General features: G+C 50.8%; 107 protein-coding genes, 1 pseudogene and 3 riboswitches. Of the genes and pseudogenes, 55 read left to right on the top strand and 53 right to left on the bottom strand.

The annotated features are described in order from the left end of the window. Positions 1 to 273: 273 nt before the first annotated feature. Positions 274 to 1,296 carry a biotin synthase BioB gene (gene bioB / locus GON22_RS16690; RefSeq protein WP_442954382.1) on the bottom strand — a complete coding sequence of 341 codons (1,023 nt, stop codon included), beginning with the start codon at positions 1,294 to 1,296 and terminating at the stop codon, positions 274 to 276. A 136-nt stretch (positions 1,297 to 1,432) separates the two neighbouring features. Between bioB and GON22_RS16685 the strand changes: the two genes are divergently transcribed. The 3 genes from GON22_RS16685 to GON22_RS16675 all read left to right on the top strand — a co-directional run bounded on the left by GON22_RS16685 (position 1,433) and on the right by GON22_RS16675 (position 3,912). Next, on the top strand, positions 1,433 to 2,581 hold the full coding sequence (locus GON22_RS16685; RefSeq protein ID WP_160397232.1) for a glycerate kinase: 1,149 nt from the start codon (positions 1,433 to 1,435) through the stop codon (positions 2,579 to 2,581). 67 nt (positions 2,582 to 2,648) lie between these two features. Further along, positions 2,649 to 3,092 carry a hypothetical protein gene (locus GON22_RS16680; RefSeq protein WP_160397231.1) on the top strand — a complete coding sequence of 148 codons (444 nt, stop codon included), beginning with the start codon at positions 2,649 to 2,651 and terminating at the stop codon, positions 3,090 to 3,092. A 337-nt stretch (positions 3,093 to 3,429) separates the two neighbouring features. Next, entirely contained in the window at positions 3,430 to 3,912 is a 483-nt protein-coding gene (locus GON22_RS16675) for a C40 family peptidase (RefSeq protein WP_160397230.1), read from the top strand. A 405-nt stretch (positions 3,913 to 4,317) separates the two neighbouring features. On the opposite strand, the gene GON22_RS16670 is transcribed toward GON22_RS16675, so the two are convergent. The 3 genes from GON22_RS16670 to GON22_RS16660 all read right to left on the bottom strand — a co-directional run bounded on the left by GON22_RS16670 (position 4,318) and on the right by GON22_RS16660 (position 8,380). After that, a complete protein-coding gene (locus GON22_RS16670; protein WP_160397229.1) occupies positions 4,318 to 5,298 on the bottom strand; it encodes a hypothetical protein in 981 nt (326 codons plus the stop codon). 270 nt (positions 5,299 to 5,568) lie between these two features. Next, a complete protein-coding gene (locus tag GON22_RS16665) occupies positions 5,569 to 7,662 on the bottom strand; it encodes a methyl-accepting chemotaxis protein (RefSeq protein ID WP_160397228.1) in 2,094 nt (697 codons plus the stop codon). Positions 7,663 to 7,855: 193 nt separating this feature from the next. After that, a complete protein-coding gene (locus GON22_RS16660; protein WP_160397227.1) occupies positions 7,856 to 8,380 on the bottom strand; it encodes a YwhD family protein in 525 nt (174 codons plus the stop codon). Between the two features lie 196 nt (positions 8,381 to 8,576). Here GON22_RS16660 and GON22_RS16655 point away from each other — a divergent pair, with 196 nt between their 5' ends. The 7 genes from GON22_RS16655 (at position 8,577) to GON22_RS16625 (ending at position 16,235) form a co-directional block, all read left to right on the top strand. Next, on the top strand, positions 8,577 to 10,712 hold the full coding sequence (locus GON22_RS16655; protein WP_160397226.1) for a M1 family metallopeptidase: 2,136 nt from the start codon (positions 8,577 to 8,579) through the stop codon (positions 10,710 to 10,712). 88 nt (positions 10,713 to 10,800) lie between these two features. Further along, a complete protein-coding gene (locus GON22_RS16650) occupies positions 10,801 to 11,619 on the top strand; it encodes a hypothetical protein (RefSeq protein WP_202113275.1) in 819 nt (272 codons plus the stop codon). Positions 11,620 to 12,108: 489 nt separating this feature from the next. Further along, positions 12,109 to 12,897, top strand: a complete 789-nt coding sequence (locus GON22_RS16645; protein WP_237179199.1) for a hypothetical protein — start codon at positions 12,109 to 12,111, stop codon at positions 12,895 to 12,897. A 134-nt stretch (positions 12,898 to 13,031) separates the two neighbouring features. Beyond that, a riboswitch (cyclic di-AMP (ydaO/yuaA leader) is annotated at positions 13,032 to 13,193 on the top strand. Positions 13,194 to 13,197: 4 nt separating this feature from the next. After that, positions 13,198 to 13,710, top strand: a complete 513-nt coding sequence (locus GON22_RS16640) for an NlpC/P60 family protein (RefSeq protein WP_160397225.1) — start codon at positions 13,198 to 13,200, stop codon at positions 13,708 to 13,710. 214 nt (positions 13,711 to 13,924) lie between these two features. After that, positions 13,925 to 14,084, top strand: a riboswitch (cyclic di-AMP (ydaO/yuaA leader). Between the two features lie 4 nt (positions 14,085 to 14,088). Then, positions 14,089 to 14,553 (top strand): C40 family peptidase, encoded by a 465-nt coding sequence (locus GON22_RS16635; protein ID WP_202113274.1) that lies wholly within the window; start codon positions 14,089 to 14,091, stop codon positions 14,551 to 14,553. Positions 14,554 to 14,714: 161 nt separating this feature from the next. Next, positions 14,715 to 15,179 (top strand): hypothetical protein, encoded by a 465-nt coding sequence (locus tag GON22_RS16630; protein ID WP_160397224.1) that lies wholly within the window; start codon positions 14,715 to 14,717, stop codon positions 15,177 to 15,179. A 258-nt stretch (positions 15,180 to 15,437) separates the two neighbouring features. After that, a complete protein-coding gene (locus GON22_RS16625) occupies positions 15,438 to 16,235 on the top strand; it encodes a sensor domain-containing protein (protein ID WP_160397223.1) in 798 nt (265 codons plus the stop codon). A gap of 172 nt (positions 16,236 to 16,407) precedes the next feature. Here the strand turns inward: GON22_RS16625 and GON22_RS16620 are convergent, their stop codons facing one another. The 5 genes from GON22_RS16620 to GON22_RS16600 form a co-directional block, all read right to left on the bottom strand. Next, complete coding sequence (locus tag GON22_RS16620; RefSeq protein WP_160397222.1) at positions 16,408 to 16,911, bottom strand: effector binding domain-containing protein; 504 nt, start codon at positions 16,909 to 16,911, stop codon at positions 16,408 to 16,410. Positions 16,912 to 17,133: 222 nt separating this feature from the next. Beyond that, complete coding sequence (locus GON22_RS16615; protein WP_160397221.1) at positions 17,134 to 17,454, bottom strand: Dabb family protein; 321 nt, start codon at positions 17,452 to 17,454, stop codon at positions 17,134 to 17,136. A 37-nt stretch (positions 17,455 to 17,491) separates the two neighbouring features. After that, positions 17,492 to 18,004 carry an acyl-CoA thioesterase gene (locus tag GON22_RS16610; protein ID WP_160397220.1) on the bottom strand — a complete coding sequence of 171 codons (513 nt, stop codon included), beginning with the start codon at positions 18,002 to 18,004 and terminating at the stop codon, positions 17,492 to 17,494. 130 nt (positions 18,005 to 18,134) lie between these two features. After that, the gene (locus tag GON22_RS16605) at positions 18,135 to 19,313 is read right to left on the bottom strand and encodes an aspartate aminotransferase family protein (RefSeq protein ID WP_202113273.1); all 1,179 of its coding nucleotides are present in this window, start codon (positions 19,311 to 19,313) and stop codon (positions 18,135 to 18,137) included. A gap of 145 nt (positions 19,314 to 19,458) precedes the next feature. Further along, positions 19,459 to 20,757 carry a molybdopterin-dependent oxidoreductase gene (locus GON22_RS16600; protein WP_202113272.1) on the bottom strand — a complete coding sequence of 433 codons (1,299 nt, stop codon included), beginning with the start codon at positions 20,755 to 20,757 and terminating at the stop codon, positions 19,459 to 19,461. A gap of 233 nt (positions 20,758 to 20,990) precedes the next feature. Between GON22_RS16600 and GON22_RS16595 the strand changes: the two genes are divergently transcribed. The 5 genes from GON22_RS16595 to murI all read left to right on the top strand — a co-directional run bounded on the left by GON22_RS16595 (position 20,991) and on the right by murI (position 26,875). After that, a complete protein-coding gene (locus GON22_RS16595) occupies positions 20,991 to 21,968 on the top strand; it encodes a diaminopimelate dehydrogenase (protein ID WP_160397219.1) in 978 nt (325 codons plus the stop codon). Between the two features lie 260 nt (positions 21,969 to 22,228). Beyond that, positions 22,229 to 23,605, top strand: coding sequence for an NADP-specific glutamate dehydrogenase (gene gdhA / locus GON22_RS16590; RefSeq protein WP_160397218.1), 1,377 nt, complete (start codon positions 22,229 to 22,231; stop codon positions 23,603 to 23,605). Positions 23,606 to 23,966: 361 nt separating this feature from the next. After that, complete coding sequence (locus GON22_RS16585; protein ID WP_160397217.1) at positions 23,967 to 24,635, top strand: hypothetical protein; 669 nt, start codon at positions 23,967 to 23,969, stop codon at positions 24,633 to 24,635. A 433-nt stretch (positions 24,636 to 25,068) separates the two neighbouring features. After that, positions 25,069 to 25,941: a DMT family transporter gene (locus tag GON22_RS16580; RefSeq protein ID WP_160397216.1), complete on the top strand. Its 873-nt coding sequence runs from the start codon at positions 25,069 to 25,071 to the stop codon at positions 25,939 to 25,941. Between the two features lie 154 nt (positions 25,942 to 26,095). Next, on the top strand, positions 26,096 to 26,875 hold the full coding sequence (gene murI, locus GON22_RS16575) for a glutamate racemase (protein ID WP_160397215.1): 780 nt from the start codon (positions 26,096 to 26,098) through the stop codon (positions 26,873 to 26,875). Between the two features lie 93 nt (positions 26,876 to 26,968). Here the strand turns inward: murI and GON22_RS16570 are convergent, their stop codons facing one another. The 3 genes from GON22_RS16570 to GON22_RS16560 form a co-directional block, all read right to left on the bottom strand. Then, the gene (locus GON22_RS16570; RefSeq protein WP_160397214.1) at positions 26,969 to 28,588 is read right to left on the bottom strand and encodes a trypsin-like peptidase domain-containing protein; all 1,620 of its coding nucleotides are present in this window, start codon (positions 28,586 to 28,588) and stop codon (positions 26,969 to 26,971) included. 293 nt (positions 28,589 to 28,881) lie between these two features. Next, complete coding sequence (locus GON22_RS16565; RefSeq protein ID WP_160397213.1) at positions 28,882 to 29,577, bottom strand: NAD-dependent epimerase/dehydratase family protein; 696 nt, start codon at positions 29,575 to 29,577, stop codon at positions 28,882 to 28,884. Positions 29,578 to 29,718: 141 nt separating this feature from the next. Beyond that, on the bottom strand, positions 29,719 to 31,476 hold the full coding sequence (locus GON22_RS16560) for a methyl-accepting chemotaxis protein (protein ID WP_160397212.1): 1,758 nt from the start codon (positions 31,474 to 31,476) through the stop codon (positions 29,719 to 29,721). A 233-nt stretch (positions 31,477 to 31,709) separates the two neighbouring features. Here GON22_RS16560 and GON22_RS16555 point away from each other — a divergent pair, with 233 nt between their 5' ends. Then, positions 31,710 to 32,477 carry an exodeoxyribonuclease III gene (locus GON22_RS16555; protein WP_160397211.1) on the top strand — a complete coding sequence of 256 codons (768 nt, stop codon included), beginning with the start codon at positions 31,710 to 31,712 and terminating at the stop codon, positions 32,475 to 32,477. Between the two features lie 96 nt (positions 32,478 to 32,573). On the opposite strand, the gene GON22_RS16550 is transcribed toward GON22_RS16555, so the two are convergent. Then, complete coding sequence (locus tag GON22_RS16550) at positions 32,574 to 35,204, bottom strand: peptidase G2 autoproteolytic cleavage domain-containing protein (RefSeq protein ID WP_336604327.1); 2,631 nt, start codon at positions 35,202 to 35,204, stop codon at positions 32,574 to 32,576. A gap of 349 nt (positions 35,205 to 35,553) precedes the next feature. Here GON22_RS16550 and GON22_RS16545 point away from each other — a divergent pair, with 349 nt between their 5' ends. The 4 genes from GON22_RS16545 (at position 35,554) to GON22_RS16530 (ending at position 40,433) form a co-directional block, all read left to right on the top strand. Further along, complete coding sequence (locus GON22_RS16545) at positions 35,554 to 37,203, top strand: fibronectin type III domain-containing protein (RefSeq protein ID WP_160397210.1); 1,650 nt, start codon at positions 35,554 to 35,556, stop codon at positions 37,201 to 37,203. A gap of 251 nt (positions 37,204 to 37,454) precedes the next feature. Continuing rightward, positions 37,455 to 38,099, top strand: coding sequence for a DUF2306 domain-containing protein (locus GON22_RS16540; protein ID WP_160397209.1), 645 nt, complete (start codon positions 37,455 to 37,457; stop codon positions 38,097 to 38,099). Between the two features lie 135 nt (positions 38,100 to 38,234). Beyond that, entirely contained in the window at positions 38,235 to 39,452 is a 1,218-nt protein-coding gene (locus GON22_RS16535; RefSeq protein WP_160397208.1) for a peptidase, read from the top strand. Positions 39,453 to 39,539: 87 nt separating this feature from the next. Continuing rightward, entirely contained in the window at positions 39,540 to 40,433 is an 894-nt protein-coding gene (locus GON22_RS16530; protein WP_160397207.1) for a polysaccharide deacetylase family protein, read from the top strand. Positions 40,434 to 40,530: 97 nt separating this feature from the next. On the opposite strand, the gene GON22_RS16525 is transcribed toward GON22_RS16530, so the two are convergent. Further along, a complete protein-coding gene (locus GON22_RS16525; protein WP_160397206.1) occupies positions 40,531 to 41,523 on the bottom strand; it encodes an MBL fold metallo-hydrolase in 993 nt (330 codons plus the stop codon). Positions 41,524 to 41,662: 139 nt separating this feature from the next. Here GON22_RS16525 and GON22_RS16520 point away from each other — a divergent pair, with 139 nt between their 5' ends. Beyond that, the gene (locus GON22_RS16520; RefSeq protein WP_237179198.1) at positions 41,663 to 42,640 is read left to right on the top strand and encodes an NAD-dependent epimerase/dehydratase family protein; all 978 of its coding nucleotides are present in this window, start codon (positions 41,663 to 41,665) and stop codon (positions 42,638 to 42,640) included. Here GON22_RS16520 and GON22_RS16515 read toward each other — a convergent pair. Beyond that, entirely contained in the window at positions 42,637 to 43,542 is a 906-nt protein-coding gene (locus GON22_RS16515) for a MerR family transcriptional regulator (protein ID WP_160397204.1), read from the bottom strand. The two genes, GON22_RS16520 and GON22_RS16515, sit on opposite strands and share 4 nt — an antisense overlap. A 106-nt stretch (positions 43,543 to 43,648) precedes the next feature. Next, the gene (locus tag GON22_RS16510) at positions 43,649 to 44,107 is read right to left on the bottom strand and encodes an SRPBCC domain-containing protein (RefSeq protein ID WP_160397203.1); all 459 of its coding nucleotides are present in this window, start codon (positions 44,105 to 44,107) and stop codon (positions 43,649 to 43,651) included. A 283-nt stretch (positions 44,108 to 44,390) separates the two neighbouring features. Here GON22_RS16510 and GON22_RS16505 point away from each other — a divergent pair, with 283 nt between their 5' ends. The 3 genes from GON22_RS16505 to GON22_RS16495 all read left to right on the top strand — a co-directional run bounded on the left by GON22_RS16505 (position 44,391) and on the right by GON22_RS16495 (position 46,654). Beyond that, entirely contained in the window at positions 44,391 to 44,879 is a 489-nt protein-coding gene (locus GON22_RS16505; RefSeq protein WP_160397202.1) for a sigma-70 family RNA polymerase sigma factor, read from the top strand. Beyond that, positions 44,879 to 45,520, top strand: coding sequence for a hypothetical protein (locus tag GON22_RS16500; RefSeq protein WP_160397201.1), 642 nt, complete (start codon positions 44,879 to 44,881; stop codon positions 45,518 to 45,520). The genes GON22_RS16505 and GON22_RS16500 overlap by 1 nt, the downstream gene beginning before the upstream one ends. Positions 45,521 to 45,832: 312 nt before the next feature. Continuing rightward, positions 45,833 to 46,654: an imm11 family protein gene (locus tag GON22_RS16495; protein ID WP_160397200.1), complete on the top strand. Its 822-nt coding sequence runs from the start codon at positions 45,833 to 45,835 to the stop codon at positions 46,652 to 46,654. Between the two features lie 209 nt (positions 46,655 to 46,863). Here GON22_RS16495 and GON22_RS16490 read toward each other — a convergent pair whose 3' ends face one another. Then, positions 46,864 to 47,832: an alpha/beta hydrolase gene (locus GON22_RS16490; RefSeq protein ID WP_160397199.1), complete on the bottom strand. Its 969-nt coding sequence runs from the start codon at positions 47,830 to 47,832 to the stop codon at positions 46,864 to 46,866. Positions 47,833 to 47,993: 161 nt separating this feature from the next. Then, on the bottom strand, positions 47,994 to 48,581 hold the full coding sequence (locus GON22_RS16485; protein ID WP_160397198.1) for an NAD(P)H-dependent oxidoreductase: 588 nt from the start codon (positions 48,579 to 48,581) through the stop codon (positions 47,994 to 47,996). A gap of 111 nt (positions 48,582 to 48,692) precedes the next feature. On the opposite strand from GON22_RS16485, the gene GON22_RS16480 reads away from it, so the two are divergent. Then, the gene (locus GON22_RS16480) at positions 48,693 to 49,157 is read left to right on the top strand and encodes a MarR family winged helix-turn-helix transcriptional regulator (protein ID WP_336604326.1); all 465 of its coding nucleotides are present in this window, start codon (positions 48,693 to 48,695) and stop codon (positions 49,155 to 49,157) included. A 74-nt stretch (positions 49,158 to 49,231) separates the two neighbouring features. On the opposite strand, the gene GON22_RS16475 is transcribed toward GON22_RS16480, so the two are convergent. Beyond that, positions 49,232 to 49,954: an HAD family hydrolase gene (locus GON22_RS16475; RefSeq protein ID WP_160397197.1), complete on the bottom strand. Its 723-nt coding sequence runs from the start codon at positions 49,952 to 49,954 to the stop codon at positions 49,232 to 49,234. A gap of 160 nt (positions 49,955 to 50,114) precedes the next feature. Between GON22_RS16475 and GON22_RS16470 the strand changes: the two genes are divergently transcribed. From GON22_RS16470 to GON22_RS16460, 3 genes are all read left to right on the top strand, one after another. Then, entirely contained in the window at positions 50,115 to 50,423 is a 309-nt protein-coding gene (locus GON22_RS16470; protein ID WP_160397196.1) for a 2-keto-3-deoxygluconate kinase, read from the top strand. Between the two features lie 20 nt (positions 50,424 to 50,443). Next, entirely contained in the window at positions 50,444 to 50,779 is a 336-nt protein-coding gene (locus GON22_RS16465) for a hypothetical protein (protein ID WP_160397235.1), read from the top strand. Between the two features lie 454 nt (positions 50,780 to 51,233). After that, positions 51,234 to 52,097 carry a hypothetical protein gene (locus tag GON22_RS16460; protein WP_160397195.1) on the top strand — a complete coding sequence of 288 codons (864 nt, stop codon included), beginning with the start codon at positions 51,234 to 51,236 and terminating at the stop codon, positions 52,095 to 52,097. A gap of 457 nt (positions 52,098 to 52,554) precedes the next feature. On the opposite strand, the gene GON22_RS16455 is transcribed toward GON22_RS16460, so the two are convergent. Further along, positions 52,555 to 53,184, bottom strand: a complete 630-nt coding sequence (locus GON22_RS16455; protein ID WP_160397194.1) for an acyl-CoA-like ligand-binding transcription factor — start codon at positions 53,182 to 53,184, stop codon at positions 52,555 to 52,557. After that, on the bottom strand, positions 53,184 to 54,725 hold the full coding sequence (locus tag GON22_RS16450) for an MDR family MFS transporter (RefSeq protein ID WP_202113270.1): 1,542 nt from the start codon (positions 54,723 to 54,725) through the stop codon (positions 53,184 to 53,186). Before GON22_RS16450 ends, GON22_RS16455 begins: the two co-directional genes overlap by 1 nt. Positions 54,726 to 54,917: 192 nt before the next feature. On the opposite strand from GON22_RS16450, the gene GON22_RS16445 reads away from it, so the two are divergent. Further along, positions 54,918 to 55,568: a GntR family transcriptional regulator gene (locus GON22_RS16445; protein WP_160397192.1), complete on the top strand. Its 651-nt coding sequence runs from the start codon at positions 54,918 to 54,920 to the stop codon at positions 55,566 to 55,568. A 103-nt stretch (positions 55,569 to 55,671) separates the two neighbouring features. Here the strand turns inward: GON22_RS16445 and GON22_RS16440 are convergent, their stop codons facing one another. Continuing rightward, positions 55,672 to 55,890: a hypothetical protein gene (locus GON22_RS16440; RefSeq protein ID WP_160397191.1), complete on the bottom strand. Its 219-nt coding sequence runs from the start codon at positions 55,888 to 55,890 to the stop codon at positions 55,672 to 55,674. 78 nt (positions 55,891 to 55,968) lie between these two features. Here GON22_RS16440 and GON22_RS16435 point away from each other — a divergent pair, with 78 nt between their 5' ends. Then, complete coding sequence (locus GON22_RS16435) at positions 55,969 to 56,391, top strand: VOC family protein (protein WP_160397190.1); 423 nt, start codon at positions 55,969 to 55,971, stop codon at positions 56,389 to 56,391. Positions 56,392 to 56,450: 59 nt separating this feature from the next. Here the strand turns inward: GON22_RS16435 and GON22_RS16430 are convergent, their stop codons facing one another. Then, entirely contained in the window at positions 56,451 to 56,903 is a 453-nt protein-coding gene (locus tag GON22_RS16430; protein ID WP_237179196.1) for a GNAT family N-acetyltransferase, read from the bottom strand. Continuing rightward, positions 56,890 to 57,648, bottom strand: a complete 759-nt coding sequence (locus GON22_RS16425; protein ID WP_160397188.1) for an MBL fold metallo-hydrolase — start codon at positions 57,646 to 57,648, stop codon at positions 56,890 to 56,892. The genes GON22_RS16430 and GON22_RS16425 overlap by 14 nt, the downstream gene beginning before the upstream one ends. A gap of 134 nt (positions 57,649 to 57,782) precedes the next feature. Between GON22_RS16425 and GON22_RS16420 the strand changes: the two genes are divergently transcribed. Next, positions 57,783 to 58,211: an Lrp/AsnC family transcriptional regulator gene (locus GON22_RS16420; RefSeq protein WP_160397187.1), complete on the top strand. Its 429-nt coding sequence runs from the start codon at positions 57,783 to 57,785 to the stop codon at positions 58,209 to 58,211. Positions 58,212 to 58,245: 34 nt separating this feature from the next. Then, positions 58,246 to 59,100 carry a pentapeptide repeat-containing protein gene (locus tag GON22_RS16415; protein WP_160397186.1) on the top strand — a complete coding sequence of 285 codons (855 nt, stop codon included), beginning with the start codon at positions 58,246 to 58,248 and terminating at the stop codon, positions 59,098 to 59,100. A 110-nt stretch (positions 59,101 to 59,210) separates the two neighbouring features. On the opposite strand, the gene GON22_RS16410 is transcribed toward GON22_RS16415, so the two are convergent. Both GON22_RS16410 and GON22_RS16405 read right to left on the bottom strand, forming a co-directional pair. Next, positions 59,211 to 59,963, bottom strand: coding sequence for an ABC transporter substrate-binding protein (locus tag GON22_RS16410; RefSeq protein WP_237179195.1), 753 nt, complete (start codon positions 59,961 to 59,963; stop codon positions 59,211 to 59,213). Positions 59,964 to 60,146: 183 nt separating this feature from the next. Continuing rightward, complete coding sequence (locus GON22_RS16405) at positions 60,147 to 60,773, bottom strand: DUF2306 domain-containing protein (protein ID WP_160397185.1); 627 nt, start codon at positions 60,771 to 60,773, stop codon at positions 60,147 to 60,149. A 101-nt stretch (positions 60,774 to 60,874) separates the two neighbouring features. On the opposite strand from GON22_RS16405, the gene GON22_RS16400 reads away from it, so the two are divergent. The 5 genes from GON22_RS16400 to GON22_RS16380 all read left to right on the top strand — a co-directional run bounded on the left by GON22_RS16400 (position 60,875) and on the right by GON22_RS16380 (position 64,506). Next, positions 60,875 to 61,681, top strand: coding sequence for an alpha/beta fold hydrolase (locus tag GON22_RS16400; RefSeq protein ID WP_160397184.1), 807 nt, complete (start codon positions 60,875 to 60,877; stop codon positions 61,679 to 61,681). Positions 61,682 to 61,706: 25 nt separating this feature from the next. Continuing rightward, the gene (locus GON22_RS16395; RefSeq protein WP_160397183.1) at positions 61,707 to 62,693 is read left to right on the top strand and encodes a sensor domain-containing diguanylate cyclase; all 987 of its coding nucleotides are present in this window, start codon (positions 61,707 to 61,709) and stop codon (positions 62,691 to 62,693) included. Positions 62,694 to 62,786: 93 nt separating this feature from the next. Beyond that, positions 62,787 to 63,290, top strand: coding sequence for an S-layer homology domain-containing protein (locus GON22_RS16390; RefSeq protein ID WP_160397182.1), 504 nt, complete (start codon positions 62,787 to 62,789; stop codon positions 63,288 to 63,290). A 7-nt stretch (positions 63,291 to 63,297) separates the two neighbouring features. Then, positions 63,298 to 63,876 carry a hypothetical protein gene (locus tag GON22_RS16385; RefSeq protein ID WP_160397181.1) on the top strand — a complete coding sequence of 193 codons (579 nt, stop codon included), beginning with the start codon at positions 63,298 to 63,300 and terminating at the stop codon, positions 63,874 to 63,876. Between the two features lie 153 nt (positions 63,877 to 64,029). Then, positions 64,030 to 64,506: a DUF5680 domain-containing protein gene (locus GON22_RS16380; RefSeq protein WP_160397180.1), complete on the top strand. Its 477-nt coding sequence runs from the start codon at positions 64,030 to 64,032 to the stop codon at positions 64,504 to 64,506. A 59-nt stretch (positions 64,507 to 64,565) separates the two neighbouring features. Here GON22_RS16380 and GON22_RS16375 read toward each other — a convergent pair whose 3' ends face one another. Next, positions 64,566 to 65,552 (bottom strand): aldo/keto reductase, encoded by a 987-nt coding sequence (locus GON22_RS16375; protein ID WP_160397179.1) that lies wholly within the window; start codon positions 65,550 to 65,552, stop codon positions 64,566 to 64,568. A gap of 274 nt (positions 65,553 to 65,826) precedes the next feature. Here GON22_RS16375 and GON22_RS16370 point away from each other — a divergent pair, with 274 nt between their 5' ends. The 3 genes from GON22_RS16370 to GON22_RS16360 are packed head-to-tail and all read left to right on the top strand — an operon-like array spanning position 65,827 to position 70,278. After that, on the top strand, positions 65,827 to 67,524 hold the full coding sequence (locus tag GON22_RS16370) for an Hsp70 family protein (protein WP_160397178.1): 1,698 nt from the start codon (positions 65,827 to 65,829) through the stop codon (positions 67,522 to 67,524). After that, positions 67,524 to 69,593 carry a CDC27 family protein gene (locus GON22_RS16365; RefSeq protein ID WP_160397177.1) on the top strand — a complete coding sequence of 690 codons (2,070 nt, stop codon included), beginning with the start codon at positions 67,524 to 67,526 and terminating at the stop codon, positions 69,591 to 69,593. The genes GON22_RS16370 and GON22_RS16365 overlap by 1 nt, the downstream gene beginning before the upstream one ends. Before the next feature lie 16 nt (positions 69,594 to 69,609). Then, on the top strand, positions 69,610 to 70,278 hold the full coding sequence (locus tag GON22_RS16360; RefSeq protein WP_160397176.1) for a DUF1266 domain-containing protein: 669 nt from the start codon (positions 69,610 to 69,612) through the stop codon (positions 70,276 to 70,278). 96 nt (positions 70,279 to 70,374) lie between these two features. Here GON22_RS16360 and GON22_RS16355 read toward each other — a convergent pair whose 3' ends face one another. The 3 genes from GON22_RS16355 to GON22_RS16345 form a co-directional block, all read right to left on the bottom strand. Then, positions 70,375 to 70,989, bottom strand: coding sequence for an IMP cyclohydrolase (locus GON22_RS16355; RefSeq protein WP_336604325.1), 615 nt, complete (start codon positions 70,987 to 70,989; stop codon positions 70,375 to 70,377). 97 nt (positions 70,990 to 71,086) lie between these two features. Then, a riboswitch (ZMP/ZTP riboswitch) is annotated at positions 71,087 to 71,163 on the bottom strand. Positions 71,164 to 71,171: 8 nt separating this feature from the next. Further along, positions 71,172 to 71,606, bottom strand: coding sequence for a hypothetical protein (locus tag GON22_RS16350; protein ID WP_336604329.1), 435 nt, complete (start codon positions 71,604 to 71,606; stop codon positions 71,172 to 71,174). A 13-nt stretch (positions 71,607 to 71,619) separates the two neighbouring features. Further along, the gene (locus tag GON22_RS16345; RefSeq protein ID WP_160397173.1) at positions 71,620 to 71,970 is read right to left on the bottom strand and encodes an ASCH domain-containing protein; all 351 of its coding nucleotides are present in this window, start codon (positions 71,968 to 71,970) and stop codon (positions 71,620 to 71,622) included. 158 nt (positions 71,971 to 72,128) lie between these two features. Here GON22_RS16345 and GON22_RS16340 point away from each other — a divergent pair, with 158 nt between their 5' ends. Further along, on the top strand, positions 72,129 to 72,458 hold the full coding sequence (locus tag GON22_RS16340; protein WP_160397172.1) for a hypothetical protein: 330 nt from the start codon (positions 72,129 to 72,131) through the stop codon (positions 72,456 to 72,458). Positions 72,459 to 72,620: 162 nt separating this feature from the next. On the opposite strand, the gene GON22_RS16335 is transcribed toward GON22_RS16340, so the two are convergent. The 7 genes from GON22_RS16335 to GON22_RS16305 all read right to left on the bottom strand — a co-directional run bounded on the left by GON22_RS16335 (position 72,621) and on the right by GON22_RS16305 (position 79,233). Further along, complete coding sequence (locus GON22_RS16335; RefSeq protein WP_160397171.1) at positions 72,621 to 72,836, bottom strand: hypothetical protein; 216 nt, start codon at positions 72,834 to 72,836, stop codon at positions 72,621 to 72,623. Positions 72,837 to 73,126: 290 nt separating this feature from the next. Beyond that, the gene (locus GON22_RS16330) at positions 73,127 to 74,086 is read right to left on the bottom strand and encodes an MraY family glycosyltransferase (protein ID WP_160397170.1); all 960 of its coding nucleotides are present in this window, start codon (positions 74,084 to 74,086) and stop codon (positions 73,127 to 73,129) included. Between the two features lie 411 nt (positions 74,087 to 74,497). After that, complete coding sequence (locus GON22_RS16325) at positions 74,498 to 75,178, bottom strand: HAD family hydrolase (RefSeq protein WP_160397169.1); 681 nt, start codon at positions 75,176 to 75,178, stop codon at positions 74,498 to 74,500. 22 nt (positions 75,179 to 75,200) lie between these two features. Next, positions 75,201 to 75,725, bottom strand: a complete 525-nt coding sequence (locus tag GON22_RS16320; RefSeq protein ID WP_160397168.1) for a DUF6886 family protein — start codon at positions 75,723 to 75,725, stop codon at positions 75,201 to 75,203. Positions 75,726 to 75,792: 67 nt separating this feature from the next. Further along, positions 75,793 to 77,376: a sensor domain-containing diguanylate cyclase gene (locus tag GON22_RS16315; RefSeq protein WP_160397234.1), complete on the bottom strand. Its 1,584-nt coding sequence runs from the start codon at positions 77,374 to 77,376 to the stop codon at positions 75,793 to 75,795. A gap of 164 nt (positions 77,377 to 77,540) precedes the next feature. Next, positions 77,541 to 78,029 (bottom strand): DUF975 family protein, encoded by a 489-nt coding sequence (locus GON22_RS16310; RefSeq protein ID WP_237179194.1) that lies wholly within the window; start codon positions 78,027 to 78,029, stop codon positions 77,541 to 77,543. A gap of 346 nt (positions 78,030 to 78,375) precedes the next feature. After that, positions 78,376 to 79,233 carry an AraC family transcriptional regulator gene (locus GON22_RS16305; protein ID WP_160397233.1) on the bottom strand — a complete coding sequence of 286 codons (858 nt, stop codon included), beginning with the start codon at positions 79,231 to 79,233 and terminating at the stop codon, positions 78,376 to 78,378. 125 nt (positions 79,234 to 79,358) lie between these two features. Between GON22_RS16305 and GON22_RS16300 the strand changes: the two genes are divergently transcribed. Both GON22_RS16300 and GON22_RS16295 read left to right on the top strand, forming a co-directional pair. Beyond that, on the top strand, positions 79,359 to 80,363 hold the full coding sequence (locus tag GON22_RS16300) for a Gfo/Idh/MocA family oxidoreductase (protein ID WP_160397166.1): 1,005 nt from the start codon (positions 79,359 to 79,361) through the stop codon (positions 80,361 to 80,363). A gap of 27 nt (positions 80,364 to 80,390) precedes the next feature. Further along, positions 80,391 to 81,323, top strand: a complete 933-nt coding sequence (locus tag GON22_RS16295; RefSeq protein WP_160397165.1) for an aldo/keto reductase — start codon at positions 80,391 to 80,393, stop codon at positions 81,321 to 81,323. A 116-nt stretch (positions 81,324 to 81,439) separates the two neighbouring features. On the opposite strand, the gene GON22_RS16290 is transcribed toward GON22_RS16295, so the two are convergent. The 3 genes from GON22_RS16290 to GON22_RS16280 all read right to left on the bottom strand — a co-directional run bounded on the left by GON22_RS16290 (position 81,440) and on the right by GON22_RS16280 (position 83,426). Then, positions 81,440 to 81,703, bottom strand: a complete 264-nt coding sequence (locus tag GON22_RS16290) for a hypothetical protein (RefSeq protein ID WP_160397164.1) — start codon at positions 81,701 to 81,703, stop codon at positions 81,440 to 81,442. A 392-nt stretch (positions 81,704 to 82,095) separates the two neighbouring features. Further along, entirely contained in the window at positions 82,096 to 82,458 is a 363-nt protein-coding gene (locus tag GON22_RS16285; RefSeq protein WP_160397163.1) for a hypothetical protein, read from the bottom strand. Positions 82,459 to 82,508: 50 nt separating this feature from the next. Next, positions 82,509 to 83,426: a cation diffusion facilitator family transporter gene (locus tag GON22_RS16280; RefSeq protein WP_160397162.1), complete on the bottom strand. Its 918-nt coding sequence runs from the start codon at positions 83,424 to 83,426 to the stop codon at positions 82,509 to 82,511. Between the two features lie 392 nt (positions 83,427 to 83,818). Between GON22_RS16280 and GON22_RS16275 the strand changes: the two genes are divergently transcribed. Then, positions 83,819 to 85,429: a hypothetical protein gene (locus GON22_RS16275; protein WP_160397161.1), complete on the top strand. Its 1,611-nt coding sequence runs from the start codon at positions 83,819 to 83,821 to the stop codon at positions 85,427 to 85,429. A gap of 75 nt (positions 85,430 to 85,504) precedes the next feature. Then, positions 85,505 to 85,978 carry a hypothetical protein gene (locus GON22_RS16270; protein WP_160397160.1) on the top strand — a complete coding sequence of 158 codons (474 nt, stop codon included), beginning with the start codon at positions 85,505 to 85,507 and terminating at the stop codon, positions 85,976 to 85,978. 172 nt (positions 85,979 to 86,150) lie between these two features. Here GON22_RS16270 and GON22_RS16265 read toward each other — a convergent pair whose 3' ends face one another. Further along, positions 86,151 to 86,492 (bottom strand): DUF1801 domain-containing protein, encoded by a 342-nt coding sequence (locus tag GON22_RS16265; protein ID WP_160397159.1) that lies wholly within the window; start codon positions 86,490 to 86,492, stop codon positions 86,151 to 86,153. A 39-nt stretch (positions 86,493 to 86,531) separates the two neighbouring features. Next, on the bottom strand, positions 86,532 to 87,518 hold the full coding sequence (locus tag GON22_RS16260; protein ID WP_160397158.1) for a phosphotransferase: 987 nt from the start codon (positions 87,516 to 87,518) through the stop codon (positions 86,532 to 86,534). Positions 87,519 to 87,754: 236 nt separating this feature from the next. Here GON22_RS16260 and GON22_RS16255 point away from each other — a divergent pair, with 236 nt between their 5' ends. The 4 genes and pseudogenes from GON22_RS16255 (at position 87,755) to GON22_RS26590 (ending at position 92,570) form a co-directional block, all read left to right on the top strand. Beyond that, on the top strand, positions 87,755 to 88,546 hold the full coding sequence (locus tag GON22_RS16255) for a hypothetical protein (RefSeq protein WP_160397157.1): 792 nt from the start codon (positions 87,755 to 87,757) through the stop codon (positions 88,544 to 88,546). A 283-nt stretch (positions 88,547 to 88,829) separates the two neighbouring features. Continuing rightward, positions 88,830 to 89,393, top strand: a pseudogene (locus GON22_RS26140) (S-layer homology domain-containing protein); the annotation flags it as partial. Between the two features lie 264 nt (positions 89,394 to 89,657). Beyond that, on the top strand, positions 89,658 to 90,629 hold the full coding sequence (locus GON22_RS26765; RefSeq protein ID WP_442954383.1) for a BclA C-terminal domain-containing protein: 972 nt from the start codon (positions 89,658 to 89,660) through the stop codon (positions 90,627 to 90,629). Positions 90,630 to 90,746: 117 nt separating this feature from the next. Then, positions 90,747 to 92,570 (top strand): glycosyltransferase, encoded by a 1,824-nt coding sequence (locus tag GON22_RS26590; RefSeq protein ID WP_160397155.1) that lies wholly within the window; start codon positions 90,747 to 90,749, stop codon positions 92,568 to 92,570. 75 nt (positions 92,571 to 92,645) lie between these two features. Here GON22_RS26590 and GON22_RS16240 read toward each other — a convergent pair whose 3' ends face one another. From GON22_RS16240 to GON22_RS16210, 7 genes are all read right to left on the bottom strand, one after another. Continuing rightward, complete coding sequence (locus GON22_RS16240; RefSeq protein ID WP_160397154.1) at positions 92,646 to 93,008, bottom strand: hypothetical protein; 363 nt, start codon at positions 93,006 to 93,008, stop codon at positions 92,646 to 92,648. Continuing rightward, positions 93,005 to 94,426 carry a hypothetical protein gene (locus GON22_RS16235; protein WP_160397153.1) on the bottom strand — a complete coding sequence of 474 codons (1,422 nt, stop codon included), beginning with the start codon at positions 94,424 to 94,426 and terminating at the stop codon, positions 93,005 to 93,007. Before GON22_RS16235 ends, GON22_RS16240 begins: the two co-directional genes overlap by 4 nt. Before the next feature lie 30 nt (positions 94,427 to 94,456). After that, positions 94,457 to 94,834: a hypothetical protein gene (locus GON22_RS16230; RefSeq protein WP_160397152.1), complete on the bottom strand. Its 378-nt coding sequence runs from the start codon at positions 94,832 to 94,834 to the stop codon at positions 94,457 to 94,459. Positions 94,835 to 94,846: 12 nt separating this feature from the next. Further along, positions 94,847 to 95,419 (bottom strand): hypothetical protein, encoded by a 573-nt coding sequence (locus tag GON22_RS16225; protein ID WP_160397151.1) that lies wholly within the window; start codon positions 95,417 to 95,419, stop codon positions 94,847 to 94,849. Between the two features lie 33 nt (positions 95,420 to 95,452). Further along, complete coding sequence (locus tag GON22_RS16220) at positions 95,453 to 97,036, bottom strand: DNRLRE domain-containing protein (protein WP_160397150.1); 1,584 nt, start codon at positions 97,034 to 97,036, stop codon at positions 95,453 to 95,455. A gap of 144 nt (positions 97,037 to 97,180) precedes the next feature. Continuing rightward, positions 97,181 to 97,645, bottom strand: coding sequence for an EVE domain-containing protein (locus tag GON22_RS16215; RefSeq protein ID WP_160397149.1), 465 nt, complete (start codon positions 97,643 to 97,645; stop codon positions 97,181 to 97,183). Continuing rightward, positions 97,635 to 98,081 (bottom strand): SRPBCC family protein, encoded by a 447-nt coding sequence (locus tag GON22_RS16210; RefSeq protein ID WP_160397148.1) that lies wholly within the window; start codon positions 98,079 to 98,081, stop codon positions 97,635 to 97,637. Before GON22_RS16210 ends, GON22_RS16215 begins: the two co-directional genes overlap by 11 nt. A gap of 116 nt (positions 98,082 to 98,197) precedes the next feature. Here GON22_RS16210 and GON22_RS16205 point away from each other — a divergent pair, with 116 nt between their 5' ends. Together GON22_RS16205 and GON22_RS16200 are read left to right on the top strand one after the other, a co-directional pair. Continuing rightward, on the top strand, positions 98,198 to 99,169 hold the full coding sequence (locus GON22_RS16205) for a helix-turn-helix transcriptional regulator (protein WP_160397147.1): 972 nt from the start codon (positions 98,198 to 98,200) through the stop codon (positions 99,167 to 99,169). A gap of 37 nt (positions 99,170 to 99,206) precedes the next feature. After that, positions 99,207 to 99,962: an HAD family hydrolase gene (locus GON22_RS16200; RefSeq protein ID WP_160397146.1), complete on the top strand. Its 756-nt coding sequence runs from the start codon at positions 99,207 to 99,209 to the stop codon at positions 99,960 to 99,962. Between the two features lie 59 nt (positions 99,963 to 100,021). Here the strand turns inward: GON22_RS16200 and GON22_RS16195 are convergent, their stop codons facing one another. Together GON22_RS16195 and GON22_RS16190 are read right to left on the bottom strand one after the other, a co-directional pair. Further along, positions 100,022 to 100,228, bottom strand: a complete 207-nt coding sequence (locus GON22_RS16195; RefSeq protein ID WP_160397145.1) for a hypothetical protein — start codon at positions 100,226 to 100,228, stop codon at positions 100,022 to 100,024. Positions 100,229 to 100,400: 172 nt separating this feature from the next. Then, the gene (locus tag GON22_RS16190) at positions 100,401 to 101,063 is read right to left on the bottom strand and encodes a hypothetical protein (RefSeq protein WP_160397144.1); all 663 of its coding nucleotides are present in this window, start codon (positions 101,061 to 101,063) and stop codon (positions 100,401 to 100,403) included. An 85-nt stretch (positions 101,064 to 101,148) separates the two neighbouring features. On the opposite strand from GON22_RS16190, the gene GON22_RS16185 reads away from it, so the two are divergent. Beyond that, the gene (locus tag GON22_RS16185) at positions 101,149 to 101,880 is read left to right on the top strand and encodes a suppressor of fused domain protein (protein ID WP_160397143.1); all 732 of its coding nucleotides are present in this window, start codon (positions 101,149 to 101,151) and stop codon (positions 101,878 to 101,880) included. Positions 101,881 to 101,902: 22 nt separating this feature from the next. Then, a complete protein-coding gene (locus tag GON22_RS16180; protein WP_160397142.1) occupies positions 101,903 to 102,232 on the top strand; it encodes an antibiotic biosynthesis monooxygenase family protein in 330 nt (109 codons plus the stop codon). Positions 102,233 to 102,292: 60 nt separating this feature from the next. Here the strand turns inward: GON22_RS16180 and GON22_RS16175 are convergent, their stop codons facing one another. Both GON22_RS16175 and GON22_RS16170 read right to left on the bottom strand, forming a co-directional pair. Next, the gene (locus GON22_RS16175; RefSeq protein WP_160397141.1) at positions 102,293 to 103,279 is read right to left on the bottom strand and encodes a hypothetical protein; all 987 of its coding nucleotides are present in this window, start codon (positions 103,277 to 103,279) and stop codon (positions 102,293 to 102,295) included. Next, positions 103,276 to 105,240 carry a hypothetical protein gene (locus tag GON22_RS16170; RefSeq protein WP_160397140.1) on the bottom strand — a complete coding sequence of 655 codons (1,965 nt, stop codon included), beginning with the start codon at positions 105,238 to 105,240 and terminating at the stop codon, positions 103,276 to 103,278. The genes GON22_RS16175 and GON22_RS16170 overlap by 4 nt, the downstream gene beginning before the upstream one ends. Positions 105,241 to 105,423: 183 nt before the next feature. Here GON22_RS16170 and GON22_RS16165 point away from each other — a divergent pair, with 183 nt between their 5' ends. Then, on the top strand, positions 105,424 to 106,215 hold the full coding sequence (locus GON22_RS16165; protein WP_160397139.1) for a hypothetical protein: 792 nt from the start codon (positions 105,424 to 105,426) through the stop codon (positions 106,213 to 106,215). Between the two features lie 25 nt (positions 106,216 to 106,240). Then, positions 106,241 to 106,918: a hypothetical protein gene (locus GON22_RS16160; RefSeq protein WP_160397138.1), complete on the top strand. Its 678-nt coding sequence runs from the start codon at positions 106,241 to 106,243 to the stop codon at positions 106,916 to 106,918. Positions 106,919 to 107,301: the final 383 nt, after the last annotated feature.

Below are 107,301 nucleotides of genomic sequence, written 5' to 3'. Positions count from 1 at the left end.
CGAATGACATTTGCCGATTTTGATCGTTTATTTACAATTCAGACCTTACCACCTGAATGGAAGGTATATTTGGAGAACATTCATACATTTCTTTGACCATTAATTGGATAATCAACAGCCCTGTACATTTTGCAATAGCAGCGTCTCGACTAGCCCGTCCCGCCGGCGCCATTGCAGTTCATGCAACGAGACAGCCGCCCTACATTTTATTAAAAAAGGCGGCACAGAGACAATGCCTCTGTGCCGCCTTCGCTCATCATAAATATACGCCCGTTAGAGCGCACACATCTCAATCTCAAAGCCCATGTCTGCGATCAACTGATGGTCGGCATCGACCGCCTGGCCCTCCGTCGTCAGGTAGTCGCCGACAAACAGCGAATTGGCCGCGTACAGCGCCATCGGCTGAAGCGAACGCAAGTTTAGCTCACGGCCTCCTGCGACGCGAATTTCTTTGGACGGGCAGATGAAGCGGAACAGCGCGAGCGTTTTGAGCGCCTGAAGGGGCCTCGTCAGTTGCTTATCCGCAAGCGGCGTGCCGGGAATTGGATTCAAGAAGTTGATCGGAATCGAATCCGCATCCAGCTCACGCAGCGCAAACGCCGTCTCGACCAGCTCTTCCGGCGTTTCTCCCATGCCGACAATGACGCCCGAGCAAGGCGACATGCCGCTTCGCTTCACTCGCTCAACCGTCTCGACGCGTTGGTCGTAGGAGTGTGTCGTCGTAATCGACTTATAATTTTCACGGCTCGTATTCAGGTTATGGTTATAGCGATGTACGCCTGCATCTTGCAGCCGATCAGCTTGCTCCTCGCTCAGCAGACCCAAGCATGCACATATTTTCAAAGGCATCGTATCCCGAATCTCGCGCACAGCATCGATAACCTGCCCCAATTCACGCTCAGTCGGTCCCCGGCCCGCCGCAACAATGCAATATGTGCCCGCATGGCGGTTTACCGCTTCGCGCGCGCCTGCCAAGAGCGTTTCTTTATCCAGCAATGTATATTTGGGCACTGATGCCGTAGATACGATCGATTGCGAGCAGTAGCCGCAGTCCTCAGGACAAAGGCCGCTCTTAGCATTCAGAATCATATTTAGCTTCACCTTGCGGCCATAATAATGCTTCCGCACTTGAAAAGCTGCATGCAGCAGCGGCAGCACCTCATCATCGCCAGCTTCCAACACGGACAACCCTTCAGCCAACGTTAGCTGCTCGCCGCTGAGCGCTTTGTCCGCTAGATCTCCCCACTTCATCCCCGTTGACACCGCTTCTGCGCGGCCTTCCGCCTGCTCCCTCATCTGACAGTTCCCCCTATCGCAATATATGTTAACCTAAATATTTAGTAATTGGTTAACTAAAAACTCACCCCATTGTACCGAACATCGGGCATACTGTAAATACTTGCAATCTAATATAAAAGGGGTGTTACCCGATATGAAGGTTGTTATTGCGATTGATTCATTCAAAGGAAGCCTAGTCTCGGAAGAAACGAACGAATCGGCGGCTGCCGGCGTACGCGACGCCTGCCCCGACGCAGAGATATTCACCGTGCCGCTTGCCGACGGCGGCGAAGGAACCGTTGATGCGCTCATCCACGCCACTGGGGGCCAGCTTATCAAGTGCTCAGTAACTGGACCGCTCGGCAAACCCGTAACAGCCAGTTATGGCCTGCTCGGCGATGGGCAAACCGCCGTCATCGAAGTTGCAGCTGCATGCGGCCTCACGCTCGTGCCATCCGCCGAACGAAACCCACTCCACACGACAACCTTCGGCGTGGGCGAGCTCATCGCCGATGCGCTCAGCCGCGGCTGCACCGATCTGATCATCGGGCTCGGCGGGAGTGCTACTAACGACGCCGGCGTGGGCATGCTGCAAGCGCTCGGCTATTCATTCCGCGACGCACACGGGCTCGAAGCTGCGCATGGCGGTGCAGCACTGGCTGGCATCGCCACAATAGACCCATCATCCGCACATCCAAAACTCGCATACGTACGCATTCGCGTCGCTTGCGATGTCGACAATCCGCTGCACGGCCCTGAGGGTGCAGCCTACATATTCGCGCCGCAAAAGGGTGCCTCCGCCAGTGCGGTAGCGCAGCTCGATCGCGGCCTGGCGCATTTTGCCGCGCTCATTCGCGAGCAGCTCGGCCGCGACGTGCAGCGCATGCCCGGCGCTGGCGCAGCCGGTGGTCTCGGCGCTGCCTTCGCCGGCTTGCTTGGCGCGGCGCTTACGCCTGGCGCGCCGCTCGTGCTCGAGGCAGCCGGCTTCGACCGGCTGCTCGAAGGCTGTGACTTCGTCATCACCGGCGAAGGCCGGCTCGACGGCCAAACCGCCCGCGGCAAAGCGCCTCACGCCGTCGCCCATGCCGCAAGCCAACGCGGCATCCCCGTCATCGCCCTCGCCGGTGATGTCGCGCCGCAAGCTTCCGAGCTCGCCTTGCTTGGCATCACCGCAGCCTTCCCCATCGTGGCCGGTCCGGTCTCCCTCGAACAAGCCATGGTGCCAGATGCGGCGAAGGAGGGGCTTCGCCGCACAACAAAAGAGATATTCCGCCTAATAACCACCGTATTGCGCCGGCCATAATCAAAGCTCATAACGGACCAGCCGCCCGTCATATACTGTTGCATCTGACTGGAGGAGGCTGGCGCCTATGACTGATCCATTGGCCGACGCTTGCCGCAGCAAAACACTAACCCATCACGCCGCCACCCCAGCTGCGCATGCCTCGCGCGTCACCAAGCTCCGCTTGCGCAAGCTCGGGCCGCTCGGCGGCACGCTGCTTGTACTAGGCGCACATGCCATTCACCTGTTTGCCCTGCCGCTACTGGCACTCCTGTTGGGCACGCAAGCCGCCGCCGGAGACGGCGCTAACTTAGGCAGCCATGCGCATCACGGAACCCTGCAGGATCCCGCTTCGGCTAGCGGGCTTTTACTGCGCTGGGCAACCGACCTGCTCGCAGCCGCAACCATTATCGCAGCCATTCTCATGTGCCGCGCTACAGCACGCGCATGGCGTAACGTTCGCGCACACCCTTGGGCCTGCATGCTCAATACGATTGCCGCCACGTTATGTCTCGCTATGATATTTTATTAACCCTCCCCCCTTATATAGTAGAAAAGGTGTCCCCACAGCGGCTCACGCTGCCTAGGGACACCTTTTTTTCACGCATCAAGAACGATAAGCCTCATATTGGCCAAACCCTTGCTGCGCCTATGTTTGAGCTCCGCCCATTTGCACGCGGCTTCCATGATAACCCTTACACTGCCAAACCTGCCCTAAATGAGGGAACTCTCATGCAATTCTAAGAATGCGGTTACAAATGAGCCCCATCAAGGGTTTGCCCACTCAATGGGAGCCTTTAGGAAAAGAAATCCGTGCTATAGTAGCAATACAACACAACCAAGACAAACCTAACCGGAGGAATTACAACATGATGAACAAAAAATCGGTCATTGGCAAAAGCTTGGCTGCAGCGTTTGTAGCATTAACGGTATCTACAGCATCGATCAGCGGTGTTATGCCTACTCAGAGCGCACATGCCGCAACCGCATCCCAAAAATCCACTATCGTATCGGTAGCCAAAAAATATCTCGGCACGCCTTACCAGCACGGCGCATCATCCAGCACAACAGCTGTATTCGATTGCTCGTCGTTCACGAAACGCGTATTCTCGCAGCTCGGCGTGAAATTGCCACGCAGCTCCAAGCAGCAATCCGCAGTCGGCAAATATGTAGCAAAAAGCAGCCTGCAAGTGGGCGATCTCGTCTTCTTCTACTCTCCGATTCACCACGTAGGCATCTACATCGGTAACGGCAATATCATTCATACGTATGGTGCAGGCGGCGTTAAGATCAGCAACATTAACTCCGGCTGGTGGAAAAACAACTACAACCAGGCTCGCCGCGTACTGTAAGGGACAAGCTTACACTATCGCGCAGCGAGAAGCACTAGGGACGCCAGGTTCGGCATTATGCCGCACCTGGCGTTTTTTATCATGTACACCTGGAACGATTCCGATGCATTAATCCTACCAAGCAAAGCTGAATTCAACCTGAATTATAGGTTGGTAAATCCACCCTCGTTAGTTATTACCCGTTTTAGGGCCGCCTTGAGTGAACAAGGCATACCCTTATTATTGTGCTCAACAAGCCAGTTTATTTATTGGATACTTTTTAATTAAAAACTAAACTCAGTTTGAGGACGATATATTGCTGTAGATAAATAAATGTTTACTACATCGTTTATATCCAAACCTAATCCGATATTAGTAAAACTTGTGGCTTCCACTTCCGGTCTCGTAGCAGTTTTCTATATACAGCTAGCTTGTTGATACATCAAAACACGCATTTTTCTGACCATACTTTTTCAAAGCTACTATTAATTCCTCTCTTCGAGGAATATCCTGTTCAAGTTGCCGTAGCAATCTAAGCCCATAATAAGCAGACAATAAATCACTATTCTCATTTGCTTCGAACAGCTTAAATCCCCCATCTTTTGTTTGCAGGCTTAACAAGAATGTAATTGTGTCAGGAGTGAAATATTTTTCTTTTCCCACGTTAGCAATAGATAGCAGCCTCTCTATATCATTTAACAGGAATAAAGAGAGTTTTGCTTTTTTTAAATAATCCTTTATCTCATCACTTAACTTAAATATGGATTTATGGATGTCATCTCCATGTTTGCTTAAATCGATTTTTGCCAATTTACTTATTTCAAGCACCATCAGAAGGTCACCTACTGATTCAATGTTAAGCGAGTCCCAGAAATCAGAATGGCTCACTACTCCATCTATCCAATGGTTCAACTTGCTTGCTTGATCTTTACTAATAGTAATATCCAAATAAGCGTAACTTTTTAAAGCAGAATAACTCGAGAGATACGTTTCATGCCCTATTTCATGAGTGGACTCGATTTCTTCTTTGTGTTTTATAGAGAATGCAAAATTCCCTATATTCGTCTGCAATCCATTAAGATAGCCTGAAAGTTCTTCTTTCAACATATAACTAGGCTTGACGTTAGCATCGTGCATTAGTTCTAATACATAGTAGATATTTGAAAGATTATCAAATTTATTGTTATGTGTAATAAACAAATTAGGGTTCTCATTATAGAAATTCAAGTCCAAGCTACATCCCAAAGAATCATTTAATTCCGAAGAAAGCTTCATAAAATAATAAGTGTTGTACAAATCAATATCAGTGATATTTTCCTGCGCTTTATTTTTTATTCTAACTGAACTGCAAGAACTAACCATGAGTAGGCTTATGCTTAAACACACGAAGATCAGTTTATTTAGCAACTTATGCATCCCCTCATATTCCCACTTTCTTTTCAGTCATGCCCCCTCTAAAGTCTATTCTTTTTTTACCTTTTATGTAAATAGTCCTTTATACGCGCCTTCTTGATTCCGATTTTATAACTCATTTTTCAATGCCTCAAACCCAAAGTCTCAAATCATTAGCAAACATTGACTTGAAATAGATATCTTGACTTAGTTATTCAACATAGCTTTTCCTGTACCAGCATCAAAAAACGGTCGCCGCAGCGACCGCCTTTTCATCCCGCTATATTAAAAAGTAAACCGGTCCAGCTCCTTCCGCAGCCGCCCAGCGGTCGCATTCAGCGCTTCTGAGGAAGCTAACACCTCTTCCATGCTGGCTAATTGCTCTTCTGTAGACGCCGACACTTCCTGCGTCTTCTCCGATGTTACGCGAGAGTGATTGGACGTTTCCTGTACCGCAGCTGCCACTTCCTCTGTCGCGGCGGACAGTTGCTCGGAGGCAGCGGACACTTCGCTAATTTGCTCCGCAACTTGGCCGATCGATTCGAGGATGCCATCGAATACGATCGTCACTTGCTCCATCGACGCCATGCCGCGAAGCGTCTCTCCTGCGCTGCCGCTCATAGCCGCGACCGCCCGCTCAATGCCTGCAGTCGCTTCTGCAATCAGCCCGCCGATCTCATCAGCTGATTGGCGCGATTGCTCCGATAGCTTCTGTACCTCATGCGCGACGACAGCGAAGCCTTTGCCATGCTCGCCGGCCCGCGCCGCTTCGATGTTCGCATTCAGCGAAAGCAAGTGAGTCTGGCCGGCAATATCCGTCATCACGGCAGCGATATCGCCAATGCGCCCAGACAGCTCGCCTAACTCAGACAATGCGTCGGCCGTTTCACTTGAGCGCTTGCGAACGACAGCCATCTGCTCTGTTGCAGCAGTTACAGCCCGCCGCCCATCAATCGCGCCTGCCGACGCTTGCCCAGCGTTATCGGACACCAAGGAGGCTGTCTCAGCTATACGCGAAATCCCGCCGGCCATTTCGTGCATCGCGGTTGCATTTTGCTCCGATACAGCTGCTTGCTGCTCAGCCATCAAAGACAACTCTTGCACCGCATGTGCAATCTGGTTTGTTGCAATCGTCGTAGCATTCGCCGCAGCTTCCATATCTTGCGAGGATGAGGCAAGCTGGCCGGCAACGGTTTGATTCGAGCGCAGCAGGGAAGCGAACGTTTCTGCTACCTGATTAAACGCAACGCCAACGCCGCTAAGCTCGTCACGCGTTTGCAGTTCAGCCCTAGCAGAAGCATCGCCGGCAGCCAGCCGCGAAGCTGCTTTTTCCAGTGCAGTGATTGTGCTACGGACATTGCTATAGAAAGCAATAAAGAAAGCAACGACGAGCAGCAGCGCCACAGCTGTCAGCACGAGCATCCGAACCAATTGCGCCTTGGAATCATCGATTCGTATCTGCAGTTGATGGTCCATCATAATTGCTGTTTCATTATAGAGCGCCGAAATCTGGTCAATAGCCGCCGTCCCCTTGGCGAAAAACGTATCGCTATCCATCGATAATCTGCCGCTCAAAATCTCTGTATCCAGCAAACCAACATAATCGCGTGCAGCAGTAGATGCAGCTATGAAGCTTTCCTGAATGGATTGAATATCAGGGCTGCTGGCCGTGGTGCTTACCCAATCTTTTTGCAAACCTGTCATTGCCGTCTCAATACGGTCATAATCAATCTGATATTCCAGCTTCTCCGAAGGTGTCAGTCTCCCGCGCAACAATGTGCCCGTAATCAACCCACGGGTTTCCGCAATCTTCTCCATCAAGAGCGGCGTCCGTTGGACGAGCATATCCATTAAATAGTACGTGTGCTGTTCAGGGTCAAGCGTCAGCCCAGAGGCATCCGATACCGTCACGTTGTAATCAAGCAGCTCTTCGATCATCGTCGTATGTTTTGCAAAGCTGATGCCAGCAGATCCTGTCCCGTATTGCTCCAGCAGCATGGACAGCCTTGTTTCTAACCCGCCCCACTGCGATTTAATGCCAAAATCTTCGGCATGCATCGCATCGCTTGCATTCACAGCCGCCACTTCTTTCTTCCACTTCTCTTCCAGCTTATCGAGATCCGCTTTCTTGCTCGCATCCCCATTCAGATAAGCATTCGCAACCCCGCGATGCTTCTGAACCGTAAGCAGCAGTTCCTTTAAGGGCTTAAGGTACGCAACACCTTGCTGCTCTTTCTTGGCGATATTCATGGTGACTTGAATTTCTGATGTGAGGAAATAAGACATAAATCCGGTAGGGATTAAGAAGAGCAAGGCAATTAGTACGAACTTTTGGCTATATTTCAGACGATTCATCACGTATAGGAACGGTTTCAACATAATTAACGGCCTCCCCTGCTGCATCTGATGTTATATTAACTAACATTGTATGCCATAATCCATTAAAAACCAATCGTTAATTTGTCGAATATCTCCCTTTTGTGTCGATTTGGTTAACATACACAGCAAAAAAGCCGGCTAACGTCGTTAGAAGCGACATTAACCGGCTTGCTTATTCATCATTATTGCCTCGTTACGCCTCCAACGCTTGTTTCAACGTGTCTGGCGAACGGTCCCACCATTCTTGGTTATGGTCCATGAGCAGCTGCTTTAATGCCGCCTTCTGTTCAGGTCCCAGATTGTCTAGCATGAACCGCCGCTTAATCGCATAATCGAGACGGTTCACATGATCCGCCAGCAGCTTCCAACCGCGGCGCGCCTCTGTATCGACTAGCATATCGCAAGCCGTTGCCCCGCCATAAAAAGCTCCCTCATCGTTACGGTCAACTGCGACCCAAACGATCCAGCACGGACGGCCGTTCGGCACATCCTCTTTATTCGGGCTGAACTTAATGCCCTTCTCGATCTTGCTCTTCGCGTGCATAGCCCCTACATCAATAACCGCCTCATTGCCATCAATAACGACTGGCGATACTGCGCTCAAATCGATCGACCCTGCGCCGAACCCACGATGTTCCTTGTTGCTGACGACGTTAAGGGACAGCGATTTCTTCGGCTTCGGCTCTGTGGAGCCTCCCCCTTGGCCTTGTTGTTCCATCTTGTACCGTTCACCCTCTCCGTTATCTTATGCCGCGCAAGCTTGCAGCCGCTTGGCAGCGCATCTATTCCCTGCGAAACCGCACTGTGCTTGGGATTGTCCGCTCTGTCGCAGAATAATTCCATTTTAGCTAATAATCCGTGAAATGCAAACATATACATGCCTTAGATGCTTGTCAACGGGAGGGAATCGTTCAATGACTCCACGACACGTCAAAGGAATAGCGGTCGCACTGCTCCTCGCCGCTGTATTCAGTGTTACGTTGTCCCAAGGCTTCGGTGACGCATGGAAATCGCAGTATACGTATGCTTTCTCCCCGGTTAATGATCCAGTGGCCATCGGCTCAAGCAGCACCGCCGATGATGCTGCTGGACCGGCCCAGACGAGCGAGCCTGATGCCGCTGCCCATGTGGATACGAAAAACCGAGCCGATTCGGCGCCGCAAGCGCCAACACGCAGTATACCTAACAACAGCATTGTGAAAACACCCGTACAGCCAGAGCCTGACACCGGCATGTCGCCTAACAACCAAGCCTTAAGCAAACGTGTCACCGAGTACCACATCGATGTCAAGCTCGACGAAACAGGCCGTTCATTGAAAGGGAATTTAGCCGTCACTTGGACGAACCCCGGCCGCAAGCCTGTATCCGAGCTGTATTGGCATCTGTATCCCAACGCGTTTCAATCGCCAGATTCCACCTTCATGCGTGAGTCAGGCGGACAATTGCGGGAGGATCATGCGACTGCAAACAGCTTAGGCAGCATGGCAATCACTTCGCTGCTTACTGAGCAAGGGGAAAACTTGCTGCCGCGCCTTCATTATGTGCAGCCGGATGATGGCAACGCGAAGGACCAGACGCTTGCGAAGCTTCGGCTCCAGAAGCCCGTTGAGCCGAATAAGAGCGTAACGCTAAAGGTTGGCTTTACCGTGAAACTGCCCGAGGTGTTCGCCCGCATGGGCTACTCCGGCAAGTTCATCATGGCAGGCCAATGGTTCCCGAAGCTCGCCGTCTACGAGCCAGCAGGCACCCGCGGGCGTGTAGCTGAAGGCTGGAATGCCCACCAGTATCATGGCAACTCTGAGTTTTATAGCGATTTTGGCATCTACAGCGTGAACATTACGTTGCCAGCGAGATATAAAGTGGCAGCCACCGGATTCCAGACGAAGCCAGCTAAGATGAATGGTGATTGGAAAACCTTAACGTTCTATGCCGATGATGTGCATGATTTTGCTTGGTCCGCCTCCCCAGATTTCGTTTATGCAGAAGAATCCTTCTCAGCTACCGGCGTTCCTGGCGTACGCATCAAGCTGTACCTCGATCCGCTGCATGCAGGGCTCAAGGACCGCTACATGCACGCCGCCAAATCCGCCCTAGCCAAATACGCGCAGTGGTATGGGGAATACCCATACTCAACGTTATCGGTCGTCGTTCCGCCGAAAGGCGCCAATGGCGCCGGCGGCATGGAATATCCAACGCTCGTCACCTCCTTCGCTGCTGAGGACGACAACCCAGGCTATAGCTTAGAGCGAACGGTCGTTCATGAGATTGGACATCAGTACTGGTACGGCATGGTCGCATCCAATGAGTTCGAAGAAGCGTGGCTAGACGAAGGGTTTACCTCCTATGCGGAAGACAAAGTGATGGAGACCGAGTACGGGGTGCTGCCGAATCTAGCGATTGAATCCAGCTACATGACCGATCCTGCACCGCTGAAGCAGCTCTCATGGTCCTATCAAAGCCATGACCATTATGCAGAGAACGTGTACATGCGCGCCAAGCTGGTGCTTGTCGGCATCGAGAAACTTGCGGGAGACAAGGCGATGCAGAAGATTATGCGAACCTATTTCCAGAAATATAAGTTCAAGCATCCATCCACCGCCGATTTCGAACGCATTGTCGAACAAGTGACGAAGACCAAATGGAGCGACTACTTCCGCCAATATGTCTATGGCGATAAGATGGCGGATTTCTCCATCGAAAGCATTACGGTCGATTCTGCGAAGCTTGACGACGGCAGTATTTCCTATGAATCAGTTGTGAAGGTTCGCAGGCTCGGAGGCAGCTTCGGCCCCGTGCCTGTGCAGTTCCGGTTCGCCGACGGGACGACCGTCAGCCGCAACTGGGATGGCTCAGAAGCAAGCAGCCTATTCCGGTTCAAGCACTCCTCACCGCTCGATTGGGCTTCTATTGACCCGCAGCATACGAATGTGCTCGATAATAAGCAAATTAACAACTATATGAAAGCCGAGCTGCCGGAACGCACACGGACGCGTTGGAGCCTCGGAGCCGCCAAGCTGATTGAGGGGCTAATCGGAGCGCTTGGCTGGTGATGATGCGCAAGAGGTGTTACGGGCTGCTCGCAATCCTAACCGCTAGCGGACCGCCGGGCAGAAGGCCGGCATTTGGAAAGGAGTGTTTATGGTGAAGCAGCATATGAGCGCCGGCTGGACGCTGACGGTACGACACCTCTATATCATCATTCTGCTGTTCGTCTATCAATTGCTATGGGGTTTCTTCCTCTACCGTATTATTGACGGAATCGTGATGCCCCTGCTGCGCCGCTATCCAGGCAGCGGCATGCCAGCCTCTGCCAGCCGCCTCTATTTATACGAAGCGGAATTCCAGCTGATGAAGACTGACCTCATTCACCCTTATCTCTGGACATTCGCTTGCCTAATCGCACTTCGCATGGTGTTGACACCGATCTTGAATGCCGGGCTGTTCCACTCCCTTCATCATGCAACAACTGACACCGGCACCCGCTTCATGCAAGGGGTTCGCCGCGCTTGGCTCCCTGTAACCGCCCTCTATTGGACAGAGTCACTGCTGGCATTAGCTCCCGGCTATTGGTTGCTGCCACGTGCATTCGACATCGCTCTTGCTGCAAGCTCGCGTGCCGACATTATCCGCCAGCTCCTGCCTGGCGCCTGTGCCTGGTTCGCATGGGGCATCCTGCTCCATCTCCTGTTTCTCGCTATGCAGTTCGGCGCAGCCTCTGGCACTGGCATCTTTAAAGGCTTGTGGCAATCGGCCAAACGATTCCTGCCTTATGCCGCGATCTCCCTGCTCATGTGGGGAATTGGAGCGTTCGCCGGATTGCTTGTTACCTCCGCCTCTCTCTTGTGGGCCGGTTTTCTCGCCGTCCTGCTGCATCAGGCCTATCATTTTGTGAGGACGATGATTAAAGTGTGGACCGTCGCCACCCAATTCGACTGTTTACATCACAAACGAACCTAATCGTCTCAAGAGGGTGTCCCCAAAGCGAAAATTGGGGACACCCTTCTTCCGTTTGTAAATCAAAAGAACCCGTTCCTTAGACATTCTAACGGACCGAGCGGGTCTTATTCGATCATAATTAGGCATATTTGCGTTCTAACGGACCGAGCAGCCGTTATTTGGCCAATACTCTCCTCACGAGATGGCAAATTGGCTAAATAACGGCCGTGGAGTCCGTTACGTTTGCTAGAAGAACTTTTAGAGGGTTATAACGGCTTTGCGGTCCGTTAGAAGAGAATTTAAAGCTTTTGGATAGGAAGATGGACAACAAAAGAATAACTGCGGATAGTATTGTAAAGTGAAATGGCTTCGGAAGATAGCCGTATGATTCAAAAGGAATGCCGCTAGCGAGCTCCAAAAACAACCTGTTTTGGACGGTTGTACACGGCTGTGTTGCACATCATCATCATCATCAATACACCATACTGGGACTTGGAGTGTAGCATGGATATGGAATTTGAATTTCACGTGACCGTTGCAAGCCTCAAAATAGAGGACAAGCAGGCTTTTATTCAGGCATGCCGGAAGCAGCAAGTCAAACCAGTGATGATTGAGCTCGATCAGGGCGACTGCATTGATCAGCCGATGTTTACAGGCATTGTGCACAGTGAAAGTTTCGAGCATGTGAAACGGAGGATGAACGCGCTTGCCTCCGATTTCGGAAAGCAAGGCTTTAGCACCGTGCGCACGAAGATTGAGATCCCAGCACAGGAAGAGTGCTATTTTCATAACCCGATGACAGCAGAAACGGTCCCCTATTTTGAATGGCACGGCAAAGTGGAGACTAACGATTTGGACGAACTGAAACGCCAATGCGAACCGTACGGCGGGCATATCTCACGCAATTCGTTGAATGCAAATGGCAGAGTAAGATTCATTACGGTAAGGGAGCATGGCTCCCCTGCCCAACTCTATGATCAAATTGCAGGGATCCATGAAGTTTTACGAGCGACCGGCATTGAGCTGCTCAAGCAACAGCATGAATTATGCGTGTATGACAGCCGGGAAGAGCTGGACAAGGTATGGGTATCAGAGGACTCGAGCGCCTATTTCGCCGAGGTAGCTGCCGAACTGAGAAGCATCATGAATCAGTGCGGTTTTGACCAGCAAGTGTACAGGAAACTGCCGAAACCCTCGAACGGCAGCAACAACAATGGCCATCCTGGCCCTTCCACATCCCAAGGATTAATGGATCGCGCGAGACAGCTACTGCAAAAGGGGTGGAATTTGCTGAAGTAATGCCCAAAAATCCGAGTGAAAATGAGAAAACCTCTCATAAATCCCCCGAATCCCGCTCAATACCATGAGAATTATTAGAAATTCGACAGTTAGGAAGGATTTTCTTCAAAAAATCCGAATTATTATTCCCTGTACATAAAAAGCTGCCGAATTTCAGTGTACGAAAACGGGGGAACCACTCCGGGTTAATTGATCCCGACCGCGCTTATTGGATATTCAAGCACGGCCAGAGGGTATCATAGGTGACCTTCAACCGAACCCCACAGCTAACCTCGTAGGCAATGGAAGGAGCACTACAACGTGCGTAAGTTTACTGCATTGCTGCTCGGACTCGCATTATTGTTCGCTTTTCAAGCGGGAAGCGCTTTCGCGGATTCCAAAGCAGACTCCAAACTGAACCAAGTAATTGAAGATGTTATTGGCACGCCGTACCTCTCCGCAGGAACGACGACCAAAGGATTCGATTGCTCTGGTTTTACCATGTACGTCTTCAAGAAATTCGGCATTTCTCTGCCCCACTCTTCTGGCGCGCAGAGCAAGCTTGGCAAAGCAGTAGCCAAGGACGACCTTCGTGAAGGAGATCTCGTATTCTTCAATACGAGCGGCAGAGGCGTATCCCATGTCGGCATCTATGTCGGCGATGGCAAATTCGCTCACGCTTCCTCCAGCAAAGGCGTCACGATCAGCAACTTGAGCGACTCCTACTATGTTAATCGTTACATGAGCGCTCGACGCGTAATGAGCACCGCATCTTACGAGAAATACGCGGACGATCCGGCTGACCAAGTAGATGGCGGTCCAGACGTCGACTAAGATGCATCATAGGCATGGCAATTGCCATGCAACAGATAAAGGCCGTACGATACTTCGCCCGTTAGGGCGGGCTCGCACGGCCTTTGTTTTTGTGCATCCGTACCTCCAGTGCGATAAGACTACGCTCTTAGCCCTCTTTTTCTCAGAAATCTAATAAAATTTTCCTATTGATTTGGCAGGAAAAAATAAAACTTTATCGAATCTTTAGATTGTTAGACAAAATTTGCCGAATTGCCGCCTTGGCGGTAAACGGGGGAACCATTTTCAGGGTGAATTGACTCCGCCTCTCGTCCCATCGACGTGTGCTGCAGGATTCATAGGGAACCTTCAACCGAACCCCACAGCTAACCTCGTAGGCTCTGGAAGGAGCACCACCTTTTGAAGAAAGCGCTCGCAGTTTTACTCGGACTAGCTATGCTGTTGACGATTCAAGTCGGCAGTGCGTTCGCGGATTCGACGCTGGACAACAAGATCGACGCTGTAATCGGAACACCTTATGTGTCCGGCGGCACTTCGGTCAAAGGTTTTGATTGCTCAGGCTTTACACAGTACGTGTTCAAACAGCTCGGACTCTCGCTCGAGCGCACGTCTGGTTCCCAAGCCAAAATGGGCTCTGCCGTCGATAAAGACGACCTTCGCGCTGGCGATCTCGTATTCTTCAATACGAGCGGCGACGGAATTTCGCATGTCGGCATCTATGTCGGCGAAGGCAAATTCGCGCATGCATCCTCCAGCAAAGGCGTTACCATCAGCGCACTTAACGATTCGTACTACTCGAAGCGTTATGTAACCGCACGCCGTGTCATGGACGGGGCATCTTACGAGAAGTATGCCGAAGCCTAGGATGCACAACACATAGCTAACCACAACAAAAACCGTATGCTACGACTGGGCAACCAGGACGTGGCATACGGTTTTTGCATCAATAGGAATGGTTTATGCATACGCCACATATGTTCATCTGGGTACCAAACCCAATACATGAACTGAAAGGTGGATGATTAATGAAAAAGAAGTGGCTAGTCGCGGTTTCCTTGTTATTGCTCATCATGACAATGGGGATCGCCGTATCAAGCTCGGCAGCTCCAGCTACTTACGTGCACGGCGTATTCTCTACCAGCCCACTCTATGTCAAAGACGGCGGTACCGGCGCATGGCTGACCGCAACAAGCGGCAATGCCATTGCCAGTTGGACGGAAAATCCGCTGAGCTCAGGCAACCAAGGATTTTATAACGCCATCGTTTATGTAGGCAGCGTCAAATACGAGTTCCGGCTAATCAACGTAACCTCAACGACGGCCGATCAAATCAACGGCAACTTCCATATTTACAAGAATAACGCACTCGTTGCATCCGTATCCGGCACGGTCTATGGCCTAAGCCAAGCGGTAGGAAATTACTATAAGTTTTATGACAGCGCCTCCAACTGGCATGTATCGGGGTATATCACAAACCGCCTCGACTATTAATTCCACCTCGCTAGGCACTTAGCTTCCTTTTACGACATTACGACAGTAACCTGCCCAAGCCGCAAGAAGGTCCCTTCACTCCCCTTCTTGCGGTTTCTCTCTGCTACAGGACTACACGCTATTACTGCTATAGTCGCTGCGCGTGCCCGACTAAAGTAGGGGACTGCTGCCGTCCGGCGGGCGGTGTGCGCTTTACCTATCTCCCTCTATACTGGGAATATCGAAGCACCAATTCCAATATAGAAGGAGTCTGAAGGCATGCTTAATCCCAATTCGCAGCCCCAACCCGCAGTTGCCCAATCCGGCGCCCTAGGCCGGTATATGATACAGGCCATATACATGCTGCTCGTTACCTTGCCCCTATCCATAATCGGCTTCACTTTATCCGTTACGCTCATCGCACTCGGTTTTGGCCTTACACCGCTTCTCATTGGACTTCCGCTCTTGAAGCTAGCTGTCCACCTCTCCCACGCCCTCATGATGGAGGACGTTCGCCGTACACGTGGAATATTGCCGGCTAAAGCGGCAAATGCCGTGCCAAGCCAACACGCTTTCGGCCCGTTCACGTACCGCGAGCTGCTTACAACAACTGCCCCTTACGTTCCGCTCGGCTACTGGCTAGGCAAGCTTCCTGCCGCAATCGGCCAGTTCACAGCTGCCGTTGTGTTCCCGATCTGCGGTACAGCCATGCTATTCTCGCCAGCAGTCTACCTCATCCTCGAACGCTATGGCATTCCAAGCTTCCAAGATGATGTCGTATTCGACGTACTCATGCCAGCATTGACTGGCTTACAACGCGCTTACGTTGCCACAGGCCTTGGCGCTGTATTCATCCTAATCGGTGGACCACTGCTAGCTGTTCTGGCACGTTCGCAAGGCAGCCGGATTGCCAGCATGCTGCAGCCGCGTGCTGAAGCAATCATTGTTGAAGCCCCTGCCGCAACCGAACAGCGCAGCGCATTTTTGTTCAAGCACCCTATGGAAGATCTCAAAGAATCTGAATATGAGTTTCCACTCGCTAATCCGGCTATGAAAGACGCTAATTCCTCCCATTAGGAGTCCTTCATAGTTTGACTAGATAAAGCAAGGCAAAGCCCCTCATCGACAACTAGTTCGATGAGGGGCTTTTGTTTTTCGGCATAGCCTCACGCAACCTATCGCACCGCCACGCCATCGCACTTTGTACAACTTGCATTCCCATATGAACGCATGAATGGCAAACGCCAATTTAACCCTGAATCGGTCCAAACACATCAATATACAGCAAACCGTCCGGGTCGTCCTCGCGGTCGAATTCAAATTTCTCCAGCACCATCAAGCCCTTCGCCAACTCCAGCTTTTCCCGTTGCCGATAGGCTTGCAGCCTTTCATAAGGGTCTGGTTCCCACGGCAATGGTCCCTCGTAATGAGTAGTTGCGTATCGGGCGGCCGGCTGAGTGAAGCCGATCATGCCTTCGGGCACGTTGTCTAAGCTTGCAACCTGCACGGAGTAGACATACGTGAACATAATGTCATTGGCATACCAAGGCGCCCACAGAATACTGGGGTTGATAACGCCTTCAATTTCATCCATTCGTTCCATGAACAGCTGCTTCGTCTTGCCGATCGTACTGTAATCCCCGTCTTTGAACGGTACGATGACCGGTATGCCGATGAATTTCATTTCATCTAGCTGCACAGTGATAACTTCACTGGCAATGCCGGTCGCCTGGACTTGCGACTGCTCACTCACGTTGATGCCGCCTCCTTTGGTTGGGCCGGTAGTTAGTTGCTATATCCGGATCCCCTCGTTACCAATTCGATGATAACGCTTCCTATTCCTGCATGAGGCTCGCCGCCATTCGAAAGGTACACCCTCTAACAAAGAAAGAGCATCAGAACTCCGCGCAACACGGTGTTCCGATGCCCTCCAATAAAACTGATGTGAATGGTCCGACGCATGCGCTCTCGCCGTTTATGCCTGCTTCCATTGCACATAATCAATTTCCAAGAAACGTTCAACCTCAGTCTCCCAGCGCTCCCGTACGAACGATTCATGCAGCGGATGCTCATTATAAGCGTCATACTCAGCTTGGCTAGCGAAAGCCATCGAAAAGCCGTATTGATAGTCATTTTTCGGGCTTACCTGAAGGTTAACAACGAACTCCTCAACAACTGGAATTGCACTTAGAATGCGCTGGCCATCCTCCAGAAAACGGCGCGCTTCTTCCGATCCTAATGCATGTTTCAAGTTGAAAATAACTGAGTGAATAATGCGGGATTGTGCTGCTGCCACAGGTCAGTCGCCTCCATCTATTTCGATTGTTCCAAACTCAATCCCAAGGCTGCTTAACGGTCAAGAAGCCTGCGAATTTCTTGCTTTCCTGCCGCCGCATCCGGCGCATCTCAGCGCGATGGGGAGCCGTCTCGTGGAGTTTGATTTCCTCCTCGGTTTCTGGGATGACATCCGGGACCGCCACTGGCTTCCGGTTCTCGTCGAGTGCAACGAAGGTAAGAAACGATGTTGCAGCAATCGTCCGCTCACCAGTAAGAAGGTCTTCTTTAATGATTTTCACGAAAACCTCCATCGAGGAGTTGCCCGTCCACGTGACGTACGATTCCATACAGACCGAATCTGACGGCCGGATAGGGTGCAGGAAGTCTACCGAATCCGTTGAGGCGGTAACGACCGAGCGGCGGCAATGTTTGCTCGCTGCGATAGAGGCAATGTCGTCGACGTAAGCCATAAGCTTGCCGCCGAACAGCGTGTTGTGATTATTAACATCCGTTGGGAATACCCTAGATGTTTTGTAGCACTTAGATTCGCGTGCATACCGATGCTCCATGCCTGGCTCGCTCCTTCTTGTCCAATGCTTGCATCGGATCTACTGGTATATAACAATACCGTTACTGTACCATGATCCAACATCATTTTCCATTCGAGCCGCCAGGTCCAAAGCCTTCTCAACCTGAGGTTTATAGAGCCTGCCCTTGCTTGCTCTGTTGAAACACCTGTTCTAACACAACAAGCATCCGATCGATGTCCTCTTGCGTTACGATAAGCGGCGGAATGATTCGAATCACGGTTGGGCTTGGCGAGTTAATAAGCAGCCCGTGCTTCATGCAAGCTTCTGCCATCGCCTTGCCAGAAGGCGTTGGCAAATCAAACGCGATGAGAAGGCCCAAGCCCCGAATGCGACAGATCCCAAACCGCTCTTGCCAAGCTTGCAGCTTCTCCTTAAGGTACCCCCCCATCCTATCGGCATGGCTCGACAAGTCCCTGCTAACAATTTCGCTGACGACGGCTTTGCCTACCGCCATAGCGAGCGGCTGTCCGGTGTAGGTCCCTCCTTGTTCCCCTGCTTCGAAGAGATTGTATTGCTCTTTCGCCAACATAGCCGATAGCGGAAAGCCACCGCCGATCCCTTTGCCTAGCGTCATAATGTCGGGCTCTACGCCGTAGTGCTCGTACGCAAACAGCTTGCCCGTCCGCCCAAGGCCCGTCTGAATTTCATCAAAAATCAACAAAATTCCCTGCTCATCGCACAGCTCGCGGAGCGCAGCCACGTAGGCGGGATCTGCAACGTTTACGCCGCCCTCCCCCTGAACCGGCTCCAGCATGATGGCGCAGGTTCGCTCGCTAACCGCTTGCCGCATAGCGTCAATATCGTTGAATGGGACATGCACGAAGCCTGGAATTTTGGGTGCAAAAAGCGGTTCCCATTGCGGTTTGCCAGTCGCCGACATCGTCGCAAGCGTCCGCCCATGGAACCCTCCCAGAGCCGTAATAATCTCGTATGCGCCATTCCGATGGATGGCGCCGTACTTACGCGCAAGCTTAATCGCACTTTCATTCGCCTCAGCCCCTGTACTTCCGAAAAACACGCGGTCAAAGCAGGACAACGCCGTCAATTGCTCCGCAAATTCCAGCATCGGCTTATTATAGAAGCCAGGGCTGGCGCACACGAGCTTCGCGGATTGTTCAGCCAGCGCTTGCTGGATCGCCGCAGGACAATGGCCCAGCGAATTAACGGCCCAGCCGCCAATAAAATCGAGGTATTCGTGCCCTTCCGTATCCCACAGATACATCCCTTCGCCTCGTTCCATAACAGCCTCCGGCCGATGGGCGGTGAATAGAATAGTAGTCTTCGACATGCTTAGTACGCCTCCTTTTGAGTGGATATGATGAATCAGTATACGGTTTATTGTATAAATATACAATAGTGTGCATAAAAATAACTATCCCTTATGAAACGCACGAAAAAAGACGCGCGAACCCGCACGTCTTTTTTGTGCCATGCTATACCCAAGCATCGTTATCATACCCGCGCTGCTCCCAATACCCAACATGCTCATCTTCGATAAGCTCAATGCGATTGAGCCATTTGACAGACTTGTAGGCGTACATCTTCGGCACAATCAGGCGAACCGGACCGCCCAGATCGCTTGGAATGGGCTTGCCATCATGCATGACAGCGACCATCACGTCGCCCATCTGCACCATGGCTTGCTCCAACGTCAACGTATCGGTATAGACACCATCGCCGGAATAAAATTTCACCGTTCTCGCCCCTGCCTGCACGCCTGCCTCCGCTAATAACGTTTTGAGCGAAATGCCCTCCCACGTGTTGTTATACACCGACCAGCCCGTTACGCAATGAAAGTCGCTAACCTGCACTTGGCGCTTCAGCTTAACGAATTGCTCCCAATTCCAGCTCAGCTTCCGATCCACTAGCCCATCAATCGTGAATGACCAATTGTTGTTGTCAAAGCTCGGAATCGGCGTAACGGTATAGACGCGAAAATGGCCAGTCGCCCCTCCGCCAATAGGAGCCGCCGAAGCAGCGAGGGGCGTAGGTGCCGGAACCATCCGATTGGAGTCGTTCGCCAATAGTTGCTCCATGGAGCCACCACCGCCTATCGCACCTCCAAAAGCGCCACCAAGCGCACCTCCGAGCCAACGCAGGAAGGACGGCCCTAGTGTAACCGCTAATCCAACGCCGATCGCACCGCGAATAAACGATCGCCGGGAATACAGCGGCTGCGCCATTGCTGCTGGATGCAGCCCTGCATCTGTGCGCACGGACGCCTCATTGCCCGTACGAATCGTGCGGCGGTGCGGCTCCTTCAGCCACTGCGTTCTCGTAATGGAATGATAAATAATAAGCGGCAATCCGACCCATGTGAACAAATCGTGAACGGCTAACGCTGGATTAGACCACGCCGGCCCGACCGCCTTAAATTGCCAGAGCAGCACACCTGAGCCCAGCCACCCGAGCAGCAGCACTAGAACAACTAACACATTGGCACGCTGCCACGGCTTTCCTTTCAACTGCTTCCAATGTTTAGAGGCTAGCAGCAAATAATACAGCACAGGCATGAGAGACCCGAGGCCGACGGCGATGTGAATCCATTTGATCCATACACGCCCTTCGCCAAGGATGCCTCGCCAGAACCCTCCTAGCAGCACAAGCCCCGTCACTGCAAGCACGGCAACAATCCACCCATTCCAAGCATGCAGCGACACGAGTTTCCGCCCATAGCCTTTGCGCAAGCGATCTAGCACCTTCGGCACGCCCTCCCCCTGTTTTTCATCCATGTTGATGCAGCCAATTGGCCATTCGTTCCACTCTAATGTTACTTCATTATAACGCTGGACCAGGGGCTTGTCATAGGGTGCAACACCGAAGGGCATGCTAGATTCAGCAATATTTTGAACGGCTCATAAGTCGAATCTAATCGTCGTAATTTGTATAATTTAATTATTAATTTGCATTAACATGTAAGTGAAATTAAAATAATGTAATATCATGCTTTAGGAGGATTTCATCAATGGGGAAAATCAAAATCGGTATCGTCGGCTACGGCAATCTTGGCAAAGGGGTCGAGAAGGCGATCGCACAAAATCCGGACATGGAGCTTGTCGCGGTATTCACGCGCCGCCAGCCGGAGCAGCTCGCTTCGGGCGGCGTTAAATTCGAGCATATTTCAGCTGCTGAGCAGTACAAAGGCAGCATTGATGTTATGATTCTATGCGGCGGTTCGGCGACGGATCTGCCAGAGCAAACGCCTGTCATCGCTAGCATGTTCAACACAGTAGACAGCTTCGATACGCATGCCAAAATTCCTGAGTTTTTCAACACAGTTAACGCTGCAGCCAAACAAGGCGGCAACCTTAGCGTTATTTCGACTGGCTGGGATCCAGGCCTCTTCTCCCTGAACCGCCTGCTGGCGCAATCTATCCTGCCACAAGGCACGGATTACACGTTCTGGGGCAAAGGCGTCAGCCAAGGCCACTCGGATGCGATTCGCCGCGTGCCAGGCGTGAAAGCCGGCGTACAATATACCGTTCCGGTCGAATCGGTTATCGACCGCATTCGCGCAGGCGAGACGCCTGAGCTTGCGACGCGCGAGAAACATTTGCGCCAGTGCTTCGTTGTTGCAGAAGACGACGCGGATCAAGAAGTTATTCGTGAGACGATCATCTCGATGCCGAACTACTTCTCCGATTACGACACGACGGTAGAGTTCATCACAGAAGAGCAGTTAGCTGCTGAGCACCAAGGCATGCCGCATGGCGGCTTCGTTATTCGGAGCGGCATTACGGGCGAGAGCACGAAACAAATCATCGAGTTTGGCCTGAAGCTGGAGAGCAATCCAGAATTCACGGCTAGCGTGCTCGTTGCATATGCAAGAGCGGCTAACCGCCTGAGCCAAGAAGGCCAAGCTGGCGCGAAGACGGTATTCGATATTCCGTTCGCTTACTTGTCGCCTAAATCAGGTGAAGAGCTCCGCCGCGAGCTTCTGTAACCTGTCATTTTTCATCACAGCAGCTTTATTCAAAGCTCTGCCATCTGCGGATGGCGGGGCTTTTTTCGTTGCCGCGAAGCTTAGTGGGACGAGAACATAGCAATTTTTAATCAGCTATGAAAATATTTTTAATTGGAGATTCATCATTCAATTGATTTAAAATTTGTAACTAACAATACAAAAAGTATAAACGATTATTCAAATTATGCAAACGACAAGATTATAGCCTCTCTCGTCGTTCACAAAGGAGCGTTATTCACGTGGTCAATGTTTTGGAGAACCAAACGCAACAAACAGCGAAAGAATACGTGCAATCTGTCTATGAAACGGTCATCAACCGCAACCAAGGCGAGAGCGAATTTTTCCAAGCAGTAAAAGAAATTCTCGATTCCCTCATTCCTGTAATTGAAGCAAATCCACACTATATCCAACACAGCATTCTGGAGAGAATCACTGAACCTGAGCGTGTCGTCTCCTTCCGTGTCCCTTGGCTGGACGACAATGGCAAACCACAAGTGAACCGCGGCTTCCGCGTTCAATTCAACAGCGCGCTTGGTCCATATAAAGGCGGCCTACGCTTCCACCCTTCCGTAAACGCGAGCATCATCAAGTTCCTCGGCTTTGAGCAAATTTTCAAAAACTCGCTGACAGGCCAACCGATTGGCGGCGGCAAAGGCGGTTCCGACTTCGATCCGAAAGGCAAGTCCGACAACGAGATCATGCGCTTCACGCAAAGCTTCATGACTGAGCTGTACCGGTACATCGGCCCTGATATCGACGTGCCAGCAGGCGACATCGGCGTAGGCGCGCGCGAAATCGGCTACATGTTCGGCCAATACAAACGCATCAGAAGCGGCAATGAAGCTGGCGTTCTGACGGGCAAAGGATTGCTCTACGGGGGAAGCCTCGGACGTACCGAAGCAACGGGATACGGCTGCGTTTACTTCGTCAACGAAATGCTGCAAGCCCAAGGCTTGAGCTTCGAAGGCAGCACGGTTGTCGTATCGGGATCCGGCAACGTCTCCACGTATGCAATCGACAAAGCGCAGCAGCTCGGCGCTAAGATCGTTGCGTGCAGCGATTCCAACGGTTACATTTATGATCCAGAAGGCATCGATCTCGCACTCGTAAAACAAATCAAAGAAGTTGAGCGCAAACGGATTAGCGAGTATGTAAAATCGCGCCCTTCGGCTGTATACACAGAAGGCTGCGAAGGCATCTGGACGATTCCTTGCGACATCGCGCTTCCATGTGCTACGCAAAACGAAATCGATGAGCAGGCAGCAGCATTGCTCGTGAAAAACGGCGTGAAAGCCGTAGGCGAAGGCGCAAACATGCCATCGACGCTTGCAGCAATCGACGTCTTCTTGAACAACGGCGTTCTGTTCGGGCCAGCAAAAGCAGCGAATGCCGGCGGCGTAGCCGTTTCCTCGCTGGAAATGTCCCAAAACAGCATGCGCTTGTCGTGGACGTTCGAAGAAGTTGACGCGAAGCTGCACCAAATCATGCGCAACATCTACCGCAACAGCGTAGAGGCAGCCGAGAAATACGGCTACCCAGGCAACCTCGTTGTAGGCGCTAATATCGCTGGCTTCGTCAAAGTAGCCGACGCAATGATCGCGCAAGGCGTAGTATAAAAAACTATGTTTCGGCAGCGGAGGAACGCCGCCGCTGCCATTGCATTTCATACAATGGTTTCGGCTGACTGCTTCGCAAGATAAGCCGCCATTGAAGTTTGTACAATGGCAAATGCTCCATAGCCGCTAATCACGCTCCCCTGCCTGCAAATCAGTGTTTCTGATTGCACAAAACGCAATGGGAACGCGGGCTAAGCCGATATGAGCACCTTCTCATTGTACAAATTGCAATGAGCTCTTCTCTTACGAACAAACTAGTGGTCTACCCGACCGACTGATGCTATACTACTTGCAGACGAAGAACGTCCTTGAGCCTCCTTGGCGCAAGGGCGTTCTTTTTTTGACAACAAGGAGGTTTATAGTGGGTTTCGAACAAGCATATGAGGTGTTTATCGAGCACCACACGGCATGCAGAACAGGGGAACGCCGCGGTCGGCTCGTCCGTGGGCACCAATTCGCAGAGAAGCTGCTGCTCCAGCAAGTTTGGTGGCCGCTCTTCGGTACGCTGGAGCATCTGCATCCGGAGTATGAAATTTATGATTGGAATCGCAAATCCCGGTTTCTTGACTTTGCTTTCTTGCCCACTTACGGCAAATTCGGCATCGAATGCGACGGGTTTCAGAGCCATGTGAAAGATATGGATCGCGAGAAGTTCAGCTATTCGTTGAACCGGGACACTTTTCTAACGGGGATGGGGTGGAAGATGCTTCATTTTTCATTCGATGATATTCAAAATCGTCCAGAGGTGTGCCGCATGCTCCTTCAGCTGGCGATCGGTCCTACTTGCTGCGAAGCGCGCCAATCTGGTCTTCAGTCAATGGTTGAGAAGGATATCCTTCGTCTGGCATGGGTCCTTGCTCGGCCGATTCGGCCTCAGGATGTAATCGAACGATTTGATGTCAATTTTCGTACTGCCCGCAACTGGTTGCGGTCGTTGACCGACAAAGGGTTGCTATCCCCCATTGAAGACCGTGGCAGAAAAGTTCGTGCCTATGCATTGAAAGCTGAACCTAGGGAGCTTCTGCTTTAATCGAGCTTGACCAACCGCCCCACCATTGTCGAGGTATCATTGCAGTTTGTGCAATGGTTGATAGGCTTCTGCCCCGATTCAAACGTGACATTGTATTTGGTGCAATGGCAAACGCATCCATGCGTTCTTACCCCTTTGTTTTACAACTGAACATGCCATTTCATTGCACGATCTGCAATGGGACCCGTTCTTAGCGCACCAGTACCCTGATGCCATTGCACAAAATACAATCACATCCCATGTGATCGGTCACCAGCCGCCGATGCTTCCCTGGATTGCGCATGGCTTGCGATGCACCGCTGTTCACGCGAAGCTCGGCGGCTGAGCGTTCCTTCCCGCTTAGCAACAACTGGATTGTATTTCCCCATCCCATCTATAGTAGTATTACTTTCGTATACCTTTATTTCATAACGTATGGGAGATTCAATCTGCTATGAACCGCACCAATAAACTACCCTATGAGCTGTTCTATATCATCGGGATTATCGCCATCTCCTTCTCGTCGATCTTCGTCCGCTGGTCGCATGCCGACGTTGCGGTTATTGCGATGTATCGGCTCTATCTGACGAATCTGCTCATGTTGCCGCTCGTATGGCGTTACCGCCATGAGTGGAAGGGGCTCACAGCCCGCCATTGGCGAAGGCTAGCGCTGTCTGGCATTATGCTTGCCCTGCACTTTCTATTATGGATGGCTTCCCTTCGGCTGACGACCGTCGCCAGTTCAACCGTCATCCTTACGCTAGAGCCTGTGTTCGTGATGATCGGCTCCTTCCTCCTGTTCAAGGCCAAAGTGAATCGGATGATGGTATGGGGCATCAGCATTGCCATGTTCGGTTCGATCGTCATCGGCTCCAGCGACCTCCGCGTGTCGGGGGATGCCTTAATCGGGGATGTCCTGTCGTTGCTTGGTGCACTTGCCGTTGCCGTGCATATGATGTTCGGCAAACATCTGCGCAAGGATATGAGCGCATTCGTCTACAACTTCTCGGTATTTTTCTTCGCCGCATCTTCACTTGCCATCTATAACGTAGCAAAAGGCAATCCATTCGGCGGCTATAGCGCCTCCGAGTGGGGCAACTTCCTGCTGCTTGCAATCGTGCCTACGCTGTTCGGCCATTATTTGTTCAACTGGCTGCTCAAGTATATGAATGCAGCCGCTGTATCCATGTCAGTCCTGGGCGAGCCAGTCATCGCTTCCGTGCTAGCATGGCTGCTGTTAAAAGAATCGTTAACGGCGTATCAACTGGCTGCAGGGCTATTCATCTTATTCGGCGTATGGTTGTTCATCCGCCACGGCAAGGAGTAATATGAAGCCAGCCTTAGTAGATGGCTACTGCTTCACACAGCAATCATCTCTTTGGGCTGGCTGCCAGTTCACATTATTAAGCCTTGCCCTTGGGGCATCTATCGCGTTATGCTGAATAGAGCTTTAGACTACATACGATAGGAATCGATCCCACATGACTATTGGATTCTTCGATTCGGGAATCGGCGGGCTATCCGTGCTTGCCGAGTCGCTTCGGCGGCTACCCGCGCAAGATTATTTATATATGGCAGATACGCTGCACGTCCCTTACGGCACCAAAACCAAGGAAGAAGTACAGGGCTATGTGTTCGAAGCAGTCGAACGAATGATGAGCCACGGCATCGACGCGCTTGTGATCGCCTGCAATACGGCTACCAGCATCGCCGTCGAGGATTTGCGCGCCAAGTATTCCTTGCCAATCGTCGGCATGGAGCCTGCCGTGAAACCCGCCGTTGAGATGAACCGTGCGACGGGCAAGCGCGTGCTCGTAATGGCAACGCAGTTAACGCTGCAGCTGCCCAAATATTACGCACTCATCTCACGCGTCGATGAAGGTGGCATCGTAGACTCCCTCCCTCTGCCGGGTCTCGTCCGCTATTGCGAGAGCCTGCAATTCGACCCACAGGTGATGGAAGAATATTTCCGCACCCAGCTTGCGCCTTACAATCTCGACGAATACGGCATTTTTGTGCTGGGATGCACGCATTACCCGTTCTATACGAACATCCTGCGCGCTATGCTCCCGCCGCATATCCAGATCGTTGATGGCAACGCCGGCACCGTGAGGCGCCTCTCCGCCCTGTTGAACCGATTCGGCATCGAAGGCCGCGGGCACGGCCATGTCGAATTTATGTGTACGGGCAACGAGCCTGCTTATATCGACAAAATGCAAACCGCTCTCGCCTACGTTAGCAGCAATCTCCAAACGCCCTAAAACGCGCTCTCATAAGCTTCCCTATAAGCAAACAGCACAAAAGCCGGACATGTCCCAATCGGGGCGTCCGGCTTTTGGTTTCGTTAACGCAAACTATTTAACTTTGACTTTCTGGTACGAATCCCCGCTCTTATCGTACGGGTCAAGCGTATAGTACATATATCCTTCCTCGAAATCAACGCCTCCTGCCACGAAGCAGTAGAAGACGTGATAACCGCTGCCATCTTGCTCAATAGCCTCGGCAGGGAAAGCCGAAGGGTACTTCGATACATACACATCCAGGAAGAGCGTAAAGAACAAATCCGACAACTGCTTGTCGTCATGCAGTTCCTGCGCAATGTGATAAATAAGCGAAGGAAGAACGTCCTCATCAGCCTCCTGCTCAGCCATTAGTTTGATCCACTGGTCAGCATTCGTCATGATGCCACCGAGAGTGAAGTCGCCATCATCGTCCAGCACCGCGACCCATTCCATCTCAACTATAATTTTATCATTTTCTCCGTATGACATCTTGCTGTAATTCTCATTCAAATAATCTTCAAGCTGTTCTTCCGTCATCTGCGATCCTTGCGGAACAGATGGTGTCGTAGGTTTCGTCGGCTGCGTCCCTGTCATCGTCGTATTCGTTCTCGGCAAATTCAGGAACGTCTTAACGTCGGCAGACGGAATCGCCAGGTTGATGTTAGCCGAGCTCTCAATCTTCGCGGACGTAATGCCGACTAGCTCACCTTTCATATTGAACAATGCGCCGCCGCTGCTGCCATGGTCGATCGGGGTCGAAATCTGTACAAAATTCAGTCCATCCACAACGCGGTTTGGCGAGCTTACCAAGCCTGCTGTTAGCGAGTTCGTAAAGCCAAGCGGCGATCCGATCGCTACGACCGATTCACCAAGCTTAAGCTGCGTAGAATCGCCGATTGTAACCGTTGGAAGGCCTGTTGCATCGATTTTGAGCAGCGCGAGGTCCCGCTTCTCGTCTTTTGCCAAAATCGTTGTCGTCTTATACGTCTTCTTATCTTCGGTATAAATTTTGGCGCTAGCCGCACCGTCAATAACATGGTAATTCGTAATAATTTCGCCGCTGGAGCCGATCATGACTCCGCTGCCGCTTGCAAATACTTTATCCTTGCTGTCCGATACTTCAATGTAGACAACCCGGTTCGATAGTTTCCCAATCTCTTCGACCGTCAAGTTGCCCGCCGTTGTCGAAGGATTAGTTGTGGATGGATTAGTCGTTGTTGGATTAGTCGTCGCCGCCGGATCTGTCGGTGTCGTTGGCGTTACGACTGGCGTCGTCACTTTCGGTGACGTAATATAAATTTTCTTGCCTTGAAGGCTTAGCCCGTAATCGAACGATTGGCTTACGAAGCGAAGCGGTACATAGGTTACATTCTTCACAGACTTGGGTGCCACGTTCAGCTTAATCGGCTGGCCGTTCTTGAACGCTACTGTCTGGCCAATCACGAGCTGGACTGTGTTGCTGCCTTTAACCGCCTTAACCGTGCTTGTCTTCGGATCAAAGGTAATGCTCGCCCCCATAGCCTCGAACAAATTACGGAACGGGACAAGTGTCGTGCCATTTTCCTCTATAACGCTATTGGAAAATTTGAGTTTGACATTATCCAGGTAAACTTCAGTTGATACAGTCCCTGCAAAGGCCATAGATGGAAGTAACATGAAAATAATGCATACAAGCAGTGTAACTTTCTTCACTCTAGCAATCTCCTTTATTATTCGGTGTAGGTTGGTAGGAACATTATACCACTCCGCCTATAATGAATAACCTATATTTTTCTTAAAATATGTGGTTTCAACCAACGGAATGCAATAAAATTCTATGTTTCTACCGAATTTAGAAAAATTTTAGAAATAAAATGAATCTATCGAACTAGTCTCCAAGTTATAATGTTGGTAACCCCATCCTGCCCGCAGTTAAAAAACAGCCTCCAAAACCACGGCTCAAGTGGCATTGGAGGCTGTTTCTTCAGCTTATCTGTGGCAACTAACTAATCCCTTGTGCGGTGCCCGCTAGCCAGCCGATTAATATCCTTCGTCTCAAGAATCGGACGGTCATAGCCGTTTGTAGCCGCATGAATCATTGCAACGCCGAGCTCCCGGAGCGTTAGCATCTGCTTAGGGAAGAAAAGCTTTGCAAGAGGATACAGCCATGAGAGATACCGGTAATACCGGTGGGCATTGCGAAGCCCCTTAGTCGGATGAAGATAGCCTGGGCGGAACATGTACGCTGCCTTGAATGGCAGCCGCAGCAGCTCGTTTTCTGTTTTTCCTTTTACACGCGCCCACATCGAACGCCCTTGCTCTGTGCTATCTGTCCCCGAACCCGTTACATAGGCCAAAACCATATCGGGATTCAACCGCGCTAACGTTTCTGCAACATGCATGGTGAGGTTATACGTAACCTTCGTATAATCTGCTTCCGACATCCCAACTGAGGATATGCCTAGGCAAAAAAAGCACGCATTGTACCCGGACAGCTGCGCCTCAATTGGCGCAAGGTCATGGAAATCCGAATGAATAATCTCATGCAGCTTCGGATGCTGCCTGCCGTACGGCTTCCTTCCCAATATGAGCACCCGCTCCACAGCCGGATGATGAAGGCACTCCTCTAGAACGCCCTCGCCGACCATGCCCGTAACGCCCGTAATAATAACGCGAATCTTCCGGCCATCCTGCTCACCCATTACGTTCCCGCCCCTCGCGTGAAAGTCCCGCTTCCTACTCTACCGGACAGTATATAGCTTCCTATTGCCGAATTCAAACGCTGTGCCAGCAAGTGAAAAAGGACCCTTTGCATAAAGGGCCGATATTGTTAACCGCTTCTCTTACACATTAACCTGCCTCAGTGCTTCACCCATCTCGGATGCCCTGCCATTGAGCTCCTGTGACGCTTCATGCAGCTGCCTAATTAACTGAAGCTGCTGGCTCGTCAACTGCTCAATCTGATGGGTCTGTTCCGAAACGCCTCCTGCAATGTCAGCCATGTTGCCAACTGTTGCGGCTACTTCTTGCGAGCCTGCCGACAGCTGCTCAACTGTAGACGATACCTCAAGAATCTGGCCAGTCACAAGCCGGAAGGCTTCCACCGTATGATCAAATGATTGCTCCGCCTGCAGCGACAATCGCGCCCCCTCCTCGATCTCGCCCGTTGCTGCTTCCATATGCGCCCGAATCGCACTTGCTTCGCGCCCAATGCTGCCAAGCAGTTCAGCCACATGCACAACCGCCGACGCCGAGTTTTCTGCGAGCTTTCTCACCTCCGATGCCACCACGGAGAAACCGCGCCCATGCTCCCCCGCCCGGGCTGCCTCAATAGACGCGTTCAAGGCTAACAGTTTTGTCTGCGTTGCAAAATCTTGAATATTAGCCAGCGCCTCCGTCATCTGCCTGCCGCTGCTCTCCAACTGAATTGCAATCTGCTTCGTCTCCTCCGCTGAAGCCGAAATGCCCTGCATTTGTGAAGCCATCGAATGAATTGTCCCTCTGCCGGATTGTGCCATCCCAAGCGCATCCTGCGCCGCTGCCGACACTGCGCCTGAAGATTCTGCAATGCGGAGAATGCCTTGCGCCATCTCCTCCATCGCAACTGTGTTATCCTGCGCACTCTGCCGCTGCACCTGCGCCCCTGCCAGTATGCGGCTTACCGAGCCATTCACCGTCTCGCCCATGCCAAGCATCTCTTCCGCTGTTACTGCAAATGTCCTTGACGAGTCGATGAGCCCCTCCGATGTCGTTGACATGCGAGATACGATACCGCCAATCCGATCATTCAGGTTCGCTGACATAGTTAGCATGGCACGATAAGTTTTGCCAATCTCATCACGCGACTTTACAGGGCTCGCCAGCAACAGCTGATTGGCTTCCCCCAGCTCTCCTGCCGCCATTCGCTCGGCGCTCGCCGTTACCGTACGTAGCGGACGCAGTGCAATCGCAACAAACCATGTCATGAAGCTAATTGCAATGAGCGCCACCGCTAGCATCCCAATATATACCGGGATGCTCTCACGCGTTACCTGGCTCGCCAATCCCTCCAGCACTGCTGCATCCGTATCGATTCCTAACGCTCCGATTATTTTGCCATCAGGCATCTTGATAGGCACATAAGCTGATATGTAATTGCCGTATTGCTCGTTCTCGATCAGCGCCGAGCTTGCGCGCGTTCCTTCCATAACCAGCTTCACCGCACTAGGCGGCATATCCGTTGATTCATTAATAGGCGAGGCTAACGGATCACCCTTTGGGCGCCCATCGATCATAAGGAGCGGCTCTTGCTTCTCATTAAATTGAACAAAATAAACGTACCGTGCGCCAATCGATACCCGAAACCGGTCCAGTTCTTGGCGAAGTGACCAATACAGATCCGTTTCTGTCGGCTCAGCCAAGAACGACGCGTATTTGATGGCATCCAGTTGCTTAGCGTAGTTCTCCGCAATACTCATATTATAAGAACTGACCGCATCTTCTACCGCTGTTCCCGTATTATGAACCTGCAGCAGGACATTGCCCGCCACCGTTAGTGCAATGACAGCTGCTACCCCTAACAGAATGCGGGCCGTCAGCCGCGCGCGAATCCATGTAATCATCGTCTAGTTCCTCTCCCGGTTGTCGAGTATCAATTATTTGGTAAGGATAAATTCGACATATGACGAAAAATCCCTCCTTTTCGACTAGTCCTAAGTACCTAGACTCTCCCCACTGCTTTCACGGTGCTTTTCACATGCATGTCCACCCCAAATCGCCGCGGCATTCGCCCACTTATGCTACACTAGAGTCAACTAAATCTATCGCAAGCATAGCTAATAGAAGGAGACTCACAATGAAGCTCATTTCATGGAATGTAAACGGATTGCGCGCCTGCGTAACCAAAGGCTTTATGGACTACTTTAACGACAGTGACGCCGACATCTTCTGTTTACAGGAGACGAAGCTGCAAGCAGGCCAAATTGAATTGCCGCTAGAAGGCCGTTATTCGCAATATTGGAACTACGCATTGAAGAAAGGCTACTCCGGTACCGCCGTCTTCACCAAGGCCGAACCGCTGTCTGTCCGTTACGGCATTGAGGAGGATTCTGAGGATGAGGGGCGCATATTGACGCTCGAATTTGACCGATTCTATCTCGTAAACGTCTATACGCCTAACGCGAAGCGCGACTTGTCCCGTCTTGGCTATCGGCTGGAGTGGGAAGACCGTTTCCGCACCTATCTACAGGCGCTCGATGCGAAGAAACCCGTCATTGTGTGCGGGGACTTGAACGTAGCCCATCAAGAAATCGATTTGAAGAATGCAAAATCCAATCACGGCAACTCCGGCTTCACCACCGAGGAGCGCGGCAAAATGACTGATCTGCTCGCGGCAGGCTTTATCGACACGTTCCGGCACCTGCACCCTGAGCAGGACGATGCATTCAGCTGGTGGTCATTCATGCCAAAGGTGCGTGAACGCAACATTGGCTGGCGAATCGACTACTTCCTAGCATCCGCAAGGCTCGCGCCTCATGTAGCCGATGCCCGCATCGACTCCGCCATTCTCGGCAGCGACCATTGTCCGGTCATGGTACAGCTAGATGATGCTTGGCTCGAATAGCTTCCTCTCCAACTACTAAGCACTTACAAACAAATAACGAGCAATGAATGGCGATTCAATCGCTGTCCATTGCTCGTTTTTTTCGATTAGCAGCCATTATTTAAACAAAATCCTCACAAGCCCGTCGCTTATTCGCTTCATGACCCGATAACCGCTTGCCGATGCCGTTGCGATTCCCGCATCATTCGGCTTGCAATAGCCATTTACGACACAGGTCCCGTCATCGCGCACAATCAGCTTGCCGAGCATGCCTACTGCGACCCACTCCTGCCGTTCCCTTCGGGGAACGTATACCTGATCAGGATCGTAATCCGGATTCAAAATCCGTTCACCCTGCTCATCCTTCAACAGGCGCCCGTACTCATCCTTTAGAAAAAGGCCCTGCCAGCGCAAATCGCTGGAATCTGCCACGAAAGCAGGCGTAGCGCTCGTAACGCCAAGAATATAAGAGTCTGCCGCAGCTGCCCGTGTAATTCGTTCCCCACTCAAGGTTACAAAATACCCCGCATCAATCGGCTGCCCATCCGCCGTCTCGAACATCTCCGCATAGTCCGCAGCCGCAGGGCTAAGTACCGCTCCGTCCAAGTAAAGGTTGCCGCCCGGACCGTCTAATATAACAGAGTTAAGCGTCGGCCCAATCGCCAATCCATTGGCGACATGGAAGGAATTCGCGAAGCGCGCCGTCCCATTCTCCCCCATAATATAAGCGCCAGTGAGCCCGCCGGTATTCGTATTCGAGCCGCCGGCGAATGAGTTCAATGCATCGGCGACGGTATTGCTGCCTGCTGCGTGGGAGTTATTGCCACTTGCCGTCGTCGTGTCCCCTTGAGAATGGGCATTAATTCCGCTCGCAATCGTGTTGGCACCTTCGGCATGTGAGTTGATCCCGTTTGCTTGCGTGCTCAATCCCTCAGCATGGGCCCGTGCAGCCAACGCAATCGTCGACTCACCCTCCGCATGCGATGAACCTCCAGTAGCCTGTGTAAGAAGCCCCTCAGCATGGGCAGCGTCACCACCGGCTACCGTGCTATTGCCTTCGGCATGGGATTGGGCACCGTTCGCTTGTGTTCCCAGCCCTTCGGCATGGGCGCGAATGCCATTAGCAATCGTTCCTTCGCCCTCCGCATGGGAGATCATTCCGACAGATTGCGTATTCAAGCCTTCCGCATGCGAGATATTGCCAATCGCTCTTGCCCCTAACCCTTCCGCATGGGTGCGTTCACCACTTGCTATTGTTCCTTCCCCTTCGGCATGGGCGGATATGTTAGTCGCTTGCGTAAACGCACCTTCCGCATGCGAATTGTCGAGCGATGCTAACGTATTGAACCCTTCGGCATGCGCTTGCGGTCCCGTCGCCTGCGCACCGCCGCCTTCCGCATGCGAGTTGTTGCCCGTCGCTTGCGTGCCAGCCCCTTCAGCGTGGGCGTTGCTGCCGCTTGCGTTTGTGCCGGAGCCTTCGGCATGGGCGCTGCTGCCGCCGGCCGACGTGCCGCTGCCCTCCGCATGCGCACTAGTTCCGCCAGCCGTCGTCGTATCGCCTTCGGCATGCGAGTTGTTGCCATTCGCTGCCGTGTTGACGCCTTCGGCATGTGAATTCGTGCCAGCAGCCGTCGTGCCTCCGCCTTCCGCATGCGAATTCGCCCCATTAGCCGTCGTGCCCGTGCCTTCGGCATGCGAATTCGCTCCATTCGCGGTCGCACCGCCGCCTTCGGCATGCGAGTTATCCCCCTGCGCCGTAGTGCCCGCACCCTCAGCATGCGAATTATTGCCTATCGCACGCGTCCCTGCACCCTCGGCATGCGAGCCCGTGCCGCTCGCGGTCGTGCTATCGCCCTCCGCGTGCGCGTTAGTGGCACTCGCTGTCGTGTTACTGCCTTCCGCATGCGAATTGTCGCCTGTCGCATCCGTGCCAGCGCCCTCAGCATGCGCATTCGCACCGGAAGCTACCGTCCCGCTGCCTTCGGCATGTGAATTAGGGCCGCTGGCTAATGTGCCATCGCCTTCCGCATGGGAATTGGCTCCCAACGTTACCGTCACATTGCCCTCAGCATGCGAATTAACGCCGTTCGCCATCGTGCTGTTTCCCTCGGAATGGGCAAACTCAGCATTCGCCTGTGTCATGCCGCCCTCAGCATGGGCACCATGACCGTTGGCAATCGTCCCTTCCCCTTCGGCATGTGAAGCCTCGGCGATGACCGTCGTCAGCGTATTCCGCCCTTCGGCGAAAGAGCAGGCGCCAAGCGCTACTGCATTACAGCCGACAGTAATCGGCGGCCCTTGTGGCCCTGTCGGACCGGTCGCGCCTGGAGGTCCCGGAGGTCCCGGCGGACCGACCAACCCCCCATTGATAATTGTATTGAGACTGTTGTCAATTTGCTGCACGAATTGGAGAATCTGATTGAGGATCTCCTGATTCACTTCCAGACGCACATTAATGGATTGCACGTTAAACATGAAAACTTTCAACGTGACAGCAAGGGAGATCGTAATCATCGGGCTAAGAAGCAGTTGGGCTAGCAATAGTTCGAGTTCTGCGCGCCGGATCGACCGCTCAGAAACGTTCGGGCACAGCTTATGGAGGAGCGCATTCAAGTTAGATAACGCACGGCGCAACTTCTGCACCGCCTCTGGATCCCGATCCGTCAGCACAAGAGGGATGAGCGTATTTATGAGCTGAAGCAAACGCCGCAGGCGCTGCGCTTCCCGCCTTGTAATCGCAATGCGCACGCATGACCTGGCCCTAATAACGGGCTTTCGACAGCAGCGTTTACGTGGAACACGGCATATTTTTTTCCGTTTTAGCTTGTGGCGATTCGCCTTGTGTACTTTACATCTACCCATCACCAGTCACCTCCCTAATTCACTGCCATCATATGAGGTCCAATGCGGATAGACTGTTTAGTTGCCTACCCTCTGCCAAAATGTGCACATGTACGGTGGATAACGCCGGGGCAACGCTATAGGGGACGGGCATAGGGCGACTTCATCATAACTCCACAAAACGCGTACATTCCATTAACAAATCGCCCGTATGATTTGTCCGAACGATACTCCACCATATGGAAGGATGAATGTAATGTACGCACAACAACTATCGCCAGCCCGCTCTTTGTGGAAAGCCGCAATGGCTGGCACGGTCGCTGCCATGCTGCTGGCAAGCCCGCTTCTTGTGCCGAAGCCTGCTTTTGCCGCTAATGGAACCCCAAACTATGAGGTCAAACTAAATCTCGACCCCTCGCTCGTGCTCGACTCCAGCCATAATCTCGTAAGCGCCGTTCGCAGCGAATTCTCGACCGGCACCTCGACGAAAAAATACAAAGTACAATATATGGATACTGCCACCCAAAGCCTTCAAGGGCAAGACTGGAGCGACCGCATTCGCAAGCGCGACGACCAGAGCACGCATGAAATCCAATTCAAGAAACGGTACGATGTCCAAAATGGCGACATTAACGCCGCATTGACGCAAGCAGCCGGCGAAGGCCTCGATTCCGCATCCGGATTCGATTTCCAAGTTGACTGGGGCTATTCCAAGCAAACGCTTAGCATCGCTTACGAGAAAGACATTACAATCTCCGGCTCCAGCGGCAGCGGCTTGAATATGCCATCAGAGGCGACCTCCCGTACGGTATCGAACTCGAATGCGCCGACAAAATTCAAAAACTGGACAAGCACCGGCTGGGGCACGACGCAATTAAACAGCTCGGTTATCTACGGCCCGGTTAGCTTCAATCGGTATGAAGGCACGTTCGACGATCTGGATCTCGACGTAGAAGTATGGACCGTCATTAATACAGCCGGAACAGGCAATGAATATTGGGTCGAGGCTTCGTTCAAGACCGATAGCTTCTCCGAAGCTTCATCGGAGCGGACGGCATTGATCAACCTGCTGCGCAGCAAAGGCTGGCTCGTGGAGCAAGACGTCCTGCGAACAAGCCAAATTATTGAGCGCTATGCGCCTACGCCGGACACGGTAGCGCCTTCCGTGCCTGCGAATGTAACGGCAACCGCATCTTCCAGTACGCAAGTGAATCTGTCTTGGACAGCGGCTACAGACAATGTAGGCGTTGTAGGCTATGAAATCTACCGCGATGGCACGCTTGCGGGCACGTCTACGACGAATTCCTTCGGCAATACAGGGCTAACAGCTTCAACAAGTTATTCGTATACCGTCAAAGCCAAAGACGCTGCGGGCAACGTATCAGCGGCAAGCAGTGCGGTTAACGTAACGACGCTGGCTGCGGGCACGGGCGGCACGCTATTTTACAATGTAGATGGCAATACTGGCGCTTACCTCGAAGCCGAAACGTACACGTCAAAGAACGGCACATTTGCCCTAGCGGCTTGTGCGGCGTGCTCGAATAGCCAGAACATGGAGACAGCGAACGGTTCAGGCAATGCATCGACGAACCTGATCGCCTACAACCTGCAAGTAACGAACGGCGGCAGCTTCTACATCCATCTGCTCGGCAATGGCCCAGACGGCAGCTCGGATAGTTTCTATGTCGCGATCGACAGCGGCACTGACACGCAAGTGACGACGACTTCGAACAACACGTGGGCTTGGAAAAAAACGAGCGGCACGATCTCTATCCCAGCTGGCGCGCATACGCTGTACATTAAAGTGCGCGAAGATGGCGCCAAGGTGGACAAAGTCTATTTGTCCAAGTCCAGTACGCTCCCGACAGGCTTAGGCGCAGCGGCGCTTGCCCCTTCCTATCAATAACAAGAATGCAACGCTCAGAGGGTATCCCTATGCCTGCCATGAAGGCGCTGGGATACCCTCTTCGTGTTGTATCCCCGCACACTAGCAAGCTAGCATCCTCGTTGTTGCGACTGAAGAGTCCAGCCTTCCCCCGTCTTCCGGCGTAGCTGCCACTCCGCCGTAAGCCGCTTTTTGGCGTTCCTTGGCGGTGGTAAAGTTTAGTTACTTATTCGTGCTGCTTATGTATCACATGGACTATAGGAGGTTAAGGTATGAACAAACAAGGAAGCCGGGGGCGCGCTTGGGGATTTGGCATTTTGGCCGTATTGGCGGTGGTGGTCGGGTTATACGCGCTCGCGTTCTATGGTTCGCCTGATGGCGTGAAGGAACAGCCGTTTTCTATGGAGAAGGGATCTATGCCAAGCCTCTGGTACAGCGTCCTCTGGGCGCACGCCGTATCCGCCGGGGTCGCGATTGGCATCGGCTGGCTCCAGTTCGTAAAACGAATCCGGCAACGGTTGCCCCAGTTTCACCGCATCATCGGCTATGCCTATAGCGTCATGCTTATCATTGCTAGCTTTACTGGGCTTTATCTCGCCTTTTATTCAGATGGCGGGCTAAGCGGCCATATCGGCTTTAGCGCTTTGTCGCTCATGTGGCTGTACACCTTGTACCGGGCGCTAAAAAGCATCATCGCCGACCGCCAGCCAATCGCTCATGGCAACTGGATGACCCGCAACTACGCGCTAACCTGCGCAGCAATCACGCTTCGCATTTATACCGCATTGGCTGGGGCATTGTTCGGATTAGACGATACGGACGACACCTTCACTGTCATCGCATGGCTATGCTGGGTGCCGAACCTATTCGTAGCCGAGATGATTATTAGCAGAAGAATCATAGCTAGGCATCGCTAGTTTAGCTGGCCAGATCAAGCGAAAAACCGGAGCACGCCGCGAGGCATCCGGTTTTTTGTTATTCTACATGCAACATTTTTCAACCTATCGCGTCTAGAGCTATGAAAGACACGCCAACAACTGGAGGATTGACAGATGAACAAAATGTATAAAGCAATCGCAACCGCGTCTATTCTTGCCATGAGCCTTTCACCAATCGCAGCGTTCGCACAGCCACAGGACGTGCCGCCTGCTCCTATTCATGCCGGACAAGGCAATATTCAAAACCAAGCTATCGTTAAGCCTGCCACCGTGGGCCTCATTACGAACTTTACGAACGATAAATCTGGCAAATTCGTTACGGTAACAGGCCACGGCCTCGCTGCGGTGGACCAAAGCGAAATCGTGCTTGCGATCACGAAGGAAACGCGTATCATAGACAGCAAAGGGCGCACCGTACCGCTTAAGAAAGTGATTGATGAGCAACGGGCAGTCAAAGCCTTTTATGGCCCGAACATTACGAGAAGCCTCCCAGCTCGCGGCACCGCGCTGACGCTCGTCGTACAGGACTACACATTCACAGCCATTACTGGCAAAGTAACGGAAGTGAATGGCACTAGCCTCACCGTACAGGGCACGAACCTATACTCCGGGCTGGAAGACACGATCATCCTGCATATTGCGCCTAAGGCACAATTGCTCAATGAGAACGGACAAGCTATCCAAGCAAGCGACATTCAAGTGGGCATGACGGTCAAATCGTTCTACGGACCTGCCGTAACGATGAGCCTGCCGCCGCAATCCACGACTAACTATGTGGTGGTGACGATGTCGGAAGAAGAAACTGCTCCTCAAGAAGCGCCAGGCACGGACGGCATCATTACGAATGCAGTGGATGGCAAAATCACCGTCATCGGCAATGCCCTTCCACAAGGCGGCGTGAACTATGTCATTCTGAGCATCGATAAAGAGACGCAAATCGTCGACGAGAACGGGACAACGCTAGCCGCTGACGCTTTGAAAGCAGACACGCGCGTTGTAGCGACTTACGGTCCAGCCATGACGATGATCTACCCTGCCCAAACGCATGCGGACAAAATCGTTGTGAAGAAAGCAGAAGCGCCGAAAATCATTGGCACAATCGAAGCAGGCGGTCCAGCTAATGCAGACCAAGTGTACGTGAACGTCGGCTCCGACAATGACAAGAATAACGATGTTGTATTGAACATTTCAGATAAAACAACGATCATCCCTGCGCTGTCAGGCGATGCGGAATTGAAGCCGGGCATGCGCATTATTGCGTACCATTCCATGGCCATGACGGCGTCGCTGCCACCGCAGACGAGCGCTGAGGTTATTATCGTTACAGAGTAATTCATCATACGCAAAATGACGCTACAAACTGAAAACAGTTTGTAGCGTCATTTTTTTCAAACAAAAACAAGGAGGCAAATCTAATCTATGATTCAAAAACTGGGCTTTTCAGCTAATGACCGATTGTTAATTATTAATGCGGATGATTTTGGAATAACGAAAGGAACCAACGATGCCATTATTGACTTATTTGATGAACGCGCTATAACGTCTACATCGATTATGATCCCTTGCCCAGATTCCAATGAAGCAATGGAGAAAAGCAATCAGAGAGGCATTAAAAATATTGGCATTCATCTTACGTTAACAAGTGATGCATTGAATCCTTATGCACCAGTCTACGATAAACGAACACTACATAGTTTAATCAATGCGGACGGATACTTTCACACTGATATTGCTTCGTTAGAAAGGAATGCGGATGAGGATGATGTTCTGCTAGAAATGGAATTCCAGATTCAACGTGCAATCTTAAAAGGAATTGATCCAACCCATCTTGATAGCCATGCAGGGAGCATCATGGGGTTATTTACGGGCCGCGATTTTTTAGAGATAGCATTTGACTTATGTGAAAAGTATCGCCTTCCATTTAATTTGCCTAACAAGATATTAGAACAACCATTTTTTAATACCGATCAGCTGAGGTTGTTTCAAAAGAGGATTGATTCGGCAAACGATAGAAAAATCTTATTAATTGATGATATCGTCTCGCTTCCATATTGCTTTAACCCTGTTATTGCATACAGCAAAATGAAGAAACAATTGGCTGGGATTTTAACGCACATAAAACCTGGAATAACCCAGTTAACCATACATCCGTCTAGAATAACCAGCCAGTTAATAGCAATGACGGGATGTTATAAAGAACGGGAATTGGAGCATCGGCTGCTGAATGATCGTACGATTAAGAAATTGATAAACCGTGAGGGAATTAAGCTTATATCGTGGAAAGACATTCGAGACTTACAACGAAGCATATAGCGGGTTGCAAATAAATTGACATGCCTGTGGGCATGTCAATTTATTCGCCATTTCATCCTCTTATGCTCCGTGTTGCCACGCAACACTAATGCGTGCGTTACCGCCACCAGGCAGCAGCCGGAATCTGCGCCTTATCCTCTCCCACCGCTACGAACTCCCCGATGCGGGGCGTTGCGACCGTCACCCCATGCTGTGCAGCGGCAGCAATAACCCGCTCCACGGGATCCGCCCAAGCATGCAGCGCGAGCGTGAACGCTCCCCAGTGAATCGGCACGAGCACACTGCCGCGAACATCGAGATGCGCCTGGACCGTCTCTTCCGGCATCATATGGATGGCTGACCAACGCTCATCATACTGCCCGCATTCCATCAATGTCAGATCGAATGGGCCATATTTGCTGCCGATTTCCTTGAAGTGAGGCGCATAGCCGCTATCCCCACTGAAGAAAACGCTGCTGTCCTTCCCCTTGAACACCCATGAGCACCATAAAGAGCGGTCCCGGTCCGTTAGCCCTCTGCCCGAGAAATGCCGCGCTGGCGCACAAGCGATCTTCAAGCCTTTGAACTCGAATTCATCCCACCAGCCATGTTCGCTAATCCGGCTCGCTTCAATGCCCCACTGCTGCAGGTAGCGCCCTACGCCAGACGGCACATGGAAGTGGCCGACACCGCTCTGCAGCTTCTTAATACTGCCACGGTCCATATGGTCAAAATGGTTATGCGATAGAAAGATCGCATCCACCTGCCCAATCGCTTCCGGCTTCACCGGCAGCCCGCCGCTGTACCGCTTGCTATTAAACAGTGGAAAAGGCGATGATGCCGCGCCCAGCATAGGGTCTAACAGCAGGCGCTTCCCTTCTATCTCCAGCAGGCTTGCCGAATGGCCAAACCACGCGACGCGTGTCACTCGCTCATCCGGGACTGCCGCTAGCGTGATCGGCACCATTGGCACCTGCTGCTGCTGCGGTCGCAGCTTCGTTCGCATGCGTGTATAATCCCGAATCATTGCGTACATCGACTGAACATTCATATTCATAATGGTCGGCTGCTGATTCACATATTTCATCCTTTTGCCGGATTTATCGGACATTGGCGCTCCCCCTTGCAGTCGGTTCTGCTTTTCCTTCAACCATCATAATAGAACCGTTAATCCTGTTGCAAATGCCCCCTTGACTCTCTCGTTACGGAAGACAATATGCTAAGGCCATCAAGCATTCAAGGGGGATAAAATGATGGGCAAACAAGGTTCGAACGCTCATGTCATTATGGGTGCAGGTGCCGTCGGCACTGCCATTGCAAGGGAACTGCTGCAACGCGGAGAGGCCAACGTTCGGCTCGTAAGCCGAAGCGGCAGCTTGCCGGAGGGTTCGGGCTTGCCTGCACATGTCGCTGTGGCCAAAGGCGACCTGTCCGACCCGCATTTTGCGATTCAAGCTTGTAAAGGGGCATCCGTCGTCTACCACTGCGCACAACCGGGCTATACGAAGTGGCCAAAGGAATTCCCTGCGCTCACTAGCGCAATTATGGAAGGCGCGATGGCCGTTGATGCCAAGCTTGTCGTTGCAGATAATCTTTATATGTATGGCCAAGTGGACGGCCCGATGAAGGAGACACTGCCCAATCGGGCAGCCGGGCCTAAAGGGAGGACGCGCGCAGCAATGGCAAGCAAGCTGCTGCAAGACCATCATGAAGGGAAGATACGAGTTGCAATCGGACGGGCTGCCGACTTCTACGGTCCCGGCGTGCTCCAGTCGTGGATGGGGGAACGCGTGTTCAAGTTTGCCCTGCAGGGCAAACCAGTCGAGGCGTTGGGCAATTGTGATATGCCGCATACGTACACGTATATTGGCGATTTTGCGAGGGGGCTCATCACGCTCGGGCAAGAAGACCGGGCGCTGGGCGAGGCGTGGCATATCCCAAGCGCCAATACATTGGCGACGCGGCAGCTCCTCCAGGTGATGTTCGAAGAATTGGGCGCTGTCCGCAAAGTGCGCAGTTTCTCCCGGACTGGCGTGAACCTGCTAGCGCTGGCCATGCCGATCATGAAAGAATTCAAAGAGATTATGTATGAGTTCGAACAGCCTTTTATTATGGACCATAGCAAGTTTATGGCGGTCTTCCCCGAGCATCAGGTTACGCCCCATCGCGAAGCGATGCGCCAGACACTGCAATGGTACCGGCAACGGTTTGGCCTCCAGCATGTTTAACGGCTTACTCCCTCATTGGCAGCAATCGGCACCTGCAGCTCAACGATGACATTATCCGGATCAGCGCATTCGTTCTCCCGGCCGAACAGATGAAGCTCCCGTACGGGACCAACAGGCGAATAACCGTTCATGCCCATCCAGTCGAAAAGTTCCAATAGGGCGTGCTTCACATCCATGAACGCCCCTTGGTGAACGACGCTTGCGACCAGTGATGCACTTGGCAGCCTGTAAAGGCGGATCGCTTCCGGCACCTTTGCGCTCGTTTCCGCGCTGGTGGATATCCCCTTGGCATTGGCGGCGGCCTTTGCCTTCGGTGGATTTACAGCAACCGCCGCCTCGATATCAAAATCCGTCTCCACAAACTCCGCCATGTGGTACAACACATATTCCTGCTGCACCTCGTAAGCCTGCCCCCTTAGCCATTCCTCCAGCTCGGCAAACATACGGCAACGATACGCAGGCATGTCTTGCGCCGTTGGCACAATTTGCCGAAGGGCAGCCAGATGCAGGGACGGCACCTGCTTCAGGACAACCTCGTACCTCGGAGGGGCTTCTAGCGTACTCAGCCTATGCAGCCGCGCCTCCAGCCGGATTAGTTGCTCATGCTTTTCTTGAATATCCCGAGCCAGCTCCTTTTTCTTCGCTTGTATAGTTGCAATTGTGTCGGCAATCGGCTGCCGCTCATTGAGCAAGCCCGCAATTTGGTCAAGCCCGAGCCCCATGTCTTTGAACGCTTGAATCTGATTGAGCCGAATAAGCTGATCGAATGTATAGTAGCGGTAGCTCGTATCTGGATCAATATGGGCGGGCTTCAACAGCCCCAAATCGTCATAATGCCGAAGCGTTCGGATTGTCACTTGGGCAATGGTCGAGAAGAGCCCGATTTTGATCAATTGTGCCACGTTCAGCCATCCTCTCTAACAGAGCATCGAATCGACAAGTCGAGAAAGGCCATCCGCCTGCTGCGGATGACCCTTCCCGGCTATTTTTATGCGTAAATCTTGAGGCTTACCAGCCAAAGTCCAGCGATTTGCCTGACTCGGCGAATGTTTTGATATTGCTAAGAATCATTGGCCAGCTCTGCTGGGTGCTCTCGTAAGACGGGTGGCCGTCAGGCCATTGGTCGTTCACCAATGTCAGCTTGGTACAGCCGCCAACCGTCTCTAGCGTTAGCGTAATGCGGGTTTCCAGCTCGGCGTGATTTTCCCGATAGGAGGGTCCCGGATGCTCCGTATAACTCATCAAGCGATTCGGTTCGTAAGCAAGCACCGTGCCATACACATGCACCGTCTCGTCGCCGTCATTGCCTGGCCCAACATATTGATACGGTGCACCCACCTCGTTAGTCGAACGGAATTCGCTGCCGAAGAAGATCGTCTTGGTTTTCTCAGGTACGGTAAAAATGCTCCATACCTCCTCTTGCGACGCTCCAATGTATACCTCATATTTCAGTTCTGTTAATGCCATAATGGCCCTCCATCCCGCTTCCAAACTGTGCAGCTCGCCCAGGCAACCTGCTTGCTGTTAGTATAGCTCGCTGCCGCAGGCAAGTATTGTAAAAACGCGACAAACGCATGTGGTCGTAACGGCGACTTTCATTGCACAAAGTGCAACAGCTGCCACGATTGGCCGCTTCTGAACACCGTTCGGGGCGGTTTGTTCGCGCGTCTTCTAAATAAATTTTTAAATTTAGAAACATTTTGAAACAAATTTGAGTTTGTAAACGTGTTAGGTGCAAAGGAGGGGCACAATGGACGCCAGCACTAGCAGCAGTCATGCGTATATCTCAAACTTAATCCATACCTATGGGGATATGATCTACCGCCTGTCGCTTACCTATCTGCGCAATCTGCAGGATGCGCAAGACGTATGCCAAGACGTTTATATAAAGCTTTTTAAGAACATGCGCGATTTCAATGATACGGAGCACGAGAAGGCTTGGGTCATCCGAGTCACGATAAATACATGCAAAGATGCAATCAAAAGCCCGTGGAAACGATGGTTTCTTCCTGTTGCCGATGATCTTTATTCCATTACGTCTGATGATCAATTAGACGTCGTATCCTTCGTCCTTACGCTCCCTAGAAAGTATAGGCTTGTTATTCATCTTTATTATTTTGAGGGCTACCAATGCAATGAAATTGCTGAGCTCTTAAGCCTGAAAGAGGGGACGGTTCGAACACAGCTCAAACGCGCGAAAGAGCTGCTAAAAACGAAGATGATAGGGGGGGTGGAATAATGGCCTTTCAAGATAACTATGTAAGTCAAATGAATACGATCAAGCTAGATGACAAAACAAAAGAAAAAATGCTGCAGAACGTCTTGTCAGTGTCCACAGCCTCCCAAAAGCATCGGTTTACGGTTCAAAAGAGATTCGCTGTAATTGCCGCAGCTTGCTTCCTTATCATGCTTATCGCGCTTGCGGCTCCACCGTTTTTGAATCATAAAGAGCAGCCCCCTAGGCTCGTTCAAAGCTTGATCCTTACGGCGTATGCGGCTGACGGATCGCCTATTCCTGTTAAGCCCAATGTCGAGTTCCCGTTTGGCCGCTTCTCCACTTTAATGAGCAACGCGCCTGGATTCCCGATCATGATCGACAGCAAAGGCGCGGATAGCGTTAGGCTGCATGCCTCGTCTGGACGGCTGCTATTGTGGGCCCCTCCAGATTCCAAGGTAACGTTTCTGGACAGTGACGCCACCATTGTACCGGGAAACACGGTTTACTGGTCACCGCTAGAAGAAGGAAACCCGCCAAAATTTGCTGTCAAAAGCACCATTGAGTTAAAGCTATACCACAATGGAAGTATTGTAGGCAGTGGCAAGATCGAGATTAATTCTGAAAATGGCGTAGACTACAAAGCAAAGTTCACTTATAACTAAACACAAAAACGCATAATTTAATATCAAAATAAGGTTTTTTTCATGCTGTCAATAGATAAAATTGATTTTTTTGGCTAATAAATTTATATGTGAACCTATTTTTTATATTGAAATTTACTAAATCAGGTGATAATATTACGATTATTCTATTATGGAAAAAATTATTATAAGGCGGCGAATCAACCATGGGCAAAAGAAAGAGAATCCTGCCTGTAGCAGCTGCTTTGGCAGCACTACTAGCCGGGAGCGCTACAGCGTACGCTGGCTAGGGCACATTTTTTAAAAAAATATACGAATTTGGGGTGTTGAGAAATGAAGGTCTGGGAGCTTTGGCGTTCTGCGAAGTCGACTTTACTTACCGTTTGCACTGAAAAAGACAATATTTTTGATGAAAACTTCAGAGGCAAACCACTTGCTTCCTCGTATGAACCAATTAAATTAAAAGTACAGCGGATTGGACAAGAAGAGGACTTCCCTAACCTTGCTTCTGGGGCCCTAATCTTCTCCAAGCAAGCTCAAACCGTTATCGGGCCACTGATTGCTCCCTATGCGGAGGTGCTTGAAATTGATCACAGTGAGATTTCAGACATTGAAATTGCGTTGATTAATGTTACCAACGTCGTAGCTGCGCTCGACTATGGCCGCACGACATTTAAATATGACGCCTGTTCCGGCGAAATATCTGGATTTAACAGCGTCCACTTTCAGTTAGATAAAGTTATGCACAACCCGATCTTCCGGATACCCGAGAAGCCGGTAAAACTCTATGTTACCGATGAGTTCCGCGATCTTGTCATCCAACATGAACTAAAGGGCTTCGTATTCGAAGAAGTGTGGGATTCAGAGTATGCCGTCGACATGAAGCAGGCCCGCCAGCAATATGAAGCTCAGCTCGCAACCATAGAACAGAAAAAGGGCGAGGAAGTGCCCTTCCTAGAAGCGCTCGCCCTAGTTGAAGCAGATAAGGCGATGGCGAGCGGCAAATGGAAGCTCCAAGCTGACCCCGCTAACAATGTGCTTCTCGGCGAACTAATGCTAGACGGCGATTACGAATGGATAACCCCGATGTCCTACCCGCCGATTTTATCGGAGCTGTATTGGCACGAGGTGGAGTTAAATGATTTCGAGGAGTAAGCCTCTTTGGCCGCTAAGACTGAAGGAGCTTCCCGTTAGCTTAGGCTGTCGAGAATTTCGACAGCCTTTTCCTATTCCTCTCCTTCGCCCGCTTTTCCACCAATAGGACAGGTTTTTCTCCCCTATTCGGCTAACACTGCCCTCGCATGCCAAAGAGCCTCAAACAGCCACCATAGCTGCTTGAAGCTCTTCTCTTTTAACCACCCGCTCTACTCACCCGCCAGCTTCAACAGCTCCCGCACCACCACATCCGGTTGGTAGCCGTGAATATAGTGCGAACTATCCTTTACGATCAACTGCTTCCCGCTAACCGACCAGGATGGGAGCGCCGCTTGGCTGTCCTGCCAGTCCGCATCCTCACTCAGCTTGCCCAAATAATCAGCCGTCAGTACGGTCATCGGCGCTTGCAACGGCTTAGGCCCTGCCAAAACAATCTTGGCGTTGTTCGTGCTCTGCCGCATTTCATCGGTCATGTCACGATTGCCAGCCTTGAGCAGCATCGCCGTCTTGCTGATCTTCTTCATCCCATTGGGCAGCAGCAGCTCGCCATTATTCTCGCTGTTTGCCCATGCGGCGAAGCCGTGGAACCGGTACAGCGTCCGCAGCGCCCCGGTCACCCGCAAAGTCCGATACACCGCTGGAATCACGGTATAGCCTGGAGACGCGGCATAATATTCAGGGCTGCCGCCATCAATCATCAGCAGCCCCTTCACCTCCTTAGGGAAGCGCTGCGCATATCGAATCATCTCCAAAGAGCCAAGCGAGTGGCCGATGAGGATATATGGAGGCTTTTGTCCCGAAACCGCTAGCAGTTCATGGATTTCATCCGTTATCGTATCGATATCCCGCTTCACGCCGCCCGAAGAATCGCTGAACCCGTAACCGAACCGGTCATAGACCGCTACCTTCACATGCGGCTCTAACCCTCCATACAGCGTAGAAAAATCCGCATAAGGGCTCGCCGTGCCCCAGCCCGATGCAAATACGGCCGTAACATCCCCTGTACCGCCCGTGTACAAATGCATCTTTCGCCCCTTCACCTCATACAGCTTGCCAGCAGGCTGGAAGGTTTTCTTATCTTGCTTCGAGCCGTACCATTGGTACACTGCGCCCACGCCAGCTAGCAGAACGGCAATCGCCAGTGCATAAAGCACAATCCTCCGTATCCATCTCCACATGCCCATTTGCCCCTCCCCACATGCGTTGTAACACGCTTGCTTCAGCACTCATTCCATTTTATAGAAATCAAAGTGCTGTAGGGAGAACATCCGCCATTCTTTATCAAAAAATAATGAAGGAGCCCCCTCTCCAAATCCCGTTGCCGTATACACCTACACGATCACGCCCTAGCCGTCCGAAAATACCGTTGCACCTTGTTCAGCTTCTCCGCCTGCCGCCCATTCTTCTTCTCCATGCCGCCGAACTCGAAGAACTTCACTTTCTTGATGCCGACCCAGCGGAAAAGCGCTTTGCGCATCAGCACCTTATGTGCATTGTTCAGCCAGTATAGCGGATAAAACGCCGGTCCTTTCATTACCGAGATGCAAACGGCCGTTTTTCCTTTCAACAAACCCTCCGCCAGCAGCCCGCCAGTATCGCGATATGCAAAATTGGATGCAAACAACTGGTCGATGTACCCGAGCAGCATGGCCGGCGGACGCCCCCACCAGATGGGATAAATCATTACAATCCGGTCCGCCCAGAGCAGCTGTTCCCGATAACGCTCCAGCTCAGGGTCCTTGTGCATATCCCGCCTGCGTTTGTTTTCATTAAACACTAATAGCGGATTGAACCCTTCAGCGTACAAATCCAACACCTGCATCTCGCCGCTGTTCGGATTTTCGCCGATGCCCTCAATCGTCTTCTGCAGAAAAGCGTAGCTTAAGCTCTCGTGAGTCGGATGCGTGTAAATAATTAGCGTCTTCATAGCGCCACCTCTTTTGTTATCATTTGATAATTAAATCGTAGCACGGTTATTATATAGTTGTCAAATGATAATTGTTATTTGATAACCGATTTGGTATCGTAGCAGTAAGAGGTGATCCCATTGGACAAGAGCACGCTATTTCATCAAATGGTCGCATTCCTGACAGCCGTCCATGAAAGCCAGCACGAATTTTCAAAAGACATCCCGATGGGGGACATTACGCCCGTCCAATATGGCATTCTAGAATATATTGCGGTCCAGCAGCTTACAACGCTAAGCGAAATCAGCGACTGCAAGCACCTATCCATGCCTAACGCCAGCCGTGAGCTGCGCAAGCTTACAGACAAAGGCTTATGTGAAAGATACAGCGACGCAGGCGACAAGCGCAAACAGCTAATCCGCCTTACCTCCGAAGGACAAGCGTTTATGAACGAAGCTTTTGGCCAGATGGACGTAAAGTTCCAGCAACGCCTGCACGGTTTATCCAGCGATCAGCTGCAGCAAATTTCTGATGCAATCGGAGTACTGCAATCGACGGTATTCCGGGACCCTGCCGTGGATAATGCGAAGCTTTGATTCGTTGGTGAGAATGACAAAAGAAAGCTGCCTCATCGTCAGATGAGACAGCTTTTTCGAGTTATATATCGTGACTAAGGCAACAATAACAGCCCGCGAAGCTCCTCCAAATCAGTAATGACCGCCAGCGGCTGCGGTGCGGAAGGGCCAGTGGGCGCTTTCTGCTGTTTTTTATTCATCCAAACCGCCTGCATCCCTTGCCCAATTGGACCCGCCACATCATTGGCCCAGGAATCACCGACGACAAGTACCTCATCTGGTTGAACGCCGGCCGTTTGCACAACATGAATATAAATTTCGGGGCTCGGCTTCTCATGCCCGATCCTGCCGGATATAAACAACGTCTCTTCCGAGATGACCTCGTTGAGCCCGATCGCCTCCAGCTTATCCAACTGCCAGCCCTCGCTTCCGTTGGTCAATGCCCCTACGCGATACTCACGTTGTAGCTCCCCAATGAGCTTATTGACTGCTTCGTTTGGCTTCATATTTTTCTTCGCAATCGACTGGTAGAACAGTTCAAAGTCAATTGCGGTTGCCTCGTCAACCACTTCGCCCACTTGCTCCATGCATTCAACAAACCGCCTAATTCGAAATTGCTCAATCGTAATCTGCTGGGAATCAAGCTGCTGCACGAGACGAAGATCGATTTCACGGAAAATCTCGTATACGCGATTCGTATCCATCGCTCTCGTAAAATCATGCTTCGCAAAAGCTTCCTTCATGCTCGTCTCCCAATAATCATCAAAGTGAACAAGCGTATCATCGAGATCAAATAGAATAAGTTTAATTTGGCCCATGTTCTGTTCCCCTCTCATTAGGTGACTCTCTCATGTCTATTAAAAATGCCATTTTACGAACCAAATAGCAACTATAATTTCCCAAAAGAGAAATATTGGTTGTATGCATTTGCATACGCCAAGTGTATACTTTTGTATACAATAATAAGGAGGCGATTCGATGAGCCAAAATGAATCCAACGAAACAAGCTCCGCTTTGCCAAATGGCAACGAACGTGACAGCGAGCACCGCAGGCGCGGAGGCCACGGCGGACGCGAGGGGCGCCTGGCAGCCCAAACCTTCCGGCGCGGGCGAGCACTGGCGTTTCACGAAATGCTGGCCGTAAAACGCGACACCTTGCGCAAGCAGCTACAGGACACGGGTCTGCAAGCCATTCACCAAGCCATAAGCGGAGAGCTTAAAGCGGTCGAAGATATCATTGCGCAGTATGTGCATGCTTTTGAACTGCATGAGCTGAGCGAAGAATAGGAGGGCACATAGAGTTGTTTATGCAAAAAATGCCGTATTCCATTTGGATTGAGGCTGAACAATGGGCAGAAGGAGAATGGAACATCCATGATGATAATACAAATGCCATCGTTACTTTTGAAGATGGCGCACGGTGGATTGCTTCCTTCTTCACCTATAGAAACATACAAACACTAGCTGAAAAAAACAAACATACTGGTGAATGCCTGCATGGGCATTATTTTTGGGGAAGTGACATGATTCTGGTGGATGAATGTAGCCGTAACCGCATTGAGGAAGTAATAAAACATCTAATAATTAAAAGTGACTTTGAAACTATATTTAATAAATGTGAGGAAATCGACTGGGACGAATGACAACTCGACTTTATTATGAAGGTGATTAATTGAAACCATTTCGTAAAACAACTAAAAAAAAATGATGGTCAATGGTTCCTTATTCCGTTGCATCATTAATGAAATACCTAGCAATGAATTTGTTAGCCTTAGAGTATATTCATTAAAAAATTCGTTATTTGAAGTGGTTTTCACATGGCAAGGCAGTTGGCACTTTAATTATCATAAACCGAAAAACTGTGAACTTTTAATTAAATATGCCATCGAACAAGGCTGGCATTTTAATCAAGAGAAGAATACGATGAAAATCGAACATGGTGATTTTCTAATAGCGAAATTAGGATTAAGCGTATAAGGCTACTCCGCCTGTTTTCGATTTACAAACACTATAGCTGTCCCTAATGATTCGCTAACATTCTCCCCTTACGCTACGTAGGAAATCTAATTTCTTAAGCGAAAGGGAGTTTATTACGTTATGCTCAAACGCTTGCTCACCACCGCCACACTCGTCGCTACACTAGGTACCGCCCTCCTCTCCGGCGCAGGCTTCCAGCCCGCCACGGCACACGCCGCATCGAACATGGTACCCGATTATGAAGTCAAACTTCTGATGAACCCGAGTGCCGTGCTGGGCTCGGACTTTAAGCTAACGAGCACTGTACTGACAACCTTCTCAATGCCCACTACCGTTACCAAGATGAACGTCGCATTTCTCGACACGAACGCCAAGAACATCTACTCGAACGGATGGAGCACCCGAATCCGCAAGATGGAAGGCGAATCCGACTTCGAACTGAGCTATAAGAAACGCTACGCAATTGCTAACGGCGATATTACTGCTGCATTAACACAAGCGAACAACGAAGGCTTTGATTCCGGCGATACGAATTACGAAGCGCAAGTCGAATGGGGCTACCAGAACAAGACACTAAGCATTACCCGAACCAAAAGCGGCAGCAAATCTGGCTACAGCGGCATGGATCTGCCATCACTATCGGATGCAAGAAGCCTAATGGTCAATAACGCGCCTGACAAATTCAACAATTGGCTCTATAGCGGCTGGGGCACCAGCATGCTGCAAACCTCCCGCTATTACGGTCCCGTCCTTGCCAAACGTTCCATCGGCACGTGGAGCGGACTGCAGCTGTATATCGAAGTATGGCCGATCTTGAACGCAGCAGGCACGGGTACGGAATATGTCGTCGAAGCCTCGTTCAAAACGGCAAGCGCAACCACTGCTTCCTCGAAGCATGATGAACTGATTGCGTATTTGCAAAATAAAGGCTGGTTCCTTGCGCAGGATTCGCTCAAAACGCAGCTGATTATGGACCGTTACTAAGTAGCCTGTTGGCTCTGCCAGCACGTGTCTCCCCATCGTACATGAGGAGTTGTGTGGTGCATTAGCGCTTGCCGCCTCTCGTCAAATCTGGCGTGCTTGCCGTATGTAACGCAGCAAAAGGCAGCCTTCATGGCTGCCTTCTGTCCTAGCGCTATTTCTTTCAACCCTTGTGGCTTCGCTTTAGAACGCTACACCCTTTCCATCGGATAAAGCGCATGAGCACACTATGAATTTAATGGCGAGCCTCATCGCATGTCACCCCGGCCACGGAGCTCCCATTGCAATTTGTACAATGACCCCTCCATCCACCAGCCTCTGCGTACCTTCCCATTGCATTCTATACAATGCCAACTGGTGCACATCGCGCTTTTTAGACAAATTAGAGCTTTTCGCGCCTTTCTCATTGCACATTCTGCAATGGGCGACACTACTTCGCACGCCGGACCAGCCGCGTTGCTTACTCGAGCTGCCCCATCAACGGAAGCCCGCCCTCTAGATGCCCGAGCATGCGATCGATTGTAGTAAAGAAATCAGCCTCTGGGTGGTTCAAGCAGTAGAGCTGGCCCGCCATCACGACGCCGAACACGGAGCCTGCGAAGGTGAATACTTCGAAGTCATCGCGCGGGCGATTTAAGCGCTCGGCAACGAGATCCGCGATCAGCTGCAACGACTCATTCATCTGGATTAACGAAGCGGCACGCAGCTCAGGGACAGAAATGCTCAGCGTCATCCTGTCATGGAGCGCAGCCCGTTCCTCTTCCCTTAAGGAAGAGAAGATTTCGCGAATCGTCGCCCGCATCGCTTGAATCGGGTTCAACCCAACTAGCTGCTCCCGAAAAACTTTCACTAATATCGGGTCATACTCGTCCTCCAGCACCAACGCTTCCTTCGTCGCAAAATACCGAAAAAACGTGCTCGGCGAAATCTCGCTCGCTTCGGCAATCTGCTCAATCGTCGTTGCATGGTACCCTTGCTCCCGAAACAGCCTCATCGCTTGATGCTGCAACGTCATCCGCGTCTTCTGCTTCTTCTTCTCACGCAGTCCAAGCTTCGCCGGTTCAGGCTTCCCAGACTGCTCTGCGGCCACTAATGGCCTCCCTTATCGAGAGATATCGCTGCTGCACCAGCTTCGTTCTCCTCGGACTTGGTGGACAGCACCTCCCGTTTCAAGAAGAAGCAGATGCCCACGACAATAAGAGCGAAGACGAAGGATACCCAATAGAGATTCTGGAACGCATCAGCGAATATCGTTTTGATTTGCTCTACCAAGGAAGAATCAAGCCCTGCTGGAATGCCGCCCTGTGCGGATTCGCCAAGCTGGCCCGCCGTTTCGGCAGGCAGCGTGCTAGCCAGCTTCCCAATGCCCGACGTGATGTTAGAAGCAAGCAGGCTGCCGAATATGCTCACGCCAATTGTTAAGCCAAACGACTGGAACAAGGTGACTGACGTCAATGCGATGCCGCTGTTTTCTTTGGCCACGGACTCTTGCACAATCAGGTTGTTGTTGAACAACACCCCGAAACCGAGCCCAAGGATTACAAAATAGATGCAGATCACATAAATTTGCGTATGCGCGTCGATCCCTGCCAACAAGAAGAACGCAATTGCCGGCAGCAGCATGGACACGATAAAGATCGTCCGATAAGGAATCTTCGTCATTAACCGCCCGGACACGATGCTCGCCCCGATCGCGCCAACCATTAGCGGCAACGTGATATAACCGGAAGCGATTGGCGACAGGTCTAGTACGTTTTGTGCAAAGAACGGGAACGACGCGAACGATCCCATAATGCCAATAACGAGCGTGAATACAATCAAAGATAACACCACAAACGTATGGTTCTTAAACAAATGCATCGGGAGAATCGGTTCCTTCGCCTTACGCTCCACGAGTACAAATAGGACAAGCAAGACAGCACCAAGCACCCACAACGAGATCAGAACTCCGGAGTTCCATGCGTAATGCTCCGTCTCATGCAGCACTGGCGTAATCAACAGCGATACTATGGCTGCTACCAACAGCAAAGCGCCTGCCCAGTCGATGCTTGCATCCTTGTTCCCCTTGGACTCCGTCAAGCCCGCAGATAATACGGCCGCTGCCAGCACGCCCACCGGAATGTTGACCCAGAAGATCCAATGCCACGAAATATGCTCTGTCAAATAGCCCCCGATCAGCGGGCCTAGCAGCTGCGGAATAAAGAAGATTGCGCCGAATACGCCCTGCGTCTTGGCGCGTTCCTCTACGGTGAATAAGTCCCCGAATATGACCATGGCAAGCGGCATCAGCCCGCCTGCGCCGATCCCTTGTATGCCCCGGCCAAATAAAAGCACAGGCATCGATGTTGCAAACCCGCTAATAACCGAACCTGCAATAAACAGCCCCATGCTTAGCAAATAAATCTTCTTGCGCCCATACAAATCCGCCAGCTTGCCGAGAATCGGCATGAACGACGTCATCGTCAGCATGTAGATGCCCGCCACCCAGCCATACAGCGACAGCCCGTTCAGGTCGCGGATAATCGTCGGCATAGCCGTGCTGACCACTGTCTCGTCTAGCTCGGAAAAAATAATGCCAATGATCAAGCCGAGAACGATAAGCTTCCTGTTGTTCTTTTTATCCAACGCCATAACCTCCATCGTTTTATTTCCATAATGGAAGTGTATACAAAATGATAGTCACTGTCAAATAGAATAAACATTCATATTACCCACTGCCTGAATGGGACCTTCTCTTTATTGCTAATCATTGGTAATTCCCTATATACTATGTGGTATTACATGCTTCACCTGTTCTAAATTCAATAGAGGAGCTACATTCTTATGTCCGATTTGCCACTCGTTGATGTCGCTTACCAATCCATTCGCCAACAGCTGCTTAATGGCGCCTATCTCCCCGGCGATCTCTTCTCTGAAACCGATCTGGCGAGCAAGCTTGGCATGAGCAGAACGCCCATCCGGGCTGCGATTTCCCTGCTTGAGAAGGAAGGCTTCGTACAGACGCTTTACAAACGGGGCATTCTTGTCAAAGGTGTCGACATCAAAGATTTATACGATATATTTGACCTGTTAAGTGCACTGTATTCGTACGCGCTTGATCGTATGGACAACGAGTCCTATGAACTTGATCTGGACACGCTGCGCCATCATTATGGCCAAATGGTGCTCGCAAGCGAACAGCAGCAGTACCGTGTTTATTACGAGCATGGCCTAATGTTTATGCACACACTGCTTGCAGCGGTTCAGAATCGTTTTATTATCGAGACGTTCAACCTGTACAAAGACAAGCTGCTGTTCTACGTCGTCACCTACCGCCTGACCAAAGGCTCCAATCGCCCCTACACCGGCCGCCAACTATACGAGGAGATTTATAAAAAGCTGGAAGCAGGAAACTACCAAGAGGCGAAAACCATCATCATGCAATACACGCAAAACATTCGCGAGGACCTGCTCCGCAATGGCTATTCTTCTTAAAATATAATCGTTCCGTAAACCTTCGGATACGGCACCGAAGGTTTTTTTATTGTAAAAAAAGTCCCGCTCCAGGCATCCATGCCTGCCAAGCGGAACCACGCTGTTATCTTGCCTCTCTTCTCTCATCTTGCTTTTGCTTTTTCCTAATTCGGGCATACAGGCTAACCAAAATTCCTGTAATGGCGCTTAACTGGATCGAGATCAAGCCAAGCAACGCCAGCACACTGCCATCGGCATCCCCATCAAAAGCTTGCCCCATTACAAGTGCTACAATAAAGGAAACGATGATACTGATCACACCGGCTATTACAGCGATGTCCATACAAACACCACACCCATTTCAGTTATTTTCTGGTAGTATAATTGTATACGCAATTCATTCATAAAGGGAGGAAAAACCGTGATCGAACAATCTCCAGCTTCCACTGCCCGGACAACGCAGCCCAGTGCCAATCCCATTAAAAATAAAGTAGGCAGCGTGTTTTTGCCTGTTCGTGACATCGAGAAAGCCCGCAGTTGGTACTGTCGGCTGCTCGGCATCCAAGAGCTCGATTGCCCGATTATAGCCGGCCACCTTTGCCCGTTGCCCATGCAAGGCACGGGAGTCATCTTGGATACGATGCCCAAGTGGGGAGGCGACCGTCCAGAGGGAGCGCCCCCAATCGAGACGCCCGCTTGCGTGTTCCCAACTGATGACCTGGAGGGGGCACTGCAATTTGCAAAATCCATCGGCGTAGAGCTCGTTACCGGAATTGAACATGGCCACTGGTTCGTGATTAAAGACCCGGACGGCAATAAGCTCATGATCAGCCGCGAAATGTAACGAAGCAATGGCTATGAACAGCCGCCGCAATCGGCGCTCGCTCATAGCCATTTTTAAGCTTAAGGCTTATAAATGTGCATCCACTTGCCCTCATCCTGCAATGGCTCGAACCCAAACTGGGCGTACAGGCCATGCGCATCCTTCGTCACGAGCAAAAACCGCCGCAAGCCTTGCAAATCGGGATGCTCCATCAGCGTATGCATCATCCGCTTCGATATGCCCTGCCCCCGGTACTCCGCAACGACGAAAACATCAACCAAATAAGCGAATGTTGCACGGTCCGAGATGACTCTCGCGAAGCCGGCAAGCCGTTTATCAGCCTCCATATCATAAGCAGCCACGACAACCGCTGAATGTTGCACTGCCTTCTGAAACACATCGAATTGCAGATTGGCAGCCCAGTACATGTGCTTATGAAGATAATCATAAGCTTCCTCGACGTTAAGCAGGCTCGGGTCCGTTGAGATAAGAATGCCACCGGCCAGGTTATCGCCACGCTTATCGTCCGCCAAACCACTCACCATCCTCGGGAATCAATACGTTCTCCAGCAATTGTTCCGCCGCAAGCCGCTCGCGCAGCTGTTGCCGTGTAACTAAACAGTGATTAATTGCGTCCATATGGACAGCAGCAACTTGCGTATGGGGTGCATAACGGCATACGGCGGCCACATCATCCGCATCCATCGTAATCGGGTCCCCGATAACGAAGCGCGCCCCGCCTGCATTCACGATTGTTAAATCCGGCTTATAGCGGTCCAGCGCTTCACGCACCTCATCGCACCAGATCGTGTCGCCTGCGATATACACGGTTGGATGGCCCTCTGCTTGCAGGACAAAGCCCGACACTTTCCCCATCCGCTGTCCAATCTCGCCTGTACCGTGCTGGCCGCCTGTGCGTGTCAACGTTACGCCATTGTAGGCAACGGATGCTTCCGTAATCTCTATCACACTTTGAAACCCTGCAGTACGGAACGTTTCCTGATCGCCCGGCTGGCAGAACAAAGGAACCGGCTTGGATAATGACTCTGACGCCGCCGCGTCCCAATGGTCGCCATGCAGATGCGTCACGAGTATAGCATCGGGCGCGAACCACGCATCCACCTTGCCCGGCAACGGGACAAGCGGATTGCGCCGATCATTCTCCGTATTTATAATAGGCGGATTAACACCCGCTTCACTGAACATAGGATCGACGAGGAAGCGAACCCCCGCATACTCAATGCCAAGCGTCGCATGGCGAATCAGTTGAATGTTCATCATCATTGCCCCCGATCTATTAGATGGATAATTCTGTTACAATAACTATAGTAGCATACGGGATGGCCCCGCCATACGACTTGGCGAATGCATCACGCCGCATTTACTTTCATAGTGAAAGGAAACAAACGAAGATGGCGAATCTAACGCTTGATGATACCGACCTGCAAATTTTACAATGCTTATTAGACAATTCTCTCCGTTCCCACAAGGAAATCGGGCAGCTCGTCCATCTATCCGGGCAAGCGGTTGGCGCACGTGTACGCAAGCTTCATGACCTCGGTGTCATCGATGGCTATACATTACGGTGGAATCCCGGCAAAATCGGGCAAAGCGTCCTCGCATTCGTGACGGTTTTCATGAAATCCAATACCGCGCATACAGGCTTCCTCGCATTCGCCCGCTCCCGCCCTGAAATCATTGAGGTGCATCGCGTCAGCGGCGAAGGCTGCTACTGGATGCGCGTTCGCTTAAGCAGCGGTACGGCGCTTAATGCTTTGTTGGACGAAGTGCTCGCCTATGGCAATTACAAGCTCAGCCTCTCAATCGAGATGGTAAAATAAATACTGCATAACTAATGCGGGAGGACTACGCACCATGACGACTTACGATACAAACACCCTACAAGCGGACTGTGAAAGCTGTTTTGGCTTATGCTGCGTCGCTTTGGATTTTGCGGCCTCATCTGATTTTGCAATTGATAAGAAAGCCGGGCAAGCGTGCCCGAATCTGCAAGCGAACTTTCGCTGCGGCGTCCATACAACATTAAGGGACCGTGGTTTCCGCGGCTGTACGGTCTACGACTGCTTTGGCGCGGGACAACATCTGTCGCAATACACTTCCGAAGGGCGTGACTGGCGCCAGTTCCCCGAGACGGCACAAACGATATTCGGCGTGTTCCCGATCATGCGGCAGCTTCATGAGCTGCTCTGGTATTTGGCCGAGGCGCTGGGCCTGCCGGCTGCTTCAGCCATCCATGCCGAGCTTCAAGCAGCGCTGGACGAGACGACTCGGTTAACGAGGCTCGCCCCGGAAGCGATCTTACAGCTCAACGTAGCGGCACATCGTGCCGAAGTTAACATCCTGCTGCTGCGGACAGCTGAGCTTGTACGCGAGACAGCCATTCGCCAGCATAACCTTCCACCGATCCGCAACAAAAAAATCGGGCGTGGCGCCGACCTCATCGGCGCTAACCTGAAGGGGGCCGATCTGCGGTCAGCTAATCTGCGCGGCGCTTACTTGATTGCGGCCGACTTGCGGCAGGCTGACCTCCGATGGGCCGATCTCATCGGTGCAGATTTCCGCGATGCGGATTTGCGCGGCGCCAATCTGGAAGGCAGCCTCTTCCTCACGCAGTTTCAAGTGAATGCGGCCAAAGGCGATGCAACAACGAAGCTGCCCCCATCACTGGCGAGACCGCCCTATTGGCCCGGCTCCAGCGCCAATCGTTAGGCCTTACAAATACCAAAGAGCTGAAGCAGTCCGCCTAACCGGCTTTCTGCTCCAGCTCTTCTTTTATTCCACTTCTATCCCTATCTATCGGGCCTTATGGCCTCTTCTCTTTATTGTGCGTCTTCCGTCAACAACCGGACTGCATCTTGCAGCTGCACTTCAATGTCATGCGGCGTGTAGCCCAGCCATTTGTCCATCGTGATTTCATACACATGGTTATTCTTCACAGCCGGCAGGTTTTGCCACAGCTTAGATTGCTTAATTTCCTCGAACCGATCAGCCGCTTCTTCCCCATCCAGCTTAATAAGGAAGACATAGTCCGCCGCATAATCAGGCAGCACCTCTAGCGAGATCGGCGTTGCCCAGAAGTTCGGGTCCTTGTCGATTTCCTTCTGTACAAGCGGCGGGCTTTGCAAGCCTAGCGCCTTATACAGCGTGAATCCAATGTTGCGGACGCCATATACGTAAAATTCCTTCGGATCGACGCGGTAGATGGCGAATGTTTTGCCTTCGCCGATTTTGCCGATAATTTGCTCCTTCGCGGCTTGAATTTTCGCGTCAAACTGCGTTTTCCAAGCTTCCGCCTCTGCTTGGCGGTTTAGAATCTCGCCCATTTCTTTCACATGGCCGAATACGTCGTAGACCATCCAAGGCACCACGACTGTTGGCGCGATTTTGGCCAGCTTGTCGTAAGCATCCTTCTCCAGGTCAGCGGCAATGATCAGGTCCGGCTGCAGCTCCAAAATTTTCTCATAGTTAATCGCTTCGCCAGTGCCTACATTTTCAATCCCCTTGAAAGCAGGATCAGGCGTATCCAGCAAATAGTCCAGCGCGCCGATTGGCTTCAGGCCAACGGAGATCATCTGAAGATGATTAACCTCCATCGTTATGTAGAAATAGTAGAGCCTGCCCCCAAGCTCTTTTATTGATAAAGATTATCATTCTTAATTAGAGCCGTCAACAACCGTTTTTTCGAACCGCCAAAAAAAGCTGCAACGATATGCCCTTCGGCCTTCGATTACAGCTTTTTATGAACCACTCTCCGGTTATCTCCTCATCACGCGCCATTGCCGGTTCACAGCCTCCGCCGCTAACGGAAGCAATATCAGCGAACTATACACGCTAATCGTATAACTTGTAACATAGGCGACACCTGCCCCATTATGCAACATGCAGGTGACTAGATGGATCAGCATATTCGTGAAACAATACGCGTAGCTGCGCACCATCCACTCGCGATGGGCTTGAACGCGTTTCTTGCGAATGCGCATAATCGCAATAACCGTCATGGCCGGCCAGACGATATTGAGCAAGTTAAAAGCGATACTTACCGCTTTGCCCCCTGTCGAATATGGCGCCATGTAGCCGGAGGTCAGCGATACTAGCATTACGGACGTGACGTACATATAGCCATTAGCCCGATGCAGCTTGCGATGGGTGGCATGCAGCTTGGGCAGGAAGTTAAGGGCGCCGCACAGCATAGCCAGAATGGCCACCCCAATATGGATGTTCATAATTTTCAGCCATACTGGAAGATGAACCGCCCGTCCCGTCTTATGCTGAAGAAAGGCATTTGCCCCAGCGTCATAGACAAAATTTTTATAAAGCACATAACCGATAAATCCCGCAACAACGACGAGCATTAGGGCATATAAACGATTAATTTTCGGCATTGTTTCTCCCCTATGGCCCATTATTCATGTGAATCCGATATAATAGGCACTAATCTATTACAAAAGCTGATTCGGCCTGGAATCGCCAGAAAGGACTCTCCATGACAACGAACTACTTAAAGCGCAATAATGTACAAGTTCTGGGCCAAGGCGAGCAAGCTATTGTGTTCGCTCACGGTTTTGGCTGTGACCAGACGATGTGGCGGCATATCGTCCCCCATTTTGAAGCCCAGTACCGGATTGTCCTATTCGATTATGTGGGTTCTGGGGACTCCCAGATTCAATTCTATCATACGGGCCGATACAACAACCTACGGGGATATGCACAAGATATTGTTGAAATTATGAACACTTTGCAACTAAGCAACGCCATCTTCGTCGGGCATTCGGTCAGCAGCATGATCGGCATGCTCGCCTCGATCGAGCATCCGCATTTGTTCGAACGGTTAATTATGCTCGGGCCATCGCCGTGCTATATGAATGACCTGCCCGATTATTACGGAGGCTTTAATAAGCAAGACATTGAAGAACTGCTTCAAATGATGCAGATGAATTTCATCGGCTGGGCCAGCTACTTAGCGCCAATCGTTATGCAAAATCCCGAGCGAAAAGAGCTCACCAGCGAGCTGGAACGAAGCTTCTGCTCCAGAGACCCGCATATCGCAAGGGAATTCGCAGAGGTGACTTTCCTATCGGATTGCCGGGTGGAGCTCGCCCAAGCTTCGGTTCCGTCCCTTATTCTTCAATGCTCGGATGACAGCATCGCGCCAATCGAGGTCGGCAACTATTTGCACGCCCACTTAAAGAATAGTACGCTGATGCAAATGGCGGCCAAGGGCCACTATCCGCACTTGAGCCACCCCGAAGAAACGACAAGCCTCATCAAACAATATCTGGCCTGCATGTAGGCCCTGGAGAAAGGCGCTCGCGGAAATGGATACTCAGTTAGACTATGCCCCTTGCGGTTATTTTTCGATTACAGGCACCGGCGTTATTCGATCGGTTAACCATACATTAGCAGCGATGCTCGGCTATGAAAGCCAGCAACTGCTCGGCCAACATGTCGAAACGATGATGTCCGTGACGAACAAACTATTTTTTCACACCTATTTCTACCCCTATATTCAGCTCTATGGGCATGTGAAGGAAATGTATTTCTCCCTTCGGACGTTGGACCAGCAGGATGTTCCTGTACTTCTTAACGGCGTTCAGATGGAGCGTGATGGGGAACTGGCCTTCGATTGCGTCGTCGTCGAGATGCGCAAGCGGATTGAGCATGAGAAAGATATTCTTCATACCAAAACCAAGCTAGAGGAGCTGTACCGTGCGACCAACGAGGCGAATCAAAAGCTTGAGCTGCTGCATGCGGAATATGAGTCCAAACAGCAGGAATTGCTAAGGCTGAACCAGCAGCTGGATGCGCTCGCATCAACCGATCCGCTCACAGGGCTTCGCAACCGGCGGTTTTTCCAAGAGCAGTTGCTCACCAATATCGCCTTGTTCCAACGAACGCGGCAGCCCTTCTCGCTCTTGATTGTCGACATTGACCATTTCAAAACAATTAATGATACACACGGGCATCCTGTAGGCGATGCGGTCCTGTCTAGCCTAGCCCACCTGCTCCAGTCCATGTCTCGGGGAAGCGACATCGTCGCGCGGTATGGCGGTGAAGAATTCGTCCTTATTGCTCCGAATAGCACAAGGGACAATGCGAAGCTGGCCGCAGAGCGTTTTCGAACGCAGATCGAAGCAGCTACGCTTGGCGGCTGCCAAGTCACCGTCAGCATTGGCGTAGCCACGATTACGCCGTCGGATACCGATGAGACGCTGCTGCACAAGGCGGACCAAGCCCTATATGCCTCGAAGAGCGGCGGGCGCAATCGCGTGACGCATGCGGCGGATCGGGCGGAGCCGTTATAAGTTTTAGCCAATCTTTAACAAAACCGTATACACAATAATCATTACGCAACCGTTATTAGAGGAATCAATGCCAGCCGAAAGGATTGAACCTTTATGATGGATGCCAAACGCATTCTCTCTTGCCTTATGATTGTTACACTGTTATTTAGTTTTGCTGTCTCCGCGGGCGCAACCGCCCAAGATGAGGCGAATGAAGTGAACTGGGGAACTCTTCTCCCCGAGCCCACCGACGTGAAAGGTCATTGGGCAGAACGGCTTGTTCAATGGGCAATCATGACAGGCGTAATGAAAGGCTATGCAGACCATAGCTTCAAGCCTGACCAGCTTATAACCGAGGCCGAGTTTTTGCTCGCCCTATGCCGGCCATTTTATAATCTTAATGAAGAACCTAACACCAAAGACCCTAACTATAATTGGACGAACCTTCCTTACATTTTGGCTAGTGAGGACAACCTTCCTGCGCTAGGCATCCCTCATCCTAAGGTGAGAAATGCGCCTATTACGCGATCACGCGCTGCCAAAATTATTGCGGCTGCACAAGGCCTCAACTACAGCGGCAATGATGCGATTGCTTACTTAATGGGAAAAGCCAAGTGATCGCAGCTTGCTGCCGAGCTTGCCGCTCACGGCGCCTACGCGCTTGCCTGATTTTAATGCGGAGCCTATTGCGCTGAATGATTTTAACATCATTGGAAAAAATGAAAGGCCATTTCTGCGGTTCGGAGACTCCAGAAAAGATGTCGACACCTTTTTAGATGGTCCAGAGTTTAACTATACGACATCCAATTTTGGCTACTATTTTGATGATAATGATTACATCGATGAATGGGACATCTCTCTTTTTGATGCAGTCGGTGAGCCTGAACCGGATTTTATATTGCGAACTAACAAAGGAATTATACCGGGCGTAAGCACGCTTTCCGATGTGTTGCAGCAATATGGCACATTCGGTTATTGGAGAATATCTCGCGGCGTTGTCGATGTGGAATACTACTATGAAAAACACCCTAATGGCAGTTTCCATCCTGTGTTCTCAATCCTAAGCTACTACGAGCTTCACGATGAGGATGATCTTCAAGATTTATATAAAATCTCATTCGATATTGACAGTGAGAGCCTCAAAGTAAATTCAATTGAAGCTAAACACGCCCCGTCATTTTGGGATGGATTAACGCTTATGTAGCTTGAGATTGGAGCCTATCCTATGAACTTTGTATGGTCTACCGCTATTATTCAGTTAGTGGCCATTGGCATCCCCGCCGCACTAATCGTTTACGGAATCATCTACATCCGAAGAAAAAGACGGGCTTAACAATTATTATAACGGAGGCTCATCATGGCAATTCATCATGCTCCACTCATCAATTTTCTTGTAGAAGCGAAACGGAAAACTTACGCCGCCCAGGGGGATGAAGCATCCGTCGCTCCGCTCCTCACTGGTTCAAAACAGCTGGAATACCGCAGCGGCGACTATTTCTACCGCGATATTTACTTTGGCTCTGCTTTCTTTATTGGACAAGAGACAGTAGCGTTTCAAAATGAACCGGTGTGGTCGATGGCCTATTCCGGGGGCGTATCCATCCCGAATGCATCTTGGGACATTATTGCGCCGATCTACGGTTTCCTTCGCCAAGCATTAAAGCTTGTCGATACGAACTCCATCTATCGTGGCCCAACTTATTATGAGGAAGGCCCTTATATTTTCAAAAATGAGCAAGAAGGTACGCTGGACAGCTTCCATGGCAAAGAAATCATTTTATTAGGCGGGCAACAAGTTTATGAACTGCGTTACAACGGCGGAATCGTCAGGTAACCGAATAAAAGCCGAGGAAGGATTGGAGTGTTCACTCCTCGTCCTCTCTCGGCTTTCTTTTATAGATTAATCATCTTCATCGAAGCTTCCGGGTACCGGCTGCCGAAAGCGACGCCTTTAGGTGCCGTCTCCTCGATTAAAGCCAGCTCCTCGGCAGTCAGCGTAACCGCTAACGCCCCTACATTTTCCTCCAAATAAGCTCTGCGCTTTGTCCCCGGAATCGGTACAATGTCGTCCCCTTGTGCCAGCAGCCACGCTAGCGCAAGCTGAGATGGCTGGCAGCCCTTCGAGGCTGCAATTTCACGAATGCGGACAACGAGCTCTAGATTTCGGGCAAAATTGTCACCTTGGAACCGCGGGGAATTCCGCCGGAAATCATCCTCTGCTAAATCCTCAAACTTCTGGAACTGGCCGGTCAGGAAACCACGTCCAAGCGGGCTGTACGGAACGAACCCAATGCCAAGCTCACGGCACGCTGGCAAAATTTCATCCTCCACATCACGGCTCCAGAGCGAATATTCCGTCTGCAGCGCAGCGATCGGATGCACCGCGTTCGCACGGCGAATCGTGGCCGCGCCCGCCTCGGATAGCCCAAGATACCGGACTTTTCCTTCCCGTACGAGCTCCGCCATCGCGCCAACCGTCTCCTCAATCGGTATATTGGGATCGACTCGATGCTGGTAATAGAGATCGATATGCTCGACGCCGAGACGGCGAAGGCTTGCCTCGCATGCAGACCGGACATATTCGGGCCTTCCGTTTACGCCTAAGCTCCTGCCATACTCATCCCGCACATTACCGAATTTAGTTGCCAAAATAACTTCGTCGCGGCGCCCCTTAATTGCTCGCCCCACCAATTCTTCGTTCTTCCCAACACCGTACATATCGGCTGTATCGAGGAAGGTTACACCCAGTTCCAACGCCCGATGCAGCGTGCGTACCGACTCATCGTCGTCACGACCGCTATAAAAATCCGACATGCCCATGCAGCCAAGCCCTAATGCGGATACCTCCAACCCTGTCTTGCCCAGTGCCCTCTTCTCCAACTCGCACTCCACCTCTCTTGGCTTCTATGCAGTTCTCGTTGTCCCCCTATTGTACAATTTCAACTGGCTCCCGCACAAAACCGACATGAAATGCCATATCGCTAGTACAAGTCCCGTTCTATTTTATTTTTGGGCTATGCAGCCGAATTTCTCTCATTAATTATCATTTTTCATGAAATTTCAGGGTTTTAAGGATGTACCTATCAAAATAGTTTGCTATAGTATATGTAAAATATTAGTTTATACATAACAATGCAGAGCGAGGTTACGCGTAGTGACAACTATAGGAATTGATTTGGGCACGACCAACAGCTTGGTTGCCTACTGGACGGAAGAAGGTCCTGTCATGATTCCGAACGCATTGGGATCAACACTGACGCCTTCCGTTGTTAGCGTAGATGATAATAATGAAATTTTGATTGGTGAAATCGCTAAGGAACGTTTAATTACCCACCCCCACATGACCGCAGCTATATTCAAAAGGGCAATGGGTACGGAAAAGATCTTTCAGCTTGGCAAATTTACATTCACGCCTCAAGAGCTCTCCTCCTTTATTATTAAAGCACTCAAAGAGGATGCCGAAGTGTTCTTGGGACACGGCGTAACCGAAGCGGTTATTAGTGTTCCGGCCTATTTTAATGATTCGCAGCGCAAAGCAACGAAACAGGCAGCGGAACTAGCTGGCTTAAAGGTCGAACGGCTTATCAGCGAGCCGACAGCCGCCGCTATAGCTTACGGATTGCACCAGAAAGAATTGGAAACGCAGTTTCTTGTATTTGATTTGGGCGGGGGCACGTTTGACGTTTCGATCTTGGAGCTATTCGAAGGGGTTATGGAAGTTAAATCGATTGCCGGCGACAACTTCTTGGGCGGTGAGGATTTCACGGATGTGCTCGCTTCCTACTTCATTGAATCCCAAAACATTGACATCAACCAACTAGATGCAAAAGCCCGCTCGCTTATCAATAAGCAGGCAGAGCAATGCAAGCTGGCGCTTGGGCAAAGCCAGTCTGCATCTATGACGACCGTACTGAATGGGCAAACATATGAGGTTAAGCTAGACCGTATGGATTTTGAAAAAATATGCTATCCGTTATTGCTTCGCCTCCGCAAACCAATTGAACGCGCGTTGAATGATGCTTCCCTCTCTACCGATGAGCTGGACAGCGTCATTCTAATCGGAGGCGCAACCCGGATGCCCGTCATTAAGTCCGTCATCAGCAAAATGTTCGGGAAGTTTCCGTATTCCCATATAAACCCGGATGAAGCCGTCGCTATGGGGGCAGCCATCCAAGTGGCCCTCAAGGAACGCAATGAAGCGCTTAAAGAAATGGTGCTAACCGATGTATGCCCTTATTCGCTTGGCATTGATTTGACTAAAAACTTGGGCGGGGACAACTATGAGAGCGGCTATTTTGATCCCATTATCGAACGCAATACACCGATACCGGTAAGCAAGGTGGAGCGCTATTGCACGATAAGGGACAATCAAACAACGGTTAGGTTCCAAGTCTATCAAGGGGAAAGCAGGCGTGTGGAAAATAACATCAAGCTCGGGGAAATTAGCATCTCCGTACCCGCAGCTCCCGCAGGGCAGCCTATTGATGTTCGTTATACCTATGACATTAATGGCATTCTTGAAGTAGAGATTGTTGTGATAAATACCGGGTCCAACACCCGCGCCATAATTGAGAAAAACCCGGGCACGATGACCGCGGAAGAAATTGATTTGCGGTTCCAGGCGTTAAAAGACTTAAAAATCCATCCTCGGGAACGGACGGAGAATCGGCTGCTGCTCGCAAGAGGGGAACGGCTCTATGAGGAATCAATTGGCGAGAAGCGCCACCAAATTTCCCGCCTTATGGAAGCTTTCGAAGCTATGCTCCTTACCCAAAATAATAAAGAGGTAAAAAAAGCTGCCGAGAAGTTAAAAAGCGAACTAGATTTCCTCGAAAGATGGCGTGACTTCTAATGAGCATTTGGACCATACTCGAAATTGAACAGACAACTGATCTAGCCGCTATAAAAAAGGCTTACGCCCGGAAGCTCAAGCTGCATCATCCTGAAGATGATCCAGCAGGCTACCAGCAATTGAGGCAGGCTTATGATATCGCGATCAAAAATGCAAAGCGAGCCGCTCGACTAGCAAGAGAGGCTGATGATGATGATGATGCACTTCCAGAACAGGTCCCTGCCGAACCGGCCGCTGCTGAACCAGTCCTAGAAGATTCGCACTCGCACCCTGCACCCCGCGTCGTATGGCCGGATGGCGATGAGAATCATCATGATGATAATTCACGTTCGATGCCTACGCCACGTGCGGTATGGCCAGATGGCGATGAGGATCATCATGAGGATGATTCACACTCGCAACCCGCACCTCGCATCGTATGGCCGGATGGCGATGAGAATCATCATGAAGATGATTCACGTTCGGCGCCTACGCCACGCACCATACGGGTACGCGAAGATTCGCATCATGAGAGCCCAGCAATGCTCGTTCAAAACTTCATCAATAGCATGCAAGCAATCTATGATGATTTTGCCTCACGCATTAATGCCGAGAAGTGGAGAAGCTTGCTCAGCTCAGATGTGCTGTGGCGGGTAGGCACTTATGATTATTTTCAAACGGCAATATTGGAGTTTCTAACGAGACGCCATCATCTTCCGAAGACGGTCTGGTTACTGCTCGATCATCACTTCTCTTGGAGCCAGAACAAGCAAGAATTGCTGGAGCAAAAGCCAAACCCTATACTTCCTTACATCTTTCAACAGTTAGAATCAGATGCCGAGCTTTGCTATTCCTTTATTAGGGCAGAAACGCTCTCCATGCTTGCCCTTGAAACCTTTCTCGACTGCCGCGAGAAGGCGCTGAACGCCCTCATCGCTAATGATTTGCAGGCAGCAGGAGCAGCCATTTATCAAGCATACGCCATTTATGCAGAGGATCCCGACTTGCTAAGGCTGCAAGGGGAATATTGGCTGCGCGAAGGCAATGCTGCGCACGCATTAGCCGCATGCAATCAGGCCGTTCGAATCGTTCCTAATGAGCTGGATAGCTACCATTATCGGGCGAAAATACTCTACCAGCAAGATGACATTCCCGCTGCACACGCCGATTGCCTAACGATGCTGAATCTAGTCCCAAGCCATATTGATGCGTGCTATTTACTCGCACTTTGTGAGTTAAAGCTTAACCACTTAGAAGAAGCCAAACGATTGTTCACGCTCGTCCTTGAACAGCGCCCGAACCACCTTGAGATCAAAGCGCATTTAATCAACATCGAACAACAGTTAACGAGCGGCACACCAGCCGATAATCGCTTCGATCAATCAAGGCTGAAACCAAAACCGCTCCTGCTGGACTTCCCGCTCCTGCTTGTTAAGAGGGCATGGATGTTGATCCTTGCCATCATATGGGCCCATTTCCTATTAAGCGGCATATCTGATAGCTACTCCTACACCGGAAACAAGACGATTGCTTTGCCGTTAGATGAAATCGAATGGAAGGTGTTCAGTTGGCCCGAGACTAGCTTCCTTAGCAGCACTATAACTCCTCACACAGAAGAATCACTTCGGATTAAAGACGCTTCTTATCTAGGCATTGTCCGTGTTCAGGATAATGGGGGAAAAGGCGATAAGCCGTCATTTATGTCCCAAGACGAAGCGCAAATTAGAAATAAAATGGGCAGCATTAGCGGCTATTTGAGCGTGGGCATGTACCAGAACCAAGCATACATCCTTATTACGGACTATGAAAGCGCGAAGGAAATTTCAATTCAGCATAAGATTTCGCTTAAAGGCAAACTAAAAACGTTCGTTGAACCCAAGTTATTAGACACCGTTCAAGATGAATTTGAGCCATTCAATAACCGTTACCATATGGCCAAAATCGATAACTACCAATTTATTGAAGCCGATAATGCTGGTGTACAGAATGATACGCGAGTGGGGCTAACCATTATGCTCTTGATCATTTCCGTTCTATACTTCTACTTCATTAGGGAATTGTATCGATCGTACCGCACGGTACTGCACTAGCGGGAGGAGAACTGTCATGCCAGAAAATACAGCCAAATATAATAAGCATGTGTGGCGATACACCCGAACCTTATGTGCGATTTGTTTTCATGGGAATGAACATAAATATATGACGCATTACGGGCTCGGCAAAATCAGGGACGCTTTTCTAGGCCGGTCCCGGCTAAAGAGGAAAATGTACACAACGCATAAAATACCGAATGTTGAAGCCTTCAGGCATGTAGCTAGGTGGTACTTAACCGAAGGCAACCGCCTAGAATTTAACGAAATGCAAAACAGGCTATCTGTACTATCCAAAGCCGATCGCCAGAAGTACATGAGCCGCGAACACGCGGATGCAGAGCAGAGCCATAAGCTAATGGTCGCTAATGACTATTTGATGCTGTTGCCACGAGCCGGCATTATGGCCTATGACTTTGCATGGCACATTTACTTATGCCAGATTGGACATGCGGTTGGATACTTAAGCAAACCCGAGGCTCTGGCGAAAATAGTTCATGCAGCAACTTCGCTTCAACAGAATTATAACAGCTGGCATGAATTTTATACGGCCTTTATGGCGGGGCACCGATTCGTTCATAACGATACCCATCTTCACAAGGGAGAACGCTTAATGGCCTATATGCTAACTCATCCCTCCAGCCCTGCTCGAAAGCTAGACTGGCAGACGAAGCTGATTGTATAAAGAAAGCCGGGAGAAGGGCTTGGAGCTTACGCTCCACGTCCTCTCTCGGCCCTTTTTGGTTATCGATTACGTGCAAACGGTCCCGCTTCTCCAAATCTATTTTTTATTGCGAATATGGAATTTAACTTCTCCTGTCTGAGCATCAATGAACTTCACTAATAGTGCGATCTTGTTGTCCTCGTTAAGCTGTTGCCAGTAGAACGCCGCGGTTTCATCCATCGTCTCGAATAAGGGCACTTCGAATGGCTCACCTTTAAAAGGCCTCAGTACGCCACCCTCCTCCGAGCGATAGGTATGAATGCAGTGGCCTGTCCCTCTCTTGAACCCGCTATAGCCATAATAATGGCGCAGGCATGCCGATGGGTCATTGTCATTCGTCTTGAGAATCGATAAGCTATAGCTATTCTGGCCCGTGTCAATGACCGCTGAAATTCTTGGCGTATAATGTGGCCCATCCGGCTCGAATTCCCGCAGCGCTAGCGATTGTTCGAACGTCCGTCCTTGGTGCAGCCCTTCATAAATCGTATCCGTCTGGTCCCCATTCGTCACGATATGTGAGCTTCCCCATTGCCGGACCGGATAATAGATAATGAGCGAGGGATCTTCCATTAACGCAGGGTCGTATGCCCGGTTCTTGACGCTCGCCCCTTCTAGCTCGAATACACGGTTACGGCTGTTCGCGCTTCTCCCCATAATCCAATATACCTGCACGTAATGCGACTCAGAACAGCTTCTGCTGGGCGGTTGCCATTAACCAACACTCCTCTGCCATTTAAACACAAAGAGGCAAGGGGAATGAACCTCCCCTTACCTCTGCCCAGGCGTACGGCTATGCCTTATATGCTCCCTCATGGTTCCCCATGTTCGCCAGTCACATATAAGCTCTAGATTGCCTACCACAACGAAGGCTTCACGATCATGAACGCCAACATGCTCAGCAGCAGCACCAGATAAATCCATAATGCCCGATTCAGCAGCCGGATGATCGCCTCTTTGTTCTGGCCAGGCTCATTGAATTTACGAATCTTGGGCGAGAAAGCCCGTGCCAAGAAGAGCAACGAGCCAACAAGAAGCACAATGGTCATTACAATCCATGAGGTTGACCACGCCCACGACCCAACTATCACGAGCAATATGCCCGATGCAACGAGCACATGGCCCGCATGCTTCGCCAGACGGATAGCCGACCGGAACGTGTTCAGGTAGGCATTCTGCTCTAAGGGTTCCGCCGCCCTTAGCCTCTTCATGACTGGAATAAAAATGAAAAAGGGCCCTATGGACATAATCGCGCTAAGAATATGTATATAGAGTAAAACCGAGTACCATATATCCACTTGCTAACTATTCCTGAACGGCGCGGAATTCATGTACCCATACGCGCATATGCGGAAGCCATGGCATACCCGGGTGGTAGGATAAAATCGAATCCTTATACTGCTCAACCGTCTCAAACCCCTCTTGCTTCGCATGCTCGTCGGTCAATTCGCCGAGCGATTGCGAATATACCTTCTCCACTACAAAGCGGTGGCCTTCAAGCTCCATGATCTCCCCAACATCCGCATATCGGCCGTTGCGGCGCGTTGCTGTCTTGATTCCTGCAATTACTTTCTCCACATCAGGCTTTACCGTAACCAGGCGTTCAATCGAGCAAGTTTTCGGCGGCAATTCAACGTTTTCATTTGGATTTGTCATTTTTATCATCCTCCTAAGCAATCTCATTACTTTACCATAAATAGAATGCCTAATCTATCCATTTCGTATACCGTGCCCAATGTTACCTCTTGCATTCCTTATAAAACCGAGTATAATAGTCGGTATATAAGTCATATCAGAGAAAGAAGGCACTCCTCATGAATCAACGTAGACAGCAAACAACCTGGTTGGATGATTATCTAGACTTGTACAATTATGCAGGCCAATTGCATGATGCCCCGTGGCAAGAGGAGCTGCTAAATACGATTCGAACCGGACCCCCTGCAGACTTGAACGCAGATCAGGAAAAACCCACACAACGGCAAAAAGAGCTGTGGACGGAGTTCCAAGCCTTGAATAATAAGCTTATAGAATTGTTCGCATTGATCAAATCAAGCAAAAATCAACAGGAGTTAGAAGGCATTCGCCAAGCAATGTGGGCTTTGAAAAGAAGAAGGTTAGAAATCGGTCGCCAGTTAGTCGCTTAAACACGAGGATCACGTTTTAAAAGAGGAATGCGGCATGCAGTTCGTCTGCTCTGCCAGCAGTGGGTAACTAAAGAGGATAACTATTGCATACATGCATATGTTCTGCAGTAAGGGCTGCCTATCGAATCTGGGAAATTCGGTTTGGCATGTGTGTAGCTGAGCTTACATCGACATTTGTTTAACTTCGGTCATCATGTTCATCATCCGCGTCATCATTTCATCGCATTGTTGCATGTTGTTCATCATCATGTCCATGTCCATACACGCCATCATGTCTTCGGATTTCATACACTCCATCATTGTCATCATGCCGTTCATGCGCGTCATCATGTCTTGCATACACATCGTCATCATCATGTTCATCGCCATTTTTTCCATTTTCCCTACCACCTTGCTTTACATATTTTTCTTCCTTTTTCAAGATACTATACTCGCCTACTAAGGTCAAGAGAAAACTCTTGATTATTTTTTCGTTCTATGATAACATACTATACCCACTAGAGTTGTTGAGATTGTCGGGAATAGAAGATTTTGGATAGGCATTGAAGATCTATAACAATGACTTTGCGGATCGAACAACACCAAAATAAGCCCTAAGCAGCGTGCGGCCGGCACATAACCAGGTCCGAATGCCGCTTAGGGCTTTATTTAGCTGAGGGGACCTGCTTTCACACGTTCAGCAGCAGCAAAATGATCGAAAACAAGCTAAAGCAGCTGCTGATGAGGTACAGGAACAAGACAACCTGCTTCGGATTCAGACCCGTCCGCAACAGCCGGTAATGCGCTTGGCTAGCATCTGCCTGATAGATCGGCTTGCCTTGAACGAGGCGCTTTAGCACGACAAAAATGTTATCAAAGATCGGAACGCCAAGCGCGAGAATCGGGATAAAAATCGACAGTACCGTCGCCTGTTTGAATGCGCCATCCAGCGCAATTACAGCTAAGATAAAACCGAGGAATGTTGCCCCAGCATCGCCCATGAACACCTTGGCGGGAGGCTTGTTGTATCGCAAGTACGCGACGGTAACGCCAACGAGAATGATCGCCATCATCGCGGAATCGCCCTGGCCTTTGGCTAATGCGACTACGAACAAAGTGACAGCCGATATGGCGGAAAGCCCTCCAGCAAGACCATCCATGCCATCCGAGAAGTTAATAACGGTCGTCACGCCGAAAATCCACAGCACGGTCAGCATGAACTGCAGCCATTCAGGGAAATTGATAAAGCCATCGCTTAATGGATTATAAAAGCCGTGGAACTTAATGCCCGAGGCATAAACCAGCACAGCGGCGGACACTTGAACGAGCATTTTCGGCAGTGCCGGGAAGTCCTTCCCGTTCGTTTTGTACCAATCATCAAGCGTGCCAATCACGAGCAGCAGCAACGATCCGGCAATGATCGCGAAGGTCTGTGCCGTAAACCCCTTGGCGTAAATAAAGTAAGTCGCGATAAACCCGATAAAGATCGCATAACTTGCGGTGAGGGGGATCGGCTGCCGATGGATTTTGCGCTCGACGCCCATGCGAGGCTTGTCCACAAAATCGAGGCGGAACGCGAGTTTTCCAAGCGGCGGAATCAATACATATACGATGGCAAACGAAATGAGAAACGCAACTGCATACACCATAAGATGCTTCCTCTCCAATTCATTATTTTATTATCAAACCGTGTCAAAACTTGTCCTCTTATGTACCGACGCTTAGCATGCCCACAAAGTTCCAAAATGAATGAAATAAAAAAACGACGCCTGATGGGCGCCGTTCGGCGTGCTGGGAGAGCTCGATCTGGGGGAGCCTAGGGCATATAAATCTGCCTTATTCGGCAAGTCCGCTGGGGGGAGTGCGAATAGGACAGAGAAACCTGCCCTATTCGACCGTTTAGCTCGCCAGAGGGCGAATAAGATAGGAAAACCTCCCCTATCCTGCCGTTTAGCTCGCTGACAGGCGAATAGGACAATACAACAAAAAAAGAACCACAGTGTTTTCACAAAAAACGCAGGTTTCTCTTTAATCTGAACAACACCCCGCGGGCGCCATTGCTATTGCTTATTCCACTCCCGTACATGGTCCAAAAGCTCTGTAAAATCTTCTATGCTCGCATCCGCCTCTACCACCGTACCCAGTTCGACTTGGGCATCATTTTGTTTCCACACCGCCCTCATCCCCAACTCGCGGCTAGCCCGAATATCATGGTCTGGATGGTCACCTACGAATAGGGCCTCTCCCGCTTCAACACCGAGCTTCGACAACGCAAGTTTAAAAATGGCCGGATCAGGCTTGCGCAGCCCCTCCCACTCCGAAATCAGTACCGCATCGAATAGATGGCTGACCCCCAGTGCCATGAAATTATCATATTGGAACTGACCGTAACCGTTAGACACTAACACCATCCGAATGCCGCTGTCCTTAAGCTCCGCCAAGACGCTCTTCATGTTAGGAAACCCGATACAATGCCGCTGGAAAGACGCCAAATAATCATCCAACAACGCTTGCCATGTGAGCCCCTGAATCCCGAAATCCTCTAGTAACTGTTGATATACTTTGTCCTTCCACACATTGCCGTGACAGTCCAGCGTAACGAATTTGCCGACGAAAGCATCTTGGCTAACGCCCTGCAATTGCGGAAACCTATCGTATTGATCTCGGGCAAACGGCACAAGTGATGCATCCCGGTCCAGCAGCGTTCCGTCCAAATCAAACAATATCGCTTGAATGGCCATATGTACCTCCCCCCACGAACACCTATTGGCTTCTTCCTCTGGCAAACCTCATTCTGCACATCGACCAATTGAAGCTGGTTTGTTGAATTTTATCAGACAAATCCCACAAGTGGTCCATCACCCGCACCTCGACGTTGCGATTGATGAGCTCCCCAAACAAATCATCCATCATGATTCGATTAATCGGCACCTGCGTTATTTCGCTTACATAATAACCAGCAGTACTCTCTTGGACATAAAAACCTGCAGGGTCAAACTCATAAACATACAACGTGGTGCTCCTCATTATTTCAAACCATTTATGCTCGATGGCTACCACATGCTGCAATGATTGGGAGGACAAAAACCGTTGTTTATCCTCTTCTGTTGTCGTTTCATTACAGTGGTAGGCCACTCTCGGGCAATTGCGCGGTGTTAGAAAATTAGGCAAGCAGCGCTCATTGATTGCCCAAACGAGCTTCGTATTAGGGTCAAGATCTTCTCTTGTCGGCGTTCTCGGTTCGAACCGCGTAATCTCGCTTTCCTCGCTTACATGAAATAATCTCATCTTGAAGCCTCCAAGCAAAAGCAGCCACCCTCTCGTCCAGACCGGTGGCTGCTTTATTAATTTCGTACTATCCCGCTGCCTTCGTCCGATTGCGGCCGGTTCTTTTAGCTTCGTAAAGCGCTTGGTCTGCCTGCTGGAACACCTGCTCGAAGTCGCTAGCATCCTCCGCACACTGTGCAACGCCAATCGATACGGTGATCGGGCTGCCTGTCGGGCTGATGCTGCGTTCCGCTTTGCGGCGTACGCGTTCAGCTAGCATCGTTCCAGTATCCAAGCTTGCCGCTGGAAGAAGCACAATAAACTCCTCTCCGCCCAAGCGGCACACAAAATCGTCTGCTCCGCTTTCCGCCTGAAGAATACGCGCTAGATGGACAAGCGTCTCATCTCCTATATGATGGCCGAACTTGTCATTTACGCCCTTAAAATGGTCGATGTCGATCACGAGCAGCGTGTATCCGCCTGGCATGGAACGCCGCTCCATTAGCCATTCCTCAAGCCCCGTCCGGTTAGCCAGTCCCGTGAGATTGTCTGTTCGGGCTTGCAGGCTCATCTCATCTGCTTGGGTTTGCAAGCCCTGCACGGCCTTCATCATTGCCTGTGATAAATGATGCGCCTCATAATTCCAATGTCCCTCCTGCAAAGGCAGGTGCTCGACCCGCTTGCCTGCTGCAATATTGCGTGCCATTGCCGTTAGCTGGATAAAAGGCGAAGCCAGCCTATGGCCGATCCATAAACATAGGAGCAGGAACGCCGCCACCAGTGGAACCGTCCATGCTAACTGAGCTTTCATAATCGCCATCTTTGATTGCTCGACAATAGCAGAAGGGGATTGGAACACGACGCCCCAGCCTAAATCGCCTACCCGCAAGTAACCTACCAGATCCGCTCCTTCACGCGCATTATCGATGGTTGCGAACCGAAGTTTCCCATCGCCAAATGTAGACTGCAGCGCCGCTGCATCCACCACAACCTCACGGCGGCGCCCATCCGGATTCAGCAGCAGCTCGCCGTGCCGATCTACGATGTACGCGTACGTTCCAGCATTGCTTTTGATCGCATGGTCAAATACATCGCTGAACACATTTCGCCCCTCCAGATCAATTAACCCTGCGATAAACTTGCTAGGCGGCTCGCCCGGCCGTTGAATCGGATGCGACACCATAACGACGCGATGCCCATCTGAATTGACGAACGGGTCAGATACTGAAGGCCCACGGCCGGCGCGAAGCGCATTGGCTGTCGCCGACTTTTCTAGCACACTCCCTAAGCGAATGCCTGCATTGGGCGTCGCCGCCAGCACCCTGCCGGATTCATCCGCGAGCAATGCTCCATTAAACAAGCGGTCTCCCCCAAGCAGCGGCCCGATTAGAGCGGGAACATCCTCCATCGCCAGCTGTTGATCGGCTATTAACCGCGCCGTGCTGCCCAGCTCGTGAAACATCAGGTCCTTGATCGTATTTACCGTTGTCGATAAATTCCGCGCCCCTTCAAAATTCGCCTGCAGCTTCGAATCGGCCAGCGTTTCATTCTGTTTATTAATCGCGACTGCCATTAAGATGACGGTCGAGCCTATCAACGTGAAAGCCAGAAGCGCGACTAACACGCTTTTTAATTTTATTTTTCCCTGTCCCATGAACCCTGCGCCAAACATAAACACCGTGCACTCCCTTGTAGTCAGTTCGTATACGAAGACAAATTTCAATAAAAATATCCATATTTCCTGCTTCGTTCGCAAACTAGATACAGAAAAAGGCCCCAAGCGGGGCTCGGGCGGCTAATCGCCACAACCGTGCACCACTCAAGTCCTCCATTTCATTACAAAGGTTTTGCAAAAGGATCTGCTGCAATATAGTCCGGGAAACGGGGAGCACCTTTCGTTCTGAGGTCTTCATAGAAATGGGCGTAAGCCGTGCTCATGTACGGGACTAACCACAAATATCCGATGTAGAAGGTTATTAAGGACAAAATATGCCACCCAATGAATGTAAGCTGTAAAACAAACAGTCTCCCTTTGTTTCCTGCCATTATTTCTTTACTCCGGCGGATCGCCTCAAGCGCACCAATCTCCGGGTTATCCAAGAGGATGTAATAAGCTTGCGAGTAACGGTATTTGGCGATAATTCCAGGCACAATCAATAGAAGCATCCAAAGGAAAGTAAAGAGTGAAACAAAGAACCAAAGGCAGAACGCTCTCCAAATTTGAGGGAAGCCGCTCATTACAGTAGTTGCCGCCGGTCTCTCGTACCGCGCCAAACTAAGGAAGAAACCAGAAAACCCTAACATAATAGCACCGCTTGTAAACATCGAGGCCAGCCCGCCGAAAATAATGCCTAATATGGCAATCCCGATCGTTACGAGCCCACATAACACGAATGCCCCTATTGCAGTCCCCCAATTGCCATTCAAACTATGTCTTGCTCTTGCGCGCAGTTCTGAAGAAGTTGGATTCACTAACGAATTTCCCCCTATGAAATATTCTATTCATTTAATCTTGATATATAATACGACAAAACCTCTAATATTTCCTTATATTTTCCCAAATTTTCATATACAACCTTGAAATCTATACGTAACCACCGAAAAAATGAGAAAAAAGCCTAACTTAGTAGGCTTCTCTGGTCGTTTATTGTTCTTTTATGGACTATCCCAATTACGGCCGCCCATGCCCATGAACGTCATACAGCTTCCGGTAGGCCGTAGGCGTCATTCCCTCATGCTCCATAAACCGCTTGTTAAAATAACTAACGCTCGGGTATCCCGCTTCCTCTGCAATTTGCCCGATATTGTCCTTTCGCCGCTCCAGCAGCCATTGCTTTGCGGCTTGCAGGCGGCTGCGCGTAATGAAATCCATTGGCGTCATCTTTGTTGCGTTGCGAAATAGCTTGCAGAAGTAATAAGGCGTTACGCCGAGCCGATCGGCCCAATCTTCCAAAACGAACGGCTTCGTTGCCTCCTGTTGCATAAGCGGAAGAAGGCCCATAATGCGGTCGCCTGAGCTAGCCGTCTTATCGCGGTTCAACACGACAGCCTGCTCAACGAAGATCGTCAGCAAGGTGTATGCAAGTGTCGATAGTTGAACTGGACGCAGCATCCGATGCGCTTCTGCCTCCTGAAGCAGCTCCTCATGCATCTGCACCCATGCGCCGGATTGGCGCAGCATCCATAATGAGCTCTTATGCAGCCCCTGCTCCAGCAAGTAATCACGCAGCCCACTCCCGCCATAGAAGTGAAACCATCGGATGCTCCACGGCTCCTCATAGCTGCTGTAATATCGTTGCTTCTGCAGCGGAAAATAGAGCACTGCTTCCCCTGCGCGCAGCTCATGGACGATGCCGTCCAGCTCAACATGCCCTCTGCCAGAAACGACGTAATGGACGTTAAAATTGTTCAGCGCTCCCGCCTCCCGTGAGACGCTGTGCTCCGGATCATCATAGTAATGGCCCACCGATTCCGGGAAGCAAAAGTACGGCATATTCGGGAGCGTCAGCAATAGGCTTTGCCGTTGCAGTGCAACCACCTCAATAACAATATTGTTGTAATGTAATGCAATATATTATCATTTTAATTTTAATAGCCGTATCCTATAATCGCAATATAATCATAACCATTATCGAAAAAGCGAGGGATTGAACCGTGGCTAACAAGCTCAAATGGGGCATTATCGGATGTGCGGGAATTGCGAAGCGTGCCGTCATTCCGGGGATACAGCAGTCGGCGTACAATGAGGTAGCCGCTATCGCCAGCCGTGATGAAAGCAACGCCAAACAAACCGCCGAAGCGCTCGGCATTCCGGCCGCATACGGCAGCTATGAGGCTCTTCTCGCGGACAGCTCAATCGACGCCGTCTATATCCCGCTTCCGAACCATCTCCATAAAGAATGGGCGATTAAAGCGGCGGAGGCAGGCAAACATATTTTGTGCGAAAAACCGCTTGCCTTAACTGCGCAGGAAGCGGCTGAGATGGTCGATGCAGCGAGCCAAGCAGGCGTCCTGCTCGTTGAAGCGTTTATGTATCGTTACCACCCACGTTATAGCATCCTGCAAGATCTCATTGCTTCAGGCGCAATAGGCGAGGTGCGTGGCATACGCAGCGCTTTTACGTTCAATAATGCAGCAGATACCGCCAACGTTCGATATCGCCAAGATTGGGGCGGCGGCTCCATCTACGATGTCGGGTGCTATCCCATCAGTGCCGCACGACTGCTGCTCGGACGAGAGCCAGAAGCCGTGACGGTGAATGCGATGTTCTCACCCGCCCATGACAACGTTGACATGATGGCTTCGGGGCTGATCGAATTCGGCGATTCGGTAGCGCTTACGTTCGACTGCGGCATGTGGGCTGCATTCCGTAATCCACTTGAGGTGCTAGGAAGCGAAGGCATCATCGAAGTGCCCTCCGCCTTCATTACGCCAACGGCAGAGAGCGGCAGCATCTTCTTCACCTCCGGGGGCGAGCGCCGGGAAATTGAGGTCCCTCACGTAAATGCTTATTCTGAACAGGCTGATCATATCGCCCGCGCCATTATCGAAGGCACGCCTTTGGCGTTCCCAGCCGCCGATGCGATTGCCAATATGAAGGCAATTGACGCTTGCCTCCTGTCCGCCCGTGAACGGACGAGAGTCGTCTTGCCGCAATAGATTCCCATTGAGGAGGAAATGGATACGATGAAGCACATTACAGTGGCAGGGCTGCACAAGCCCGTTTCCCAGCTGATGAAGGGCTCGGACTATTTTACGCATAACAATTACGATAAGGCAGCAGCCAACCTCGATGCTTTCTTCGCCATCGGCGGCAACGCCATCGATACTGCCCACATCTACACAGGCGGAGAGAGCGAAGCTGTTATCGGCCGCTACTTCCAAGAACGGGGCAACCGCGAGCAATGGGTTATTCTAACCAAAGGCGCGCATCATGACGAGAACGGTCCGCGTGTGAACCGCGAAGCGATTCGCAGCGACCTTGCAGAAAGCTTGGAACGGCTCCAAACCAGCTATATCGACATGTACGCAGTGCATCGCGACGATCTTTCTGTTCCTGCAGGCGACATCATCGAAGCGTTGAACGAGCATATAGCATCGGGTGCAGTTCGGTCCATTGGGGCATCAAATTGGAGCTGGCACAGAATGCAGGAAGCGAATGACTATGCAGCGGCAAAAGGGTTGGCCGGATTTTCCTTCAGCAGCCCGAATCTCAGCTTGGCCAAAGCAAACGAACCATTCTGGCCAGGCTGCGTATCCGCCGACAGCGGTGCGCTCGCTTGGCATAGGCAGACGCAGCTGCCGCTGTTCGCTTGGTCCTCCCAAGCCAGAGGCTTCTTCACCGGCCGCTTCTCGCCGGAGGATCGCACCAATGCCGATCTCGTCCGCGTCTTCTACAGCGACGGCAACTGGGAGCGCCTTGCGCGTGCGAAGCAGCTAGCGGAGCGCAAGAACGTAACCGCGATTCAGATCGCGCTTGCTTATGTGCTGAATCAGCCATTCCCGGCTTGCGCCCTCATCGGCGCGCAGTCTGCAGAAGAGCTGCGCTCATGTGACGAAGGCTCCCGTATCGCGTTGACGCAAGAAGAGCTCGATTGGCTGGATTTGACGGTGGAGTGACCCATTTTGGGGAGGCGCGTATAAAACACGGTTTTTTGTAACAGAATGCACGGTATAACAGCCCTCCTTTTGCTTGTAGCTCTGAGAACGGTTGGTTTTCGCCATCCGTTATCAACCTACGACATGAAGCAAATACGGTGGGCTGTTTTTTTGCGTCTAGCATGGCTAGCTTCTCGCGGCTTTAGCCGCAGACCGCCCGCCACCGCGCTAAACGTTGCACGGTAGCCGATGCTGGCCACTTCGCCAACTAAAATGCACCTTGCTGGTGCGCTCGCTCCAGACGTCCGCCACTTCGCCACCATGCTGGCCACTTCGCCAACTAACTTATGCACCTTAATGGTGCGTTCGCTCCAGACATCCGCCACTTCGCCAACTAACATTTGCATCTTGCTGGTGCGTTGGCTCTTGGAGCTGCGTTCAGTGACGGAAGTTTGTTGGGTTGCGCGCTAACGGACCTGAGCGCCGTTATTCCCTCTCAAAAGCAGGCTTTGAAATTCTAACGGACTCAGGAGCCGTTATCCATCCATATTTAGGCGAATTATGCGCCTCAGCGGCCTAATAAGGGCTCCTCGGTCCGTTAGAATCTGAAAAAGGCTGATTTGCGCCGAATAACGGCCCTCAGGTCCGTTAAAATTTAAGGGGCTACAGGCCGCACGGCTGCCAGACCGCCCGCCACGGGTGCCGGCAGCCGTGCAACTCCGCAAGCTGATGCACGCGCAGCCGCAAAAAACCGGGAAGCCGCCTCTACGGCAGCTTCCCGGTTCTGCTTGCTTTAGCCCGTCTTCACCCGGGCCCTCATTGGCGGCAATTGCCGCGGGATTGCTGCAGGCAACTGGCACTGGCTGCAGCCGATCGGCAGCTGGCAGCGGACCGTAGCCAACCCGCCGCAACGTAACCGGCCGCAGGCCGCTAGCTGCGACAGCCAATGCTGCTGCCATTGCAGCCTGTGCAATGAAAAAGGCACATTAGTGGCGAAATGCAGCCGGCCATTGCATTTTGTGCAACCGTCAGCATACAAACCATACGCAGAACGCCCCAAAACGAGCCAATTAGCAGAGATCGCGGATGAGCCATTGTACCAAATACAATGGCGGCTCGCATCATCGTCCTCGAAGCCGTTGCCGTTGTACAGCATGCAATGGCAGCATCCTCAGCAGCCCTGCCCATGCACAGCAACACCCCTCGTTACTTGCCCTTGTTCGAGTGCCCCTCTTCCTCATACCAAGGGTTTAAGTGGATGAGCACTTCCTCCACGTCGGTGTGATGGTTCATGATCGTCTGTTTGATTTTGCGGGACACATCATGGCCTTCTTGGACGCTCAGTTGCGCTGGAATGCCGACTCGAACGTCGACCATGACATATTGGCCGAACTCCCTCGCGCGCAAGCGGTCAATCCGTTTTACCTCATCCACCGAGAATACAAGCCGCTCATATTCCAGTAGCTTCTCCGGTGACACGGCCTTCTCCATTAACACATCGACTGCGTCCTTGCCCATATGGTACGCAAGCTTTAGTACGAAGTAAGCGACCACAATGCCCGCCGCTGCATCCCCGTAGCTTAGCATGCTAATATCGAGCTTATCGCCGACAATCGCCGCACCGATACCGATGACAGCAGCCAACGACGCATACACATCAGCCAAATGGTCGTAGGCCGTAGCCTCAAGGCTCTTGCTGCTCGTCTTTCGGCTAAGCCGAATGCAATAGATGTACAGCCACTGCTTCCACACTAACGAGACCGCTGCAGCAATCAATGCAATAACGCTCGCCTCAGCAGCAATATGAAAAAATGATGTAATCGAGTGATAAGCAATGAACAACGCTGCGAACACCATAACGATGGCGACGATCGCAGAGCCGATCAGCTCGCTTTTGCCATGGCCATAAGGATGGTCGTCATCGGCGGGCTTCTGCGCAACCTTTGCTGAACCTAATGCCGCCATCGTAGCGATCACATCGCCCGCATTGTGCACGCCGTCTGCGATAAGCACCTGGCTATTGAATAAAAACCCGACGATCAGCTTAATGCCCGTCAGCAACAAATTGCTGATCAAGCTTATCCAGATTGCAAACACACTCGATGAACCTCTTTCATTACTCACAGCACAGTACCTCCATCAATCCCTTTAAAAAACAACGGTCTTAATCATAGATGATGGAGGGTGTGTGGGTCTAGAGAAACAGTGTTGTCGTCCGCCTCAATAGTAAGTACGGGTCAACAAAGTTGAGTCCGTCCAAAAAACTTAGAAATATTTGGATATTATCTTCGCGACATTCATGCCTAACGAGAACTGGAGGATCTCTTTCAATTGCTTAAGTACGGATAGTTCATACGCTACATCGTTCTCGCCAATGCCATATGTCTCAAGAAAATAAAGCATTAGTCTGGAGTTGTTCATTTGACGATATTCTTACTCAAGGCCTATTCACCTTCCTAAAGCTTTGAATTAGAGTTTAGTACATAAAGCAAAAAACTTACATAGGAGGAATAAAATTGTTACGAAAATCAATTGCTGGATTTGTAGCCGTCGTTCTCATTGCAGGAACAACAATTCCACAAGCTGCAATGGCGGAAACTAGTGCATCTGTATTTGGTGTAAAAAGTTACGATCACGCAACTGATCTAGGATGGGGACCATTAGCTGGTAATGATGATGCAACTTGGTTTGCCAATAAACTCGTTGGCACAGCTAGTTTTCCTTGGACACCTGTAACAACACAATATAATGCTGACGTAACACCATCAGACTTTACTAACGCTAAAAGTGATGACGTAATTTATTTTACGGGTCATGGAAGCACTAACGGAAGTCTGGCTCTAAAAGCGTATGCCGGTAATAACGCCCCCGTAAACTCATATGTGAATTGGGATACAATTGGTTCATCATGGAAAGGTTGGGACAATACAGACTCCGAAGATTTTGAAATTGCAATTTTTGCAGCATGCAACGTATTAAAAAAGAACTCATGGGCTAATGTGTTAAGTTATGGCGGACATCATCTGCTAGGATACCGTGACCCGTCAAATGAAAATACCGATTTGTCCATTATTGGATCATTCTATAATAAAGCGACTGGTGCAACTGGTGGCGCTCCAATAAAAATTATTGATGCTTGGAAATATGCCAACACCGATTATAGTGAGTATGATTGGGCGGTTACTGGACATAAAAATAATGAAAATGATTACTTCTATGTTTCATCGGGCATGACTGCTGATCAATCAGGGACAAGTGACATTTATCATTGGTATAATGGCGGTGGGTTTTATTTATCGGTTTCGTCCCTTGCCACGTCTCCTCTTGACAGCGATGAGAGCTCAAAACTAAAAGAAAGTGTTGTGCTGAAAAAAGAGAATATTGATATCGATAGAATCGCCCAGAACTTAATGAAAATGCAAAGCTTGAAACAAAAAATAAATAGAAGTAACAATTCTGTGTATACAGATGGCGCATCAACACTAATCGAATATCCATCTGGCGCAATCAATTATTATAGAGAAATGTCGGAAAAACCAATTGGGTTCAGCCCTGATGAAGCTTTAGTACAGGCCGGGAAATTTTTAAAACAAAATGGTGGACTTCCTTCCGATGCGCAACTCTCTGCCGTTATGCCTCAGATCACAGAAGATGCCAATACTCAACAACAAGTAACAAATGGTTATCTACTTGAGTATAAACGTAAAATTGATGGCGTAACCGTTGATGGTTACGCCGGAGATTCTATAAAGGTCATGATCGATAGCGAAGGGATTAACTACTTCTTTAGGCTTTGGAGAGAAATTGACCGGACAACTGCTTCGAAACCAATGACACAGATTGTGGACTTCGAAAAAGCCAAAGAAGCAGGAGAAGAATATCTGAAAAGAAATAATAAAAGCAATCTCATGCGTGAGTTTGATTCAGCAGAATTGGTATATTTCTCGAACTCGTTCTTTGTCGAACAGTCAGAATTAACACCTGCATGGAAAGTAACAAGTGGGTCTGACTCAGCTTACGTTAATGCAGAGAACGGTGAAATAATTGACGGGGATGAATTTTTAGATAACATGTTTGAAGAGATTAACAAGAATTATGAGATAGGTGAAGTTAAGTTTTCCGAATAAATAAAATCCAAGGCCTGAGTTTAATCATTCAGGCCTTGGATTTTTGAGTCTTTAATTAATGAAGGGAATGATTTTATGAAAATTATTAAAAACAATGTTTTTTTCAGAATCACTTTATTGAATCTATTTATGATTTTGATTTTTTCAGCTTGCTCTCAATCGAGCAGTAATTCATCACTCACTGGCATTAATGAGGTTTTATACAAAAATAATAATAAATATATTAATATCAAAGAAGATTCAGGACAGTATAATGAAATTATTCGACAAGTCAACATCATTTTAGATTCGAGAAAGAACATATGCAGTAAATGCTTTGCAGAAGATTATAAAACGCATCTTGAAAATACGAACCGTTTACTAGCGGTAAAATTCAATGGCTCAATTGAAGTGCTGCCTGGTAAAATTGGCGACAAATTAATCATCCCATTGGATGGCTCCTCCCACTCATTCGCTTTCGGAGTCGATCGCCTCGATCATCAATATGAGGTGGACCGTGAAGAAATAGAAAAGCTGCTGGAGCTATTAAAGATATCCGTAACCAGCTGAAACCCATGAATCCGTGATGACAAAGCGCGGTAGCTTCCAGTCTTGCAACGCAGATCTGAATTGACGCCTTTTGACCCCGCGCTGCTTTATTAATGAATATCGAAGGCTACGCAATTCTAGGGTTCAACCTCGCTACTAAGCGAAGTGGGACCTTTTTTTGTGTGCCTGCAAATTACAACCCAAAAGCCGCCTGGCTAACCAACGCAGACAACAGCTCGCTGTCTACCTCCTGGCCTTGGCGAATCTTAGTCGTCTTTCGCTCTGCCGGCCCGTCGAATAGCCCTTCTGGAAGCGACAGTTCGCTTGCGTTAAAGATCGTGAAACTGACCGCTTCTTTGGATGTGGAGATAACAGCCGCGTACTTGCCATTTTTCAGAAAATGGGGCTTCTTATACTGGATCCGCTCCTGAAAATCCGGAATAGCGCCATGCACCAGAAGACGCAGCTGCGTGCATAGCTCCTTCTGCCAAGGCTCTTTCACCGTTTCAATAAAATCCGTTACTTCTTGATTCATCGCTAATCGCTCCTTATTTGAATAGAATCGTTATTTGGCCTACATGCTTCTCTCACGAAATTCCGCAATAAACCCTTCCAGCCACTCCTGCCCGTAATCCAGTGCGCCCAAATCAGTCGGGATAAAAGCAACATCCAGGCTCATGACCCACAGCCTTCGAATGCTGATGAACAGGCCGATTGCCGCCTCATCTTGTTCAGGCAACGCCCGAATAGTGCGATACCCTGCCAGCAGCGCTTGCCACAGCAGCTCCCGATTGTGTTCCGGCTGCCTTTTCCGCGCCTTTACTTGCGCCAAATCATACGCACGCCAGCCCTTAGCAGACCATTCAAAATCATAATGGGTAAAATGCGCCCCTTCCTGAAACGCATTGTTATTGCCATGCATATCCCCGTGGCAAATTCCCCAATCGAGCCCCTGCTTGGAAACGGCGGCAAGCCGGTCTAGTAAGGAGGCGGCATATGACCGCAAGAATGGCGTATGCTCATGCTGCTCGCCAATATAGCCTACAATTCGTTCAAGCGGCTGGTTAATAAGAAAGCCAGCATCCAGCTCATGCCGTGGCCGCTGCAGCACTAGCCCATCCATTGCGGCATGCAGCTCGGCGGCCGATTGGCCGAAGGCATAGCAGGACGCCTCATCTGTGAGGCCATTTTCCGTCCCATCGATATGCCGGAAAAGGACTGCCATACGCCTCCCTTCTGGCGCTTCCAACACGGTGTATCCGCTGCCGTCTGTTTTGCAGATCGGCTCCGCCACATTGGTGACTAACGACGAACGAAGGTCCGCTTTCAACTGCTCTAGCAAGGACAGCTCATAAGCAACATCATTTTCACTAATGCCATGGCGGTATATCCGCAAAATGAATAACCCGTTAGAAGTCCGAACGCGGTATGTATCATTTAAGCCTCGCAACCAAAATAAACATTGTTCCCAGTTTCCCAGGCCATACTGGCCACTTAATTCAGAAACTAAATATTGAGGATTCAGTACAGAACGTAAAGCGATAGGATTGTCGGTGTGCATGATGATTCCCCTTAAAAGTTGTGGTAAGTTTTTACTTATTGTACAGATCTACCATAACAAATCTTCCGATCCTTTGGCGATATTCTTTTCAGCCAATTGACACGATTCGGAGCCCGTGCTACTTTATTAGTGAATATCGAAGGCTATGCAACCCTAGGGTTCAACCTCGCTACTTAGCGAAGTTGGACCCTTTTTGGCGTTCATCCAATCAATCAGCCAATGGAAGGAGCATTACGATGGACAAAAAACAAGCGTTACTGCAACGGTTAGAGGGCATCGGCAAAGTGCTGGAGAAAAACGGCGATGTGTTAGCCCTATTCGGGCTAGGTTCGGTGGGGACGGAGACGGCTCGAATCGACGACTATTCGGATCTCGATTTCTTCGTTGTAACCGCTCCGGGGAGCAAGCAGCGCTACATCGACCGAGTGGATTGGCTAGAGGAGGCCCATCCGCTCGCCTACGCGTTTAAAAACTGCGACATCGGCTCCAAAATATTGTTTGAAGATGGCATTTATGGCGAGTTCGCTGTGTTCGAGGAAACTGAGCTTGAGCACGCTTCGTATACAGGAGGCCGCATGGTGTGGAAAGCCCCGCATTTTGCCAACGATGGCATTGTCTCTGGGAAAGCGGCCATTCCGTCCCGGCGGGCGTCCTCCCTCGACCACGCGGTAGGTGAAGCGCTGACCAATCTCTACGTTGGGCTTGGGCGGTATGCGCGGGGCGAGAGGTTATCTGCGCTGCGGTTTGTTGAGAGCTATGCGGTGGACAGCATCCTGTCCATTCTTCATTTGGTCGAGCCCGAGGTCGACTATTACCCCGACGTGTTCGGCAATGAGCGGCGTGCAGAGGCACGGTTTCCGCAATTTGCGGCGGGTATCAGCAATATGATGCAAGGCTATGGAAAGGTTCCCGAGTCCGCGCTTCAGACGCTTTCGTTCTTAGAGAATATCTATCCAATTAATCAGCGAATGAGCAGCGAAATAAAGGCATTGGCCGCACACTGCATCAGCAAGCGGGATTCACAATAACCCCTTTCGGACAGAAGCATTACTGAGACAGGTTTGCAATCATTTTATATATACAATTTCAACCAATTAAAGCGATATTCCATTGAAAATACTGATTGTTATAAACTTGAATTTTAAATATACTACTCTATGGGACTATGTAACTACTAATTTAGTAGATAACAATCATATTTTCATCATTAATTAATTGGTTTAAGCAAAATGGTTTAACTGTCATCTTGTTAATGCATAAAGGGAGTTGTGGAAATTGAAGAAGGATGTTAAAAACGTAGTCGTAGCAGGCATGGGCCTCCTCATGCTTGCTGGCCAAGCGGGACAAGCTCTTGCTGCCAACAACGCTAATTTTGACGATGTGAAACAGTTGCCTTGGGCACAGAAGTATATTACAAAAATGGCGCTGCTCGAAGTCATCGAAGGGCGGGAAAACGGCAAGTTCGATCCACAAAGCAACGTGTCGAAGCAAGAGGCTGTCGCAATGGCGCTTCGCTTGATGGGCGCTGACCAATCGGCTGTTACAGGCGATGCAACGCTGCCAGCAGATAACTGGGCTAAGCCTTATGTCACACTTGCGCTCCAGCTTGGATTAATTGAGAAGTCCGAGCTTACGCCGGCGGGCACAACGATCTGGGGCCAGCAAGCTGCCTCGCGCGAATGGATTACTGAGATCGCTGTCAAAGCAATCAACCGCTCGAAGGAAGCAGCAGAGTGGGCGAATGAAGCGGCTACATTCAACGATCGCGCCGAAATTTCGCCGAAGCTGCTCGGCTATGTAAACGTTGCTTATAAGCTAAAGTTGATTGAAGGCTTCCCTGGCAACCTGTTTAAGCCTAAGGCGCTGGTAACGCGTGCCCAAATGGCTGTTATCCTTAGCAATTCACTGCCTTATCTCACTGCAGATAACAAAGAGGACGCTGCACAGCGTGTAGCCTTCGGTGTTGTGGCGGCGGTTTCCGCGAACAGCTTAACTGTCACGGTTCAAGGCAAAACATCCACATATAACGTGACGCCAGATACGGTCATTTTCGGCAAAAATTCAGGCGAACTGAAATCGGTTAGCTCGTTAGAGAACGGCCAAGCTGTATCAATCGTTCACACGGGCTCCGATGCCAATATGATTGAAGTAACGGAAACGTTAATCGTGCCAGAAGACATGCTAGCCAAGCTCAGCAAGACTGGCGCCACGGGTGCTACCGGCCCTGCCGGCGCGACGGGTGCGCCTGGATCGTCAGGTTCACAAGGAGCACCCGGCGCAGCCGGTGCTACGGGTGCACCAGGTGCTGCTGGTGCGATCGGCGCGACGGGTGCACCAGGTGCGCAAGGCATTCAGGGTGTTACCGGCGCCACGGGTGCGACGGGTGCGACGGGTGCGCAGGGTCTCCAAGGCACGGGCGCAACTGGTGCAACTGGAGCCCAAGGTCTTCAAGGCATTACTGGCCCAACGGGCGCGACGGGTGCGCAAGGCCTTCAAGGCACTACTGGCGCAACGGGCGCTACTGGCGCTCAAGGCGTTCAAGGCGCTACCGGCGTTCAAGGCAACACAGGAGCAACTGGCGTTACCGGAGGCATCGGACCTACGGGACCACAAGGCCCGCAAGGCGTTCAAGGCCCTCAAGGCAATACGGGCGCGACTGGTGCAACAGGTGCGACAGGTGCCGCTGGCACGATGTCCAGCTACTTCCTTGGAGCAACTGGAATTTCCGCTCCTTTGATGGCACAAACAACAGGTACGAGTGTACCCTTCGCTAGTGTGCAGATGAACGGAATCCTCCCATTGGGAATGAATGACCAATTTCTTATTACTGCTGCTGGAACTTATCTAATTCAATACGAGATGCGCTTCAATGGATGGTCGGACCGAATATCTGCCCGTGTAACGGTGAACGGTGCCGTAATTCCACAAAGTGACATTCAATCGACCACGTCGGTCTCGTCGCTTTCCGATATGTCGATCGTTCATCTTAATGCTGGAGATATTCTTTCGCTTCAAATCGTCAGCCCTAGCAATAACTACCCGCTCAATACCACCGACTTCCAAGCCGGCAATGGCGTTTCGCTGAACATTGTTAATATCAGCCCTAATTAACCTATACTATAAATAGACATACTTTTTTTCGCCAGCCTGCTGCGTTCCGCAGTGAGCTGGCGAAATTTGTTGAGTTGCATGAACGCATAAGACCCTTTAACCGAATGGAGATTTCCCGTGAAGCCAACCACCATCGTCCTGCTTGCCCAGCATTTTGCCCTATTCAAACGATGCCTGAGCAGCATACAACTGTATACGCCGGAGCTATTCGAGCTTGTAGTCATTAATGACGGGGACTCCCCTGACATCACAAGGTGGGCAGAGCAATTCCGTTCATCGCCTATTCAGGTGCTGCCCTCCCCTGCCATTGCTGGGGTTGCAGCTGGGTTCAATCGCGGGGCGGCTGTGGCGGCCGGTGAACGGATTGTTTTCATTCGCGACCATATCGTCGTCTCCGAGCATTGGCTCGAACGCTTATCCTCCGCCCTGGATGCCCATACTGATGCAGCGGCTGTTGGTCCTGTCAGCAATGGCGTCAGCGGTTGGCAGAACATCGAAGTGCCTGCTGAAACACTGCTACAGTTTGACCATTCCGCTAGCGGCATCGTGCTCGCCCGGGAAGGTGCAACCCGCTGCGTGACGCGGCTGCTCAGCCTGCTTCTGATCGTGCCCAAGGACAAGTTCGAGCAAATCGGCGGCTTCGACGAGCGCTTCGAGCTCGAATCGTATGAGGATGATGACTTCTGCTATCGCGCGCTGCAAGCTGGTTATCGGTTGTACGTTGCCCAGGATTGCTTCGTGAAGTACGTTCAGCCACCCGATTTGTTCCCGGATCGGCCGAACTGGCTCGCTCGCCAATTTGCAGCCAACCGCGATGTTGCCCAGCAGAAGTGGGGCAAAGACGTGACAGATGCGCTGAATGAGTGGAAAAGCCCCGTGTCCGTCAGCTTATGCATGATTGTGAAAAACGAGCAGCAAACGCTAGCCCGCTGCTTATCCAGCATCGCCGAGCTGGTGAATGAGATCATCATTGTCGATACCGGCTCAACTGACGCTACGAAGCAAATCGCAGCTCAATTCACGAGCCAAGTGATCGATTTCGAGTGGATGGACGATTTTGCTAAAGCGCGTAATTTTGCATTTAGCCATGCGACGAAGGATTTTATTCTATGGCTGGATGCCGATGATATTTTGCTCCCGCCAGACCAAGAGAAGTTCCGCGCGCTGGCAGCTGCCCTGCCATGGAATACGGATGCCGTATCGATGTTCTACAATCTCGCTGTCGATGCGCAGGGCACCGCCACCAGCAGCCTGCGCCGCAACCGCCTCGTTCGCAGAAGCAAGGGGTTTCGCTGGATTGGCGTCGTACATGAATATTTAGAGGTATCGGGCAACATCTTAGCTTCGGATATCGCGGTCACGCATGAACGGATGCACACGAACAGTTCCCGAAACTTACACCTATACGAGAAACGGGCTGCAGCTGGAGAACCATTGTCGCCTCGCGACCAATTCTACTTTGCGAATGAACGGTTCGACCATGGGCAATGGGAGCAGGCGTTGGCACTATATGAAGCATTTATCGCGGACAACCAGGGCTGGATCGAAGACAATATTGCAGCCTGTGGCAAAATAGCCGATTGTTACGCTAACTTAGGCCGTCTTGCAGATGCGCGCAAATGGGCCGTGCATGCGTTCACCTACTCGCCTCCGCGTGCGGAAGCATGCTGCCGCATGGGGGCTTACAGCCTAGAGGAAGAAGACTATGAATCCGCTATATGGTGGTATAAGCTGGCCGCTGGTTTGACGAAACCGGCCAATACGAATGCACTGCTGCAAACCAGCTACTGGACGTGGCTGCCGCATTTGCAGTTATGCGTCTGTTACGACCGCATCGGCCAGCACCAGTTAGCGAACATTCACAACGAAATCGCCGCATCCTTCCTGCCAGGCGATGAGCGTGTGCTTGCGAATCGCGCTTATTTGGCAACATTGCTATAAAACAACGCGCCAACAGGCCTAGCCATCGCCAACCGCCTGTTGGCGCGTTTTGTTGTTTAAACCCATACTACTCTTCTACCACTTAAACACCGCTTCCGGTCCGTTGTCCTGCCGTTTGGCTCGAATCTCGACTTGGCGAACCTTGAGCCGCCCTGGCACATAACTTTCGCCTTGGCTGTTGACGAAAGCCTTGTAAGGAAATGATAAATTCCCCCTGGGCACATAGTCCGAGTGATACCGATAGGTGCCGTTAAGCATAATCTCGACGTCTCTCCATACGTAAGGATCGCCATTTTTGACGATAATTTGCGACTTGGTTACCCCGATATCAGCGATCAAATCATCAGGATTGTGCCTATTCAAGTATCCGCATGCCGCCATTTGAAAGAGAAGCGCCAGTAAGAGCAGCGCAAGTCCAGTCCGGTGCATGGCCTTCATCGTGATACCCCCTCCCCTTGTACGCTCTCCGTTGAGATCGCCAAATCGAATAAAAGGTTCGGAGAACCAGGATGGTTGCGATGGACTTCAGCTGCGACACTATTCAGCCCCTTACGAAATAAGCCTCTTTGATTCGTCACATCGAACCGCCGATTCAAAACGGGTTCATTCGGCTCAGCGAGCGATTGCGGAGTAAGCAGCCCTGTTGCGATAGAGTTCCGTACCAGTTCCTCCCCGTTCACGTAGACCACAATGCCATCTTCAAAGCTCAAGTCCGCATAAATTTTCGAATACAACTCGGGCTCTTGCCCCAACATGAACATTGTTCGGAAGTAATATGAAGGCGCGTCTGTTTTGGCAGGCAAAAGGGTTCGATACGCGCGCGCACGTTTCTTGTCATCACTGCTTCCTATCGGCGCTCCGCCCATTGCCCACTTGGTATCGTCAAAATCCGGGCTACGCCAATCCGTCGCCGGCAGATGGAACCGCTCTGTAATCGGATGCTCCCCTGTAATATCGAAGCCCGAAGGAATCGTGATAGGCAAATCATCTCCGCCGGCACGGTACCGCCATTGCGAGCCCATCGCCAGCGGCGATGATAGCTGCCGCATCCGATCGTCACGGCTCGTATCCAACAGCAGCTGATCAATCGGTAAGCCCTGCTGATCACGGGCAATGATAGAGATCTCATCGGCTCTTGCCCCGATGGACAAATACTCGGCATTGTCGAGCTTGGCCGCGGGCTGCCAGCGATTCCAAGCAAGTGCGCCGCCCGAAGCCGGGGGCATCGTATCCATATCGGAAGACGGTTGATCCACGAGCTGCGAAGGCACATAGATTGCTCCATCTGCGACAACCGCTTCGATCCCTGCTTTGGCAGCTTCATTCCAAAAGCCTGACGAGGTTGGTTGATGCGCAACAAATGCAATGGGATGATGCTTGTCCGCCAAGCGGGCAGCCAGCCACTGCAGCTGCTCTTGCAACGCTTCCGCAGATTGATTCATGCTCTCCGAATCCAAATACAGCATTTGCACATTGCCGACGCTGGCTTCATAAACCGCGCGGCCGTAGCCAGGCAGCGACTCCGCAGGCAGATGAGGGTACTTCGCGCTGAATGCATCGGCCGTTTCACTGCCGTCGAAGATCGGATACAAGGACGTCGGCAGCAGCCCCGAAGCCGCTTTTACTTGTTTATCCGATGCAACTAGCAGCTGCGTCCCCGAATGCCCTTTCAGCCAAGCTGGAATATCGACTTGCTCCGCGCTTGGCAGCAGCACATCGATCGGAGCTGCCGGCACTGTAATTTCCATGCTCATGTAGCCTTGAGCAGGCAGGTTTGTCCACAGCAGCGAACTGCCCGTGACCGCTATCGCAAGCAAGAAACTGAGGAATAGCCTATAGCGTTTAACGAATTTCATCGGTTATCTATACTCCTTTGCTTCCTTGGCTTAAGGCAGAGCGGGCAGCCAGCCGAAAATACTGTGATACACCGGAGGCCATAGCAGGGCCATCAGGGCAAAAAAAATGCCGATAAACGCAAACAGCCATATTTTCAAAGGCAGCTGGCGATGGCGAAGAATCAGCCATAGCGCGAGCCAGCTGAATAACCAGCCGATTAATCCAGCCGTTTCTTTGCCGCTGAACGGCCCGATCCCATACCAACCCGGCATCCAGCTGCCCAATTTGTACATCGCCTTATTCGCTGCTACCGGCTGCGCAACCGACCATAGATGGGAGCCGATGACAGCTGCCATGCCAATCAAGATGGATAAAAGCGCAGCTACCGCTTCGCCAGACTGCGGGGCGCTTGAGGTTGTCTTGGACATGAAGGTATCTCCTTACACCATTTTCAATTTGGCGAGCCCAATGCCCAGCAAGAAGGCAATAAGCAGCGTAATCCACATGAGCGTCACCAATACGGCAATGACGGTGTTCATTCCAGCAGCCTCTTCAGCTGCAAGCCCGCTTCTGCGTACTCTACGGGTAAGAGCAGCCGCACATACGCTAAGCGCGAGCGGGAATAACGATACGAACTCTTTATATTCCATCAGCACCGAATGGGCTGACGGTATGTTATAAAGCAGCCATTGCTGCGCCTCGTCCGGCAGGCGGTACCCGATATAGAGCCAATTACCCAATGCAATTGCCATAAAATTAATAATAGCGGTTAGCCACAGCAGCAGCTCCAGCTTGGCCGCCGCTTTCGTTTTGCCCCGCAGCAGGCCATAAATGCCGTGGATGCACTGGCAGCTAAGCAAGACGGCTACGCATGAACCGAGCCCATGCAGCACCCCCTCCGTCTTGTGCATGCTCGTCCCGAATACGTTGATCAGAGGCACGCAAATAAAAAGAAAGGCAGCCGCAGCTGCCTGAGTAATTGCCAAGTCCTTGGCATTAATAAAAGGCTTCATCTCTATGTTCTCCCTATGCCAATCTGGCGCTTATCACTGGTACGTGATGGTGAGTTTAGGCCGCTGCGACGCTGTCGGCGCTTCGCTGGAGCTGAAATCTAGCCCATCCGTATTCGAGCTGTTGCTTATAATAACGCCCTTGTTATTGGCGCTATTCGCGATCCAGCCCTGCACGATTCCGATGCCCGCCGCATTCAGCGTAACTGTATAGCTGCCCGTCGCTGTAGCCGTAATGGCACCTAGCGATGTGCTTCCAAGGTCCAATGTTCCCTTCGCTCCCGCCGTCTGCCAGCTGCTTCCCGCAGCATACTGGTTCCAGTTCGCCTGAAGCTCGACCCAGCTCCGCTTCATTTCATAGAAGCTGTACGTGCTGCTCGATTTGTCCGTCACATTAATCGTAATCTTCGCATCCGTAACGGTACTGCCGCTTGGAATGGAGCTGACATCCCACTTCAATAGCGCCGACACGTCGCTGGTGCTGCCTGACGGCTCGTCCCCGTCGACCATCAACGCTGTCGCCGTACCGTAATTCACCGTTGCGGCATTTTGCATAATATGCGTATCTGTTGTGCCAGCATAGCTGGCGGATGGAGCAACGCCGTCCTGGAACGATACGGCCGTCGTTACCGGCGGCATCGTGCCTCCTCCGCCGCGCGTTTCCGAGAAGGAATCGATGACGTTCCCGTTAATGTCGTACACCGTGAACGTTGCCGTCTCGTCCGCTACATCTACAACCATGTAATGGTATGAGGTAACAGGTCCGACTTGTACGCCTTTAGCATCCGTTTTCGTCGAGCTGAGAGGCGCTCCTGCGCCCCCTAACGTGACCTGTTGGATGTTATGCGTGAAGCTATAGCCGTTTGCGTTGAAGCTCGAATCGATTTTGCGGCGATTGTAGTTGTGCTCATGGCCAACCAGAACCGCCGTCACGTTATTGCTGTCCACCACGCTCCAGAATGCATCCCTTTCCGCAGGGTTCGCATCCAACGAGGAGCCGTAATGCGCCCCAATCGGGTATGCAGGCACGTGGAATGTTATAAAGTTGTGGGTCTTGCCGTTGTTTTGCAAGTTGCTTTGCAGCCATGTACGCTGAGCGGAATTAATGACGTACTTGCCATTAGCGTCGGTGCGGTCGGAATTTAATACGAAGAATCTGGCATTGCCATAATCGTAGTAATAAGCTGACCGCTGATAGCCTGCCAGCTGATTGCTTGGCAAGTAATTGAAGACGTTGCTGAAGACCGTCTCGTCATGCTCGTGATTGCCTAATGCCGGATAAACTTGGTTCGTCGGATAATAATCGTCGACGATGTTTTTCCAATCGGTCAATTCCGTTTCCACATCAGAGCCGCCTTGTACTTGGTCCCCCGTAAAAACAACAAAGCTGGGCTGTACGGGCAACGCTTTAATTTGGCTCAACAAACTCCTCATCGTCGTTTCATTAATTCCATCCGTCGAACCGCGGGAATCCCCCAATACAACGAACCGAAATGACGTAGTCGCCGCGGATGCTGGCTGTTCGGTGCGAATGTACATCCCCACCAGACTAATCAGCAACACAGCTGCGAGCATGAGAAACAAACCCTTTTTTGCCACAACCGCTGGTAACGCCTTCATTAATACCCTCCTTTATTCCATTTTTCTTGCCTGTTTACTATAGGCTTGCTGTGTCAACGTACCGTTAACTTGTCGTTATTCATTTGTAAACGCAAAAGAGGCACCGCATGGGGTATCCCCTCGTACAGTGCCTCCTGAATCCCATCATTTCGCAATCTCCTGTGCGCCTGCCCCTTCTATATTCATCGCCGTAGCAATAACCGCAAAATCCGCCGCATCAATCTCGAAATGCCCTGTTCGAAAACGATAGCCCCAGTTGCGCCGGTTCTCTCGCGTAAAGATCATCTGGTCCAGCAGTGAATGAATAGGCGTTTCCGTACAATCATAAAAATCAATATCACGCCGGGACGGGACGAACGTTTCACTCATTGCATATTCGTACACGAGCGCATTGCGCACCCTGCCTATTGCAGTGAACGCTTGCAGTGGAACCCCGCCTTCCATATCCGTCTTAGGCGAATAATAAATAAGCCAGTCCCCTTCCCGCATGCGCTTCAAGGACGCAGCCTTGCCATGGCATAGCTGGGCGAAACCGCCCGCTACGCCTCGCATGACATGTGAACGGGACACGACGCCGATCCAATAACGCGTTCGGTTATTATCGCCCATCCCGATCACCTCCGCGCTCCAGCTGTTCTGCCAATGCCACAAGCGATTCCACCGTATGCGGCATTCTCTTGGACACTTCCCCGCCGAACTGTACGCCTATTGTATCCGCATTAGGCCCTGTTACGATGATCTTGTGCGTCACCCTTGTGCCTTCACCGACAGGCTCAATCGTATGCGCCAAGCTCACATCAATGCCGAGTTCTTGCATATGCGTTATATCCGAGAAAAATTGCAAAGGCGTAACTTTCAGAAGCTCGTAACTCAGCACGCCTTTCCCTCTCGGCTGCAGCGTTCCTTTCGTTCCCGCTTCGAACTCCCCCTGCAGCTCCACATGGATATACGGATCCCACACAGCCCATGTTTCGAGGTTGCTGTATAGTTGCCATATTGTCTCCGCTTTCGCTTTCGTAATTACACTATGTTCAAACTCAAACATCATATTCGCTCCTTTATAGGGGTAGGATTTTCCTGCCCGGCCTGAGAATATGTTCAGTATAACGACCCGCTCCTGACAACGTATTGTCAGGAGCAAAACGGAGGTATAAAACAAAAATGACCCGTTCTGATCGGATGCTGTCCATCCTGCTGGAGCTGCAGCGAAGCGGCGTTGTCCGCGCCGAAGATCTCGCCAACCGGCTCGAAACGAGCGTCCGCACCATCTATCGTGACATGGAAGCACTCTCGATTGCAGGCATCCCGCTTCGCTCTACGCCGGGCATCGGCTATGAGCTGATGGAAGGATTCTTTTTGCCGCCGATTCAATTCACTGCACTGGAAGCCTCGATGCTATTGCTTGGAGGGGACTATATTGCCAATACGTTCGACCAAGCCTATGGGGACATCGCGCATGCTGCGCAGGAGAAAATCGAAGCCACTATGCCAGAGAAGCAACGGTTACAGGTTCAGCAGCTAAGAAGCAGCATTCATCTGTTGAATTTGGACGAAGCGTACCATGTTCCAAGCGCAGATGAAGCGGATCAAGAAACATTAGGGCTTGTACGCAGGGCAGTGCTAGAGCAGCATGCGATATCGTTCACTTACCGAAGCCGTCGGGCTTCCCCCTATGCTTCAGAGGAAACGCCGCTATCAACGCGAAGCGTTCATCCGTACGGTTTGTTTCATTCGCGGGGCAGTTGGAGCTTCGTCGGGCATTGCAACCTGCGTAACGGGCTTCGCCAGTTTCGCCTGGATCGAATGGCATCGGTAACGCTATTGCCAGACACCTTTCAGCGGCCTGCCGAGTTTCGCATGAATGCCTATGAGCCTGAACAAAATTTTGATCTAGAGGTTACTGTATCTTTCGCCAAAGAGGCACTGCCGTGGGTTCAGGAAAATCCATCCTTCTACCTTACGGGCCTGGAGGAACGGGAGCATGATGCGCTTGCCACACTTCATTGCCGGCAGGAGGAGGATCTGGTGCAATGGGTGCTCAGCTGGGGGCGGCACGCCCGCGTGCTCCAACCCCAGTCGTTGCGGGAAAGCATTCAGGAGCATGCGATCGCGATGGCAAGAAGTTATGTGTAACGGGTAGAGAAGATATTGCACAGCGGGAGGCCTAAAGATGGCTCGATTAATCGTTGGACGCCAGCATTATGAGGTGAAAGGGATTTTGTTCGACAAAGACGGGACGCTGCTGGACTTTATGGCACTGTGGGGGAGCTGGTGCCAGCTCGCATATGCCCATTTTATAGCGCGTTTCGATGGGCCGATCGCTCCATTAGACCAGCTTTGGGGCTTGAGGTTGGATAGCTCCGGCCAAGCCATCGATTATGACCGAAATGGTCCCGTGGCGATGGGATCGATCGGGGATTTGCTCTCGACGCTCGCTTGGCAAAGCTATCAACAAGGCATGCCGTGGGGAGAATCCCTCCGGCTGGCAAGAGCGTGCAAAGAAGCTGCCGATGCCGAAACCCGCCGGATTCGTCCGGCACGCCCGTTGCCCGGAGTAGTTGATTTTGTGCAAAAATGTTACGGAAGCGGCCTAACCCTCGGGGTGGTCACAGCAGATGAAACAGAGGATTCGAAGCATCATCTGGAATGGATGGGCATTTCGCATCTATTCGCATCCGTGATTGGCAACGATCTTGTCGAGCGCGGCAAGCCTTTCCCCGATATGGTGTACCAAGCCTGCGCTGAGCTTGGCCTTGCACCTGAGGACGTTGCTGTCATTGGCGATACGAACGGCGATATGCAAATGGGCAATGCCGCAGGCGTAGCGGCCACGATTGGGATAGCCGCTTCCGAAGGCGAGGCAACTTTGCTAGCGGATGCGAAGGCAATTATAATGTCATACTCCGAGGTTGTTCTAGAGCAATAAAAATAGCCGACAGGCACCTCGGAGGAGGGGCTTGCCGGCCTTTATTGAAGGATTGTACATTAGTGCAAACATAAATACGGTTTGTTATTTTGCAAATCATCGTATGTCAGCCCGCTCGCTGCCGCCTGTTGCGAATGCAAAATCATGACCACAGACACCGCAACGATCAAGACTGTCGCCATCAGCATAATGACTCTAATTCCCGTCATAACGGAGCTGTTTTCTTCCCAATATCCCTCCTGCTCAATCTGCTCAATCCCATCCACGAACATCTCCCCCTTTTTTTTAACGCATCATTGGTTAAAAGAGTACTCTTGGATGTATGTGACACAGCCTGCTCGTACAAGCCGGCTCAGAATGGCAGTCTACATGCATATGCTGCATTTAAATTTTCCTGCTATATCCAATATAATCCCCATCTAGTGATGTTGCAACGACTTAAAACGATGTAAGCGGAATGCCGGGGAAGCTACCGTCTGCTGAATCCGCAAATAAGGCTGTGCCGGCCACCCCCGCGCCTGCAGGAACACGGGGAGCTGCTGACGGATTCGATGGATACCGGCTGCCCGTGTGATGCAGGATGTGATAGGCAGGCGCGCCCGCCCCTCCGCCTGACACCTCCATGATCAAGTCACGCCATCCGTTCGACTTTTGGCCGCTTACGATGATTGGAGCCCGCACGAGCATAAAATTCGAGACGACCCGGTAACCGTTGACGCCTCCGCTTTGCTTAAGAATGACGGCACTGCAGCCGCCCGTTCCGCACAGCGTTGGCCCGGATAATAAAACGAACGTTTCGAGCTTATCGTCTCCGTCCAAGTCAATTCGGTTATAATAATAATGGACATCATCTATGCCCTGCTGCAATCCATAATATCGGGCAATCGTCCGCTCTAGATTGGCATCCGGCTGTTTTTCCGGCACCATACTAGCCACTGCGACAAGGCTGGGCGCTGCGGGCTGTGTAGCGATTTGGCGTACGGCCAGCAGGCAATACTCCCCTTGATACCAGTAGACAAGCGCTGGCCCTTCGGCAGTCCACACCCAATTGCGCGTAGGCCAAGCATAGCCGTCATAATACGGGAACATCCCTTCCCTCATTTCCGAACGTAATCCTTCAAGGATATGCGCGCAGCAATGGAGGAGTGCCTATACATTCCTAATAAATTCCTATCTAGGAGGCGCCATGAGCGACCAAGAGATATCCCCTTCCAAGCATCCCATTTACCGTCACGAGACCAAAGATCGCCCGCTCCAGATTGCCCATGGAGACGAAGAGGCAATTGCCCTTATTACGCAGCATGTTGAGCAGCATATCGGTCCAATTTATACGATTTTTCATGAAATCATCTCTGACCTTGTCCATATCGATATTATCGTTGTGGCCCCGACAAGTGAACGAAACTACTATACATTGGTTACTTGTGGCATGAGCAACCTGCCGATGGCTGTTCCTGAGGGAGCTGAGGCTTTCCGCTATGCAGAACTTATGCTCTGCCTCCCGCCAGATTGGCCAATGTCCGAAAAGGCATTCCACCAGGAGGAGCATTATTGGCCAATCCGCAGCCTGAAGATGCTCGCACGGCTGCCGCATGAATATGATACGTGGCTACATGTTGCACACACGATTCCTAACGGCAATCCCGCAACACCTTACGCCAGCAATACGAAACTTATAGGCATGATGCTCTTCGTCCCGGAAACAGTCAAGTCGTTTACTGAGTTCTTCACGCTAACCTTCTCACCGGATAAGGAAGTGCATTTCTTTAGCCTCATTCCGCTCTATGCGGAAGAAATGGATTTTAAGCTCAAGCACGGTGCCGACGCCTTGATCACTAAGCTGGAAAAAGCCGGAGTTACCGAGTACATTCAACTAAACCGAAAAAACGTATGCAAGAAGTTGTTCGGCCTATTTTAACCTTTGTCCGTGGAGGCGACGTATGAGCAAAGATCACACAAAAGCAAGTGCAGGGGTTTATGCCGTTATATTTACAAGCCAGCGCACGGAGGGCGACAACGGTTATGGCCATATGGCGGACCGGATGGAAGAACTTGCGCGAGAGCAGCCTGGTTTTGTCGGTGTAGAGAGTGCCCGAGGCACGGATGGTCTCGGCATTACGGTATCCTATTGGGAGAGCTTAGAGGCTATTGCGAATTGGAAAAGCAATGCCGCCCATCAGGTGGCGCAGGAACGTGGGCAACAAGAGTGGTACGAGCAATACGAGGTAAAAATTTGCAAGGTGGAACGTGCTTACGCGTTTGGCCTATGATCAATTGCAAAAAGGGCATCATTCGGCTTAATGCCGAATGATGCCCTTTTTCTCACTAAATTAAGCTTCCAAGTTCGTCAGCTGATTCCACACCGCTTCCGCATCCTTAATAAATAAAGGATTCGCCCAGAATGTAAGATTTTCACGTTCGAAATCAATCTCGTCGTACAACGCCAATACTTTCTCGATCGGTTGGCTAGACACGCTATAGCCATATGTCAAATCAAGCAGCTTCAATTGGATGATCCATGTATCCTCCGTTGCAGCAATAACGCCACATTTAACTAGCAAGTACGGAATTCCATTATAGATACTCCAAACGACAAGCAATTGATCATCTATAGCCGGCCCATCCCTAAACAATCGCCCCGAAGGATGATAGGACAACCGCTGCTCGGGTTTTAATTCATGAGTATCATCGAATAGCTGGTAGCGAAGCTCGAAAGGCTTTCCGCCACATTCGTCAACGATGCTCTCCAAGCAGTTCTCGTACCAGGCCGCCGTACCATAAGAATGGGCGATGTCAGGAACAAAATATCGGGCATCAAATTCGCTCGGCCGTATTGGCGCACCGTGCCAAGCGCCATCATCAGAAAATAGATAACCATTCGTCAATTCCGCAAGCGCTGAAGCAATGAAGCCGTAGGCTAAATTAATAATAGCGGACTGCCCAGCCGATCTTCGAAATGACCAGTAGTACCCGACCGACAATGATTGCCGCACGGAAAAATAGGCCTCTCCATAACTGCTATAATCATCCCAGATGTTTAGGGTATCCTCATCCACCTTGCGATAATAAGCATCCGTTCCGCCATCATCGCTCGGCAATGCATAAAACCATGCATATTTCACGTCCCACAACACATTGTCCATGACCGTATCTGCCGGAGCAATAAATCGATCCCCAAGCCTAGCATGAATGACCGGCACATCCTGCAACTCATAGGGCTGCAGAAACTTGCTTAGCTTCTGATTAGCCAATTGAAGCACCTCTACAATTGTCGGCACTTCCGATGTGGCAGGAAACACTTCAAATTGCGTACTCATAACCCCACTCTCCTCCCACCCTTTATCCCCTTCGAACTTCCCTGTTTCCCACTTCTCATCAAGTATGGATAAAGCATAACAAGCCCCACAATATAGAGCCCAAATGCAAAATACGCCGGCAGAAGATGCCAGAAATCGGTGTAACTTATTATAAAATGAATGCTCAACCCCGCGACAAACCCCGGCGCTCCGCTCAATAGAAGCGTCCACCACTGCCACTTGGCGCCTTGCTGCAAGCCCCACAAGGCAACAACGAGAATGCCAACGGCATCCGACAACAGCGCACCGCCGAAGCCAGCCCGGTCATGGGCAATTAACGGGATCAGCCGTTCGTTGGCCAGATTGAGATCATCACGCGACGTACACAAATAGCTAATATCTTCCGGTACGAACACATTCGTAATGCCAACTAGTGCGATCACTATCCCGCCGATACATAAGGCAAATCCGAGGACGACAAAACATAGCTGCCCCCACAAAGCCCCCTTCCACTCCTTACTGTTACGCAAGTTAACCGGAAGGCGATAAGGACGATCGGGGTTATTGCGCAAGGACAGCAAGAACATCGGGAACAGGATGGCAGCCGCCGCTGCTTGGATAGGATCAAAGAAACCATAGCCTAAATACAAGAAGAAGCTTGGAAATCCAACGCCCGCGGAAGCCCATATTGCGGTTTTGGCCCAATGCAACCCGAACCGGAGCCCATGCTTCGCTAATTGATAATAAAGGATGCCAATCGACAGCATCGTGCCAGCTAATGTAATGCGGTCATGCGACATAAAATAGAGCAGGTTTCCGTTGATTCGATCCACTTCATCCCGGTTTATGCCTAGAAAAGCTTCATCATAAGGGAGCAATACGCCATTCGCCGCAATAAACCAAGCGATCAACCCTCCAATAATCATCCCAATGCCCAGAAGGCACATCCAGCCCCAATTTTGCCAAAATGGCTGTTCCGCCGGAGACGGCTCCCCTGCCAATTTGTGATGGATAATCGCTTCATTCACTCGTTTAGGAAGCCCTGGTCCAGAATAAACGAAGCCGCTATGCAGAAGAACATAATCTGCTCCGGCTTCCATGAGATCAATGGCATCGGCTGGTTCATGCACGCCAGCAGCTGCTAATAACACCGCTGCCTCTCCCGCATTCGCCCGAATCTGCTGTAATTTAGCTATACACGGCAATTTGCCATCGTGGCTGACCCTCACCCCTTGCGGTCCACGGATTGCATCACCGATTACGAATCCGCTCCAAATAGCAGGGTCAGCCGCATGCACAATGCTTTCCAGCCCCGCTTCAACAGTATCTAACGGGATATACAGCAGGACATGCTTCCCGGCATGTTTGGACACATGCGCCGCCATCTGTTGTAGCATCAGCTCATTATCCAGTTGGCTTCTATGCGGGGAAATCGCCTCCACGACAATAGCCGAAGCATACTGTTCCTTAACGAACGAATCAAAAAGCGACCGCAATTCAGCCATCGCCTGCTCTGTATCCGATCCCGGCATAGGAGCAATTCGCACAAGATGGGGAAGCCGATGGCCAGGCTTTCGGATACGCCGGAGGGTCTCTTGGGCGCCCCCATTCTCATATTCACAAGGGTAGGTGATGCTCTCCTCTTGTACATTCATTTCTATAGGCTCACTATTCACTATAGGTTCGAGCGTAACCGGGCCTACTTCGACGAACCCAAACCCTAATTGGGACAAGGCTTGAACGGCGATGCCCCGCTGGTCAATTGCACCAGATAGCCCTACAGGGGTCGGTAACATTGTTCCAAATCTATGGCTGTTCAGCATTGGGGCAGGTTCCATGTGCCCCAATGCTTTGATCACAAAAGTGCCGCCAGGGATCCGGCTTACGTTCCCCATCCCCCTTAGCGTAACTCCACGCGCAGCTCTAGCAGGCATCCGAAACAACACGGGCCGAAATAACGTTTGATACGACCAATCTGGCATGCAGGAGGTTCACCGCCTTTGTTAAAAACGAGAGAATGAACGTTATAACACTCTATTTTGTATACTATCCCATTAGGGTAATTAATTCCATATTTCTGTGATTTGCAAGAAAGGGAAATGGGGAACCATGTCGAACACTACTGTCGTACAATATTTCTCTAATTATAGAAATGGATGATGAATTTGGATCAGTTAGAACCCGTCCCCGTTATACGAAAAATAAAAATAAAAGCACATTGGGTGATCGCCTCGCTTCTCTTGCTGCTCCCGTTATCCTTTGGGCTGTTTTGTTTCCTGCCTCAATACTACAGCTTTACAACGTTAGGAGAGATCGTTCCCGTCCGGGAAATTGGCGTGAACGGCAGCGTTCATTTTATTTATGTGCAGGAAGGGCTTACGCGCAATCGATACGAGAAATATGTGGCTAGGCAAGCTTACCCCTATGCGCAATTCACGCGTGTCGACGCATCCGCAGAAGATTCCCTCTCGGACATGAAAGAATTAGGGGAAGACGCGCGAAATGAAACGATTCACAACGCCGTGGACTCGGTCGCCGCCCTATCGGATGAACCAAGCGGAAACCTTGAACGGGAGGAACTAGAGCTGGCCTTAAATGAAGAAACGGAACAATATTACGGGGACTCGATTGGTTTAATGTTAAGCCTGGGCTTATACGAGGAGAAACAGCAGGTGGATTTCTCTAGAAATGGGGAGTTCATCATTGCGGGCACCGGAACAATGGAGGAAGACCATACGGTCGGTTCTGTTGGCTCCATACGCGATAAGCTGCGAACAGCGGAAAACCAAGGAGCTGATATTTTCTTAGTGCCAAGAGATAAAGAAACCTTCCAATACGAAGGGATAAGCAACGAGGAAGAAGCGCAGCAAGCCGCACAGGAGCTGCATTTGCAGTTACAAGTTGTTCCGGTGGCTACTTTGGAAGAAGCAATCACCTACTTAAAGCAGTTACACTAACCTAAATCTGGAGCGTGAATCCAACATGCCGTTAAAGTCAGAAACCATGTCCAACGTACTCAAAATTTTATTGTGGGTGCTCGTGGCGCTAGCCGCCGCGGACCTCGCTTTTTCAGTCATCTATGCAATCGATCAAGATGTGTTCTTCGATCAATTTTATTCGATCTATGGATTTGAAAATATTATATCAACAGTCCTTTATTTGATCATTGCTGTGGTTTACTTAATCTGGATCTATCGCGTGCATATGGACTTGAACCGTCTATTCCTTCGTTACCCCCGTACTCCAGGTTCTGCCCTTGCTTGCATGTTGGTGCCATTCTATAGCATTTACGGCGTTCCATCCACTTACCAGATTATCGGCAATCATTTTCGGAAGGGAACGGAGTGCGTTCGTAGAGAAGGCGAATGGATTCGCGGCCTATCCATCCCGCTCGTTCTCTTAATTCTTGTTACCCAAGTGTTAAACAGGCTAGTAAGTGCAGATGATGTTAGCGGGGCACTCCTGCTCACGGCAAGTTCCGTAGCTTTAATTCTATATGCCATTTTTCTTATCCTCTGCATGCTAGTGTCCAATGGCTTACGCAAAGCCGAAGCTGAAATTTCTAGAAATACCCAGGCGGAAGCCGATGCATCCTCGGAAGCTCTCGCAGAGTGGAACGATGCGGAAGGCTCCACAATCTCGCTTGAGAAAAAGGAATAAAGGCAAGGCAAGGCAAAGCAAAGGGGCTTCTCGTTCGCGAGAAGCCTCTTTTGGCTGTCGACCGAATAGGGTACTTTTTTATACCCTATTCGCACTTCAGCGCGCTAATCAGTCGTTTAGGGTACATTCAGGCTGTCGCATATTTAATTTAATTAAATTTTAACTTTTGCATCTATATTTTTACAACAAATTACCTTATCATTACATACTAGTTTCTAATATTCGACAAACAAGGAGAACGTACATGGGCCATCACCACTAGCGTTGCATTAATATTCTCTGAATCTTCATAAATTTCTGTCTAATATACATCGGCGCATAAAAAAATCCTTTACAATAGATATGGAGGTAGCCCCGTCCATAATCCACTGAAAAGGATCAAT

Source organism: Paenibacillus sp. MMS18-CY102 (assembly GCF_009789195.1).
In the GTDB taxonomy this organism is placed as follows: Bacteria; Bacillota; Bacilli; order Paenibacillales; family Paenibacillaceae; genus Paenibacillus_T.
This window is presented reverse-complemented; position numbering and strand designations above follow the sequence as displayed.

Coding starts and splice junctions, on each gene's coding strand:
- GON22_RS16470 (WP_160397196.1), top strand. CDS start 50,115: ATGAGCCAAAATGAATCCAACGAAACAAGCTCCGCTTTGCCAAATGGC.
- GON22_RS16680 (WP_160397231.1), top strand. CDS start 2,649: ATGACTGATCCATTGGCCGACGCTTGCCGCAGCAAAACACTAACCCAT.
- GON22_RS16530 (WP_160397207.1), top strand. CDS start 39,540: ATGATTCAAAAACTGGGCTTTTCAGCTAATGACCGATTGTTAATTATT.
- GON22_RS16500 (WP_160397201.1), top strand. CDS start 44,879: ATGGCCTTTCAAGATAACTATGTAAGTCAAATGAATACGATCAAGCTA.
- GON22_RS16420 (WP_160397187.1), top strand. CDS start 57,783: ATGGCGAATCTAACGCTTGATGATACCGACCTGCAAATTTTACAATGC.
- GON22_RS16445 (WP_160397192.1), top strand. CDS start 54,918: ATGTCCGATTTGCCACTCGTTGATGTCGCTTACCAATCCATTCGCCAA.
- GON22_RS16600 (WP_202113272.1), bottom strand. CDS start 20,757: ATGGATGAAAAACAGGGGGAGGGCGTGCCGAAGGTGCTAGATCGCTTG.
- GON22_RS16545 (WP_160397210.1), top strand. CDS start 35,554: ATGTACGCACAACAACTATCGCCAGCCCGCTCTTTGTGGAAAGCCGCA.
- GON22_RS16630 (WP_160397224.1), top strand. CDS start 14,715: ATGAAAAAGAAGTGGCTAGTCGCGGTTTCCTTGTTATTGCTCATCATG.
- GON22_RS16460 (WP_160397195.1), top strand. CDS start 51,234: ATGCTCAAACGCTTGCTCACCACCGCCACACTCGTCGCTACACTAGGT.
- GON22_RS16505 (WP_160397202.1), top strand. CDS start 44,391: ATGGACGCCAGCACTAGCAGCAGTCATGCGTATATCTCAAACTTAATC.
- GON22_RS16605 (WP_202113273.1), bottom strand. CDS start 19,313: ATGTCGAAGACTACTATTCTATTCACCGCCCATCGGCCGGAGGCTGTT.
- GON22_RS16405 (WP_160397185.1), bottom strand. CDS start 60,773: ATGCCGAAAATTAATCGTTTATATGCCCTAATGCTCGTCGTTGTTGCG.
- GON22_RS16400 (WP_160397184.1), top strand. CDS start 60,875: ATGACAACGAACTACTTAAAGCGCAATAATGTACAAGTTCTGGGCCAA.
- GON22_RS16610 (WP_160397220.1), bottom strand. CDS start 18,004: ATGGAGCATCGGTATGCACGCGAATCTAAGTGCTACAAAACATCTAGG.
- GON22_RS16210 (WP_160397148.1), bottom strand. CDS start 98,081: ATGTTTGAGTTTGAACATAGTGTAATTACGAAAGCGAAAGCGGAGACA.
- GON22_RS16330 (WP_160397170.1), bottom strand. CDS start 74,086: ATGGTGTATGCAGTTGCGTTTCTCATTTCGTTTGCCATCGTATATGTA.
- GON22_RS16535 (WP_160397208.1), top strand. CDS start 38,235: ATGAACAAAATGTATAAAGCAATCGCAACCGCGTCTATTCTTGCCATG.
- GON22_RS16230 (WP_160397152.1), bottom strand. CDS start 94,834: ATGTCCAAGACAACCTCAAGCGCCCCGCAGTCTGGCGAAGCGGTAGCT.
- GON22_RS16625 (WP_160397223.1), top strand. CDS start 15,438: ATGCTTAATCCCAATTCGCAGCCCCAACCCGCAGTTGCCCAATCCGGC.
- murI (WP_160397215.1), top strand. CDS start 26,096: ATGACTATTGGATTCTTCGATTCGGGAATCGGCGGGCTATCCGTGCTT.
- GON22_RS16200 (WP_160397146.1), top strand. CDS start 99,207: ATGGCTCGATTAATCGTTGGACGCCAGCATTATGAGGTGAAAGGGATT.
- GON22_RS16390 (WP_160397182.1), top strand. CDS start 62,787: ATGATGGATGCCAAACGCATTCTCTCTTGCCTTATGATTGTTACACTG.
- GON22_RS16290 (WP_160397164.1), bottom strand. CDS start 81,703: ATGTTAGTTGGCGAAGTGGCGGATGTCTGGAGCGAACGCACCATTAAG.
- GON22_RS16580 (WP_160397216.1), top strand. CDS start 25,069: ATGAACCGCACCAATAAACTACCCTATGAGCTGTTCTATATCATCGGG.
- GON22_RS16345 (WP_160397173.1), bottom strand. CDS start 71,970: ATGACAAATCCAAATGAAAACGTTGAATTGCCGCCGAAAACTTGCTCG.
- GON22_RS16295 (WP_160397165.1), top strand. CDS start 80,391: ATGAAGCACATTACAGTGGCAGGGCTGCACAAGCCCGTTTCCCAGCTG.
- GON22_RS16525 (WP_160397206.1), bottom strand. CDS start 41,523: ATGTCCGATAAATCCGGCAAAAGGATGAAATATGTGAATCAGCAGCCG.
- GON22_RS16540 (WP_160397209.1), top strand. CDS start 37,455: ATGAACAAACAAGGAAGCCGGGGGCGCGCTTGGGGATTTGGCATTTTG.
- GON22_RS16380 (WP_160397180.1), top strand. CDS start 64,030: ATGGCAATTCATCATGCTCCACTCATCAATTTTCTTGTAGAAGCGAAA.
- GON22_RS16215 (WP_160397149.1), bottom strand. CDS start 97,645: ATGGGCGATAATAACCGAACGCGTTATTGGATCGGCGTCGTGTCCCGT.
- GON22_RS16395 (WP_160397183.1), top strand. CDS start 61,707: ATGGATACTCAGTTAGACTATGCCCCTTGCGGTTATTTTTCGATTACA.
- GON22_RS16225 (WP_160397151.1), bottom strand. CDS start 95,419: ATGAAGCCTTTTATTAATGCCAAGGACTTGGCAATTACTCAGGCAGCT.
- bioB (WP_442954382.1), bottom strand. CDS start 1,296: ATGAGGGAGCAGGCGGAAGGCCGCGCAGAAGCGGTGTCAACGGGGATG.
- GON22_RS16495 (WP_160397200.1), top strand. CDS start 45,833: ATGAAGGTCTGGGAGCTTTGGCGTTCTGCGAAGTCGACTTTACTTACC.
- GON22_RS16665 (WP_160397228.1), bottom strand. CDS start 7,662: ATGTTGAAACCGTTCCTATACGTGATGAATCGTCTGAAATATAGCCAA.
- GON22_RS16675 (WP_160397230.1), top strand. CDS start 3,430: ATGATGAACAAAAAATCGGTCATTGGCAAAAGCTTGGCTGCAGCGTTT.
- GON22_RS26765 (WP_442954383.1), top strand. CDS start 89,658: ATGATTGAAGTAACGGAAACGTTAATCGTGCCAGAAGACATGCTAGCC.
- GON22_RS16325 (WP_160397169.1), bottom strand. CDS start 75,178: ATGGCCATTCAAGCGATATTGTTTGATTTGGACGGAACGCTGCTGGAC.
- GON22_RS16555 (WP_160397211.1), top strand. CDS start 31,710: ATGAAGCTCATTTCATGGAATGTAAACGGATTGCGCGCCTGCGTAACC.
- GON22_RS16645 (WP_237179199.1), top strand. CDS start 12,109: ATGGAATTTGAATTTCACGTGACCGTTGCAAGCCTCAAAATAGAGGAC.
- GON22_RS16520 (WP_237179198.1), top strand. CDS start 41,663: ATGATGGGCAAACAAGGTTCGAACGCTCATGTCATTATGGGTGCAGGT.
- GON22_RS16440 (WP_160397191.1), bottom strand. CDS start 55,890: ATGGACATCGCTGTAATAGCCGGTGTGATCAGTATCATCGTTTCCTTT.
- GON22_RS16205 (WP_160397147.1), top strand. CDS start 98,198: ATGACCCGTTCTGATCGGATGCTGTCCATCCTGCTGGAGCTGCAGCGA.
- GON22_RS16315 (WP_160397234.1), bottom strand. CDS start 77,376: ATGTTTGGCGCAGGGTTCATGGGACAGGGAAAAATAAAATTAAAAAGC.
- GON22_RS16510 (WP_160397203.1), bottom strand. CDS start 44,107: ATGGCATTAACAGAACTGAAATATGAGGTATACATTGGAGCGTCGCAA.
- GON22_RS16170 (WP_160397140.1), bottom strand. CDS start 105,240: ATGCCAGATTGGTCGTATCAAACGTTATTTCGGCCCGTGTTGTTTCGG.
- GON22_RS16335 (WP_160397171.1), bottom strand. CDS start 72,836: ATGGAAAAAATGGCGATGAACATGATGATGACGATGTGTATGCAAGAC.
- GON22_RS16265 (WP_160397159.1), bottom strand. CDS start 86,492: ATGAATCAAGAAGTAACGGATTTTATTGAAACGGTGAAAGAGCCTTGG.
- GON22_RS16685 (WP_160397232.1), top strand. CDS start 1,433: ATGAAGGTTGTTATTGCGATTGATTCATTCAAAGGAAGCCTAGTCTCG.
- GON22_RS16235 (WP_160397153.1), bottom strand. CDS start 94,426: ATGAAATTCGTTAAACGCTATAGGCTATTCCTCAGTTTCTTGCTTGCG.
- GON22_RS16175 (WP_160397141.1), bottom strand. CDS start 103,279: ATGAGTACGCAATTTGAAGTGTTTCCTGCCACATCGGAAGTGCCGACA.
- GON22_RS16240 (WP_160397154.1), bottom strand. CDS start 93,008: ATGAAGGCCATGCACCGGACTGGACTTGCGCTGCTCTTACTGGCGCTT.
- GON22_RS16410 (WP_237179195.1), bottom strand. CDS start 59,963: ATGATCTCCGTTGGCCTGAAGCCAATCGGCGCGCTGGACTATTTGCTG.
- GON22_RS16220 (WP_160397150.1), bottom strand. CDS start 97,036: ATGAAGGCGTTACCAGCGGTTGTGGCAAAAAAGGGTTTGTTTCTCATG.
- GON22_RS16485 (WP_160397198.1), bottom strand. CDS start 48,581: ATGAAGACGCTAATTATTTACACGCATCCGACTCACGAGAGCTTAAGC.
- GON22_RS16310 (WP_237179194.1), bottom strand. CDS start 78,029: ATGTTTACAAGCGGTGCTATTATGTTAGGGTTTTCTGGTTTCTTCCTT.
- GON22_RS16595 (WP_160397219.1), top strand. CDS start 20,991: ATGGGGAAAATCAAAATCGGTATCGTCGGCTACGGCAATCTTGGCAAA.
- GON22_RS16465 (WP_160397235.1), top strand. CDS start 50,444: ATGCAAAAAATGCCGTATTCCATTTGGATTGAGGCTGAACAATGGGCA.
- GON22_RS16475 (WP_160397197.1), bottom strand. CDS start 49,954: ATGGGCCAAATTAAACTTATTCTATTTGATCTCGATGATACGCTTGTT.
- GON22_RS16270 (WP_160397160.1), top strand. CDS start 85,505: ATGAAAATTATTAAAAACAATGTTTTTTTCAGAATCACTTTATTGAAT.
- GON22_RS16365 (WP_160397177.1), top strand. CDS start 67,524: ATGAGCATTTGGACCATACTCGAAATTGAACAGACAACTGATCTAGCC.
- GON22_RS16180 (WP_160397142.1), top strand. CDS start 101,903: ATGAGCAAAGATCACACAAAAGCAAGTGCAGGGGTTTATGCCGTTATA.
- GON22_RS16185 (WP_160397143.1), top strand. CDS start 101,149: ATGAGCGACCAAGAGATATCCCCTTCCAAGCATCCCATTTACCGTCAC.
- GON22_RS16320 (WP_160397168.1), bottom strand. CDS start 75,725: ATGAGATTATTTCATGTAAGCGAGGAAAGCGAGATTACGCGGTTCGAA.
- GON22_RS16450 (WP_202113270.1), bottom strand. CDS start 54,725: ATGGCGTTGGATAAAAAGAACAACAGGAAGCTTATCGTTCTCGGCTTG.
- GON22_RS16655 (WP_160397226.1), top strand. CDS start 8,577: ATGACTCCACGACACGTCAAAGGAATAGCGGTCGCACTGCTCCTCGCC.
- GON22_RS16425 (WP_160397188.1), bottom strand. CDS start 57,648: ATGAACATTCAACTGATTCGCCATGCGACGCTTGGCATTGAGTATGCG.
- GON22_RS16490 (WP_160397199.1), bottom strand. CDS start 47,832: ATGTGGAGATGGATACGGAGGATTGTGCTTTATGCACTGGCGATTGCC.
- GON22_RS16190 (WP_160397144.1), bottom strand. CDS start 101,063: ATGAGGGAAGGGATGTTCCCGTATTATGACGGCTATGCTTGGCCTACG.
- GON22_RS16565 (WP_160397213.1), bottom strand. CDS start 29,577: ATGGGTGAGCAGGATGGCCGGAAGATTCGCGTTATTATTACGGGCGTT.
- GON22_RS16160 (WP_160397138.1), top strand. CDS start 106,241: ATGCCGTTAAAGTCAGAAACCATGTCCAACGTACTCAAAATTTTATTG.
- GON22_RS16285 (WP_160397163.1), bottom strand. CDS start 82,458: ATGCTGTACAACGGCAACGGCTTCGAGGACGATGATGCGAGCCGCCAT.
- GON22_RS16650 (WP_202113275.1), top strand. CDS start 10,801: ATGGTGAAGCAGCATATGAGCGCCGGCTGGACGCTGACGGTACGACAC.
- GON22_RS16255 (WP_160397157.1), top strand. CDS start 87,755: ATGGACAAAAAACAAGCGTTACTGCAACGGTTAGAGGGCATCGGCAAA.
- GON22_RS16360 (WP_160397176.1), top strand. CDS start 69,610: ATGCCAGAAAATACAGCCAAATATAATAAGCATGTGTGGCGATACACC.
- GON22_RS16560 (WP_160397212.1), bottom strand. CDS start 31,476: ATGATTACATGGATTCGCGCGCGGCTGACGGCCCGCATTCTGTTAGGG.
- GON22_RS16260 (WP_160397158.1), bottom strand. CDS start 87,518: ATGCACACCGACAATCCTATCGCTTTACGTTCTGTACTGAATCCTCAA.
- GON22_RS16340 (WP_160397172.1), top strand. CDS start 72,129: ATGAATCAACGTAGACAGCAAACAACCTGGTTGGATGATTATCTAGAC.
- GON22_RS16415 (WP_160397186.1), top strand. CDS start 58,246: ATGACGACTTACGATACAAACACCCTACAAGCGGACTGTGAAAGCTGT.
- GON22_RS16660 (WP_160397227.1), bottom strand. CDS start 8,380: ATGGAACAACAAGGCCAAGGGGGAGGCTCCACAGAGCCGAAGCCGAAG.